We start from the raw sequence: 115,343 nt of genomic DNA, 5'->3' as shown, positions 1-115,343 counted from the left end.
CCGCGGAAGACGGCACCGGCGGCCACGAGCCCGGCGCGGGCGAATCCGGCAAGCTCGCCCCCGTGGACGTGGACCTCCCCTCCCAGGGCGACTCCATGGTCCTCAAGCCTGACCAGGACGTGCTCAAGGGCAAGGACACGCACTACCCGGTCTTCATCGACCCGCAGTGGTACTCGCCGCGCGCGTCGACCTGGACCATGGCCTCCAAGTACTGGGCCGGATCCCCGCAGTGGAAGTTCAACGGCAAGCACGACGCGGGCATGGGCTACTGCGGCTGGAGCTACTGCGCTCCGTACGACACGAAGCGGCTCTTCTACCAGATACCGACCTCGAAGTTCGCGGGCAAGTCGATCCTGTCCGCGGAGTTCGTGGTGCGCAATGTGCACTCACCGTCGTGCTCGAAGCGCGAGGTGCAGCTGTGGCGGACCAAGGGGATCAGCAACAAGACCACCTGGAACTCGCAGAACGCCTCCGGGTACTGGATCAAGAAGCTGGCGACGGAGTCGTTCGCCTACGGCTACTCCGGCTGCGGGGCCAGGGACGCGGAGTTCAACGTCAAGTCCGCGGTGCAGGAGGCCGCCGACAAGAAGTGGCCGAACATGACCTTCGGTATGAAGGCCACGTCCGAGAGCGACAAGTACGGCTGGAAGCGGTTCTCCGACAAGGCGTTCCTGCGCGTCAAGTACAACCGTCCGCCGTCGCAGATCAAGATGTCGCAGCTGACGATGGAGTACGGCGGCGTCTGCAAGAAGCCCGCGTCCGCGCCGCGGGTGCGCACGCTCGGCAAGATCTACGCCAACAACGTCACCGACCCCGACAAGGACAGCGTGTCGGTGCAGTTCCAGGCCAAGTGGGACGCGGGCGACGGCAAGGGCCTGATCCCGCGCTGGAATCCGGCCCGCACCGCGGCGAAGAAGTCCGGCTCGAACTTCTCCGTCGGCCTGCCGAAGTCGGTCCCGGCGAACAAGCAGGTCCACTGGCTGGTGCGGTCCTATGACGGCGCGCAGTACTCGCCGTGGTCGACCGCGGGCGATCCGACCGGCTGCTACTTCGTGTACGACACGAGTGTGCCGAAGGCGCCGACGGTCTCGTCGGGCGAGTATCCGGCATCCGATCCGGAGAACCCGGACGACCCGTGGTTCGACGGCGTGGGCCAGTACGGCAACTTCGGCCTGAAGTCGTCGTCCACGGACGTCACCCGCTACCGGTACGGCGTCAACGCCGACCCGAGCGCCAAGAACGAGCTGTCCACGTCCGGCGGGGAAGCCAGGACCGCGAAGGTGCTGCCCGGTAAGCCGGGCCTGAACTTCGTCACCGCGCAGGCACTCGACAAGGCGGGCAACGCCTCGGAGATCCGCACCTACCAGTACCGCGTGAAGGCAGGACAGCCCGAGCGCGCCACCTGGCAGCTGGACGAGGGCGCAGGCGCCACCGAGGCCAAGGGCTCGACTCCGGCGCGCACCGCCGCTCTGCACGGCGGGGCGCAGGCCGGCGCACCCGGCAAGAAGGGCACCGCGCTGCACTTCGACGGCACCAGCGGCTATGCCGACACCGACATCCCGGTGGTGGACACCGACCGCGGCTTCACCGTCTCGACGTGGGTGAAGCTCGACAGGAAGCCGGACGGCGCGGCCATCGCCGTGACACAGCCGGGCAACCACCGCCCGGGGTTCGAGATCTACTACTCGAAGGATCTCGACCGCTGGGTGTTCAACCAGTACACGTCCGACAGCCCGGACGCGAAGATCGTGCGGGCCATGGCGGACAAGCCGGGCGGCGTGCAGGTCGGTGAGTGGACGCATCTGGTCGGCTCCTTCGACGGCGTCGCCAAGCGCCTCGATCTGTACGTCGACGGCAAGCCTGCGGGCGGGGCCGACCTGCCCAAGCCCTGGAACGCCCGGCGCGGCCTCCAGTTCGGCGCGGGCTCGTACGACGGCAAGCCCGGCGCGTTCTTCCCCGGCGCCATCGACGACGTCCAGATCTTCGACAAGCGGATCTCCGCGAACGAGGTCGCCAAGCTGCACGATCTCCAGCGGATCGGTGACCCCGGGCGCCCGGCGATCGCGGTCTTCCCGCTCGACGAGCCGGAGTCGGCAACCGCGGTCGAAGGCCACGGCGACGTGCTGCCCGCGACGTTCCACGGGGGCGTCACCCCGGGCCGCAAGGGCGTGGCGGGCAACGCCGCCGCGTTCAACGGCACCGACGGCTACGCGCAGATCGGCCGGACCAGCGGCCCGCACGTGAACACCTCGCGCAGCTTCACGGTCTCCGCCTGGGCGAAGCTCGACAAGAAGCCGGGCGGCGCGGCGGTCATCGCCGCGCAGGCGGGCAGGGAGCGGCCGGGCTTCGAGCTGTACTACTCCAAGGACCTCGACCGCTGGGTGTTCAACCAGTACGCGCAGGACAAGGCGGGCGCGGGCATCATCCGTGCGATGGGCCCGAAGGGCGGCACGGCGACGATCGGCGAGTGGGTCCACCTGACCGGCGTGCACGACACCGTCGCCGAGACCCTGACCCTGTACGTCAACGGGCAGGCGGCCGGCTCGGCCAAGCTCGGCGGCGCGTTCTACGCCGACCAGTCGATGTACATCGGCGCGGGCAACTACAGCGGCAAGCCCGGGTCCTTCTTCCCCGGTGAGATCGACGAGGTCCGCCTCTACGACCGGCCCGTATCGGCCGAGGAGGCCAGGCAGCTGTTCCAGCAGCGACCGCTGGTCAAGGGCCGCTGGAAGTTCGACGCGGCGGACACCGGCGCCGCGGCCACCACACCCGACGACTCCGAGTGGGGTCACCGGATGACCCTGGGCGGCGGCGCCGACGTGGGTGCCGAAGGCGCGTACATGGGCGACAACGGCCTGGTGCTCAACGGCTCCAGCGGCTACGCCGCCACCTCCGGGGTGCCCGTCGACACCGGCACCAGCTTCACGGCGACCGCGTGGGCGCAGGCCGCCTCGATGCCGGAGAGCGGGGTGTCCGTGGTGAGCGCGGCGGGATCGAAGCAGAGCGCGTTCACGGTGCGCTTCGTGCCCGACCCCAAGGACCCGGAGGCGACCGGGCGTTGGGAGCTGGCGATGCCGGACAAGGACGGTTCGTCGGCGGCGTACGAGCGGGTGACGAACACCGAGTTCTACGACGTGCGCGAGTGGAACCACCTGGCCGTGGTCTACGACGGCTTCGCCAAGCAGGCGCGGCTGTACGTCAACGGGATTCTGCAGGAGGTCTCCTGCGCGGAGGGTGACGGTTCCTGCGAGGACCGTGCCTCCACGGGCGAGAACGTCATCAGCTTCAAGGCGAACGACGCCCTGCAGGTCGGACGGGTGCGGAAGGACGGCGCCTGGAGCGAGTACTTCGGCGGCTCCGTCGACGACGTCTGGGTCTTCCAGGGCGCCCTGAACGACAGCCAGATCGAGGAACTCGCCGGCTCGTGGTTCGACGTGCCGACCGAGGTACCGGCCGGGTCCGGCTCCTAGGCCGTCTCGTCGAAGTCCCGCCCGTTGCCCGCAGGGCGACCCCGGCGGGACTTCGGCGACACGGCCTGGACCTCCGGATCCCACGTCCTGCCGTGTTCCGGTGCGGTGCGCCTGACCTCTCGGGCGTACCGCACCGGCGTCCGTCGGCCTCGCCGACATCACCCCATCCACCCCTCGCACCACACCGTCATGGCGTGGTGCCTCTCAGCGATGGACGGAAAGTCCCATGCATCCCATATCCGCACCACCTCGCGGTGCAGGCTCAGCACACAAAACGGTACATAAACGTGTCGCGCTGGCCTTGTCGTTCCTCATGGTCGGCGGCCTGATCCAGGGCGTGTCCGCCCTCCCGGCCGCCGCTGCGGGCAACGACCGGCCGGGCCTGCCACACACGGACAAGCCCGTGCCGGGTCAGGACGGCGTCAAGGTCCGGCCCCGCAAGCTCACTTCGGGCCCGCTCACCCCCGCGAAGGCCCCGAAGGCCGACTGGCCCGAGCCGGAATCGGCGACGGTCGACCTGTCCGGAAAATCCGGGAAGTCCGCCGAGCGCTCCGAGCCCGCCGGTGGCCTGCCGGTCGGGCTCGCCCCCGCCGCCAAGGACAAGGACGCGCTCGACGGCGCGGTGGAGGCCAAGGTCCTGGACCGCGGCCACTCCCAACGAGCCGGTGTGGACGGCCTGTTGTTCACGCTCGCACCGAAGAGCGACGCGGGCGACAAGAGCCACAAGGGCGACGAGAGCGGTAAGGACGGTAGCGGCAAGCCGAAGACCACGGCCCGCAGCGCCGCCGTACGCAGCGCGCTCAAGACCGCCGACGAGCCCGAGGCCGAGTCCAAGGGTGACAAGGGCGAGTCCAGGACCGGGTCAGGTTCCGGGTCCGCTGCCGGCTCCGGTGCCAAATCCGCGGCCCCGGCCGGCGACGTCTCCGTCACCGTCGACTACGCGGACTTCGCGGGCGCGTTCGGCGGCGACTACGCCTCGCGCCTCCAGCTGATCGAGCTGCCGGACTGCGTCCTCACCAGTCCCGGCAAGACCGAGTGCCGCACCGGCACCCCGGTCGCCGCGACGAACGACACCGACCGGCAGACCCTGACCGCGAAGGCGGTCTCGCTGCGCGCGGGCCGGGCCACCGTCCTCGCCGCCGCGGCCGACGCCAAGGGTGAGAAGGGCGACTACAAGGCCACGCCGCTGTCGCCGTCGGCCGCCTGGCAGACCAACCTCAACACCGGTGACTTCACCTGGTCCTACGACATGCCCGTGCCCGAGGTCCCCGGCGGCCTCACCCCCGATGTCGGCCTGAGCTACAACTCCGGCGCCATCGACGGGCGCACCGGCGAGACCAACAACCAGGCGTCCTGGGTCGGCGACGGCTTCGACCTCTCCCCCGGTTTCATCGAGCGCCGCTACAAGTCGTGTGCCGAGGACGGGCAGAAGAACGCCGACGGCAGCAAGCCGGGCGACCTCTGCTGGAAGTACGACAACGCCTTCGTGTCGTTCAACGGCAAGGGCGGCGAGCTGGTTCCCACCGGCGACGACGAGTTCAAGCTCCAGCAGGACGACGGCACCAAGATCAAGCGGCTGAAGTCCGCCAACCGCGGCAACGGCGACAACGACGGCGAGTACTGGCGGGTGACCGACCCGGACGGCACCCGCTACTACTTCGGCTACCACCGCCTGCCGGGCTGGCAGGACGGCAAGGAGACCACGGACTCCACCTGGACCGTGCCGGTCTTCGGCAACAACTCCGGTGAGCCCTGCCACGCCGACAGCTACGCCAAGTCCTGGTGCCAGCAGGCATGGCGGTGGAACCTCGACTACGTCGTCGACACCCACGGCAACGCGATCTCCTACCACTACGGCAAGGAGACCAACCACTACGGCCGCAACCTCAAGGCCGATGACGACACCCCGTACACCCGCGGCGGCTACCTCAAGCGGATCGACTACGGCCTGAAGTCCTCGTCCATGTACGGCACCAAGCCGCAGGGGCGCGTCGTCTTCGGCAACGCCGAGCGGTGCCTGCCGAAGGACGGCGTCACCTGCGCGGCTGACACCATCGACAAGCAGTCCTTCCACTGGTACGACACGCCCTGGGACCTCAACTGCAAGGCGGGCTCCAAGTGCGACTCCGCCCGTCTGGCGCCGTCCTTCTGGACCCGTAAGCGCCTGACCGACGTCACCACCGAGGCGCTCAAGGCCGACGGCACCTACGGCAAGGTCGACTCCTGGAAGCTCGGCCACCGCTGGGGCATGGCCGACACGGACTACCAGCTGCTGCTCGACAGCGTCCAGCACACGGGGCACACCGAGAGCCCGGCGATCACGCTGCCGAAGACCACCTTCGCGTACACGCAGCTCGCCAACCGCATGGACAAGACCGGTGACGGCTTCGCGCCGTTCATCAAGTCCCGCCTGTCCACGGTGGCCGACGAGTCCGGCGGCCAGATCGACGCCACCTACTCGGCGCCCGCCTGCGACGCGGCGAAGCTGCCGTCGCCGCAGTCGAACACCACGCGCTGCTTCCCGCAGTACATCGGCGGCGACGCGAAGAACGACCCGGTGCGGCAGTGGTTCAACAAGTACGTCGTCACTTCCGTGGTGGCGACCGACCGCACCGGCGGCTCCCCCGACCAGGTCACCGACTACGACTACCTGGACGGCGCGGCCTGGCACTACAACGACGACGACGGCCTGACCAAGGAGAAGCACAAGACCTGGTCGCAGTGGCGCGGCTACGGCCACGTCCGGGTCAGGACCGGCGGCCAGGGCGGCGACTCGGCCCTGAAGTCGCAGGAGGACACCTACTTCCTGCGCGGCATGAACGGCGACCGCAAGGACACATCGGGCGGCACCAAGAGCGTGAGCGTGTCCCTCGGCGACGGTGAGGGCTCCGCGATCACCGACGACGCTGCGGCGGCGGGCTTCCCGTACAAGAGCGTCCAGTTCGACAAGGCGGGCGGCAAGGTCGTCGGCAAGACGGTCAACCGCCCCTGGCACCACGAGACCGCCAAGAAGGTACGCGACTGGGGCACCGTCACCGCGAACTTCACCGGCACATCGGCGACCCAGGCGTGGACGTCACTCGACGACGGCGCGGGCGCCAAGTGGCGCACGGCGTCCACCTTCACCACGTACGACAAGGTGGCCGGGCGCGTCACATCCGTCGACGACCGCGGTGACGCCACGGACGACGCGGACGACAGGTGCACCCGCACCACGTACGCCACCAACACCGACAAGAACATCCTCCAGCTGCCCTCGCGCGTGGAGACGGTCGCCACGTCCTGCGGCGGCACGGCGGACCGCAAGAAGGACGTCATCAGCGACGTCCGCACGGCCTACGACGGCGGCGGCTACGGTGCCGAGCCGACGAAGGGCGACGCCACCGCGTCCGCGACGCTCAAGAGCCACGACGGTGCCAAGGCCACCTACCTGGAGGCCGGTACGACCTTCGACGACTACGGCCGCGAGCTGACGACGACGGACCTCACGGCCGACGTCACCGCCACCGGCGACAGCGCCCCGGTGCGCACCAAGCGCACCGACGGACGCACCACCACCACCGTCTACACCCCGGCCACGGGTCTGCCCACGCAGTCCAGGACCACCTCACCGCCGGCCAAGCGCGCCGACGCCAAGACCGTGCAGACGACCACGTCGCAGCTGGACCCGCTGCGCGGAAACGTGCTCAAGGAGACGGACACCAACGGCAAGGAGACGCAGTTCGCCTACGACGCGCTCGGCCGCTCCACCAAGGTGTGGCTCGCCGACCGCAAGGCGTCCGGCACTCCGACGTACGAGTTCGCCTACACCGTCACCGAGGGCAAGCCGGTGGCCGTCGCCACCAAGCTGCTCGACAACAACGGCGGTCAGGTCACCTCGTACAAGCTCTACGACGGCTTCCTGAGGGAGCGGCAGTCCCAGGCACCCGGCCCGGACGGCGGCCGTCTCGTCTCCGACGTCTTCTACGACGAACGCGGCCTGGTGGCCAAGACGTTCGCGGACTACTACGTGGACGGCAAGCCCGTCACCGAGCTGTTCAAGCCGGCCGACGCGCTGTCCGTTGAGTCGCAGACCCGCACCACCCACGACGGCCGGGGCCGCCCGGTGCAGGTGCAGATGATCGCCGGGAACGGTGACGGCGGCAAGGTCCTGAACACCACCACGACCAGCTACCACGGCGACCGGACCACGGTCATCCCGCCGGCCGGCGACACCGCCACCACCACGCTCACGGACGTCCGCGGCAACACGGTGGAGCTGCGCAGGCACCACGAGCGGAAGGCCGACGCTCCGTACGACAGCACCAGGTACACCTACACGCCATCGGGCCTGCCGTCGAAGGTGACGGACCCGGCGGGCAACAGCTGGACCACCACCTACGACCAGATGGGCCGCACGGTCGAGTCGCGTGACCCGGACAAGGGCACCACGACCAGCACGTACGACGACCACAACCAGCTGGTCTCCAGCACCGACGCCCGCGGCGTCACCCTCGTCAACGTCTACGACGACAGTGGTCGCAAGACCGAGGTCCGCGAGGGCTCGGACACCGGCAAGGTGCGCCTGAGCTGGACGTACGACACCATCCCCGGTGCCAAGGGGCAGCTCGCCGAGTCCACCCGCTACGTGGGCGACGCGAAGTACACGACCAAGGTCGCGGGCTACGACCGTCTCTACCGTCCCGCGCGGACCGCGGTCGTGATCCCGAAGTCCGAGGGCGCGCTCGCCGGCACGTACCAGACCGGCACCGCGTACCGGCCGTCGGGCAAGGTCGCCTCGATCAGCTACTCGGCGGCGGGCTCGCTGCCCGGTGGCTCGGTCAACTACGGCTACGAGGCGGACACGCTGCGCCCGACGTCCGTTTACGGGCAGGGCATGACGGCGTCCACCAAGTTCAGCCACACCGGCAAGCCGCTCCAGCACGAACTGGGCCTGACGGACGGCGGCAAGAAGACCTGGGTCACCAACACCTACGAGTGGGGCACCCAGCGCCTGGCCACCTCCCGCGTGGACCGCGAGGAGCAGAAGGGCGTCGACCAGCAGGCCGACTACGCGTACGACGAGGCGGGCAACGTCCTGTCGGTCAAGGACGTCTCGCGCACCGGCACGGACAACCAGTGCTTCCGCTACGACCACCTGCGGCGGCTGACCGAGGCGTGGACGCAGGGCGACAAGACCTGCGGAGCGTCCCCGTCCGCCGGCGCCGTCGGCGGCCCGGCCCCGTACTGGCACTCGTACAGCTACGACAAGGTCGGCAACCGTCTCGCGGAGACCCGCCACGACACGGGCGGCGACAGCAAGAAGGACGTCAAGCGCGCCTACACCTACCCCGAGCCCGGCACCCCGCAGGCCCACACGCTGACCTCGGTCACCACGGACGGCCCTGACGGCACGCAGAAGACCGGCTACAGCTACGACAAGACCGGCAACACCACCGGGCGCGGCGACCAGAAGCTGGCCTGGGACGCGGAGGGCAACCTCAGCAAGGTGACCGAGCCGGTCGCGGGCAAGCCCGACAAGGTCACCGAGTACCTGTACGACGCCGACGGCCAGCGTCTGCTCTCCCGCACGGGTGAGCGGACCACGCTGCACCTCGGCCACACCGAGGTCACCCTGGACAAGGGCGCGGCCAAGGCGAAGGCCACCCGCTACTTCGACCTGGGCAGCGGCCACCAGGCCGTGCGCTCGGACGACGGCTCCTTCTCCTTCACCATCGGCGACCATCACGGCACCGGCCTGCTGGCCGTCGCGGCAAGCGACTTGACCCTCAGCCAGCGCCGCGTGCTGCCCTTCGGCGGCACCCGCGGGCAGGCGCCGAAGTCCTGGCCCGGCACCAAGGGCTTCGTCGGCGGCACCGACGAGACGAAGGGCACCGGACTCACCCACCTCGGCGCCCGCGAATACGACCCGAACACGGGCCGGTTCATCTCCGTCGACCCGATGATGGACACCTCGGACGCCCAGCAGATGCACGGCTACACCTACGGGAACAACAACCCGCTGGTGTACGCGGACCCGAGCGGGAAGTTCTTCGGGTGGTTCTTCAACCAGGTCATGAACAGCGTCATGGACACGATCGGGGCGATCAAGAAGGCGTACAAGACCCCGAACGCGAACCCGGGCGCCTCACGGTCGAGGGCGTCGATCCCGACGGTCAGCAACCGGAACCTGGCCAAGGGCCTGAAGAACATCTACGCCAAGCCCCAGGCGAAGACGGTCATGGGCGACGGAAAGGCCGCGACCGCCATCATCTACGAGTTCAACAACGGCAAGCGCCTCGACAACAAGGACGAGTGGCACATTCAGAAGGGCTGGGGCGCTCTGAAGAACATGTCGTCGATCCTGGAGAAGGACCGAAAGGCCCGGGAGACGGGCAAGGGAATGGACAACCTTCTCAATGATCACGACCTCGCGGTCGCCAAGTCCGAGGCGAAGGAACTCTGGAACGCGCTCAACTCCCGCGATATCACCGGAAAGGTTGCGAGGACGGTGAAGCAGGATGCGGGCATGAAGGACGCCATCAAGAAGAACGTCGACGACGTCATCAAGACGTCGGCGGTCAAGGACCTCACGGGCCAGAAGTTCGAGCCGACCCAGCACAAGGGCCCCCAGCCGGTCGGCGAGCCCACCCGCCTGCGCGGATTCGCCAAGTCGTTCGGCATCGCGGGCGGCGTGGCATCGGCCGCCCAGGCACCCGGCTACATCAGGGATTACGGGTGGAAACGAGGTAGCTGGGAACTGTTCAAGGACGCATTCGACCCGCTCGGTGTCTCCAAGGGACAGGACCCCTATTACCCTGAGGACAACGGCGGCGGAGGCGGCGGATCCATCTGCGACCCCTCGTCCGGAAACTGCGCCTGAGGGGAAACATGATGAGCGAACTCGACCCACTGGAGGTTCCCGCACTGCTGCTGCGCATGGTGCCGGAAACCGCGGAACACATCGCCGAGCTGTACGAGATGCCCGCGGACAAGGCCGTCACCAGCGAAGCCGCCCGGTACGACACCTTCGCGCTCCTTCAGGAGGCGTTCATGGAGCCGGTCGTGCTGCCGGAACTCACAAGGACGTCACCCGACGCGGAACTCATGGGCAGGTGCTTCGAGTTCGCAGACCTCTTGGTACGCAGCTCGACCCATGCCCTGACGGGGCCCGTGTACTTCCAGGTTCTGGAGGAGTTCTTCGACACGGACCTCCTGGAAAAGGCCATCCCGTTCATGCGGGAGGCAACCCGGAAACGCACCGCGAGAATGCTGACCGGCCACGAGCTTCCGGTACCCGAGGCGCTGCTCCGATGAGATAGCCGAACATGAATGTGGGCCCCTTTCCTCAAGGAAAGGGGCCCACGTCTCTGTTCAGCTCGTGCCGGACGGCGGGGCCGGCGTGGTGCCGCGCCATGCGTCGGTGGCGTCGATGTTGGCGGTGGCGCTGCGGGCGGCGTGGGTGGCGTCGCCCGTGCGCAGGGCGTCGAGGAGTTCTTCGTGGCCCCGGTGGTCCGCGCCGTCGAATCCGTGCTCGTCCCAGTGGGTGGTCATCGAGCGGCGCAGCGGCGGTCCGAGAGCGGTGTAGAGGTTGTCGAGCAGGGCGTTGCCGCTGCTGGTGGCGACGCCCTGGTGGAAGGCGTGGTCGGCCTCGATCCATGCGTCGCGGTCGCGGTGCTGCCAGGCGGTGGCGCGCTGGGTGAGCAGGTCGCCGAGGCGGGTGAGTTCCTCGGGGGTGATGCGGGTGGCGGCCAGGCGGGCGGCCTGGGCGTCGAGGGCCTCGCGGACTTCGAGTACGTCGCTCAGTTCGCTGTCGAGGCGCTGGATGGCGCCGGACAGTTCGCTGGTGGCGCGCACGTAGGTGCCGTCGCCCTGGCGCGCCTGGAGGAGACCGGCGTGGATCAGGGCGCGGGTCGCCTCGCGCAGGGTGCCGCGGGCGATGCCGAGCTGTTCGATGAGTGCCGTCTCGGTCGGGATGCGGCCTCCTACCGGCCACCGTCCCGAGGTGATCTCGGCACGCAACCGCTGGATGACGTCGTCGACCAGTACTGAGCGGCGTGCGGAGGCGAGAGTCACGGAGGTCCTTCCTGACCGGGTAAGAGGGCTCAGCGGCCATTCTAGCCATAAAGATTGGACGTTAAAGGTCAGACGTTTTATGTTTGCTCGCATGCCGTTGACTCACCGTCCTCCGACTCCTTCGCCCGCCGCTCTCACCCGGCCCGTCGCCTCCCGCTCCCGGGCCGCCTGGCTGACCGCCGCCGGAATCGTGCTGATCGCCTTCAACCTGCGGCCGGCCATCAGCAGTTGCTCCGCGCTGCTGGAACAGCTCAGGTCCCAGCTGGGCTTCGACCCGCTCGTCGCGTCCCTGATACCGACCCTGCCGACCCTGTGCTTCGCAGCCGTGGGCGCGACCGGCGCGATGCTGGCCCGCCGTGTGGGGACCGAGCCCGCCGTCCTCATCGCCCTGGCCGCGCTGGGCGGCGGGCTCGCGGTCCGCGCGGTGCCCCAGACGTGGGCGCTACTGGCCGGCACGCTGCTGGGCTCGGCCGGGCTGGCGCTGTGCAACGTCCTGCTGCCGGCCGTGGTCAAGGCGCACTTCCCGGACCGGGTCGCGCTGCTGACCGGGGTGTACACGACCACGATGGCTCTCGGCTCGGCCCTCGCCGCGGCGGTGGCGGTGCCCGTCGCGGACGTGGCGGGCCGGCCGTCCCTGGGGCTGGCCGCCTGGGCGCTGCCCGCCGTGCTGGCCCTGGCGGTGTGGGCACTGCGGCCGGGTTCCTGGAAGGCCGCGACGCACCGCGCCGGCAGCGGTGCGGTCTCGGCTCTGACCGCCGGACGTACCCGGTTCGGCCTGCTCGTGACGGCGTTCTTCGCCCTGCAGTCCCTCAGCAGCTACGCGGTCATCGGCTGGCTCCCGACCGTCCTGACGGACCACGGCATGAGCCCCGACCGGGCCGGGGTCATGCTGGGCCTGGCCCTGCTCGTCGGAGTTCCGTCCACGTTCGCCCTGATGCCGCTCACCCGGACCGCGGGGCGACTGCGGCTCGCCTTCTGCGTCGTCGGGGTCTCGTTGATGTCCGGATACCTGGGCCTGCTGTGCGCGCCGCTGGCCCTGCCCGCGCTCTGGGCCGTGCTGACCGGGCTCGGACTGGGGGCCTTCCCCCTGGTCCTGGCCATCATCGGCACCAGCGGTCGCAGCCCGCAGGAAACCGCGGCGCTGTCGACGTTCTCCCAGAGCACCGGCTATCTCCTGGCCTCGGCCGGCCCCTTCGGCATCGGGCTTGTGCACTCCGCGACCGGCGCCTGGACGATGCCGCTGGCCGTTCTGCTGGTGCTCGCCGCCGGGCAACTGCTCGTCGGGCTCTCACTGACCTCGGCGCGGGTGGTGCGGGACTGAGGCGGCCGGCGGTGGGGGGCCTTGCGCTGGGCGGCGGGCGGCGTCTGGGGCGGCCCGCCGCCTGCCGAGGTCAGTGCTCCTCGGTGAGCGCGCTCCGCAGCAGTGGGACGAGGTCGTCGGGGTCGGCGTGGGTCAGTTCGTCGAAGGCGCCCGAGTGGCGTCCGAGCATGACTCCGATGACGGCCGCCACCATGATCTCGGCCCGTAGCTGCGGCCGGTCGACACCTTCCCTGACGAAGCGGTCGCGCAGCGGATCCACCAGCCGGGCGTGCAGCGCCGCGCGCGCGGCGTCCTGTGCGGCGGGGTCGGTCAGCCGCTGCACGGCGACCTGGGCCAGCGGGACGGGGCCGCGGCGGTCGGCCCGCGCGAAGATCTCGCGCAACCGCTCGGGTTCGAGCAGGTCGGCCGGGGGCACGGCGCCCTGCTCGGCCTCCAGGGCGGCGACGTACAACAGGGTCTTGCTGCCGAAGTAGCGGGCGATCAACGCCGGGTCCACTCCGGCGCGTTCGCCGATGTCGCGGATCGTCGTACGGTCGAAGCCGCGCTCGGCGAAGAGTTCGCTGGCCGCCGTCAGCAGCAGTTCGCGGCTGCGTGCCGAGTCGTGGCGGCGGCGTTGCGTGCCCCCGCTCACCGCTGGGCCCCGGCGCTCTGCGGCGTGCTCTCGTCGCGTCCCGGCGCGAGGTCGCCGGCCGGGTCGCCGCCGCCCGCGGGCCACGGGCGGCGGGCACCTTGCCTGATCAGCGCCACGCTCACCAGCGCCGTGAGCAGCCACACGGCGCAGCCGAGCAGGCCGGCGGTGCGGTAGCCGTCGTTCGACGGCAGGGTCTGCCCGGGGGCGGTGTGGGCCTGGAGGATCACGGCGCTGAGCGCGCTTCCTGCCGAGTATCCGATGTACTTCACGACTTGATTGAAGCTCATCGCGCTGCCGGTCTCGTGCGCGGGCACCGCGCCCACGATGAGGGCGGGTGTCACGGCGAAGTTGAAGCCGACGCCGAGCCCGGCCACGGCCATGGCCGCGCACACCCCCCACATGCTCCCGCGGGCGAACACGAAGCACAGCATGGCCGCGAGGGAGAGCAGACAGCCCAGCGGCAGCAGCCGGGGCAGCGGATTCCTGCGGGCCAGGAGCCGCACCAGCCGTCCGGACACCAGGCTGGCCACCGAGAACGGCACCAGGACCAGTCCGGTGACGACGACGCTCGACCCGAAGCCGTAGCCGGCGCTCCGCGGCGTCTGCAGGTAGCGGGTCACCAGCGAGATCAGCAGGTACGTCCCGATGCCGCCGATCATGGTGGTGAAGTCGGCCATGAGGACCGTCCGGTCGCGGACCAGCCGCACATCGACCAGGGGGTGCGGCGCGCGCAGTTCGTGGATCACCCACCCGGTCAGCAGCAGAACCGCCACCGCGGCCAGGGCGAGCAGCCGGACCGACGTCCAGCCCCAGCGTTCGCCCTCGGTGAGGGCGAACAGCAGCGCCGTCATTCCGGCGGTGAGCAGCACCGCGCCCGGCACGTCCATCGGGTGCGCCGGACGCCGTGGAGGCTCGGGCAGTACGAGGGCGGCGGCGATCAGTGCCGCGGCGGCGGAGATCACCGCGAACCAGAATCCGGCGTACATCCCGAAGTACTGCGCGAGCAGCCCGGTGAGGGGGTAGCCGAGCCCGACTCCGGCCACGGTCGTGAGCGACAGCGTCGCCAGCGCCGACCGCGCCCGGTCGGGCGGCAGGGCATCGCGGGCGGTGGCGATCGCGAGGGGCACGAGCCCCATTCCGACGCCTTGCAGCGCCCGTCCCGTGAGCAGGAAGCCGAAGCCCAGCGGCAGCGCCGCCAGCAGGCTGCCCACCAGCACCGTGGCCAGCCCGCCGATGATCACCTTCCGTCGGTGCGGACCGTCGCCGAGGCGCCCCATCGCCGGGGTGGCGACGGCGCCCATCAGCATCGTGACGGTGAGCGACCACTGCGCGGTGGTCACCGATACGTGGTCGATGTCGGCGATCGTCGGGATCAGCGGGGCGCCGAGGCTGCTGACGATCGCGACCAGCATGCCCAGACAGACCAGCACCGGGACCAGTGCCCGGTGCTCGCCCGAGGACGAAGTGCGTATGTGCCGCATGGTCTGGTCACTCCATCTTGTCATCAATTGATGTCTTCGCATGATGACATAGTGGCGGTGGCCGTCCGGACGTCGGCCTCCCGCCCGCCCCGGTTGACGTCCTCGTGTCGGCGGTTGTGCCTACTTGCCCGCGCCGACGGGGTCGACGGTGATCGCGGCGGGTGAACTGCCGTCGGATATGGCTGAAGTCGAGCTGGGAGGTCTTGCAGGGGCCGGAAGCGGCAGCGGCGTTGTCGGACGAGCCGTTGCTCGCGGGCGGTTCCGTGGCGGTGCCGGCCTCTCCTACGTGCCTGTGACAAACGTATGCGGGGCGGCGTGCGGGGCACCGGCCCGTCCCGTACCGCGAGAGGTCAACTCGCCCCCGCTCCCCCGCAGTACGGGAGGGTTCTCGCCGCCGGAACCCATCACACCGGCGGTCCTTCGGTGCAAGGATGGCCGGAATCCGTGGAGTTGAGGGGGACCGGGTGGACAGGCAGGTCGTCGCGTACGCGCTGGACGATGGCACGCATGTGGGGTTCGAGATCGAGCCGCCTCCCGGGTTCCAGCCGGCCGGAAGGCTGGGCGAGCGGGCCGGCGAGGTGCGGGCGGCCGTCGCGCCTGCCGTACGGGCCGCGCAGGAAGTGCTGTCGCAGGTGCGGGCGGCCGGCCGCCCGGATGAGGTCCAGGTGAAGTTCGGCGTCAAGGTGAGCGGCGGAACCACCTGGCTCATCGCCGCGGCGAACAGCGAGGTCGCCTTCGAGATCACGCTGACCTGGAAGTCCGAGGAGCCGACTGCTCGCTCATGAGCGCCGCTTCGACCTCGCGCGCCGGATGGCGCCTTCCGCAGGACCGTTCGTGGGTGGTCGCGGTCCTCTCCGATGACGGTGCGACGCCGGTCGGGGCGGGATTCGTCATCGACGACGAACGGATCCTCACCTGCTCGCACATCTGCGGATCCGAGACCGTACGGGTGCGCTTTCCCATGGTCCCCGGGCAGCCGGCGCGCCGGGCCCTGGTGGTCGCCCGTGGCACCGCCGAGCAGGATCTGGCCGTGCTCCGTCTCGATACGGACGCAGGGATGCCGCCGGGTGTGCGCCCGCCTGCCTTGCGGTGTCCGCGGCCCGAAGACCTGGAAGGCGCGTCGTGGTGGGCGTTCGGCTTCCCCGGTGGCGACCCGCTCGGCGACAGCGCCAGAGGAGAGATCGGAACGGCCCTGGGGCACGGGTGGGTGCGGCTGGACACGGCGCCCTCCCACCGCATCGAGCGCGGCTTCAGCGGAGCGGGTCTGTGGTGTGCCCCGTACGGCGCTCTCGTGGGGGTCGTCGCCCAGGCGGGCGGCGGCAACGGCCGGGCGGTCACCCTGTTCGAGGCCGAGAGCCTCCACGGTCTTGCCGCCTGCCGCCCGCCGGACGCCGTTCCTGGCTGGACACTGGACGGCGATACGCAGGCGGCCAGGCATTGGCGGCCACGTGCGCGCGGGGTGGCCGTCGACAGTGAGGGCGGCTGGCGGTTCCGGGGGCGTACGGCGGCGCTGCACCGCATCGTCGAGTGGTTCCGGCAGCGGGCGGACCACCGGCAGGTCCTGGTGGTGACCGGCTCGCCCGGCGTCGGCAAATCGGCGGTGCTGGCGCGGATCGTCACCACCGCGGACCCGGCCGTCGGCGCTCTCCTGCCCGCCGACGACGACGCGGTACGCGCCGACGAGGGCTCGATCGGCTGCGCGGTGTTCGCCAGGGGCAGGACCGCGCTGGAGGTGGCGGCCGAGATCGCGCGGGCCGCTTCGGCCCAAGTGCCCGAACAGCTCCAGGACTTCCCCGCCTTCATGGCCCGCGCGCTCACCGCGGGCGCCCCCTTCAACGTGGTCATCGACGCGCTGGACGAGGCCGCGTCGCCGGAGCAGGCGCGTCTGATCATCCGGATGGTCGCCCGGCCGCTGGCCGAGACCGTCCCCTGCGCCCGGGTCGTGGTGGGTGCCAGGTACCGCGATGACCTGGGGGATCTGCTGGGCGCCTTCCGGACGGGGCGGGTCACCATCGATCTGGACAGCCCCGCGTACTTCGCGCCGGCCGATCTGGAGGCGTACGCGCTGGCCACCCTCCGGCTGTCGGGCAACGAGCGGGCGGGGAACCCGTATGCCGACGGTGCGGTCGCCCGGCCGGTCGCCCGCCGGATCGCCGAACGGTCCGCGCGCAACTTCCTCGTCGCCGGACTGGTCGCGCGCAGCCACGGCCTCTACGACACGGAGCCGGTCGACCCCGACGCGCTGACGTTCTCGCCGGATGTGGACGAGGTCCTGCACGCGTACCTGGAACGGCTGGTGCCGCCCGTGGCGGGCGGCGCGGTCTCCGCCGCCGGTGCCCTCACCGCCCTCGCCTTCGCCCACATGCCGGGCTTCACCGCCCCGTTGTGGTCGACGGCCATCGGTGCCCTGCACGACGTGTCCGTCGATCCGCAGGCGCTGGCCCGGTTCGCGCGGTCCGCCGCGGCGAACTTTCTCATCGAGTCCGGTTCCGATCCCGACGGTCGGACGTTCCGGCTGTTCCACCAGGCGCTGGTGGACTCCCTGCTCGCGCAGCGTGCGGACTGGAAGGAGCGTGCCGCTGATGAACGCGCCCTCACCCGAGCGTTCCTCACCAGTTGGTGGGGTCCGTGACTGGGCCGCGGCCCCCGAGTACGTGCTGCGGTCGCTGCCCGAGCATGCGGCGCGCGCGGGGATGATCGATGACGTGCTCGGGGAGGACGGCTTCCTTCTCCACGGCGACCTGGTGCAGTTGCTGGCCTTCGCCGACCGGGCGGTGACCGAGCGCGGCCGGAACCGGGCGCTTTTGCTGTCGCTCACCCCCGCCGCGGCCGACGCCGGTCCCGCCGAGCGGGCCGCGCTGTTCGCCGTGACCGCCGCCATGGAGGACATCGCCGACGCCCCGGCCCCCGTCGGCGGGGCGGCGGTCCCCTACCGGGTGGCATGGGCCCGTACGCGTCCCCGTACGGAGGTCACCACACTCGACGGGGAGGCCGACCGTGCGACGGCGGTGTGTGTCTTCGAGGGGTACGACGGCAGGCCGCGGCTGGCCGGTGCGGCGTACACCATCAGCTCGGGAATGGGGTGATGGACCGTGCCTACGGCGGGAATTGGCAGGCGGGAGTACTGGCACGGGCGGCTGCACGTCTGGGACGCCGCGACCGCCGGTCTGGAGCACTCCCTGTTGTCGGTGTCGAGCGGCTTGCAAGCCGTCGAAGCGTTCACCCGCGGCGACGGCCAGGTACGGCTCGTCACGATTTCGGCGGACGTCAGCAGGGCGCTGGGGCCACCGGTCATCTGGGATCCGGCGACCGGCGAGCAGGAGTGGGTGCTGACCGCCGCCGGCCGGACGCACGCCCTGTGCGCCTTCGCCGGTGCCGACGGCGCGGCCCTGCTGGCCACCGTTGACATGCCCAACCGCGAGGTGCGCCTGTGGGATCTGGCCTCCGGCAGCCGGGTGGGTTCGCTGAACGGATACGACGGCAACGTCGAGGTGTTGTGTGCGGTGACCGGGCCTGACGGGCGGGCACGGGTGGCCGCCGGCACCGGTGGCGGAACGGTGTACGTCTGGAATCCGGCCGACGGCACGCCGGAGCACCAACTGGCGGGCCACACCGGCAGCGTCACCGCGTTGTGCGCCGTCGAAGACCCCGACGGCGGTGTGCGTCTGGCGTCCGGCGATTCCGACGGCCGGATGTGCCTCTGGAACCTCCGCACCGGCGTCCGGGAATGGGACCTGACGGCCGATGTGGGCGGCATCAGCGCGCTGTGCGCGTTCCCCGGTTCCGACGCGCGGGCGCAGCTCGCCGCCGGTGGGTCCGACGGCTGGCTGCTCCTCTGCGCTCCCGGCTCGGGCGGCGGCCCGCCGGACCGGAGGATCCACGCGGCCGGGATCCGCTCACTCTGCGCGTACGACGGGCCCGACGGGCGCGCCCGGCTGGCCGCGGCGTGCTCCGACGGGACCGTCCGCGTCTGGGATCCCCTCCTCGCGCGCCGGAGCCGGCCCCAGCGGCAGCCGGCCGTCGTGCGGATGGCCACCGTCTGCGCCGGTGCCGACGGCCGCGCCTGGCTGGCCACCTGCGCGGACGACCGTGCGGTGCAGATCCTGGACCCGGAGAGCGGCGCGCCGGTTCATGAACTGACCGCGCACGAACAGCCGGTGGAGGTGCTGACCGGGTTCACCGACACGAGCGGCCGGCCGCGTCTTGCCACCGGTGGGCGGGACCGCGCGGTACGCATCTGGGATCCCGAAACCGGCACGCTGGAGCGGGAGTTGACCCGCCGCGCCCGATGGCTCAACGACGTGGTCGCGTTCACCGCCGCCGACGGCACCCAGCGGCTGGCCACCGTCCAGGGCCTGATCCTGGGGCGGGTGCGCGTCTGGGATCCCGCGACCGGCCGCTGCCTGCGGAAGTCCCGCACAGGTCCTGCCACCTGGGTCCTGTGCGTCTTCAACGGAGACGGTCACGCGCCGAAGGTGGTCCGCGGCGGCCCCAGCGACACGGTCTTCGTCACGGACGCGGAGAGCGGCCACTGTGAACGCAGGCTGGTCGACCCGCACGACCACCACGACGTACGGCACCTCTGCGCGCTCACCGGAGAGGACGGGCGCACCCTGCTCGCCGTCGGCCGCAGATCGGTCCGCATCTGGGATCCCGGCACCGGAGCCGCGGAGCGGGAACTCGATGTCCCCGCGGGCAGCGTCAAGGCGATGTGCGTGGTCACCGGGGGCGCCGGTGGGGACCTGCTGGCCACCGGCGGGACCGACCGGGCGGTGCGTGTCTGGGACTGCTCGTCGGGCGTCTGTCTGTCGGTCATTCCCGTCCATCACCCCGTGCACGCGCTGTGTTCCCTCGGCCGCCGTCTGTTCGTCGGCTCGGAAGCCGGGCTGCTGGCCCTCGACATCGGCACGGGCATCGGGCCCGCGGCCTGAGCGGTGCCGTGTGACGCGTCCCGGCCCACGGGGAGCGCGCCGTCACCGGCCCTGCGGGGCCGTCCGCTCCTCCCGCCGGGCAGGGGCACCGGCCAGCGCGGTCACCTCGGCTCGTGCCGCGGCCAGCGAGTCGGCGGCCGACGGGCGGAAGCGGGCCAGGTGCGGGACGAGTCCGGCCAGGGTCATCTCGGCGCAGACGACACGTATGTCCTCGTCCGCCACGCCCTGCCTGCCGAAGTACGCGCGCAGGTAGGGCGTTTGGAAGTCCCATGCCTCCCGTGGGGTGCCGGGACCGTAGGCGCCGCCCCGTGTGCTGATCACCACCACCTTCGTGCCGTGCAGCAGGCCGTCCCCGGTGTCGGGATCGGTGAGCGCCCCCGGGAAGCACACCCGGTCGATCCACGCCTTCAGCAGGGCGGACACCGAGTAGTTGTACATCGGGGCGCCGATCAGCACGGTGTCGGCCGTCAGCAGTTCGTCGATCAGCGGGCGGGTCAGCGCCCACGCCCGTTCCTCGGCCGGGCTCTTGGCCAGCGCGTCCACTTCGGCGGGCGGCAGGAGGCCGTCCCGCTCCAGTCGCCGGCCGAGCGCGCAGTAGGCGGTGTCCAGGGGTGGCACCGGGTCGGCGGCCAGGTCCCGGTAGCGGTATCCGGCCGGGCCGTGCGCGGTCCGCCAGGTGTCTGCGAACAGCGTGGTCAGCTGCCTGCTGACCGACCCGCCGGAGAGATCGGCGCTGGAATCCAGGTGCAGCAAGGTCGGCATCGTTTCTCCTGTCACTTCCGCTACGTTGCGTTCGTCATGAGGGGTGACGGATCGGGACGAGGAAAGGTGACCGGTGGACGAGCGCGATCAGCTGGCGGAACGTTTCGAGGCGCAGCGCGGCCGGCTCCGCGCCGTCGCCTACCGGATGCTCGGCTCGCCGGACGAGGCCGATGACGCGGTGCAGGAGACGTGGCTCCGCCTGAGCCGGGTCGATGCCGGTGAGGTGGACAACCTGGCCGGCTGGCTACGGACCGTGGTGACCCGGATCTGCCTGGACATGCTGCGTTCCCGCAGGTCACGGCGGGAGGACCTGACCGAGCAGGAGGTGCTCGACCAGTTCTCGAAGCCGGGCCCTGGCAGTCCGCCGGAGGACGAGGCGGTGCTGACCGACTCGGTGAGCCGGGCGCTGCTCGTGGTGCTGGACACGCTGGACCCCGTCGAGCGGGTCGCGTTCGTGCTGCACGACATGTTCGCCGTGCCGTTCAACCGGATCGCGCCCCTCGTGGAACGCACGCCGGTCGCCACGAAGAAGCTCGCCAGCCGCGCGCGCCACAAGGTTCAGGGCACTCCGGTGGTACCGGCTGCCGAGATCGCCCGGCACCGGCAGGTCGTGTCGGCTTTCCTCGCCGCCGCGCGGGCCGGTGACCTCGCCGCGATCCTCGCGGTGCTGGCCCCCGACGTGGTGCGCCGCGCCGACGCCGTCGCCCTGCCGCCGGGCGTCGCGGCCGAGGTCCGTGGTGCGCAGGCCGTGGCGAAGGGGACGGCCGCCCTTGCCCGCCGGTCGCAGTTCGCCGAACTGGCGCTGGTCAACGGCACGGTGGGAGTCGTCGTGGCCCCGCGCGGCCGACTGCTGCTGGCACTCACCTTCACCATCGATGACGACAGGATCACCGCATACGACGTGATCGCCGACCCTGCGCGCCTCCGGGAACTCGACCTCGCCGTCCTCGACTGACGGGCCGGTGCGGAGGGGCGGTTGCGTGGGCGAGCGCGACGGCGCAGGTCACCCCGTTCCGTCCCGGCGTGCCACGTACCCTTGCGGCATGACGATGCACAGGACCGTCGATGTGAGTGTTGACGCGATGCTCGATGACCTCAGGACACTCGTCGAGATCGAGTCTCCTTCGCGCGACATCGGCGCGTTGCGGGCATCGGCCGAAGCTGTCGCGGCGGTCATCGAGGACCGTCTGGGCGGCCGGGCCGTCCTCATCGAGAGCGAAGCCGGGCCGCATGTGCACTGGTCGGCCGGCGGCGATCCCGCGGTGCTGGTTCTCGGCCACCACGACACGGTGTTTCCGCTGGGCACCCTGGAGCGCCGCCCGTTCCTGGTGGCGGACGGAAAGGCGACAGGACCCGGGGTCTTCGACATGCTCGGCGGTCTGGTGCAGGCCGTTCACGGTCTGGCGGCGCTCGATGACCTGTCCGGTGTCGAGATCCTGGTGACCGCGGACGAGGAGGTCGGCTCCCGTTCCTCCCGTGCTCTCATCGAGGAACGGGCCCTGGCCTGCGGTGCGGTGCTGGTGTTCGAGGGTGCCGCTGACGGCGGGGCTTTGAAGACCGGCCGTAAGGGCTGCGGCACGTTCCAGGTCTCCGTCGCCGGCCGGGCTTCGCACGCCGGTCTTGAGCCGGCGGCCGGGGTCAATGCCCTGGTCGAAGCGTCACATCAGGTACTGGACATCGCCGCGCTCGGCCGTCCCGATATCGGCACGACCGTGACCCCGACCGTCGCGTCCGCGGGAACCCTGGACAACGTCGTTCCGGCGGAGGCGACCGTGATCGTTGACGTCCGGGTCGAGTCGGCCGAGGAGAAGGACCGCGTCGAAGCCGCCTTCGCGGCGCTGGCCCCGCACCTCGACGAGGCGGAGATCGCCGTTGAGGGGTCCGTCGGACGGCCGCCGATGCCCGAGTCGGCATCGACCGAGCTGTTCGCCCTGGCGCAGCGGTTGCTTCCCGGCCTCGAAGGCAAGGCGGTGGGCGGCGGGAGCGACGGCAACTTCACGGCCGCGCTGGGGGTGCCGACGCTCGACGGCCTCGGGGCGGTCGGCGGCGGCGCCCACGCCGACCACGAGTACCTGCTGGTCGGGGCCATGGCCGAGCGGGCGCGTCTCGTTGCCGGACTGGTGCGGGCCATCCGGGACCGTTGAGCGGCCGGGCCGGGGGCGCGCGAGGGTGACCAACGCGCCTCTCCCCCGGCCCGGTTGCCCGTGGCTCCCCCGCCTGAAGGTCACCAGGTCACCCGAAGCTCCCCGATGCCGAAGAAGAGGCCCTGGTTCATCGGTACCTCGTCCGCGGGGACGGCCAGTCGCAGCGTGGGGATGCGTGCGAACAGCGTGCGCAGGGCGGTTTCCATCTCCACGCGTGCGAGGTTCTGGCCTATGCATTGGTGGACGCCGTAGCCGAACGCGACGTGGTTGCGTGCCGAGCGGTGGACGTTCAGCTCCTGCGGGCTGTGGAACTGCGAGGGGTCGTGGTTGACGGCTCCGCCTGCGATGAGCACGCCGTCGCCCGCTCGGATGCGTCGGCCGCCGACCTCGATGTCCTTGGTGGCGACCCGGGCGAGGCTGCCGATGATGGACAGGTAGCGCAGCAACTCCTCGATCGCGCCGGGGAACAGTGCGGGGTCTTCGCGGAGCGCCGCGAGTTGTTCCGGGTGTTCCAGCAGGGCCAGGACGCTCAGCGCGATCATGTTCGCCGAGGTGTCGTGTCCCGCGAGGAGCAGCGACATGGCGTAGCGGACCAGTTCCGCCCTCGCCAGCCGTCCGGGCAGGACCTGTTCGACGACCAGCTCGTCGAGCAGGCCGTCGCCCGGGGACTTCTCCTTGCCCTGGATCAGCCGCTCCAGGTAGTCGGCGAGGGCGGTGAAGGCGTCGACGACCTGCCCGGGAGCGAATCTGCGCCTGGCCTGTTCCTCGAAGAAGTCGTGGTCTTCGTAGGGCACGCCGAGCAGTTCGCAGATCGTGCCGGAGGCCACCGGGAGGGCGAAGGCGGAGACGAGGTCGGCCGGGGGGCCCTGGGCCAGCATCGCCGCCAGGCGTGCGTCGACGATGCGCTGGATGTTCGGGCGCAGTGCGGCGCAGCGGCGGACGGTGAAGCTGGGGATGAGCATGCGCCGTTGGGTGGTGTGCTCGGGCGGGTCGGTCCTGACGAGGGCGCCCACCAGGAGGCCGATGTCCTTGTTCTTGAGGGCGGCCATGGCGGGTTCGGCCAGGGGGAAGTTCGGCCGGTGGTGGTCGGACGACATGGCGGGGTCGGCGAGCAGCTTCCTGGCCTCGGCGTGGCCGGTCACCGCCCAGGCGGTGCGTCCGCCGGCCAGCCGTACCTCGGTGACCGGCCCCCGGTCCCTCAACTCGGCGTATCCGGAGGGCTGTTGGAAGGGGCATTCCCTTGTCAGCGGGAACTCGGGGAGGTCGTTCGCCGTTCCGTCCTTGTTCTCGGCGATGCGGTCGATCGTCATCCGTCATACCCCCGCTGTGCTGATCGCCTGTGGGAAACGGAAGAACCGGCCGGGGTCGTAGCGCTTGCGCACCTCGGTCAGCCTCCGGTGGTTCTCGCCGTAGTACGCCTGCCGCCAGTCGGTCAGGGCGGGGTCCGGCATGTTCTGGTAGGTCTCGCCGTTCGAGTAGTTGTCGACGGCCTGGAACTGTGCCGTGACCCAGGTCTGGGCGGCGGTCCGCTCGTCCTCCGCCGGGGTGCCGTCGGCCATGGTGTCGGCGAAGATGAGCGCGAAGTTCGTGTCGCGGTGGACGTAGGCGGTGTCGGTCCGTGCGGGGTCGTTGGCCCGGCCGCCGAGGGCGACGCCGGTGATGGACCGGCCGTGGCCCGCCCTGCGGGCGGCGTCGAAGGCGGTCAGCAGCGCTTCGTTCCCCGAACTCGGCAGCGGCCGGCTGAACATGCGGTTCCGCAGCCGGAGGAAGTCGCCGCGGCGCAGCAGCGCCTCGGGGGTGTAGCCGATGCGGTGGCACTGTTCGACGCTTTTGTCGGCGCAGCCGTACCAGCGCATCATCGATTCCTGATACGGCAGGGTGTCCACCGTCCGGACGGCCGGGGGCGCGCCGACGCGGGCGGCGAGGCCGTCGATGGCCCGCTCCAGGGCCTGCGCCGAGCCCGTCCACGCGCCGGTGACGGTGACGACGGGGACCTTACCCGGGGCCGCGTCGGGCAGCGCGATGCCCAGGACGGTGCCCAGTTCGGCGGGCCCTTCGGTGACCCAGTCCTGCCAGCCCGCCAGGACCCCGGCGGCGCGCTCCCACGGCCAGGAGAGGGTGAAGTTGACCAGCCGTGAGATCTTCACGGGGACGCTCTCCAGGCGGGTGACGATGCCGAAGTTGCCGCCTCCGCCGCCGCGCAGCGCCCAGAACAGGTCGGGTTCGTGGTCGCGGGAGCAGGTCACGATGCGGCCGTCGGCGAGCACGATCTCGGCCGACACCAGGTGGTCGCAGGCCATGCCCTCGCTGCGGGTCAGCAGTCCGTAGCCGCCGCCGAGCAGATAGCCGGCGACGCCGACGGTGGGGCAGGTGCCGCCCACCAGGGCGAGGCCGTGCGGGGAGAGCGCGGCGAGCACATCGATCTGCTGGGCGCCCGCTCCCACGGCGACCGTGTCCGCCCGGACGTCGACGGCCCGCAGCCGGGACATGTCGATGACGAGACCCGGTGTCGTGGAGTAGCCGGCCTGGCTGTGCCCTCCCCCGCGGGGCACGGCCGGGACGTCGTGGTCCTGCGCGAACCGCAGGCAGGTGCGTACGTCCTGCACCGATGCGCAGTAGGCGATCCCCTGCGGGCCGGTGGCGTCGAACTGGCTGAAGTACGTCTGCCGCGCCTGCCCGTACGCCTGGTCGGCGGGGAGGACGAGGGTGCCCTTCAGGTGGCGGCGCAGCGTCTCCCAGGGTGGCCCGCTGCTTCCCGAGGCCGCTCCGGTCGTGGTGAGCAGGGTGGCGCCCAGCGCCGCTCCGGCTCCCAGGCGCAGGGTGGTTCTGCGGTCGATCGACATCGCTTCGGTGCACCGTCCTCTGTGTCTGCCGGTCGCCCTAGTCCCGCGCGGTCCCCGGGGCCGGGAGAGGTCTTCGGTCTCCCGGCCCCCGAGGTGCCCGCCGGTACCGCCGGGTCAGGCTGCCTGGAAGATCAGCTCCGCCTGGTCCCGCTTGGTGTACGCGTCCCAGTACAGCTCCGCGATGGTGTCGGCCTCGGTGCCGGGCTCGGTGTTGATGTAGGCGTTGACCGAGATGTGGGCCACGTGCACGCCCTTCTCCGCCAGGGCGCTGTTCAGCGTCCGCGCGTAGTAGCGCACGGTGGATCCGGCGAGCCCGAAGTTGGCCACGAAGGCGAGGGGTTCGACCGCCGCGTACGCCGTGGTGAACAGCATGGTGCCGCTGCCGCGCTCGACCATCTCCGGCAGCACCTCGCGGACCGTCCTGATCGCGCCGTGCAGCTGCACGTCCAGCTGCGCCTGGGTGTTCTCGACCGTCATGGCCTCGGGCCCGACGATGTCGACGCCGACGTTGGGCGTCTTGGTCACGGGGGCGAACGAGACGACGTCCACGGCCCCGAAGCGTTCGCGGACGCGGGTGAAGGCGGCGGCGAGGGACGCCGAGTCGGTGACGTCACCGGCGAAGCCGGCGGCCTCGACACCCAGTTCGGCGAGGTCGGCGGCGAGCTTGTCGACGTTCTCCTGGGTGCGGGAGACGAGAGCGACCTTGAAGCCCTTGCTGCCGAAGATCTTCGCGGCGGACAGACCGAGGATCGGGCCGGCGCCGACGATCGCGATGGTGGGCATAGCGGTTCCTTGTCTTTGACGTGGATACGGCGCCCGCGAGGGCGCCTGGTGCGGTGCCTCCGAGGTGGTGCGCGTGACGTGCGGCGGGTGCGTGAAGCACCCTCGCGAAAGTCGAGGCCCCCCTCATGTATGCCGACACTAACACAAGTCGAGGGGGTCCTCGACATAAGCGATAGTCGACTACAGTGGCGTCATGACCGCCGAACGGACCGCGACCACGGAGACCGGGCGCCCCTTGCGCCGCGACGCCCAGCGCAATCGGGACGCGATCCTCGCGGTGGCCCGCACCGCCTTCGCCGAGCAGGGCATCAACACGTCCCTGGAGGGCATCGCCCGCCAGGCCGGCGTCGCCATCGGCACGCTCTACCGGCACTTCCCGCGCCGCCTCGACCTGATGCAGGCGATCTTCGACGGCAAGCTCGAAAGCTGCGTCGAGGCGGGCGAGCGGGCGCTGACCGTGCCCGACGCCTGGGAGGCGTTCACCGGCTTCCTGGAGCGGCTCTGCGAACTCCAGGCCCAGGACCGGGGCCTCAACGACCTGCTGTCCATGACCTTCAGCTGCGACTGGACGATCGATGCCCACGAACGCATCCGTGAGCTGTTCGCCAAGGTCGTCGCGCGGGCGCACGAGGACGGCAGGCTGCGGACGGACGTCACGGCCGAGGACCTCGTCCTGGTGGTCTGGTCCCACACCCGCGTCATCGAGGCGACCCGCACCTCGGCGCCCCATGCCTGGCGCCGTCACCTCGCCCTGACCCTCGACGGCTTCCGTGCCGACCGGGCGCATCCGCTGCCGGAGCCGCCCATGGCCGCCGCCGCGGTGCGCGAGGCGATGGCGGCCCTGGGCGAGTCGGTGGTCTGGCGCTGAGGCCGTCTCACGCCTTGCGGAAGACATCCTTCACCGCGATTTTTCCGTCGCGCAGCGTGAAGATGTCCACGCCCCGATCGACCACGGTGCCGTTCGGGGCCTCCACCGCGTACTCCAGGATCACCTTGTCCGCGGCCTCCACCTGCTCGCCGTAGACGATCCGCACCCCCTGGCTCTCCATCTCCTTGCGCTTCTCGATCATTCCGGAGAGCAGTGCGGGAATCTCGTCCCGCCGGTAGGTGGTGCCGGGCTCGGGTCCGTCCCAGGAGATCCAGACGCCGTCGTCGGTGAAGCACGCGACGGCCCCCGGTACGTCGTCCCCTTCGCCCGCCGCGAAGAACCTGCTCACTGCGTTGTCGGCCATGTTCCGACTCCCTTCTTCCCGACTCTCGTCGATGCGTCGATTCCGTGCTCGCGCCGGCCCTCGTGGCGGCCGTCGCGGCTCAACTCAGCCGCAGCGGGAGCCTGTCGAGGCCCCGGAACTGCATGCTGTACCTCCAGCGCAGGCTCGCTTCGGGCACCGCGAGCTGCCAGGAGGCGAAGCGTGCGAGCAACTTGCGGAAGACCACCTCCCCTTCCAGCCGGGCGAGCGGCGCGCCGAGACAGTGATGGATGCCGTGTCCGAAGGCGACGTGGCCGGATGCCGGGCGCTCGATGTCGAAGCGCTCGGGACCGGGGAATCTGCCGGCGTCCCGGTTCGCGGAGAGCAGTGACACGAAGACGATCGCGTCCCGCGGGATCAGGACGTCGCCGACCTGGACCGGGTCCTTCGTGAACCGGATCGTCGCCAGATTCAGCGGCCCCTCGAAGCGCAGGAACTCCTCGATCGCCCCGGGGATCAACTCGGGTGCCTGCCGCAGGCGTTCTTGCACCTCGGGGTGGCGCAGCAGCGCCAGGACACCGCTGCTGATCATGTTCGCCGTGGTCTCGTAGCCCGCGTTCATGACCAGGAAGATCGTCGACAGCAGTTCGCCCTCGTCGAGCCCGCTCCCGTCGTCCTGGGCTTCGAGCAGGGCGGTCACCATGTCATCGCCCGGCTGGGAGCGCTTGCTCTCGATGAGTCCGCCCATGTACGCGTACATCTGCGCGAGAGCGGTCTGCTTCTCGTCGGCGCTGCCGTCGATGTTGGTGAGGACGGCGTTCCAGCGTCTGATGTCGGCGAACCGGTCGTCCGCCACCCCGAGAAGATTGCCGATGACGTAGATGGGCAGGGCCAGCGCCACCTCCTCCACCAGGTCGAATGCGCGGTCGGCGACGATGGTGTCGAGCAGTTCGTCGGTGGCGTTCTCGATCCACGGCCGCATCTTCTCGACCCGGCGCATGGTGAATGCCTTGCCGATCAGCCGGCGCAACCGGGTGTGGTCGGGCGGGTCGCTGAAGAGCATGTTGCGCGGATTCGGCGGCGCGGCGGGCGGCGCGGCTCCGGGCGGCGCCGTCTCGTCGGGCACGAAGTTCGCCGCGATGACCTGCGGCAGACTCCGCGCGTCCTTGGACAGCCGGGGGTCGGCGAGCAGTGCCCTGGCTTCTTCGTAGCCGGTGACCACCCAGGCGTCCATCTCCGCGGCGAACGTCTTGACCACGCGCCTGTGTACGGTGCCTTGTCCCCGCAGATCCTGGTAGACGGCGTGCGGGTCCTGGAAGAACTCGGGGGCCAGGAGTGACCGGTGGCCCGGCGGCGGCTGCTCTAGCACGGCATCGTTCCTTCGTCAGGTCCCTGCGGTCGGTCGTTCCGTTCCTGCGCCTGCGTCTGCGTCTGGGCCTGCGCGGTCAGCCAGTTCTCCACGGCTTCGGCCGTCCCGTCGGCACAGGTGTCGATCACGCTGAGGTGGTCGCCGGGGACGTCCACCGGGGTGTGCGGGGCGGGCCACACGGCGCACTGCGGACCCTCGGTCCCGGACAGCGAGTCCGTGGCCCTGACGTGCAGGACCGGGCAGCGGATCGCCCCGGGTGACCACGGCCGGAACAGCTTGAGGTACCACCCCATCGCCATGAGTTTCCTGTCGTCGACGAGATCGGCGACCAGCTCACGGGCCGCGAGCCGTCCGAACAAGTCACCCTGGAGGGCGTCCAGTTCAGGGCTGTCGGGAGGCGAGGAGTCGAGCAGGACGACGCCGGACGGCGCTGCGGCCTCGCCTCCGGCTGCCAGCCGCTCGGCCAGGGCGTGCGCGAGCCACCCGCCGGACGAGTAGCCGACCAGTACGTACGGAGCGCCTTCGGCGCACTGCCCGACCGCCGTGGCCTGGCGGGCGACGAGTTGGTCCAGGGTCGTGGGCAGGGCTTCGTCGTGCCGGTAGCCGGGCGGGGCGATCACCGCTACGTCGCGTACGTCCCGGAAGGCGGCGGCGAATCGCGCGTACTGGTACTCGCTGGCCGGGGCGGCGAAGCTGGGCAGGCAGATCAGGGCAGGCGCGGTCGGCCCCTTCGCGAACCGCACGGGCTTGTGCGCGGCCCGCTCCCGGGCGGTGGGGCGGTCGAGGCCGAGTGCCTGCGAAGCCGTGGCCAGCAGGTCGAGTCCATCGGCGGTCCTGCCGTGGGCGCACGCCTGTTGGAAGAGCGCGGCGAGCGAGGTGTCGTGCGGCGGATCGGCGGGGGCGGCTTCGTTCGTGGTGGCGAGGCCGGTGGCCAGGTGGGCGGCGAGGGCCGCTGGTGTCGGGTGGTCGAAGACCGCCGATGTCTCCAGCGGCATGCCGGTGGCGGAGGCGAGTTCGTTGCGGAGTTCCACCGCGGTCAGGGACGTGATGCCCAGCTCCGTGAAGGAGTGGGTGGGCGGTATCTCTTCCAAGGGGTACCCGAGGGTCCGGGCGGTGCGGGCGCGGACGAGTGCGAGCAGCGCGGACTCCCGGTCCCGGTCCGGCAGGGAGGCGAGGGGTTCGCTCCCGGCCGTGGTGTCTTCCGGTGGGCCGGCGGCCGGTTCGCCGGCGGGACGCGACCAGGCCGTGGCCGGCCAGTAGCGCTTCCGCTGGAAGGCGTAGGACGGCAGGTCGACGCGGCGGGCGCCGGTGCCGGCGTAGAACGACGACCAGTCGACCCGGGCGCCGCGGACCTGGGCCCTGGCCAGCGCCGTCACGGCGGACCGCGGCTCCGGCCGGTCGCGGCGCAGCACGGGTACGGCGGCCACGGCCGACGGATCGGCGGCGCAGTCGGGAATGAGCGCCGACAGGACGCCGTCCGGGCCGAGTTCGATGAACGTCCGCACACCGTCGTCCTCCATGGTGCGCACGACGTCGAGGAACCGCACCGGACTGGTCACGTGGTCGACCCAGTGGTCAGCGGAGGCGATCTCGTCGGTCACCGGCTTGCCGGTCGTCGCGGACACGAGGGGGATGGCGGGGGCGGAATAGGTGAGCGTGCGGATGGCGGCACGGAAGGCGTCGAGCACGGGGTGCATCAGCGGCGAGTGGAATGCGTGGCTCACCTTCAGCTTCTTGGTCTTGCGGCCCTGTCCCGCGAACTGCTCCCGCACGCGCTGCACCGTGGGCTCGTCACCGGCGATGACGACGGACCGGGGGCCGTTGATCGCGGCGATACTCACCCGGTCCTCGCAACCGGACAGCAGGGGAAGGACTTCTTCCTCGGTCGCCTGAACCGACACCATCGCTCCGCCGGACGGCAGCGCCTGCATCAACTTCCCACGCGCTGCGACCAGTTGGGCGGCATCCGCGAGCGAGAAGACCCCCGCCACATGCGCCGCCGCGATCTCCCCGACCGAATGCCCGGCCAGCGTATCCGGCCGGACACCCCACGACTCCAGCAACCGGAACAGCGCCACTTCCACCGCGAACAGGGCCGGCTGCGTCAACCCCGTCTCGTCGAGTCCGTCACCCGACCACATCGCCTCGCGCAACGACCTGCCCAGCAGCGGGTCGAGCCGCGCACACGCCTCGTCGAGCGCCGCCGCGAACGCCGGGAAGGTCCCGTACAGTGCGCGGCCCATGCCCGCCCGCTGTGCGCCTTGGCCGGTGAAGACGACGGCCAGCCGGCCGGGCGCCACCACCGACCCCGTCACCACGTCAGGCCCCGCGCCGTCGCCCGACGCCAACGCGCCCAGGCCGTCCAGGAGTTGTTGGCGGTCTTCCCCGATCACCACTGCCCGGTGCTCGAACGCCGAACGCGAGGTGGCCAGCGACCGGCCGATGTCGGCGGCCGACACGTCACCGTCCGTCCGGGCGTACGCGTGCAGCCGCTCGGCCTGTGCCCGCAGGGCCGGTTCCGAGCGGGCCGACACCGGCCACGGTGTGATGGTCGGAGGCGGAGTGTCGCCTTCGCGTGCGCCGGCTTCTTCGCGGGTGTCGTCGTCCGGTGCCTGTTCGAGCACCACGTGGGCATTGGTCCCGCTGATCCCGAAGGACGAGACGGCGCTCCGGCGGGGGCGTCCGGTCTCCGGCCATTCCCGGGCTTCGCGCAGCAGTTCCACCGAGCCGGATGTCCAGTCGATGATCGGTGACGGCTGCTCCGCGTGCAGGGTGCGCGGCAGCACGCCGTCCCGCATCGCCATCACCATCTTGATCACGCCGGCGACACCGGCGGCGGCCTGCGTGTGACCGATGTTGGACTTCACCGAGCCCAGCCACAGGGGATGGCCGGCCGCGCGCTCCTGCCCGTACGTGGCGAGCAGCGCGTCCGCCTCGATCGGGTCGCCCAGCTTGGTTCCCGTGCCGTGCCCTTCCACGGCGTCCACATCGGCGGCCGAGGTCCCGGCGTTCGCCAACGCCTGCCGGATCACCCGCTGTTGGGCGGGTCCGTTGGGCGCGGTCAGGCCGTTCGACGCGCCGTCCTGGTTCACGGCCGAGCCGCGCACCACCGCCAGCACCCGATGTCCATGGCGCCGGGCGTCCGACAGCCGCTCCACCAGCAGCATCCCCACACCCTCGCCCCAGCCGACCCCGTCGGCTCCCGCGGCGAAGGGCTTGCACCGGCCGTCGGGGGCGAGTCCGCGCTGGCGGCTGAATTCCACGAAGCTCGTCGGGGTGCACATCACCGAAATGCCGCCCGCGAGCGCCATCGAGCACTCGCCCGCCCGCAGCGCCTGCCCGGCGAGGTGCAGTGCCACCAAGGACGACGAGCAGGCCGTATCGAGGGACACCGCAGGTCCCGCCAGCCCCAGTTGGTAGGCGATGCGCCCCGAGGCGACGCTGGCGGCGTTGCCCGTCAGCAGGAAGCCCTCCGTTTCCTGTGGTGCCCGCATCAGCAGGAGCGGGTAGTCCTGGCCGTTGCCTCCGGTGAAGACGCCGACCTGGGTGCCGCGTACCGTCTCCGGATCGATGCCCGCGTGCTCGAAGGCTTCCCAGGACGTCTCCAGCAGCAGCCGCTGCTGCGGGTCCATCGCCAGCGCCTCACGCGGCGAGATCCCGAAGAAACCGGCGTCGAACTCCCCCGCGTCGTAAAGGAATCCGCCCTCACGCGCATACGACGTCCCCGAACTCGCCGGATCGGGGTCGTACAGCTCGTCGAGGTTCCAGCCACGGTCGGACGGAAGTTCCGAGACGGCGTCGACGCCGTCGGAAACCAGCCGCCACAAATCCTCCGGCGTCCGCACCCCGCCCGGGAACCGGCACGCCATACCGACGATCGCGAGGGGTTCCGACGCCGATGCGACGAGTTTCCGGTTGTGCTGACGTAGCCGCTCGTTGTCTTTCAGGGAGGACCGCAGGGCCTCGACCAGCTGTTCCGTGGAATGAGCCACAATATTCACCGCCGCCAGGTCGTCGGTCGGTCAGTCGGACAGGTTTCCGGTGGCCAGCCGCAGCAGGCTCTCGGCATCCATCGTGTCGATCTCGTCCACCGGTTCCGTCTTCTCCTCGTGGTCGGCAGCGGCAAGGTTCAGCAGCGTTTCCAGGACTCCGGCCTGCCGGAACCGGCTCAGCGGAATCGTGGTCAGAATGCGGCGGATTTCGGCTTCTTCGCCGTCGGTCCCGTCCGGCACCACCCCGCTTTCCTGGGGGAAGAGGGCCGAGTGCAGGTATCCGGCGACGGCTGCTGCGGTCGGGTGGTCGAAGACGAGGGCGGCGGGCAGGCGCAGGCCGGTGGCGGCGCCGAGCCGGTTGCGCAGTTCGACGGCGGTGAGCGAGTCAAAGCCCAGCTCCTTGAACGCCCGGTCCTGCCCGATGCCCCGCTGATCCGGGTGGCCGAGCACCGCAGCGGTCTCGCCTCGCACCAGGTCGGCCAGCGCCCGGTGGCGTTCCGTTCCGCTCAGCGCGTCCAGCCGCCGTACGAGGCCGGACGGACCGTCGTCCCCACTGCCGCCACCCGCTCCGGCCCCGTGCGCCATGGCACGCCGGACGGTCACCCTGACCAGGTCCCGCAGGAGGACCGGCAGGTTCTCGCCCTGCTCGCGGAGCGTCGCCGTGTCCCAGCGGACCGGGGCGAGAAGGGCCTGGTCGAGGCGGAGGGCGACGTCGAAGAGCGCCAGCGCATCCGCGTCGCTCAGGGGTGCCAGACCGCCGCGCGCCAGACGGCGGCGGTCGTCGGCGCCGAGGTGGTCCGTCATGCCGCCGGCCTCCCCCCATAGCCCCCAGGCGAGCGAGACGGCGGGGATTCCCTGGCGTCGGCAGTGGTGGGCGAGCGCGTCGATGAAGGTGTTCGCGGCGGCGTAGTTCGCCTGGCCGGCTCCGCCGAGCAGACCGGCGGCGGAGGAGTAGAGCACGAAGGCGGACAGGCCGAGGTGCTTGGTCTCCGCGTGGAGGTTCCATGCCGCGTCCACTTTGGGGCGCAGCGCCGTGGCCAATTGCTCCGATGTCATGGTGGAGACGATGCCGTCCGCCAGTGCCCCGGCCGCGTGCACGACGGCGGTGAGCGGGCTCTCCTTCGGTATACCGGCGATGAGCCGCGCCAGCTGCGCCCGGTCGGCGACATCGCACGCGGCGACGGTGACCCGCGCGCCCGAGGCCCGCAGCTCCGCCGCCAACTCCGCCGCCCCTTCGGCCTGTTGGCCACTGCGGCTCACCAGCAGCAGATTCCGGACGCCGTGCCCGGTCACCAGGTGGCGGGCGAGCCTGGCACCCAGCGCACCGGTGGCGCCCGTGAGCAGCACCGTGCCGTCGGAGCCCAGCGGGGAGGGGACCGCGGCGGCGGGGTTCACGGTCACTGCGGGGACCTTGGCGAGGCGCGGCGCGAAGGCCGCGGGGCCGCGCAGGAGCAGTTGCGGTTCCCCGGTGGCGAGCGCGGCGGCCAGCTGCCCGGAGTCCGCTTCAACCCCGTCGGTGTCGGCGAGCACGAAGCGGCCGGGGTTCTCCGTCTGGGCGCTGCGCAGCAGGCCCCAGACCCCGGAGTGCGCCAGGTCGTGTACCTCCTCGTCGGCGCGGCAGACGGCTCGGTGCGTGCGGACGAGAAGCCGGGAGGCGGCGAAACGCTCGTCGGACAGCCAGGACTTGACGAGTTCCAACGCCCGAGCGGTGGCGGCGTGCGCATACTCGACGACCTCGTCCTCCGCGTCCGGTGCGGAGACGAGGGACGCCACGACGACCGATGGCACCTCCGCGCCTTCGTCCAAGGCGCGGACGAGGGCACCGAGGTCGTCGTAGGTGCGCACTCCAGCGGCTCGGGCGGCGCCGAGAACCGCCCAGGAATCCGGGGCCGGTTCGTCGGCGCCCGAGGCGAGCGGCACGCTCTTCCACTCGACCCGGAACAGCGAGGCGTACGGTTCGCCCTGCTCAGACCCGCGCAGCTGATCGGCGGGTACCGCCACCGCCGTCACCGATTCCGCGGAGACCACTGCCTGCCCGGCTTCGTCGGTGGCCGTCAACGACACCGTGCCGGAGCCGAGCCCCGACAGCCGGACGCGCAGGGCGGTGGCTCCGGTGGCGTGGACGCGGACACCCGACCAGGAGGACGGCAGCACGACACCGGCGTCGTGGCCGTCGTGGCCGTCGTGGCCGTCGTGGCCGTCGTGGCCGTCGTGGCCGTCGTGGCCGTCGTGGCCGTCCGCGGCATCGGGCAGCATCGCCTGGGAGGCGGCGTCGAGCAGTGCCGGGTGGAGGGTGAAGGAGTCGGCGTCGGAACGGTGTTCCTCCGGCAGTTCGACCTCGGCGTAGATCTCGCCCGCACGCCGCCATACGCGCCGCAGGCCCTGGAACGCGGGGCCGTAGCCGAACCCTGCGGCGGACAGGGACTTGTAGACGCCGTCGACCTCGATCTCCCGGGCGTCGGCCGGGGGTGGCCATTCCCACGACGGGGCGGGGGTCTGGGCAAGGGCAGGGGCGGCAGCCCGCGCGAGCAGTCCGGTGGCGTGGCACGTCCAGGGAAGGTCACCATCGGCGTCGGAGTCGGCATCGGGGCGGGAGTAGATGGTCACCGCGCGGCGGCCCGACTCATCCTCATCTCCGACAACGACCTGCAACGGGACGCTCCCGTGCTCGGGCAGGACGAGCGGCGCGGTCGCCGTCAGCCGCTCCAGCACCGCGCAGCCCACCTGATCCCCGGCGCGTACCGCCAGCTCCACCCAGGTCGCGCTGGGAACCAGGGGCCTGTCCAGCACGGCGTGATCCGCCAGCCACGGATGCGCGTCCGCCGACAGCCGGCCCGTCAGCACCACCCCGGACCCGTCGGCCAGCTCCACCGCGGCGCCCAGCAGCGGATGGTCCGCGGCACGCAGCCCGGCCGCGGTCACGTCACCCCGCTCCGGCTGTACCTGGAGCCAGTACCGCTCGTGCTGGAACGCGTACGTCGGCAGCTCCACGCTCCGGGCCCCGCCGCCGAACACCCGCTTCCAGTCCACGTCGACGCCACGCACCCACGCCTCGGCCACCGACTCCAGGAACCGGCGCAGCCCGCCCTGCTCCCGGCGCAACGACCCCACGACCACCACATCAGCACCAACGGCTTCGGCGGCCTCCTCGATGCCGTACGTCAGCACCGGATGCGCGCTCACCTCGATGAACGCGTCGTGCCTGTCGCGCAGGAGCGCCCCGACGGTCTCCTCGAACCGCACGGTCCGCCGGAGGTTGCGGAACCAGTAGTCCGCGTCCATGACGGTGGTGTCGATGGCCGTGCCGTCGACGGTGGAGTACAGCGGGATGCGGGACGGGCGAGGGCGCACGGCGGCGAGAACGTCGCGCAACTCATCCTGGATGCCCTCTACTTGGAAGGAGTGGGAGGCGTAGTCGACGGGGATCAGACGGGCCCGGACACCGTCGGCGTCGTAGGCGGCGACGAGGGCGGCGACCGCCTCCGCAGCGCCCGAAACCACCGTGGAATTGGGGCCGTTGACGGCGGCGATGCCTACTTGGTCGTCCGCGTCGATCCTTTCGCGTACCTGGTCCTCCGGCAGCGCGATGGATGCCATACCGCCGTGGCCGGCCAGCTCACGTCCGATGACCTGCGAGCGCAACGCGACGACACGGGCGCCGTCCTCCAACGACAGCGCGCCCGCCACTACGGCCGCAGCGATTTCGCCCTGCGAATGGCCCACCACGCCGGACGGGACCACGTTCAGCGAACGCCACAACTCCGCGAGCGACACCATCACCGCCCATGAGACCGGCTGCACCACATCCACCCGGTCCAGCGCGCCCCCGTCCCGCAGGACCGACGTCAACGACCAGTCGACGTACGGCTCCAGAGCCGCCTCACACCGCGCCATCCACTCCGCGAACACCGGGGAATCAGCGAGCAGTTCGGCAGCCATTCCCACCCACTGCGTCCCCTGACCCGGGAAGACGAACACGACCTCTGAACGCACACCACCCACCGCGCTGGGCGCCGGATCCTCACCCGCCGCAAGCGACCCCAGACCCGACAGCAGTTCATCGCGGCCCGACCCCAGCACCACCGCACGATGCTCGAACACCGACCTCGACGACGCCAACGACCACCCCACATCGCACGCCGACGCATCACCGTCGGCGACGAACGCCCGCAACCGCGCCGCCTGCCCCCGCAACGCATCCGCCGAACGGCCCGACACCACCCACGGCGTCACCGCCGGAACACTGGCATCAGCGGCCTCATCCGCCTCCCCCACCGGCGCCTGCTCCAACACCACATGGGCATTGGTCCCGCTGATGCCGAACGACGAGACACCGGCCCGACGCGGACGGTCCCCCACCTCCGGCCAGGCACGCGCCTCACGCAACAGCTCCACCGCGCCCGACGACCAGTCCACGGCTTCCGATGGCTGATCGACGTGGAGTGTGCGCGGCAGCTCGCCTTCCTGCATGGCTTTGATCATCTTGATCACGCCTGCGACACCGGCGGCGGCCTGCGTGTGTCCGATGTTGGACTTCAACGAGCCCAGCCACAACGGCCGGTCCGCGTCCCGGCCTTGGCCGTACGTCGCCAGCAGCGCTTCGGCCTCGATCGGGTCGCCGAGACGCGTCCCCGTGCCGTGCGCCTCCACCACGTCCACATCGGTGGTGGAGAGCCCGGCAGCCGCCAGAGCCTGACGGATGACCCGTTGCTGCGAGGGACCGTTCGGCGCCGTCAGGCCGTTGCTCGCCCCGTCCTGGTTGACCGCCGAGCCACGCACCACCGCCAGCACCCGGTGCCCGTTCCGCCGGGCGTCCGACAGCCGCTCGACCAGCAGCATCCCCACGCCCTCGCCCCATCCGGCGCCGTCGGCGTCGGCGGAGAAGGACTTGCAGCGGCCGTCAGGGGACAGTCCGCGCTGGCGGCTGAACTCCACGAACAAGGTGGGGGTGTTCATGACGGTCACGCCGCCCGCCAGCGCGAGTGAGCACTCCCCGGAGCGGAGCGCCTGAGCCGCCAGGTGGAGGGCCACCAGCGACGAGGAGCAGGCGGTGTCCACCGTTACCGCCGGGCCCACCAGGCCCAGCGAGTAGGCGATGCGCCCCGAGGCGATGCTGCCCGAGTTTCCGCTGACGACGTAGCCTTCCAGGTCGCCGGGGGTCTGTGCGTGGTCCGGCACATAGCTCTGGTACATGAGCCCCGCGAAGACGCCGGTTCTGCTGCCGTGCAGTCCGGTGGGGTCGATGCCGGCGCGCTCGAATGTTTCCCATGCCGTTTCGAGCAGCAGCCGCTGCTGCGGGTCCATTGCCATGGCCTCGCGCGGGGAAATCCCGAAGAACGCGGCGTCGAAGTCGCCCGCCTCGTGCAGAAATCCGCCTTCTCGCGCATAGGTCTTTCCCGAACGGTCCGGGTCGGGGTCGTAGATGTTGTCTTCCCAGCCACGGTCGGACGGAAAGTCGCCTACCGCGTCGACCTCGTCCTTCACCAATTTCCAGAGGCTCTCGGGGGATGTCACCCCGCCAGGAAAGCGGCAGGCCATACCGATGACGGCGAGGGGTTCTTCAGCTTTGGATTCGAGTTCCTGGACTCGTCGGCGGGCCCGGCGCAGATCGACGGTCATCCGTCGCAGATAGTCGACGAGCTTTTCCTTCTCATCTTCCGGCACCGGTGCCACTTCCCCCGTCGGGTAGCCTGTCGCAATAAACGAATGGGTAATGTGCAGGGTTGATGCGTGAGTTGGCGCGTGAGTTGGCGCGTGAGTTGATATGCGGAGTGGGTGTGCGCGACTGATGCGCAATGCTACCCAGCGTCCGTAACCCGGCACCCCCTAAGTTCCCCCTAGGGAATGGGTTCGGTCGGTTCGTTCAGTGGACGAGGACGGGTTTGATCGTCCGTCCGGCCGCGGCGTCTTCGGCCGCCTTGTTGATCTCTTCGAATGGATAGGTGCGAACGATTCTGTCGATCGGGAATCGGCCGTTGACAAAGAAATCGGCCAGCCGCGGAATCAGCAGGGCGGGCACGCTGTCCCCTTCCAGTACGCCCTTCACGGTGCGTCCGAAGAGCTGGCCGAGACCGAGGGAGATCTCCTGTCCAGGGCCGCTGCCCGAGCCGAGCACCGCGGCGGTGCCGCCGACGGCGAGTGCGGCCACGGCGTTGCGTACGGTCTGCGGGTGGCCGACCGCGTCGACCGTGGCGTCCGCTCCGCCGTGGGTGAGGCCGACGATCCGACGGACCACTTCGTCTCCCCCGGCCGCGTCGTAGGCGTGTGTGGCGCCCAGTTCACGGGCGGTTCGGAGGCGGTGGGTGTGGAGGTCGACGGCGATGATCCGGTCGCATCCTGCGATGCGCGCCGCCATGATCGCGGCCAGTCCGACGGCTCCGGCGCCGAACACGGCGATGGAGCTGCCGGGTTCGGGCCTGAGCACGTTGAGGACCGCGCCCGCGCCGGTCTGGAATCCGCAGCCGAGGGGGCCGAGGAGTTCCAGGGGTGCGCGGTCGTCCACCACGACGGCGGATCGTGCGTCGGTCACGACGTGGCGGCTGAACGCGGACTGGCCGAAGAAGTGGGCGTTCAGTTCCGTGCCGTCGGCGCCGTGGTAAGCGGTGGAGCCGTCGGCCCGGCGGCCCCGGAAGTTCAGCGGCAGGAACACCGCGCAGTGCATGGGGTGGCCGGTGCGGCACGGGCGGCACTCACCGCAGCTCACCGGGGCGAGCACCACCCTGTCGCCGACGGAGACGGACGTGACGGCCGAGCCGGTGGCCTCCACCACTCCGCTGCCCTCGTGGCCGAGTACGGCGGGCGCGGCCGGCGGCAGTGTCCCGTCGCGTGCCAGGAGGTCGGTGTGGCAGATGCCGGTGGCGGTGAGCCGCACCCGTACTTCGTTCGGCCGGGGTTCGGCCACCGTCACTTCCTGGATGCGGAAGGGGCCGCCCTTGTCGTGGACGACTGCCGCTGAGGTGGTACGCACGTAGGTCTCCCGTCGGTCTTCGTCGCTCATGTCGAGGTACGGGTCACGGGCTCCCGGGCGCTGCCTCGAGGGGGCGCCCGGGGCCCGGGAGACGGGAAGCGCCGGTCGTCCGGCCCTCCGGACGGTCAGATGGACAGTCCGTGGCGGAAGACGTTGCGCGGATCCCATGCCTCCTTGATGCGCTTCAGCCGGGGGTAGTTGTCCCGGTAGAACAGGGTCTGCCACGGCGTCTTCGAGGTGTTCAGCGTCGGGTCGGCGAGGTCGACGTCGGGCCAGCCGATGTAGCAGCCGTCGTAGTGGTCGCCGGGGACGGGCGCTCCCCCGGTGTCCTGGTGGAGGTCGCGGTAGAAGTTCCTGGACCAGGTCAGGTGGTGGTTGTCGTCCTCCGCCTTGTCCCAGTAGTTGTAGATGGACGCCAGCAGGACGGCCTGGCGGTGGGATGTGGCGGTGGCGTCCATGGCCGGGGCGTTGATCTGCCCGCCGTACGAGGAGAGCGCGAAGGCCGCCGGCGCGTGGCGGTAGTCGGGGCCGGTCAGGTACTGGTGGACGGTCTCCAACTGGTCGTCGGTGTAGCGCTTCTTGAGGTAGGCGCCCTTGGTCTTGGACCGGAGGGGCGGCTTGGCTCCGAGGCCGACGCCGGTGTCGACGTAGGACAGCACGGTGGTCAGCCACGGCAGTCGCGCGGATGTGGTGATCGTCGGTTTGACGTTCACGTTCTCGCAGGCGGCGGTGATGAAGTCGTGGAGGATGCGCTCGTTGCCCTCGACGGTGGGGTCGACCTGTCCGGCGACGGTCACCGAGCCGAATTCGACGCGGGGCGCGATGAACCCTCCGAACAGGGCGTTCTCCCGCATGCCCGGTGCGCTGTACCGCTCGTGCCAGGCACCGAAGTTGCGGGCGATCCGGACGAAGGAACTGCGGTCCAGTTCGTCCCACTTCCACACGGCGCGTGACATCAGCGTCCCGCCGGGCGCCTTCGGCAGCATCCGTCCCGCGTCGTTCGTCCGCGCGTCGGGAGAGCGCAGCCAGAAGCGGGTGACCACGCCGAAGTTGCCGCCGCCGCCACCGCAATGGGCCCACCACAGATCGCGGTTGGGGTCCTTCGGCTCGCGGGTGGCCACCACGGCCCGCGCGCTGCCCCGGGAGGGCACCACGACGACCTCGACGGCGTACAGGTTGTCGGCGACCAGTCCGTACTGCCGCGACAGGGCGCCGTAGCCGCCTCCCGCGATGTGGCCGCCGACGCCGACGGGCGGGCAGGCGCCGCCGGGAAGCGTGACGCCCCAGCCGTAGTAGAGGGCGCGGTAGACCTCGCCCAGGGTCGCGCCGGCCTCGATGGCGAAGGCCCGCATCCTGGGGTCGTAGGACACCGAGCGCATGCCGGTCAGGTCGATGACGCTGCGCACCCGGGGATCGTCCACGAGTCCGTCGAGGTTGTGGCCGCCGCTGCGCACGCCCAGTTGCCTGCCCTCGCGCACCGCGTCGTTGACGGCGTCGATGACCTGCTCGGTGCTGGTGACGACGCGGATGTTGTCCGGGTTTCCGGTGAAGCGGCGGTTGTATCCCCGCAGGAGCAGGTCCTGGTACCGGGGATCGTTCGGTGTGATGGAGACGGACTCCCGGTGGGGCGTCTCCATGAAGCTGGGCGCGGCGGCGGCCGAGAGTGCCGCGTCCGAGGCCAGATCCGGAGCGATGAGCGCCAGATCAGCAAGCATCCAGCCATCGGCCATGATGTGTTCTCCCCCGTTGCTGTGTACCCTGCCCGGGGCCGTGGCGGTGGTCAGCGGCTCGCTGCCGCGCCTCCCGCCGGTACGGGCCCCGGTTCTCGGTTTTCAGCCAAATCATTGCGGGCTCACACCTGCCTGCCACCCCTATCAACCCCCTAATCTCCCGGGCTCGCAGGCACGGACGCCCCGCCGAATTCCGCCGGAATCAGCTCACGTCCAGCTCCCCTTCGATGATGCTCAGCAGTTCGTCCACCGGAGCCGAGTGGACGTCGTCGTCCAGTGAGCCGCCGTCCGCGTGCACCGCGCTCCCCGTCGTGCGGAGCTTCGACAAGAGGCTTTCCAGCCGGTCCGCGACCGCCGCGTGATCCGCGCCGTCCATGGCCCCGGAACGCACACCCGCTTCGAGCCGCTCCAGCGTCTCCAGCACGGAACCGTCCGCGGACGCGGCTGCGCCGAGCGGGAGTTCCGCGGCCAGGTGCCCGGCCAGCGCCGTGGGGGTGGGGTGGTCGAAGACGAGGGTGGCGGGCAGCCGGAGCCCGGTGGCGGCGCCCAGCCGGTTGCGCAGTTCGACGGCGGCCAGCGAGTCAAAGCCCAGTTCCTTGAACGCGCGGCCACGGTCGACGACTTCGGGCCCCGAGTGCCCCAGTACGGTGGCCACCTCGGCGCGCACCAGCTCCAGCAGGGCCCGGTCCCGTTCCGCCGCGTTCATCGTCGCCAGCCGCTGGACGAGACCGCCGCCGGCAGCGGCGGCGACGGCCGGACGCCGGTTGACGGCGGGTACGACGCCGCGCAGCACGGCGGGCATCCGGTCGCCCTGCGCGCGCAGCGCCGCAGTGTTCAGCCGCACCGGCGCCAGCAGGGCCTGGCCGAGCCCGACGCCGGTGTCGAACAGCCGCATGCCGTCCTGGGACGGCAGCGGGACGACGCCGCCGCGCGCCATCCGACGCCGGTCGGCCTCATCGAGGTGGGCGGTCATGCCTCCGGCCTCGCCCCACAGCCCCCAGGCCAGGGACACCGCGGGCAGTCCTGCCGCGCGCCTGTGATGGGCGAGCGCGTCGAGGAAGGTGTTGCCTGCGGCGTAGTTGCCCTGTCCTGGCGGGCCGATCAGCCCGGAGACGGAGGAGTAGAGCACGAAGGCCGACAGGCCGAGGTCCTTGGTCGCCTCGTGCAGGTTCCACGCGGCGTCGACCTTCGGGCGGAGCACCCGGTCGAGCTGTTCGTGTGTCATGGCGGCGAGCACACCGTCGTCCAGCACACCGGCCGTGTGCACCACCGCGGTGAGCGGGTGCGCAGGCGGTACGGAAGCGAGCAGTCCGGCGAGGGCGGTGCGGTCGGCGACATCGCAGGCCGCCATGGTGACCGTCGCCCCGAGTGCGTCGAGTTCGCGCGTCAGCTCGGCGGCCCCGGGTGCCCGATCGCCCCGCCGGCTGACGAGGAGCAGGTGCCGGACGCCGTGTTCAGTGACCAGGTGCCGGGCGGCGAGGACACCGAGGGCGCCGGTCGCGCCGCTGATCAGCACGGTGCCCTGCGGCGTCCAGGGTGTAGCGGCCAAACTGCCTGATGTGGCAACGGTGTTGACGTCCGCCTTCGCATCGGCCTTGGCCAGGCGCGGTACGCGTACCTCGCCGTCACGGATCGCGCACTGCGGTTCCTCCCCCGCCAGTACCGCGGGCAGGGCGCGGAGCGAGGCCGGCTGCCCGTCCGTGTCGACGAGCACGAACCGGCCGGGGTTCTCGGTCTGCGCCGTGCGCACCAGCCCCCACAGCCCCGCCTGCCCGAGGTCCGCCGCCTCGCCGGTCTCCGGCGCTGACGTGGCGACGGCCCCCCGCGTCAGCACGACCAACCGCGAGCCTTCCAGAGCCTCGTGGGCCGACCAGCTCTGCACGATGTCCAGCATCGCGCGGGTGGCCGCCCGTACCGCCGACGGCAGAGTCGCCGCGTCCGGAGCGCCCCCGCCTCCGGCAGGGCCAGGCACGTGCAGGACGGTCCCGGGCGGGGTGGCGCCCTCGTCCAGGGCCCGGGTCAGAGCGGCCAGATCCGCGTAGATCGCGGGCGGGCCGGACAGTACGGGCAGTCCGTGGCCGTCGGCGGCGTCCGCGAGGGCACCGGCGAAGGCGGCGGCGTCCTCGCCCAGCAGGGCCCAGGCGGACCGGGATGCGGAAGCGGGGACGGCGGCGGGAGCGGGCAGGGTGGGCCACGCGACTTCGTAGAGGTCGTCGATCGTGCCCTGCGCGGCGGCAGCGGCGGCACGCAGCGCTTCCAGCGACACCGTGCGCCACACGAGCGAGTCCACGGTGGCCACGGGCGCACCGGTCCCGTCGGCTATCAGGAGCGACGCGGAGTCGGATGCCAGGTCCGTCGACAGCCTGACCCGCAGGGCCGACGCCCCGGGTGCGTGGATCCGCACCCCTGACCAGGAGAAGGGCAGGCCGGGATCGGCGCCCTCGTCAAGTGCCTTCAGCACGGCGGAGTGCAGGGCGGCGTCCAGGAGTGCCGGGTGCAGGGCGAACGCCTCGGCGTCGGGGCGCAGTTCCTCCGGCAGCTCCACCTCGGCGAAGATCTCGTCCCCCCGGTGCCAGGCCCGCTTCAGGCCCTGGAAGACGGGACCGTAGCCGTACCCCTGTCCGGCGAGCATCTCGTACAGCGTGTCGGTGTCCAGCTCCGATGCGCCCGTCGGCGGCCAGGCGGTGAGCCCGCCGGGGGCGGGCGCCGGCTCGGTGGACAGGACCCCGGTGGCATGGCGCGTCCACACCGGTTCGCTGCCGCTGTCGGCGTCGGTTCCGTTCCCGGTGTCGGGGCGCGAGTGGACGCCGACCTGACGCCGCCCCGCTTCGTCCTCCCCACCGACGACGACCTGGAGTTGGACGGCCCCGTGCTCCGGCAGGACGAGCGGCGCCGCCAGCGTCAGGTCCTCCAGGTGGTGACAGCCGACCTGCTCGCCCGCCCGCACGGCCAGCTCCACGAATGCCGTGCCCGGCAGCAGCACCGTGTCCATCACCGCGTGGTCGACGAGCCACGGATACGCACGCAAGGACAGCCGGCCGGTCAGTACCGCACCGGCGCCGTCGGCCAGCTCCACCGCGGCGCCCAGCAGCGGATGCCCGGCGGCGCGCAGGCCGACCGCCGTCACATCGCCGCCGTCGTCGGGCGCCGCCAGCCAGTACCGCTCGTGCTGGAACGCGTAGGTCGGCAGCTCCACCCGGCGCGCACCGCACTCCGCGAACACCCGCTTCCAGTCCACACCGACGCCACGCACCCACGCCTCGGCCACCGAGCCCAGGAACCGGCGCAGACCGCCCTGCTCCCGGCGCAACGACCCCACGGCCACCACATCAGCACCAAGGGCCTCCACCGTCTCCTCGATGCCGTACGTCAGCACCGGATGCGCGCTCACCTCGATGAACGCGTCATGCCCCTGCCCGATGAGCGACTCGACCACCTCGCCGAACCGAACCTCCTGCCGCAGATTACGGAACCAGTACCCCGCATCCATCGAGGACGTATCGATCGCACGGCCCTCGACCGTCGAATGGAAGGGAATGTCGGACCCGCGAGGCTCCAGGGAGGCCAGCGATGCCAGCAGTTCGTCCTGGATGCCCTCTACTTGGAAGGAGTGCGAGGCGTAGTCGACGGGGATCAGACGGGCCCGGACGCCCTCGGCCTCGTAGGCGGCGACGAGGGCGGCGACCGCCTCCGCAGCACCCGAAACCACCGTGGAATTCGGCCCGTTGACAGCAGCGACGCCCACCTGACCGTCCGCGCCGATCCGCTCACGCACCTGGTCCTCCGGCAGCGCGATGGATGCCATACCACCGTGGCCGGCCAGCTCACGTCCGATGACCTGCGAACGCAACGCGACCACACGAGCGCCATCCTCCAACGACAACGCGCCCGCCACCACGGCCGCAGCGATCTCCCCCTGCGAATGCCCCACCACACCGGACGGCACCACACCCAGCGAACGCCACAACTCCGCAAGCGACACCATCACCGCCCACGACACCGGCTGCACCACATCCACCCGATCCAGCGCGGCACCCTCCCGCAGGACCGACGTCAACGACCAGTCCACGTACGGCTCCAGAGCCGCCTCACAACGAGCGATCCATTCCGCGAACACCGGGGAATCAGCGAGCAGTTCGGCAGCCATTCCCACCCACTGCGTCCCCTGACCCGGGAAGACGAACACGACCTCCGAACGCACACCACCCACCACGCCGGGCACCGGATCCTCACCCGCCGCGAGCGCTCCCAGACCCGACAGCAGTTCCTCGCGGCCCGACCCCAGCACCACCGCACGATGCTCAAACACCGACCGCGACGACGCCAACGACCACCCCACATCACACGCCGACGCATCACCGTCGGCGACGAACTCCCGCAACCGCGCCGCCTGCCCACGCAACGCATCAGCCGACCGACCCGACACCACCCACGGCACCACCACCGGAACCAGACCCGGAACCGAAGCCGGAGCCGGAGCAGCATCAATGGCCTCCGCCGGCGCCTGTTCCAACACCACATGCGCGTTCGTCCCGCTGATGCCGAACGACGACACCGCCGCACGCCGAGGCCGCCCCGCCTCCGGCCACGCACGCCCCTCCCGCAGCAGCTCCACCGCGCCCGACGACCAGTCGATGAACGGCGAAGGCTCATCGGCGTGCAGAGTCGGCGGGAGAACGCCCTCCCGCATCGCCATCACCATCTTGATCACACCGGCGGCTCCCGCGGCGTGCTGGGTGTGGCCGATGTTGGACTTCACCGAGCCGAGCCAGAGGGGCTGCTCGGGCGAGCGGTCGCGGGCGTAGGTGGCCAGCAATGCCTCGGCCTCGATGGGGTCGCCGAGTTTCGTGCCGGTGCCGTGGGCTTCGACGGCGTCGACCTCGGTCGGCGACAGGCGGGCCGACGCCAGCGCCTGCCGGATCACCCGCTGCTGGGACGGGCCGTTCGGCGCCGTCAGGCCGTTGCTCGCCCCGTCCTGGTTCACCGCGGAGCCCCGGAGGAGCGCGAGTACCGGATGCCCGTTCTTCCGGGCGTCCGACAGCCGCTCGACGAGGAGCATGGCGACGCCCTCGGACCAGCCTGCGCCGTCGGCCGATGCCGAGAACGCCTTGGAGCGTCCGTCCGGGGCTCCGGCGCGCTGTCTGCTGAATTCGACGAACAGGGTGGGTGTGGACAGCAGGATCGCGCCGCCGGCGAGTGCCATGGAGCACTCGCCCGACCGCACGGCCTGCGCGGCGAGGTGGAGTGTCACCAACGACGACGAGCAGGCCGTGTCCACCGTCATGGTCGGGCCGACGAGCCCCATGGTGTAGGCGATGCGGCCGGACGCGACGCTGCCCGCGCTGCCGGTCAGCAGGTAGCCGTCGAATCCGGGGGTGCGGGCGAGGATTCCGCCGTGGTCCTGCCCGCTGGCGCCGACGAAGACACCCGTCTGGCTCCCGCGCAGGGTGTGCGGGTCGATCCCGGCGCGCTCCACGGTCTCCCATACGGTTTCGAGCAGCATCCGCTGCTGCGGGTCCATGGCCAGCGCCTCACGCGGGGAGATCCCGAAGAACGCCGCGTCGAACCGGTCGATGCCGTCCACGAACCCTCCTTCCCGCGTGTAGGACTTTCCGGGGCTGTCGGGGTCGGGGTCGTACAGTCCGTCGAGGTCCCAGCCGCGGTCCGAGGGGAATGTGGTGATGGCGTCCGTGCCGTCGGCCACCAACTTCCACAGGTCTTCAGGGGAGTTGGCGCCTCCGGGGAGCCGGCAGGCCATGGCGACGATCGCGATGGGGTCGTCGTCGGCGCCGGTTGTCGGCGATGACGGGGGCAGGGCGAGGGCGGCGGCTTCCCGGGTTTCCCCGGCATCGAGGAGTTCGGCGCGGAGATAGGCGGTGACGTCCGCCGGGGTCGGGTGGTCGAAGATCAGCGCCGCGGGCAGCCGGAGGCCGGTGGCGGTGCCGAGCTGGTTGCGCAGCTCGACGGCGGTGAGCGAGTCGAAGCCCAGTTCCTGGAAGGCCCGGTCGGCGCCGATGGCGCTGCGGTCGCCGTATCCCAGGACGGCGGCGACCTGTGAGCGCACGAGCTGGTCCAGTTCGCGCAGTTGCTCCGCTTCGGGCATTCCCGCCAGGCGCCCGGCCAGTGAGGGGCCGTTGTCCGTTCCGGCCGCCACGCCGCGCCGAGGGGCCCGGCGCACGAGTCCACGCAGGAGGGCGGGGAGTGTGTCCGTGCGGGTCCGCAGGGTGGCGAGGTCAAGTCGCATGGGCAGCACGTAGGGCGCGTCCTGTGTGAGCGCCGCGTCGAACAGTGAAAGGCCCTCGTCCCGCCGCAACGGGAACATGCCGGCGCGGGCGATGCGGGTCCTGTCGTTCTCGCTCAGCCCTTCGGTGATGCCGCCCGCTTCCTCCGATTCGGCCCACAGGCCCCAGGCGAGCGACAGGGCGGGAAGGCCCGAGGCGCGGCGGTGAGCGGCCAGTGCGTCCAGGAAGGCGTTGGCGGCGGCGTAGTTGGCCTGGCCAGGGCCGCCGAAGGTTCCGGCGGACGAGGAGTAGAGCACGAAGGCGGAGAGGTCCAGGTCCTTGGTCAGTTCGTGCAGGTTCCAGGCGGCGTCGACCTTCGGCCTGAGCACCCGGTCCAGCTGCTCATGGGTGAGGGCCGCCGCGATCGCGTCGTCGAGGACGCCTGCCGTGTGGATCACGGCGGTCAGCGGGTGCTGCTCGGGAATCGAGGCCAGCAGCGCGGCGAGCGCGTCCCGGTCGGCCGCATCACACGCCACGATCCGGGCCCGCGCGCCGAGTTCGGCCAGTTCCGCCGTGAGTTCGTCGGCACCGGGGGCGGCCGGGCCGCGCCTGCTGGTCAGCAGCAGGTTCCGGGCACCGTACTCGGTCACGAGGTGCCGGGCGAGCATCGCACCGAGCGATCCGGTGGCGCCGGTGATGAGGACGGTGCCTTCGGTGGCGTGGAGATTCCGGTTCCGGTCCGATGACATGTTCCGGTCCGATGGCGTGTTCCGGTCCGATGGCGTGTTCCGGGCCGGGGTCCTGGTCAGTCTGGGGGCGGTGATCTCGCCGTCGCGGATGGTGAGTTGGGGTTCGCCGGTGGCCAGGGCCGCGGCCAGCAGCCGCAGGAAGGGATCGCCGACGACCGGATCGTCGGCCGCCGGATCGCCGGATTCGGCATTCAAGCCCGCGCCCGCCGCCACACCCACGCCCACATCCGTGCCGTGGCCCATGTCCACCAGTACGAAGCGGCCTGGGTTCTCGGTCTGGGCGCTGCGCAGGAGACCGAGGGCGGTCGCGGCGGCGAGGTCCGGCGGTCGCGGAGTGGCCGCGTCCCCGCCGGAATCCCCGTCCGTGGCCACGGCGCCGCGGGTGACCACGACGAGCTGAGCGGCGGCGAGGCGGTCGTCCGCGAGCCAGGAGCGCACCATGTCGAGGGTCGCGCCGGCCAGTTCGTGGGCTGCGGGCACGACTTCGTCGCCGGTCGCAGTGCCGTCGGCGGGTGACCAGATGACAGCCTCGGGAGCGGGGCTGCCCGCGTCGAGATCCCGGCGCAGTGCGGCGATGTCCTCGTAGGCGCGTGTGCCGGTGAGCCCGCCCGGCAGGCCGCCCGTGCCCAGCCTGGCCCATGTGGACGGGTCGGCGTTCGTCGCGCCGACGGCCGGGACGGGCTGGAAGGCGAGCCGGAAGAGGGATTCGTGGTACGTCGTGCCCGCGCTGCGCAGTGCCTCGGGGGATATCGCCCGCGACAGCAGGGAATCGACGCTCACCACGGGCGCGCCGGTGCTGTCGACGGCCGTCAGGGACACGGTGTCCTGGCCGCTGACGACCAGCCGCACCCGCAGCATCGTCGCGCCCGACGAGTAGGCGCTGACCCCGGCCCAGGAGAACGGCAGGCCGCCTTGGCGTGCGTCGTCCACGACTCCGCGCAGCAGCGGGTGCAGGGCAGCATCGAGCAGGGCGGGGTGGAGCACGTACTTACCGGCGTCCGAACGCTGTTCATCGGGCAGGGCGACCTCGGCGTAGATCTCGTCGCCGCGCCGCCAGGCCCGCCGCAGTGCCCGGAACGAGGGCCCGTAGCCGTGGCCCTGTTCGGCGAGCCGGTCGTAGACGCCGTCGAGTGCGACTTCCGCCGCGTCGGCGGGCGGCCAGCTCGCCGTCGGCGTATCCGAAGGCGCCGGTCGGCTGCCGGTGGCCAGGACGCCGGTGGCGTGCTCGGTCCAGGAGTGCTCCGCTCCGTCGTCGCCGTCGGGCCGTGTGTGGATGCCGAACTCGCGGCGTCCGGAGTCGTCGGCGGCACCGACGGAGAGTTGCAGGCGCACGGCGCCGTGGTCCGGCAGGATCAGCGGCGCGGCCAGCGTGAGTTCGTCGATGCGGTCGCAGCCGACGTGATCGCCGGCGCGGAGGGCGAGTTCGACGAAGGCGGTGCCGGGCAGCAGCACGGTGCCGAGGATGGCGTGATCGGCGAGCCACGGGTGGCTTTGCAGGGACAGGCGCCCGGTGAGGATCACGCCGTCGCCGTCCGCAAGCTCGATGGCCGCTCCCAGCAGCGGATGGCCGGCGGCGCTCAGCCCCGCCGACGCCACATCCGCCGCGCCGCCTTCCGGTGCCGACAGCCAGTACCGCTCATGCTGGAAGGCATACGTCGGCAGGTCGACGCGACGGGCGCCCGAACCCTCGTAGAACGTCTCCCAGCCGACGCCGACACCCCGCACCCAAGCCTGGGCCAGAGCCGCCACCGCCGACTGCGCCTCGGGACGATCCCGGCGCAGGAGGGGGAATGCCGCTGCCCTGGCGTCCTCGCTGACGCAGTCGGGAACGAAAGCCGAGAGCACTCCGCCCGGCCCGACTTCGAGGAACGTCCGTACGCCCGCACCCTCCATCTCGCGTACCGCATCGGCGAAACGGACCGGGCGGCGTACGTGCTCGACCCAGTAGTCGGCGGAGGCGATCTCGTCGGTGACGGACGCACCGGTGACTGCGGACACGATCGTCGCGCTCGGGTCGGTGAACTCCAGTCCGCTGATCGCCGCGCGGAAGTCGTCCAGCATCGGGTCCATCAGCGGCGAGTGGAATGCGTGGCTGACCGTGAGCCGCTTCGTCTTGTGTCCTTGGGCCTGGAGCAGAGCTTCGATCTCTCCGACGGCCGCTCCGTCACCCGAGATGACGACGGACCGGGGGCCGTTGATCGCGGCGATGCCCACCCGGTCCTCGCAACCGGACAGCAGGGGAAGGACTTCGTCCTCGGTCGCCTGAACGGACATCATCGCGCCGCCGTGCGGCAGCGCCTGCATCAACTTCCCGCGTGCTGCGACCAGTTGGACGGCGTCCGCGAGCGAGAAGACCCCCGCTACGTGCGCGGCAGCGATCTCACCGACCGAATGCCCGGCCAGGACGTCCGGCCGGACGCCCCACGACTCCAGCAGGCGGTAGAGCGCCACTTCCACCGCGAACAGGGCGGGCTGCGTCAGCGCCGTCTCGTCGAGCCCCTCCCCCGACCACACAGCCTCACGCAACGATCCGCCCAACAGCGGATCGAGCTGCGCACACACCTCGTCAAAAGCGGAGGCGAACACCGGGAACGACTCGTACAACTCCCGTCCCATGCCCATCCGTTGAGCACCCTGACCGGAGAAGACGACACCCAACCGGCCCGGTGCCACCGCCCCCGTCACCACACCGGCACCACCGGCACCATCCGGCGCCAGCGCATCGAGGCCAGTGAGCAGCCCCTCCCGGCCGTCCTCGCTCAGCACCACCGCCCGGTGCTCGAAGGCCGACCGCGACGACACCAACGACCAGCCCACATCGGCGGTCGGGAGTGAAGTGTTCTCTTCCACGTACGCCCGAAGCCGCGCCGCCTGCCCACGCAACGCCTCCGGTGACCGGCCCGACACCACCCATGGCGTCACCACCGGAACACTGTGGTCAGCGGCCTCATCCGCCTCCCCCACCGGCGCCTGCTCCAGCACCACATGGGCATTGGTCCCGCTGATGCCGAACGACGAGACACCGGCCCGACGCGGACGATCCGCCGCCTCCGGCCAACCACGCGCCTCGCGCAGCAACTCCACCGCACCCGACGACCAGTCCACATGCGGCGAGGGCTCATCCGCGTGCAGCGTCCGCGGAAGAACCCCCTCCCGCATCGCCATCACCATCTTGATCACACCCGCCACGCCTGCGGCGGCCTGCGTGTGACCGATGTTGGACTTCACCGAGCCCAGCCACAGCGGACTGTTGACGTCCCGCTCCTGCCCGTAGGTCGCCAGCAGCGCCTCGGCCTCGATCGGGTCACCGAGCCTGGTCCCCGTGCCGTGCGCCTCCACCACGTCCACATCGGCGGTGGAGAGCCCGGCGGCCACCAGTGCCTGACGGATCACCCGCCGCTGCGAGGGACCGTTCGGCGCCGTCAGACCGTTCGACGCCCCGTCCTGGTTCACGGCCGAGCCGCGCATCACCGCGAGCACCCGATGTCCGTTCCGCCGGGCGTCCGACAGCCGCTCCACCAGCAGCATCCCCACACCCTCGCCCCAGCCGACCCCGTCGGCCCCGGCGGAGAAGGACTTGCAGCGGCCGTCGGGTGACAGCCCGCGCTGCCGGCTGAACTCCACGAACGTCCCCGGCGTCGACATCACCGTCACTCCGCCGGCGAGCGCCATCGAGCACTCGCCCGAGCGCAGCGCCTGCGCCGCCAGATGCAGCGCGACCAGCGACGACGAACAGGCCGTGTCCACCGTCACCGCAGGGCCCACCAGGCCCAGGTTGTAGGCGACGCGCCCCGAGGCGACGCTGCCCGCGCTGCCCGTCAGCAGATAGCCCTCGAATCCGTCGGGAATGTTGTGCAGCCGGATTCCGTAGTCGCCGTACATGACGCCGGTGAAGACTCCGACCGGGGTTTCCTTCACCGCGGCGGGGTCGATTCCCGCGCGTTCGAACGTTTCCCAGGCGATTTCGAGGAGCAGTCGCTGCTGTGCGTCGGTACCCAGGGCCTCGCGCGGGCTCATGTCGAAGAACGCCGGATCAAATGCGTCGGCGTCGTGCAGGAATCCGCCTTCGCGGGTGTAGCTACGGCCCTGAGTTTCCGGGTCGGGGTCGTACAGGTCCTCGTCCCAGCCGCGCCGGGTCGGGAAAGGCGTGATCGCGTCGGTGCCGTCGGACACCAGGCGCCAGAGGTCCTCGGGGGACGTCACCCCGCCGGGGTAGCGGCACGCCATGCCGACGATCGCGATCGGCTCCTGGTCGCGGTCCTGCAACTCCTGGAGGCGATGGCGGGTCTCGTAGAGATCCGCCGTCACCCGCTGGAGGTATCCGAGCAGCTTTTCGTCGTTGGCCATCTCGCAGCTTCCCCTACTCTTCGTCATTCCGCAGGCCCGCGTTCCACCCGCCGCTCGGTCAGTCGAGGGCGATGCCGAATTCCTTGCCGAGAAAGTCGTAGATTTCCTCGGCCGATGCGGACTGAAGTCCTTCGGTGACGTCCACCACCTGTGTCGTCACCGCTTCCTGGCTCTTCTCGTCCCACCGCGACAGGAGGCCGTTCAGACGCACCTTTGTCTGCGCGCGGGCGATGTCGTCCAACTGGACCGCCGCCAGTGCGGATTCCAGCTGCTCGATGTGGTCGAGCACGTATTTCTCCGGCGATACGCCCGAATCGACGAGTTCTTCCTTCAGGTAATCGGCGAGTGCCTGCGGCGTCGGATAGTCGAATATCAGGCTGGCCGGGAGCCGCATTCCGGTGACCGTCGTGAGGCGGTTGCGGAAGTCGACGGCGGTGAGCGAGTCGAAGCCGAGTTCCTTGAAGGCCCGGTCGCGGTCGACGGCTCCCTGGTCGCTGTGTCCGAGCACCGTCGCCGCCTGGCCGCACACCAGCTCCGTGAGGACGCGTTCCTGTCCTTCCACCGTGAGCCCGGTCAGCTGTTGCGTCAGTGAGCCGGGATCCGCGGTCGGTCCTGAGGCGGCGCCGCGCCGGGCCGTGGTCCGCACCAGGCCGCGCAGTACCGGCGGGAGCGCATCGCCCTGTGTGCGCAGCGCCTTGAGGTCGAGGCGTACGGGCAGGGTCCAGGGCCGCCCCGCCGCGAGCGCGGTGTCGAACAGCGACAGTCCTTCCCCCGTGGTCAGCGGCACCAGACCGGCGCGTGCCATGCGCTGGAGGTCCGCCTGGGCGAGGTGCCCTGTGATGCCGCTGCTCTGCGCCCAGAGCCCCCACGAGAGGGTGGTCACCGGCAGCCCCTGGGCGTGGCGGTGGTGAGCCAGTTCGTCCAGGAAGGCGTTGGCGGCGGCGTAGTTCGCCTGGCCGGGGGCGCCGAACACGGCGGCGGCCGAGGAGAACAGCACGAACGCCGACAGGTCGTGGTCCCGGGTCAGTTCGTGCAGATGCCAGGCGCCGGCCGCTTTGGGCTCCAGTACGCCGTCGATCCGCTCCGGTGTCAGCGAGCCGACGACGCCGTCATCGGCCACCCCCGCGGCATGGACGACCGCGGTCAGCGGATGCTGCGGCAGGATGCCGGCCAGCAGTTCCGCGACGGCCGTACGGTCGCCGATGTCGCAGGCGGCGACCACGACCTCGGCGCCGAGCGCGGTCAGCTCCGCCCGCAGTTCCTCCGCTCCGGTCGCCTTCGGTCCCCGGCGGCTGACCAGCAGCAGGCGCCGCACGCCGTGCGCCGTCACCAGATGCCGGGCCAGCAGTCCGCCGAGTACGCCGGTGGCACCGGTGATCAGAACGGTTCCTGCGGCGTGAGCAGGCAGGGATGCGGCTTCGGAGGCGGGGACGGGCAGGAATGCGGCTGCCGGAGTCTCGTCGTCCACCGCCACACGGGCCAGCCGGGGAACAAGGAACTCCCCCGCGCGCAGCGCCACTTGTGGCTCGCCCGCGCTCATCGCGGCGGGCAGCGCCTGCCACGACGCGTCCTCCTCGTCCAGGTCCACCAGGACGATCCGGCCCGGGTGCTCGGTCTGGGCCGACCGCAAGAGCGCCAGGGCGGATGAGAGGGCGAGGTCGGCGGGGTCGGTGGCGCCGAGCCCGACGCCGCCACGGGTGAGGACGACCAGACGGGTCGCGTCGAGCCGCTCGTCGGCGAGCCATTCCTGCGCGAGCCGCAACGCGTGGTGGCTCAGGGCACGCACCTCGTCGATCAGCTGCCGCCCCGTCCCAGGCGTTCCGGAAGCCGCGGGCAGCGGTGCGAGAACAATGGCCGGCATCGGCGCACCGGCATCCACCGCCGCCAGCAGCGCGCCGACGTCCGCGTACGAGTACGGCGTGCCACCGAGCCGTTCGGCCGGTCCCGGTGCGTCGGAGCCCAGGAGAGCCCATGCCTGCGGGTCGTCCATGAGCGCGGCGGCGTCGGCGCTGTCCGGCAGTTGGGCCGGCGCCGTCCAGTCGACCTGGAACAGCGCGTCGTGATATGCGGTGCGTACGCTGCGCAGGGCGTCGGCCGACACCTCGCGCCACCGCAGCGAATCCGCCGTGAACACCGGCGCGCCCGCGCTGTCGATGGCCGTCACCGACACGGTGTCCGCCCCCGTGCGGTGGAACCGGACGCGGAGCGCGGTGGCGCCCGTCGCGTGGAGCCGTACGCCGCTCCAGGAGAACGGCAGGGCGGGAGCCGCGGCGTCCTCCAGTGCGGTCAGCATGGGGGCGTGCAGGGTCGCGTCCAGAAGGGCCGGGTGCAGGGCGTACCCCGCGTCCTCACCGGTCTGTCCGTTCCCGCGGCCGTTCCCCTCGTCGGGCAGGACCACCTCGGCGAAGACGTCGTCGCCGAGGCGCCAGACCCGGCGCAGGCCCTGGAACGCCGGGCCGTACGCGTATCCCTGCTCGCCGAGCGATGCGTAGACGCCGGTGGTTCCCTGATCCGTTTCGACGGCGCCGGGAGGCGGCCACTCGGACACCGGAACGCTCTGCGGACCGGCGGCAAGGGGACCGTTCGCGAGCGTGCCCGTGGCGTGCTGGGTCCACGGGGATCCGGCGTCGTCCCCGCCGTCGGACCGCGCATGGACACCGAACTCCCGCCGTCCTTCCTCGTCCGCATCCGAGACGGTGACTTGGAGCTGGACGGCGCCCTGGTCCGGCAGGATCAGCGGCGCGGTGAGGGTCAGTTCGTCGATGCGGTCATAGCCGACCTGATCACCGGCGCGGAGGGCGAGTTCGACGAAGGCGGTGCCGGGCAGCAGGACTGTGCCGAGGATGGCGTGATCGGCCAGCCACGGGTGGCTCTGCAACGACAGGCGCCCGGTGAGGATCACACCGTCGCCGTCCGCGAACTCAACAGCCGCGCCCAGCAGCGGGTGACCGGCCGCGCTCAGACCCGCCGACGCCACATCCGCCGACGCCCCGCCTTCCGACGCCGACAGCCAATACCGCTCGCGCTGGAACGCGTAGGTCGGCAGGTCGACGCGACGAGCACCCGAACCCGCGTAGAACTTCTCCCAAGCGACGCCGGCACCCCGCACCCAAGCCTGCGCCAGAGCCATCACCGCCGACTGCGCCTCGGGACGACCCCGGCGCAGGACGGGGAACGCCACCGAGCCCGAAGAATCACTGACGCAGTCGGGAACGAGCGCCGAAAGGACACCGTCCGGCCCGACTTCGAGGAACGTCCGTACGCCCTCGCTCTCCATCTCGCGTACGGCATCGGCGAACCGCACGGGCCGCCGCACGTGCTCCACCCAGTAGTCGAGGGACGCGATCTCGTCGGTGACGGAATCGCCGGTCACCGCGGACACCATCGCCACGCTCGGGGCGGCGAACGTGACGTCGCTGATCGCCGAGCGGAAGTCGTCCAGCATCGGGTCCATCAGCGGCGAGTGGAACGCATGGCTGACCGTGAGCCGCTTGGACTTGCGTCCCTTGGCCTCAAAGGTCTGCGCGAGTTCGATGACCGTGGCCTCCTGCCCGGAGAGGACGACGGACCGGGGCCCGTTGATCGCGGCCATGCTCACCCGGTCCTCGCAACCGGACAGCAGGGGAAGGACTTCTTCCTCGGTCGCCTCGACGGACACCATCGCCCCGCCGGGCGGCAGCGCCTGCATCAACTTGCCGCGCGCCACCACCAGTTGAGCCGCATCCGCGAGCGAGAACACCCCCGCCACATGCGCAGCAGCGATCTCCCCCACCGAATGCCCGGCCAGCACATCCGGCCGCACACCCCACGACTCCAGCAATCGGTAGAGCGACACCTCGACCGCGAACAGCGCCGGCTGCGTCAGGCCCGTCTCGTCGAGCCCCTCCCCCGACCAGACCGCCTCGCGCAACGACCCGCCCAGTAGCGGGTCGAGATGCGCACGCACCTCGTCGAAAGCTGACGCGAACACCGGGAAGGAGTCGTACAGCTCCCGGCCCATCCCCGCCCACTGCGCACCCTGACCGGTGAAGACGACACCCAGTCGGCCCTGCGCCACCGCCCCGGACACCACACCAGGGCCGCCGGAGCCATGGCCTGACGCCAACTCACCCAAGCTGTCCAGGAGTTGGCTGTCCGTCTCCGCTACCACCACCGCCCGGTGCTCGAACGCCGAACGTGACGATGCCAGCGACCACCCGACGTCCACCGCCGACGCGTCACCGTCGGCGGCGAAGTCCCGAAGCCGTGCCGCCTGCCCGCGCAATGCCTCCGCCGACCGGCCCGACACCACCCACGGCACCACCACCGGGACAACGGCGTCAGCACCGGCCTCGTCCGGCTCCACCGCCACCGGCGCCTGCTCCAACACCACATGCGCATTCGTGCCGCTCGCGCCGAAGGAGGACACCGCTGCGCGGCGCATCCGTTCCGTCTGCGGCCAGTCCCGTGCCTCGCGCAACAGCTCCACCGCGCCGGCGGACCAGTCGATGTACGGCGAGGGCTCATCGGCGTGCAGCGTCCGCGGCAGGACACCCTCCCGCATCGCCATCACCATCTTGATCACGCCTGCGACACCGGCGGCGGCCTGCGTGTGTCCGATGTTCGACTTCAACGAGCCCAGCCACAACGGGCGATCCGCGTCCCGGTCCTGGCCGTAGGTCGCCAGCAGCGCTTCGGCCTCGATCGGGTCGCCGAGCCTGGTGCCCGTGCCGTGTGCCTCGACCGCGTCCACATCGGCGGTGGAGAGTCCGGCAACCGCCAGAGCCTGGCGGATCACCCGCTGCTGCGACGGGCCGTTCGGCGCCGTCAGACCATTGCTCGCCCCGTCCTGATTCACGGCCGAGCCGCGCACCACCGCCAGCACCCGGTGCCCGTTCCGCCGGGCATCCGACAGCCGCTCCACCAGGAGCATCCCCGCTCCCTCGGACCACCCGGTCCCGTCGGCGTCGGCCGAAAACGCCTTGCACCGGCCGTCAGGGGACAGCCCGCGCTGGCGGCTGAACTCGATGAACGTGCCGGGAGTTGACATCACCGTCACTCCGCCGACCAGGGCCATGGAGCACTCGCCCGAGCGCAGCGACTGTCCCGCCAGATGCAGCGCGACCAGCGACGACGAGCACGCCGTGTCCACCGTCATCGCGGGTCCGACGAGGCCGAGGGTGTAGGCGATACGGCCTGCGACGACGCTCGCGGCGTTGCCGGTCATGAGGTAGCCGTCGATGTCCTTCGGCGCCCTGGTCATCATCGTGGCGTAGTCCTGGCCGTTGCCTCCGGCGAAGACGCCGACCTGGGTGCCGCGTACCGTCTCCGGGTCGATCCCGGCGTGTTCGAAGGTCTCCCAGGACGTCTCCAGCAGCAGCCGCTGCTGCGGGTCCATCGCCAGCGCCTCACGCGGCGAGATGCCGAAGAATCCGGCGTCGAACTCCCCCGCCTCGTAAAGGAATCCGCCCTCACGCGCATACGACGTCCCCGAACTCGCCGGATCGGGGTCGTACAGGCCGTCGACATCCCAGCCGCGGTCCGCCGGAAATCCCGACACCGCGTCGACCCCTTCGACGGCCAGCCGCCACAGCCCCTCCGGCGACCGCACCCCGCCCGGGAAGCGGCACGCCATACCGACGATCGCCAGCGGTTCCGATGGGTCGGTGATCGCGCCTGCGGTGACGGCCTCCGGCGAGTCCGTGCTCAGGAGTACGTCCCGCAGGTGGCGGGCGACGGCGTCGGGGGTCGGGTAGTCGAAGACGGCGGATGTCGGGAGGCGCAGCCCGGTGGCCGCGTGGAGTCGATTGCGTACCTCGACGGCGGTGAGCGAGGTGAGCCCCAGGTCGTTGAAGACCTGCCGGCCGTCGATCGCTTCCCGGTCGGCGTATCCGAGTACGGCGGCGACCTCGGTGCGTACGAGGTCCCGCAGGTGGCGTTCCTGATCGGCGGCGCTCAGGCCCTCGATGTGGGCGCGCAGCGCGGCGGAGCCGTCGTGGTCGGCCGGTTGCTCGTCGTCCGGGCGGTCGGCGTCGAGTGCCGCGCGGAATGCGGGAAGGTCTTCCACGGTCCGCCGGACGCGCGGGGGGAGGCCCGAGGCGAGTACCCGTTCCCAGTCGACTCGCGCGACGGTGACGCAGGCGCGGTGTTGCCGTACCAGGTCGCTCAGCAGGGAAAGGGCCGCGTCGGCGGGGATGGGCGCAAGGCTCTGCGGCCAGGAGTGCGGGCCGTCGCTTCTGCCGGCGGGGTCCTGGGCGTCGGTGGAGGCAGTGTGGTCGGTGGTCGTCCACGGGCCCCAGGTGACCGATGTGGCCGCCAGCCCTTGCGCTCGCCGGTGCCGGGCCAGCGCGTCGGCGCATGCCTGTCCGGCCGCGGCGCCGCTCCGCCCCGGGCTTCCGACCAGGGTTTCGGCCGGTGAGAAGAGGACGAAGGCGGAGAGGTCCGTGTTCCGGGTGAGTTCGTGGAGGTTCCACAGCGCCGCTGTGTGGGTGTCGAGCAGTGGCCCGCACTGCTGCGCCGCCAGGGGTGCGAGGTCACGGTGCCCGTCGTCGCCGTCGTCAAGACCTGCGGCGTGGACGACGGCGGTCAGCGGGTGCGCCGCGGGCACCGAGGCGAGGGCGGCGGCGAGTGCTTCCCTGTCGGCCTCGTCGCAGGGCGCCACCGTGACGCCGACCTCGATGCCACCGAGGTCGTTCACCAGCTCCGACACGCCTGGCGCCGAGGTGGCGTCCCGGCCGGTCAGCAGCAGGTGCTGGGCGCCCTGGGCGGCCAGCCACCGTGCCACCGCCTGCCCCGCCGTGCCGGTGCCGCCGGTGACGAGGACCGTTCCCCGGACGTCCCAGCCCTGCGCGGTGGTGTCCTCGCGGCCGTGCGGCAGCGCACGGTTCACCGGGGCCAGCCGGCGTACATAGGTGCCGGTCGGCCGCACCGCTACCTGGTCGTCCCCGCCGTCCGGGGCCGTGACCACGGCGGCCAGTCGCGCCCAGTCGTCCGGTCGCGGTACGGCGGGCATGTCCACGACGCCGCCCCAGCTCCGTGACCGTTCCCAGGCGAGCACGCGTGCCAGCCCCCAGAGGGCGGCCTGCGCGGGCCGGTCCGCGGGGTCCTCCGGCTGGGCCGGGACGGCTCCGGTGGTGACGCACCACACGGGCGCTGCCACTTCGGCCCGTTCGACCGCCTCGGCGAGCGCCAAAGCGGCGGTCGCGGCGGACGAGCCGATCGGGCCGGTCGGGCCGGTCGAGCCGGTCTCCTGTGAGAGCAGGGACAGCACGCCACCGAGTGGCGCGCCGTCCGCCGCCGCCCGGCTCCCGAGTTGCCGGACGCGCCGGGTGAGCGCATCCGCATCGAGACTGCCGCCGTCGACGCCCACAACGACACCACGCACCCCGTGCGCGTCCAGAGCCTCGACGGTCCCGGAGGCCGCGTCGCCCTCCTCGGCCCCTTCGGGAACGCACACCACCCACGTTGCCTTCGTCTTCGTCGCGGCGATTGCCCCACTGCCGCCCAGCGGTTTCCACACCACCTGGTACTGCCAAGGCTCTGCGGTCGGTTCGTCCGCTGTGGACGGCAGCAGCCAGTACCGCTCGCGCTGGAAGGCGTACGTCGGAAGATCCACGCGACGGGCCCGGGAGCCGGTGTAGAACGACGACCAGTCGGCGTCCGCACCGCGCACGAACACCTGGGCCAGCGCGGTTACGGCCGACTGCGGCTCGGGGCGGTCCCGGCGCAGTACGGGAACGGCTGCGGACAAGCCGGGTTCGCCGACGCACTCAGGAACGAGGGCCGAGAGGACACCGTCCGGCCCGACCTCCAGGAACGTCCGTACGCCCTTGCTCTCCATCGCCCGCACGGCATCGGCGAACCGCACCGGGCGGCGTACGTGCTCGACCCAATAATCCGGCGAAGCGATCTCGTCGGTCACGGACTCGCCGGTCACCGCGGACACCATCGCCATGCCCGGAGCGGCGAACTCCAGACCACTGATCGCCGAGCGGAAATCGTCCAGCATCGGATCCATCAGCGGCGAATGGAACGCATGGCTGACCGTGAGCCGCTTCGTCTTGTGCCCCTGCGCCCGGAGCAGGGACTCGATCTCCCCGACGGCCGCTCCGTCACCCGAGATGACGACGGATCGAGGGCCGTTCACCGCGGCCACACTCACCCGGTCCGCACGACCGGACAGCAGCGGCACCACCTCATCCTCGGCAGCCAGCACCGACAGCATCGCCCCGCCGGACGGCAGCTCTTGCATCAACCTGCCGCGTGCCACCACCAGTTGGGCGGCGTCCGCGAGCGAGAACACCCCCGCCACATGCGCAGCCGCGATCTCCCCCACCGAATGCCCGCCCACCACACTCGGCCGGACACCCCACGACTCCACCAACCGGAACAGCGCCACTTCCACCGCGAACAGGGCGGGCTGCGTCAGGCCGGTCTCGTCAAGCCCCTCCCCCGACCAGACCGCCTCACGCAACGACGCCCCACCCAACAACGGGTCGAGATGGCCACACACCTCGTCAAAGGCGGACGCGAACACCGGGAAGGACCCGTACAATTCCCGGCCCATCCCCGCCCGTTGCGCACCCTGGCCGGTGAAGAGGACACCCAGACGGCCAGGCGCCACCGCCCCCGACACCACACCAGGACGGGCGGCGCCGTCGGCACCGTCGCCTGATGTCAACGCGTCCAGGCCGTCGATGAGTTGCTCGCGCGCTTCCCCGATCACCACCGCCCGGTGCTCGAACACCGAACGTGACGACGCCAACGACCACCCGACGTCGCACGCCGACGCATCACCGCCGGCGACGGACTCCCGAAGCCGCGCCGCCTGCCCTCGCAACGCCGCCGCCGAACGTCCCGACACCACCCACGGCGTCACCACCGGGACAACGGCGTCACCACCGGCCTCATCCGGCTCCACCGCCACCGGCGCCTGCTCCAACACCACATGCGCATTCGTCCCGCTGACGCCGAAGGACGAGACACCGGCCCGGCGCGGACGATCCGCCGCCTCCGGCCACTCGCGCGCCTCCCGCAACAGCTCCACCGCGCCCGACGACCAGTCCACGTGCGGCGAGGGCTCATCAGCGTGCAATGTCCGCGGCAGCACACCCGCCCGCATCGCCATCACCATCTTGATCACACCGGCGACGCCGGCGGCGTGCTGCGTGTGGGCCAGGTTCGACTTGACCGAGCCCAGCCACAGCGGGCGGTCCGCGTCCCGGTTCCGGCCGTAGGTCGCCAACAGCGCCTCGGCCTCGATCGGGTCGCCGAGCCTGGTCCCCGTGCCGTGTCCCTCGACCGCGTCCACGTCGGCGGCCGTCAGCCCGGCGTTCGCCAGGGCCTGGCGGATGACCCGCTGCTGGGCGGGGCCGTTCGGCGCGGTCAGGCCGTTGCTGGCGCCGTCCTGGTTCACGGCGGAGCCCCGGACCACGGCCAGTACCCGGTGCCCGTTCCTGTGGGCGTCCGACAGCCGCTCGACGAGCAGCATGCCGATGCCTTCGCCCCACCCGGTGCCGTCCGCTTCCGCGCCGAAGGAGTTGCACCGGCCGTCGGCGGACAGGCCGCGCTGCCGGCTGAACTCCACGAACGTGCCGGGAGTTGACATCACCATCACTCCGCCGACGAGCGCCATGGTGCAGTCGCCTGACCGCAGGGACTGCGCGGCGAGGTGCAGGGCCACCAGCGACGACGAGCACGCCGTGTCGAGCGTGACGGCCGGGCCTGCCAGTCCGATGTGGTAGGCGATCCGCCCGGACATGACGCTGGCGGTGCCGCCGGTGAGCATCAGCCCTTCGACGTTCTTCGGTGCGTGGTGCATGCGGGGGCCGTAGTCCTGGCCGGTGGCTCCGACGAAGACGCCGGTGGGGGTGGTGCGCAGGGTCGTCGGATCGATGCCCGCGTGTTCGAAGGTCTCCCAGGAGGTCTCCAGCAGCAGCCGCTGCTGCGGGTCCATCGCCAGCGCCTCACGCGGCGAGATGCCGAAGAAACCGGCGTCGAACTCCCCCGCGTCGTAAAGGAATCCGCCCTCACGCGCATACGACGTGCCCGAGTGCTCCGGGTCGGGGTCGTACAGGCCGTCGACGTCCCAGCCGCGGTCCGCCGGAAATCCCGACACCGCGTCGACGCCGTCGGACACCAGCCGCCACAGTCCCTCCGGCGAGCGCACCCCGCCCGGAAAGCGGCAGGCCATTCCGACAATCGCGATCGGCTCGTATGCCTTGTTCTCCGCTTCGCGCAGCAATTTGCGTGCTTCGTGCGCGTCGGCGACGGCTCGTTTGAGATAGTCGCGGAGTTTCGCCTCGTCAGCCACGTGCTTCCCCCTGTGTTGCCAGTTGACGTTGCCTGTTGCGGTCAGCCGAGTTCGTCGATCAGCGCGAACAGCTCGTCGTCGCTGGCGGAATCGATGTCGGGTGCGTCGGTGCCGGAACGGGAAGTGGAGTGCGCGGAGCCGGAGTTGGCGCCGTTCCCCGTCGTTCCGGTGCTGCGGGCGCCGTGGGTGGTGCCGCAGATGGCCAGCAGTTCCCGCAGCCCGTTGATCATCCGTTCGCGGTCGCCGTCACTGTTGCCGTCGCTGTCGTCGGAGGCGACCGCCGCGCGCAGCGTGCTCTTCAGCCGTTCGATGTCGGCCAGCACGGGCTCCACCGCGGACACCTCGTCGAGTACGAACTGCGCGCGCAGGTACTGGGCCAGTTCGCCGGCCGTCGGATGGTCGAAGACGACCGCGGTCGGCAGCCGGAGTCCGGTGGCGGCGCCCAGCCGGTTGCGCAGTTCGACGGCGGTGAGCGAGTCGAAGCCGAGTTCCTTGAACGCGCGGTCCCCTGCCACGCTGTCGGCGCTGCTGTGCCCCAGGACCGTGGCCACCTGGGCGAGGACCAGGTCCGTGAGGAACGGTGTCCGTTCCCGTTCCGGCATTCCCTGTAGCCGCTGCTGGAGGGACGGCGCAGCGCCGGTCCCGTTCGTGTCTGCGGCTGCCGCCCTCCGGGTCCTGCGCTCCCCGCCGCCTCCCGTGCCGCGGACCAGGCCGCGGAGCAGGGCGGGGGCGGTGTCGCCCTGGGCCCGCAGTGCCGCGGTGTCGAGCCGGGTGGGGGCGACGACGGCTGCGCCGGTGCGCTGTGCGGCGTCGTACAGCGCCATGCCGTCCTGCGAGGACAGTGCCAGCAGTCCGCTCCTGGCCATCCGCTGGTGGTCGGCGTCGGTGAGGTGTCCCGTCATGCCGCTGGCCTCGGCCCACAGCCCCCAGGCGAGGGAGGTGGCGGCCAGGCCCTGTGCCCTGCGGTGGGCGGCGAGGGCGTCCAGGAAGGCGTTGGCCGCGGCGTAGTTGGCCTGGCCAGGCGTGCCGAGGAGTCCGGCGAAGGAGGAGTAGAGGACGAAGGCCGACAGGTCGAGGTCCCGGGTCAGTTCGTGGAGGTTCCAGGCGGCGTCCACCTTGGGCCGCAGGACCGTGTCCAGCTGCTTCGGGGTCAGGGCGGCCACCACACCGTCGTCGAGTACGCCGGCGGTGTGGACGACCGCGGTGAGCGGGTGCTCGGGCGGTACGGCGGCCAGCAGGGCGGCCAGGGCGTCGCGGTCGGCGACGTCGCAGGCGGCGACGGTGACCCGGGCGCCGAGGTCCCGCAGCTCGTCCTCAAGTGCCGCCGCGCCGGGGGCCCGGGGCCCGCTGCGGCTGACGAGCAGGAGGTTGCGCGCCTTGTGCTCCGTCACCAGATGCCGGGCGGTGAGTGCTCCCAGGGCGCCCGTCGCGCCGGTGATGAGCACCGTGCCCTCGGGGTCCAGGGGCGCGGGAACGGTCAGGACGAGCTTCCCGACGGCCTTGGCCTGGGACAGGTGACGGAACGCCTCGGGTGCCCGGCGCACATCCCAGGTGGTCACGGGCAGCGGTTGCAGCACGCCACGCTCGAACAGGCCGAGTACCTCGGTCAGGATTTCCTGGAGGCGTTCGGGGACCGCGCCCGCGCTGTCCGGTTCGGTGCGGGCGAGCGCCGTCAGGTCGTAGACCTGGTAGCTCACCCCCGGGTGTGCCGCCTCGACCTCCGCCGCATCGCGGATGTCGGTCTTGCCCATTTCCAGGAAGCGACCGCCCGGGGACAGCAGCCGCAGGGACGCGTCGATGTGCTCGTCCGCCAGGGAGTTGAGCACCACGTCCACTCCCTCGCCGCCGGTGGCGGCCAGGAACTCGTCGTGGAAGTCCAGGGTCCGGGAATGGGCGATGTGGTCGTCGTCGAGACCGAGCGAGCGCAGTGTGTCCCACTTGGCCGGGCTGGCCGTCCCGTACACCTCGGCCCCGAGATGGCGGGCCAGTTGGACCGCCGCGATGCCCACGCCACCGGCCGCCGCGTGGACGAGTACGGAGTCGCCGGGGCGTACGTGGCCCAGGTCGACCAGGCCGTAGTAGGCGGTGAGGAAGACCACCGGCACCGAGGCTGCCTGGGCGAACGACCATCCCTCGGGGATCTTGGCGAGCAGTCTGCGGTCGGCCACCGCCACCGGCCCGAAGGCGCCGTCGAAGTAGCCCATGACCTTGTCCCCCGGCGCCAGGCCGGTGACGCCGGGGCCGGTCGCCAGCACGACGCCGGCGCCCTCCGCGCCCATCAGGGCATGCTGCTCGGGCACCATGCCCAGAGCGATCAGTACGTCCCGGAAGTTCAGGCCCGCGGCGCGGACGGCGATGCGTACCTGCCCCGGTCCGAGCGGCTCCTTCACCTCCGGGCAGGGGACGGCTTCGAGGTTCTCCAGCGTCCCCTTCCCCTCCAGGACCAGCCGCCACTGCGGGGCCCCCGGAGGCGGCACGAGGACCTGTCCGGCCGTGCCCCGTGACAGCCGGGGTGCCAGGAGCTGTCCGTTCCGGATCGCGATCTGCTGCTCGTCCGTCGCCATCGCCGCGGACAGCGCTGCCGTCGAGACGGGCCGCCCGTCGGTGTCGATGAGCGCGAAACGCTCCGGGTTCTCGGTCTGCGCCGTACGCACCAGACCCCAGACCGCGGAAGCCGGCAGGTCGATCGGGCCGTCGGCGCCACCGCCCGCCGAAGTGGCGACGGCGTTCCGCGTCACCACGACCAGCCGCGAGGAGCCGAACCGCTCGTCCGCCAGCCAGGACTGGACGGTGTCGAGGGTCTGTTGGGCCACGTCGTGTGTGCCTTGCGCGATGCCGACGTCAGGAGCGGAATCGGCGCCTGCGCCTGCGCCTGCGTCGGCGTCGGCAGGTGGCGTGGCGACGGTCAGCAGGACCGTGCCGGGTACGGGGCTGCCGTCGGAGTCGATCGCCTGGGCCAAGGCGGCAAGGTCCGCGTGGACGGGGAGCAGTGCGGCCGGGGTCAGCGTTTCGGCGAGGTGCAGGGGGTCGGCTCCCAGTACGGACCAGGGTTCGTCCCCCGCGCCCCCCTCAGCGGCCTCTCGGGCGGCAAGCGGCGTCCAGTCGAGGTGGTACAGCGCGTCATGCATGACATCGGTACGCGCGGCGAGCCGCCCTCCCTGCGCCATCGGCCGCAGGGTCAGCTCATCCGCCGTCGCCACCAGCGCGCCCGCCTGGTCCATCGCCACGAGGGACACCGACGTGGTGGCGGCAGCGTCCGCATCTCCACCGCCGCTGTCCGGTGCGGACACGGACAGCCGCACCCGCAACGACGCCGCACCGGAGGCGTGCAGGCGCACACCCGCCCAGGCGAAGGGCAGAACCGTACGTGACGGCTCGGCCTCGTCGGAGAAGCCGGGCAGCAGCGTGTGCAGGGCGGCGTCCAGGAGGGCCGGATGCAGGGTGAACGCCTTGGCGTCAGAACGCAGTTCCTCCGGCAGTTCGACCTCGGCGAAGATCTCATCCGCGCTCCGCCACACACGACGCAGCCCCCGGAAGGCAGGCCCGTAGTCGTAGCCCTGCCGGGCGAGCCGGTCGTACGCACCGTCGAGCACGACCTCATCGGCACCGGGCGGCGGCCAGGCAGCCGAGGGGGCGGGCGGCTGAGGGGCGTCGTCCACCGCGAGCAGCCCGGTGGCGTGGCACGTCCAAGAAGGGGCGCCATCGGAGTCGCCGTCGGGGCGGGAGTGGATGTTCACCGCACGACGCCCGGACGCGTCCTCGTCACCGACGACGACCTGCAACCGGACGCTTTCCCGCTCGGGCAGAACCAGCGGCGCGGCCAGCGTCAGCTCCTCCAGCACCGCACAGCCCACCTGATCCCCGCCACGCACCGCCAACTCGACCAACGCCGTGCCCGGCACCACCACACTGCCCAGCACGGTGTGATCCGCCAGCCACGGATACGCGCCCACCGACAGCCGCCCCGTCAGCACCACCCCGGACCCGTCGGCCAACTCCACCGCGGCGCCCAGCAACGGGTGGTCAGCGGCGCGCAGTCCGGCCGCGCTGACATCGCCTGCGGCGGCGCCCCTGGCGAGCCAGAAGTTCTCGCGCTGGAAGGCGTAGGTCGGCAGGTCCACCGGCCGGGCCCCGGTCCCGGCGAACACCTGCCGCCAGTCCACCTCGACACCACGCACCCACGCCTCGGCCACCGACGACAGGAACTGATCCGCACCCCCTTGACCTCGGCGCAGGGACCGCACCGCGACCACATCGGCGCCAAGCGCCTCGGCCGCCTCCTCGATGCCGTACGTAAGCACCGGATGCGCGCTGACCTCGATGAACGCGTCATGCCCCTGCCCAATGAGCGACTCGACGACTTCGCCGAACCGAACCTCCTGCCGCAGATTACGGAACCAGTACCCCGCATCCATCGAGGACGTATCGATCGGCCGGCCCTCGACCGTCGAATGGAAGGGAACTTCGGACGCACGAGGCTCAAGCGACGCCAGTGAAGCCACCAACTCGCCCTCGATACGCTCCACTTGGAAGGAGTGGGAGGCGTAGTCGACGGGGATCAGACGGGCCCGGACGCCCTCGGCGTCGTAGGCGGCGACGAGGGAGGTGATGGCCTTCGCATCGCCCGACACCACCGTGGAATTCGGCCCGTTGACGGCGGCGATGCCTACTTGGTCGTCCGCGCCGATCCGCTCACGCACCTGAGCCTCGGGCAACGCGATGGACGCCATACCGCCCGGACCCGTCAGCTCGCGTCCGATGACCTGCGAACGCAACGCGACGACGCGGGCGCCGTCTTCCAGTGACAGCGCGCCCGCCACTACGGCGGCAGCAATCTCACCCTGCGAGTGGCCCACCACACCGGACGGCACCACACCCAGCGAACGCCACAACTCTGCAAGCGACACCATCACCGCCCACGACACCGGCTGCACCACATCCACCCGATCCAGCGCGGCACCCTCCCGCAGGACCGAAGCCAACGACCAGTCGACATACGGCGCCAGAGCCACCTCACACCGGCCCATCCACTCCGCGAACACCGGGGAATCAGCGAGCAGTTCGGCAGCCATTCCCGTCCACTGCGTCCCCTGCCCCGGGAAGACGAACACCACCCCGGAGCGCGCACCGCCCACCGCATCGGTCACCTGCTCCGCACCCGAGGCAAGCGCCTCCAGACCCGACAGCAGCTCGTCGCGGCCCGACCCCAGCACCACCGCACGTCGCTCGAACACCGACCGCGACGATGCCAGCGACCAGCCCACATTGGCGGCCGAAAGCGAACCGTTCTCCTCCACGTACGCCCGAAGCCGCGCCGCCTGCCCCCGCAGTGCCTCCGGCGACCGGCCCGACACCACCCACGGCGTCACGGCCGGAGCCGAGGCCGGAGTCGGGGTCGGAGCCACGTCGCCGGCCTCCGCCTCTTCCGGTGCGGCCTGCTCCAACACCACATGGGCATTCGTCCCGCTGATGCCGAAGGACGAGACACCGGCCCGACGCGGACGATCCGCCGCCTCCGGCCACCCACGCGCCTCACGCAACAACTCCACCGCACCCGAAGACCAGTCCACATGCGGCGACGGCTCATCCGCATGCAACGTCCGCGGAAGAACCCCCTCCCGCATCGCCATCACCATCTTGATGACGCCCCCCACACCGGCCGCCGCCTGCGTATGCCCGATGTTCGACTTCAACGACCCCAGCCACAAAGGCCGATCCGCATCCCGCTCCTGGCCGTACGTCGCCAACAGCGCCTCAGCCTCGATCGGATCGCCAAGACGCGTCCCCGTGCCGTGCGCCTCCACCACGTCCACACCGGCACCCGGCACACCCGCATTCGCCAACGCCTGACGAATCACCCGCTGCTGAGACGGACCGTTCGGCGCCGTCAGACCATTGCTCGCCCCGTCCTGATTCACCGCCGAGCCACGCACCACCGCCAGCACCCGATGACCGTTCCGCCGGGCATCCGACAGCCGCTCCAGGAGCAGCATGCCCACGCCCTCTCCCCAGCCGGTGCCGTCGGCGTCGGCGGAGAAGGACTTGCAGCGGCCGTCGGGTGACAGCCCACGCTGCCGACTGAACTCCACGAACGTGCCGGGCGTGGACATCACCGTCGCGCCGCCCGCGAGCGCCATCGAGCACTCGCCCGAGCGCAGCGCCTGCGCCGCCAGATGCAGGGCCACCAGCGACGACGAGCACGCCGTGTCCACCGTCACGGCAGGACCCACCAGGCCGAAGGTGTACGCCAGGCGGCCGGAGAGGACGCTTCCGGTATTGCCCGTGAGGAGAATGCCTTCCAGCTCCTCCGGCATCTGGTGCACGGGCGGGGCGTAGTCGTGGTACATCAGCCCGGCGAACACTCCGGTCCGGGTGCCCTGGGCCGTTGCCGGGTCGATGCCTGCCTGCTCGAAGGTCTCCCAGACGGTTTCCAGCAGCAGGCGCTGCTGGGGGTCCATCGCCAGCGCCTCGCGCGGCGAGATGCCGAAGAAGGCGGGGTCGAACGCGCCCGCTTCGTGGAGGAAGCCGCCCTCCCGTACGTAGCTCTTGCCCGGACGGTCGGGGTCCGGATCGTAGAGGTCATCGGCCCAGCCGCGGCCGGTCGGGAAGGTCGAGATCGCGTCGGTGCCGTCCGCCACCAGCCGCCACAGGTCTTCCGGGGAGGCCACTCCGCCCGGGTAGCGGCAGGCCATGCCGACGATCGCGATGGGCTCGTCGGCCGTGGCGGGGCTCGCGGATGCCGGTGCGGCGGTCGTGGCCGGGGTGTCCGGGGCGCGCGTGTCCACGTACTGGTCCATGAGCAGACCGACGATGGCCTCGGGGGTCGGGTAGTCGAAGAGGAGCGTCGCCGGGAGGGTCAGTCCCGTCGCGGTGTTCAGCCGGTTGCGCAGTTCGACCGACGTGAGGGAGTCGAATCCAGCGTCCTTGAAGGCGCGGTCGGCGGGGAGCGCGGCTGTTCCGCCGAGTCCCAGTACGGCGACCGCCTGGTTGCGGACCAGTTCGCGCAGCGTGCGCCGCTGCTCCGGTTCCGTCAGCGCTGCCAGACGCTCGATGAGGGACGAGCCGGCAGCCTCACGTTTCCGCTGTTCACGCCGGGTACGTCGAGGTCGGGTGCCGGGCACGAGGCTCCGGAGGAACGGCGGGACGTCGTCCGCATCCGCCCGTGTCCGCAGGGCCTCGGTGTCAAGGCGCATGGGCACCAGCAGGGCGGTGTCCCGCTCGCCGGTCGGTGCGTCGATGGCGGCGTCGAACAGTGCCAGGCCGTCCTGTTCGGAGAGCGGCGCCACACCCGTGCGGGCCATGCGCGCCATGTCCTGGCGCCCGAGACCTTCGGCCATTCCGCCGCTCTGTTCCCACAGCCCCCAGGCCAGGGACAGCGCCGGCAGGTCCTGGGCCCGGCGGTGGGCGGCCAGGGCGTCGAGGAAGGCGTTGGCAGCCGCGTAGTTGCCCTGGCCCGCGGCGCCTATGAGACCGGAGATCGACGAGTAGAGGACGAAGGCGGAGAGCTGCGTGCGCCGGGTCAGCTCGTGCAGGTTCCAGGCGGCTGTGATCTTGGGCCGCAGTACCTTTTCGAGGCGTTCCGGCGTCAGGGCGCTGATGATCCCGTCGTCCAGTACGCCTGCTGCGTGCACGACGGCGGTCAGCGGGTGCCCGGCTGGCAACTCGGCCAGGATTGCGGCCAGTTGGTCGCGGTCGGCGGCGTCGCACGCGGCCAGCGTGACCTGACATCCGATGGCGGTCAGCTCCTCGCGCAGGCCACGCGCTCCGGGCGCGTCCGCTCCGCGGCGGCTGAGCAGCAGCAGATGACGTACGCCGTGCGCGCGGACGAGGTGGTGGGCGAGCAGCCCTCCCAGCCGTCCCGACGCGCCCGTGATCAGCACCGTGCCGTCGGGGTCGAAAGCGGGCCCGGAGCCCGCTGCGGAAGCCGGCAGCCGGACCAGGCGGGGTACGTGTACGTCGCCGCCGCGCACCGCGACCTGCGGCTCGCCCGCGGCCAGGGCGGCGGGCAGCGCCTCGCTCGCGGGCGCGTCCGCGTCGACCAGCACGAACCGGTCGGGGTGCTCGGTCTGTGCCGTCCGCAGCAGCCCCCACACACCGGCCACAGCGGGGTCGACGGCGGTGCCGCTCGCCCCCGCGCCCTCGGCGTTCTCGACGCTATCGACATCAACGGCGCCTCGCGTGAGCAGCACCAGCCGCGAGGTGGCGAACTGCTCGTCGGACAGCCATGACTGGACCAGTTCGAGGGTCCGCCGCGTCAGGGCGAGCGCCGCCACGCCGGCATCGTGCCCGATGCCGTCGGCGGAGGGCGCGGCAAGCTCCACGGCGACGGTCTCCGGCCAGGTCTCTTCGTCACCGCCGCGCATGGCGCCGGTCAGGGAATCGACGTCAGGGAAGTACCGCGTGCCCTGCGGCAAGCTCGCCTGCGGCTCGGTCTTCTGCCACTCCACCCGGAACAGCGAGGTGTCGTCCTCCGCACGAGCCGCGTCACGCAACGCGTCGGCGGACACCTCGCGCCACAGCAACGACTCCACGGCCGCGACCTGCGTGCCGGCGCCGTCGGCAACGGTCAGCGCAACAGTCTCCTGGCCGACCGGGGCGATCCGGACGCGCAGGGCCGGGCCGAGGACCGCGGACACGCTCACCCCGGCCCAGGAGAACGGCAGGCTCAGCGACCGGGAGTCGGGCTGCGCACCGCCCTCGCCCGTCGTACGGTGCGCGTCGACGGCGCGCGGGCCGGGCAGCAACGGGTGCAGCGCGGCATCGAGGAGCGCGGGATGGAGCACGTACTCACCGGCGTCGGACCGCTGCTCATCAGCCAGAACGACCTCGGCGAACAGCTCCTCGCCGCGCCGCCACACCCGCTGCAACCCCCGGAACGCCGGACCGTAGTCGTAACCGTCCGCCGCGAGCCGGTCGTACACCCCGTCGGTGTCCACCTCCACCGCGTCCGCCGGAGGCCACACGGACAGATCCGCCGCACCGCTGTCGAACTGATCGTGATCGGTCCGTGACGCCACCAGCGTGCCGTGCGCATGCCGAACCCAGGACGGGTCCGAACCCCCGTCCGCCGCCGACGCCCTGCTCGCGGGCCGCGAGTGAATGCCCAGCTCGCGCCGTCCTTCTTCGTCCGCGTCCGAGACGGTGACTTGGAGCTGGACGGCGCCCTGGTCCGGCAGGATCAGCGGCGCGGTGAGGGTCAGTTCGTCGATGCGGTCACAGCCGACCTGATCACCGGCACGGAGGGCGAGTTCGACGAAGGCGGTGCCGGGCAGCAGGACCGTGCCGAGGATGGCGTGATCGGCCAGCCACGGGTGACTCTGCAACGACAGACGACCGGTGAGGATCACACCGTGGCCGTCCGCAAGCTCAACAGCCGCACCCAGCAAGGGATGCCCGGCGGCGTTCAGCCCTGCCGACGCCACATCGGCCGACGCCCCGCCTTCCGGTGCCGACAGCCAGTACCGCTCGCGCTGGAACGCGTAGGTCGGCAGGTCGATGCGACGGGCGCCCGAACCCTCGTACAGGGCACCCCAGTCGGCGTCTGCTCCCCGCACCCAAGCCTGTGCCAGAGCCATCACCGCCGACTGCGGCTCGGCGCGATCCCGGCGCAGGACGGGGAACGCCGCTGTCGTGACTGCCTCGCTGACGCAGTCGGGAACGAGCGCCGAAAGGACACCGTCCGGCCCGACCTCCAGGAACGTCCGTACGCCTTCCCTCTCCATCTCGCGTACAGCATCGGCGAACCGCACCGGGCGGCGTACGTGCTCGACCCAATAGTCCGGCGAAGCGATCTCGTCGGTCATGGACGCGCCGGTCACCGCGGACACCATCGCCATGCCCGGAGCGGCGAACTCCAGACCGCTGATCGCCGAGCGGAAGTCGTCCAGCATCGGATCCATCAACGGCGAATGGAACGCATGGCTGACGGACAGCTTCTTGACCTTACGGCCCTGCTCCCGGAGCAACGCGCCGATCTCCGCGACGGCCTCACCCGCACCCGAAATCACCACGGAGCGCGGCCCGTTCACCGCGGCCACGCTCACCCGGCCCTCATGACCGGACAGCAGCGGCAGGATTTCGTCCTCGGTGGCCAGGACCGACAGCATCGCCCCGCCGGACGGCAGCGCCTGCATCAACTTGCCGCGCGCCACCACCAGTTGAGCCGCATCCGCGAGCGAGAACACCCCCGCCACATGCGCGGCAGCAATCTCCCCCACCGAATGCCCGGCCAGCACATCCGGCCGCACACCCCACGACTCCAGCAGGCGGTAAAGCGACACCTCCACCGCAAACAGCGCCGGCTGCGTCAACCCCGTCTCGTGGAGCCCCTCACCCGACCACACCACCTCACGCAACGACCCACCCAGCAACGGGTCGAGATACGAACACACCTCATCAAAGGCAGCGGCGAACACCGGGAAGGACTCGTACAACTCCCTTCCCATCCCCGCCCGCTGCGCGCCCTGACCGGTGAAGAGCAGGCCCAGCCGACCGGGCACCTCCGCCCCCACCACGACACCTGGGCCGTCGCCGTCCTGGGCTATCAACGCACCCATACCATCGAGGAGTTGCCCGCTCCCCTCCCCGACCACCACCGCCCGATGCTCGAACACCGAACGCGACGACGCCAACGACCACCCCACATCAACAGCGCTCACGTCGTCAGCGCTCACGTCGTCAGCGTTCACATCACCGGCGGCGAACTCCCGAAGCCGCTCCGCCTGCCCCCGCAAGGCATCGGCCGACCGGCCCGACACCACCCACGGCATCACCACCGGGACAACGGCGTCACCACCGGCCGCATCCGGCTCCACCGGCGTCTGCTCCACCGGTGCCTGCTCCAACACCACATGCGCATTCGTCCCACTGATGCCGAAGGACGACACGGCCGCACGCCGAGGGCGAGGTTCGTTCGCGGGCCACTCGTGCTCTTCCCGAAGCAGCTTCATCGCGCCGGATGACCAGTCGATGTACGGCGAGGGCTCATCGGCGTGCAATGTCCGCGGCAGCACGCCCTCCCGCATCGCCATCACCATCTTGATCACACCAGCCACACCAGCCGCGGCCTGCGTATGCCCGATGTTCGACTTCAACGACCCCAGCCACAAAGGCCGATCCGCATCCCGCTCCTGGCCGTACGTCGCCAACAACGCCTCAGCCTCGATCGGATCGCCAAGACGCGTCCCCGTGCCATGCGCCTCCACCACGTCCACACCGGCACCCGGCACACCCGCATTCGCCAACGCCTGACGAATCACCCGCTGCTGAGACGGACCGTTCGGCGCCGTCAGACCATTGCTCGCCCCGTCCTGATTCACCGCCGAACCCCGCACCACCGCCAGCACCCGATGACCGTTCCGCCGGGCATCCGACAGCCGCTCCACCAGCAGCATCCCCACACCCTCTGACCACCCGGTCCCGTCGGCAGCCGCCGAAAACGCCTTGCACCGGCCGTCAGGGGACAGCCCGCGCTGCCGGCTGAACTCCACGAACATGCCGGGGTTGGACATCACCGTGGCGCCACCGGCGAGCGCCATCGAGCACTCGCCTGACCGCAGCGCCTGCGTGGCCATGTGCAGCGCGACCAGCGACGACGAGCACGCCGTGTCGATCGTCATCGCGGGTCCGGTCAGCCCCAGCTGATAGGCGATCCGCCCGGACATGATGCTGGCGGTTCCGCCCGTCAGTACGTGCCCTCCGACGCTGTCCGGGGCCTGGTGCATGCGCGGGCCGTAGTCCTGGGCGGTGGCGCCGATGAAGACACCGGTTTCCGTGCCCCTGTGGTCTACGGGATCGAGGCCGGCCCGCTCGTACGCCTCCCATGCCGTCTCCAGCAGCAGCCGCTGCTGCGGGTCCATCGCCAGCGCCTCGCGGGGTGAGATTCCGAAGAAGCCGGCATCGAATTCGCCCGCTGAGGAAAGGAATCCGCCCCGGGTGACATAGCTCTTTCCGGAGCCGTCGGGGTCCGGGTCGTACAGGGAATCGAGTTCCCATCCGCGGTCGGTCGGGAACTCCGACAGCACGTCATCGCCCTGTGTCACGACCTGCCAGAGGTCTTCCGGCGATGACACCCCGCCAGGGAATCGGCACGCCATTCCCACGATCGCCACCGGCTCGTCGAGGGCAGCCGCAACAGGCCGTACGGAAGCTTCCGCCGCTTCGCCGAGCACTTCATCGTGCAGGTATGCGACGAGTTCCCGTGGGGTCGGGTAGTCGAAGAGCAGGCCGCTCGGCAGCCGGAGTTCGGTGGCCGCGGCCAGCGCGTTCCGGAATTCGACAGCGGCCATGGAGTCGAATCCGAGGTCGGTGAAGGGCGTCCGCAGCTCGACTGTCTTTGTTCCGGGGTATCCGAGTACCGCGGAGATGTGTGAGGAGACCTCTTCGGCCACCACCCGTTTCTGCTCGTCGGCCGGAAGGCCCGCCAGTCGGCCCGCCAACCCCTTTCGTGCGCTGGGCTCTTCGGCCGCAGCCACTCCGCTCTGCGGATTGGCCGCAACAGGGCTGTGGTCAGGCCCCGTCAGCCAATAGCTCGCACGCTGAAAGGCATACGTCGGCAATTCGACACGGCGGGCGCCCGACCCCCGGTACAGGGCACCCCAATCGGCATCCGCACCCCGCACATATGCCTGAGCCAGCGCGGTGACCGCGGACAGCGGCTCGGCGCGGTCCCGGCGCAGCAGCGGTATCGCGGCGGCTTCGCCCGCGTCGTTCAAGCAGTCCGGAATGAGCGCCGAGAGCACGGCGTCCGGGCCGACTTCCAGGAAGGTGCGTACGCCATCCCGTTCCATCGCCCGCACGGCATCCGCGAATCGCACCGGCTGCCGTACATGTTCGACCCAGAATTCCGGCGAAGTGACCCGTTCGGAAACCATGGGGATCGTCGGCTTCGCAAAGGTGAGTCCGGACACCACGGCACGGAATTCGTCGAGCATCGGGTCCATCAGCGGTGAGTGGAACGCATGGCTGACGGACAGCTTCTTGACCTTACGGCCCTGCTCCCGGAGCAACGCGCCGATCTCCGCGACAGCCTCACCCGCACCCGAAATCACCACGGAACGCGGCCCGTTCACCGCGGCCACACTCACCCGGTCCGCACGACCGGACAGCAGCGGCACCACCTCATCCTCGGCAGCCAGCACCGACAGCATCGCGCCGCCCGACGGCAACGCCTGCATCAACCGCCCCCGAGCCACCACCAGTTGTGCCGCATCCGCGAGCGAGAACACCCCCGCCACATGCGCAGCAGCAATCTCCCCCACCGAATGCCCGCCCACCACACTCGGCCGGACACCCCACGACTCCAGCAGGCGGTAAAGCGCCACCTCCACCGCAAACAGCGCCGGCTGCGTCAACCCCGTCCCATCGAGCCCCTCCCCCGACCACACCACCTCACGCAACGACCCACCCAGCAACGGGTCGACATGCGCACACACCTCATCGAAAGCCGACGCGAACACCGGGAACGCCTCATACAACTCCCGGCCCATCCCCGCCCGCTGGGCACCCTGACCGGTGAAGACGACACCCAGTCGGCCGGGCACCACCGCCCCCGCCACCACACCCGGAGCACCAGAAGCGCCTGGCGCGCCAGGCCCCACGGTGACGCCACCCGAGGCCAGAACATCCAGCCCGTCGAGCAGTTGGCCGCGCCTCTCCGCAACCACCACCGCCCGGTGCTCGAACGCCGACCGCGACGACGCCAACGACCACCCCACGTCAATGGCGCTCGCCTCGCCGGCGTTCACGTCACCGTCGGCGACGAACTCCCGCAGCCGCGCCGCCTGCCCCCGCAAGGCATCGGCCGACCGGCCCGACACCACCCACGGCGTCACCACCGGAGCGACAACGTCACCGCTGGGCTCCCCGCCTCTTTCTCCTGCGACGGTGCGCCCCGCCACGGGTGCCTCCGCCAGGACGACATGGCAGTTGGTACCGCCCATGCCGAATGAGCTGACGCCGGCGATCAGGGGCTCGTCGCCCTGCGGCCAAGGCCCTGGCTCCCGTTGCACGGTCAGGTTCAGCTCGTCGAGGGGGATGCGCGGGTTCGGGGTCTCGTAGTTGAGGCTGGCGGGCAGTTCGCGGTGGGTCAGGCTGAGTACGGTCTTGAGCAGGCCGCTGATTCCCGCGGCGCCTTCCAGATGGCCCAGGTTGGTCTTCACCGAGCCGACCCGCAGCGGGTTGCGCCGCCCCGGCACGGCGCCCAGTGCCGCTCCCAGTGCCTCGGCCTCCACGGGGTCGCCCACCTTGGTGCCGGTGCCGTGCAGCTCCACGTACTGGACGGCCGACGGTGCCACCCCGGCCCGTTCGTAGGCGGCGCGCAGCACGGACTCCTGGGCCTGCGGGCTGGGGGTGGTCATGCTGCTGCCCGCGCCGTTGTTCACGGCGCTGCCGCGGATCACGCAGTAGATGCGGTCGCCGTCGGCCAGCGCGCGGGACAGCGGCTTGAGGAGCACGGCTCCGCCGCCTTCGCCCCTGACGTAGCCGTCGGCGCGGGCGTCGAAGGTGAAGCAGCGGCCGTGGGGCGAGAGGCCGCCCCATTTGGCGGAGATGACGGAACTCTCGGCGAGGAGGGTGAGGTTGATGCCGCCGGCGATGGCCTGGTCGGACTCTCCCTTGCGCAGGCTCTCGCAGGCGAGGTGGACGGCGACGAGGGAGGACGACTGGCCGGTGTCGACCGTCAGGCTGGGGCCTTGTGCTCTGAGGAAGTAGGACAGGCGGTTGGCGATGACGCCGCGGTGGATGCCGGTCATGGCGTGCTGGGCGCCGCCGCCCAGCGCACCGTCCCCGTGTCCGTCCGCGGTCGCCGCGCCCCTGACCAGCCGTGCGTAGTCGTCCCAGATCGCGCCCACGAAGACGCCGAGCCGGCTTCCCGCCACCGTGTCCGCTATGACGCCGGCGTCCTCCAGTGCCTCCCACCCGAGTTCCAGCATGATCCGCTGCTGGGGGTCCATGAAGGTGGCCTCGCGGGGTGAGAGGCGAAAGAAGTCGGCGTCGAACAGGTCGACGCCGTCCAGGAACGAGCCGAATGTGGAGTTCATACGGCCGGGGGCGGATGCGTCGGGGTCGTAGAACTCCTCGGCGTTCCAGCGTTCTTCGGGGACCTCGGTGACCGAATGGCGGCCACCGCGCAGCAGGTCCCAGAACTGCCGGGCCGACGAAGCGTGCGGGAATCGGCAGGATACGCCGACAATCGCTATCGCTTCCTCGGCCCGCGAGGAATCACCGTGCTCCACAACAGCCGTGTTATTCATAGCCCGACCCCGTCAGCAAGAAGCGGATTCCAGTGAATCCTCTGCATCATGCAAATTCGCGATTCAGGCTAACAAGGGGTGGTTCCGGCCAACCCCCTAAACAACCCCTAAGCTCCGTGCGGTTTCATGAAGTACCCATGTCACCGCGGTGAACGGCATCGTTGATCAATTTTTCGGCGCCGGGTACGGGAAGGTCGGGAAACGGGAATGGTGCCACCGGCCGGTCCGCCATGACAAGCCATGCCTGTCCGGTCCGCCCGTCGGCGAGCACCGTCTCGAATGCGTCGGCCACGTGCTCGACGCTCGCCACCGGGAGCCCCGCTTCGGCGATGGCCGGCCGGCGTCCGGCGATCAGCGGGGTGTCCACCAGGCCGGGGCAGAGCGCGTTGAGCGAGACTTTGTCGGGTTGCAGCACGGGGGCGAGGGAGCGGACGAGGGCGACCACCGCGCTCTTGGTCGCGGAGTACACGACTTCGATCGAGGGGCGCAGTGCCGCCGCGCTGGCCGTGACGACGATGTGCCCGCCGCTGCGGCGCACCTGCGGCAGGGCGGCCTGAATGCCGAAGACCACGGAATCGAGGTTGATGCCGACGATCTTCCGGTAGCCGTCGGGGTCGAAGCCGGGCCCGAGGGAAGTCCCGCCGGTGATGCCCGCGTTGAGGTGGACGACGTCGAGGCGGCCGTATGTGGCCACCGCCGCCGCGACCGCCGCCTCGTTGTCCTGGAGGGCGGCCACGTCGGTCCGTACGAACACGGCGCCCGTCCGCGCGGCGACCGCTTCGCCCCTCGGTGCGTCGATGTCCGCTATGACGACGCGGTATCCGCGGGCCACGAGACGCCCTGCGACCGCGGCGCCGATGCCGCTCGCCCCGCCGGTGACGAGGGCCACCGGGCCGCGGGCCTGGGATTCGCTGTTCTCCTGCGCTGCCATCCGACCGCCTCCCTCTTCCACCCTTTTTGCCCTTCCTTCCTTTTCCGTCGATCCGGTCATCCCAGCCTGGCCCGCAGTTCGCTGCGTCCTGCGAGCTGGAGTTTGCGGTAGATGCGGGTGAGGTGCTGCTCCACCGTGCTGACCGTGACGGAAAGGTCGTGGGCGATCTGCTGGTTGCTGCTTCCCTGTGCCGCGAGGACGGCGACCTTCTGCTCGGAAGGGCTCAGCTTTTCCAGATAGGCGGAGTGCCGGTCGTAGATTTTGTAGCGGCGGATTTCCGGCTGCTGTTCGGTCTCCAGGTGGCCTTTGCGGAATCCTTCCAGCGTGCGGAAGAGGTCCGGGGTGGCGGCCGTTTCCCGGAGTTTTTCGAAGACGGATTCCCGGAACTTGGCGCGGGTCCGGGGGGCACCGGGCCGATTTCCGTCCGCGCCCGCGCCGGTGCTCACCGCCGCGCCCACGGGGGTGTCCACGCCCGCCAGGTCGAAGGTTTCGTCGATGCGGTCGACGGCTTTCCCGTACTCGTTCATCGTGACGTACGCGGCGGCCACTCCCAGCCGCCACGGGATGAGGCGGTGCCGGTCGATTCCCCAGTCGGCCATCAGGCCGCCGCATCTGAGGAAGTCGGCAAGACCGGCCAGGGATTCGCCGACCGCGAGGCGGTAGAGGCCCCGGGCGTAGAGGTAGTCGAGTCCGTAGCGGGTGTCGAAGAGGCAGTCGGGCACCTTGTGCGGAAGCAGGGCGGCTGCGGATGCGGGGTTGCCTGCCGCTACGTGGGCCAGGACCGAGCAGGCGAGCAGTTCCGCCATGCGGATGCCCCACAGGCGGGCGGGAAACAGGTCAAGTGCCTTCTCCACCTCCGCTGCGGCTTCCTTGGGTTCGCCACCGCGCAGTGCGATCTCGGCGCGTACCACTCGCAGGCGTGCCTCGCGGCAGACGTGCCGTCCGCCCGTTCCGTCGGCGAAGCGTTCGCACCAGAACGCGGCCTGTGCGGGGTCGTCGTGCCGGACGATCGTCGCCAGTGCGGCCGTGATCGCGGGCAGGTTCTCCTCGTTCGGGTCGCAGCCGTACAGGGCGAGCTTGGCCGCCCGTACCGCTTCCCTGCCCTCGCAGCCGTCCTCGGTGAGGGCGCCCGACAGGGCCCAGGCCGCCGCGTAGTACGGGGCACGGGTGAGGCGTTCCTCCAGGATCCGGCGGGCCGGCCGCTCCCTGGCCCACACCTCTCGCAGCAGTACCGGAAAGTCACAGGCGAGCAGCAGCCGCCTGGCGATGAGCGCGAGCAGTTCGGCGCTCTCGGGGCGGCTGACGGCGGCGATGCGCCGGTCCAGCAGGGCGAGTTCGTCCTTGGCGAGCCACAGGGTGCGGTGGTCCTCAAGTTCGGGGGTCGGCTCGGCGGTGGGGGCGGGCGCGAGGCGCGGTCCGCCGTCGCCCGTGTCCGCCGGTGAACCCGCCGGGGGGCGGCGGCGTTGCCCGGGTACCCGCTCACTCTCGTCGGCCACGGGGCCGGCGATCAAGGTCCTGGCCGGCGCCGCGGTCCGCACCCGCCCTTCGACCGCCTCCCAGCGGGCCCGGGGCGGTGTGCGGGGCGCCCGTGCACCGGCGTGGTCGACGTCGTCCATCGCGCTCAGCCAGCGGGCGACGTCCTCCGTGGTCGCGCCCGCGGCCCTGAGGACCGTCGCCGCGCGTGCGCTCAGTCCGGCGCGGCGATTGCGCGGCATGTCGCCGAGGACGACCCCGCGTACGGCGGGGTGGCGGAACGCCCCGTCCGCCAGCAGTCCGCAGGTGGTGAGTTCGGCCGCCGACTCCTGGACCGCGCGCGGGTCCATGCGGGCGAGTTCGGCGATGACGTCCGGTGCGCCGAACCCGTCGGCCACGGCCAGGGCTTCCGCCATTTCCCTGGTGTCCGGGTCGAGGCGGTGCAGGCAGTCCAGGACGGCCTGCCGGTAGGCGGGGCCGATGAGGGGCGGCCTGGTGTCTTCCTGCTCGCCGCGGCAGCCGCAGCAGGCGGCGTGGTCGTGGAGGAGTGCCCTGGTGAGCGAGGCGTTCCCGCCGGAGAGCCGCCGCAGCCGCTCGGCGAAGCCGTCGGCGGCGGCGTGCAGGGCGAATTCGGTGCGGGCGATGTCGGTGACGTCGGCCTGCGACAGCGGGGTGAGGGCCAGTCCGCGTACGTGCGGCAGCCGGTCGAGGTGGCCGCGGAGCCGGATGGAGTTGTGCGTCGCGTCGGTCCTGTCGGTGACGACGACCAGGACGGGATGGCGGGTGATGCTCGCCGCGAGCGATTCGATGAAGCGTACGGAGGCGGGGTCCGCGTGGCGGATGTCGTCCACACAGACGACCAGCCTGCCCGCCGCGGCCAGTTCCAGGATGCCGCGGACGGCGGTCTCGGCGGCCCGTGCGGGTGAGCGGGGCTCGGGGTGCGGGTCCGCGGGTCCGTGCCGGTCGCGCAGCAGTTGTCCGGGCACTCCGAGGAGGTCGTGGCGGCTGAACTTGGAGCAGTTCGCGGTGAGTACGCGCAGACCTCGTTCCTGGGAGGCGTGCGCGAATTGTTCGACGAGTGTGGTTTTCCCCGACAGTACGGGTCCGGTCAGCAGGACGAAGCGACCGTTCTCCGCGTGGACTTCGGCCAGATATCCGTGCAGCGCTGTGCGCGCAGCGGTACCCGACATGTGACGTGTCATGCTCTTTCCCCCGTAGCGATGTCGCCAAGGCCGCACCGGTGGCCGTGCGAAGGCCCGACCGGTCCCCGTCCCCCAAGGCGCGCAGGTGAGGGCGCGACCTCGCTGTCGAAGCCTGATCACCTGCGTCGGCGGCTGCACAAGAATGACGTGCCGTCTGGAATCCGTTTTGTGACCGCGGTGGACACCGCGGCTCCCAACCCCCCTCACCCCTCCATCGGAGCGGTCGGCGACAGGAAATCCGGTGGTTGCGCAGCACCGTCGGCCGGCGTGGGTCTCCTTCGACCGCAGCCGCTCGGTGTCGTTGTCCGCCGTTCCCCCGGCACCCCTTCGTTGGCCCCTGCCGCGTGACCAGGAACCGAGACTAAAGGCGTCCGCCGGTCAGTTCACAGTGCTCCGGAGGCCAATCGGCGCGGCTCACTCGCCGGGGAGAAGCCGCAGTTCATGTCGGCGGTGCGGTGGCAGCACCGCCTCGCCGCAACGGTCTCCCTGTCTGAAAATCGCCCCTTGCATTTGCTCTCGAAGCGGCCTTGACCCCCCTTCGGCCCTCCGACGGCGCGCATCTCGTCAATCGCTGTGGCCCGTGTGGCGAACTACCGGTAGCGGCCAAGGAGTTGACGAGCCATTCTCCTGACCTGTCCCCGTCATCCCGGTCGGCCCGCCCCCGGGACGGACACCGGCCGGTTCAGGTCGGCTCCCGTGATGGCCCTGCCCGGGAGGACGGAGCCGGGCTGGACACGCAGGGCGTCCAGCAGGAGTTCCAGCAGCCGGGCAGGTACGGAGTCGGCCACGTCGGCAGGCGCGCCCGTCTCCTGGACGAGCCGGTCCATGAACATCACGATGTCCCCGCACCCGACGTCGCGGCGCAGCACTCCGTCGTCCTGGGCATCGCCGACCATGCGCTCGAACAGGCCGATCCAGACGTCGCGGGCGTCGCGCAGTTGCTGGTTGGCGCGGAGCGCGTCACGCATCGGGTGGCACAGCGGGGAGTTGGCGAGACCGAAGCGGAACTCCGCCCACTCCCGCAGGAAGCGGTTGAGCGAACTCCAGGCGCTGCCCCCTTCCGCCATGGCCTGCTGCGCCATGGCCGTGAGCCGCTCGTAGATGTCGAGGGCCACCGCCTCCAGCAGCACGGTCCGGTCGGGGAATCTGCGGTAGAGCGTCCCCTTGCCGACCCCTGCCCTGCGGGCGATCTCATCCATCGACGCGTCCACGCCCTGGGTCATGAAGACCTCGCGGGCCGTCGCCACGATCCGCTCCCGGTTGCGCCGGGCGTCGGCCCGCAGGGGCCCGGATTCCGTGCCGTCGGGAGTGCCCGTGGCAGCTTCCCCCGTCGCTCCCATCGCGGAGCACCGCCTTTCGCCCACGGCCGACTCGCCGCCGGCCCTGCCCAGCGCCCTTGGCCACCCCGGGATGGGCTGGAAACTGGGACACTTTCCGTCCACTCACTGTATCGTAAGACGCGAAGCGGACAGATTTCGTCCAGATAGGTTCGGGATACGGGGGTTCCATGACGGAGACAGCCGCGAACAGCGCGCCCGCGGAGACATCGGCTGATCCCGCGGGGAGTGCCCGGCGCTGGTGGGCGCTGGCCATGCTCAGCGGCGCCCAGCTGATGGTGGCGCTGGACATGACGATCGTCTCGATCGCGCTGCCGACCGCCCAGGCCGACGTGCACCTCAGCGACGCCTCCAAAGGATGGGTGATCACCGCCTACACCCTTGCCTTCGGCGGGCTGTTGATGCTCGGCGGCCGGCTCGGCGACGTACTGGGCCGCCGGCGCGCGGTGCTCATCGGGGTGGCGGGCTTCGCCGCAGCGTCCGTCCTGGGCGGCGCGGCGTCGAACGCCACCATGCTCATCGCCGCCCGCGCCCTCCAGGGCGTCTTCGCCGCGCTGCTCACACCCTCCACGCTGGCCCTGCTGACCAGCATCTTTTCCGAGGGCCGGGAGCGCGCCAAGGCCCTGGGCCTGTACGGTGCGGCGCTGATGTCGGGCGGTGCGGTGGGGCTGCTGCTCGGCGGCGCCATCGCCGAGTACCTCAACTGGCGCTGGACCCTCTACGTCAACGTCCCGATCGCCCTGGTCGTCATCGTCGGCGGTCTGCGGCTGTTCCCCGACCCGCCGCGGCCCGCGCGGGTGCCGCTGGACGTCGTCGGCGCGGCTCTGGGCTGCGCGGGCATCGTCGGCTGCATCTACGCCTTCGGGGAGGCGGGCGCCCGCGGCTGGGAATCGGGGGTGGTGCTCGGCTCGCTGGCGGCCGGCCTGGTCCTGCTCGTGGTCTTCGCCGTGGTGCAGTCCCGGGTGGCCCATCCCCTGCTACCGCCCCGGGTACTCGCCGACCGCAACCGGGCCGGCGCCTTCCTGACGATCGTGATCTCCACGTTCGCGATGCTGGGCATGTTCCTGTTCATGACGTTCCAGTTCCAGGACGTCATGCGCTACTCGTCCCTCAAGGCCGGACTGGCGTTCCTGCCGTACGTGGTGGTCGCCGCGGTGATCTCCACCCGGGTGACCGGGCGGATCATGCCGCATGTCCGCCCGCGGGTGCTGCTGGCGTCCGGTCTCGCGGTCGAGGCGTCCGGGCTGCTCGTCCTCACCCGCCTCACGCCGGACAGCGGGTACGCGACGTCGGTCCTGCCGGCCCTGCTGCTGTTCGGTATCGGCGTCGGCCTTCTCGTCGCCCCCATCATGAGCACGGCGACCACTGTGTCCGACCCCGCCGACACGGCCATCGCCTCGGCGTTCGTGAACACCTCACAGCAGATCGGCGGTTCGATCGGCACGGCGCTCCTCAACAGTGTCGCCGCCGGTGCATCGGCGGCCTATCTGGCCACGCACGCCCATGCCCCGCGCAGTTGGGCCACGGTGCACGGCATGACCGTCGCCTGCGGCTGGGCCGCCGGGGTGCTGGCGGTCGGCGCCGTCATCGTGGCGTTCCTCGTCACGGCCGACCCGCGGGTCGCCCCGGGCGGCGCCGCCCCGAAGGGGAAGACCTCCTGACGCCACCGGCGCACACGGCGTCACCGCCACGACGTCACCGTCGACGCGTGAACCCACGGCTCCGGGAGGTCTCCGTAAACCGGTGGGCGTCGGCGGTGAGGTCCTTCCATTCCAAGGCGGTGCGCGTCCGCCACCACAACTCCGCACGCTTCAGGCGCCGTTAGCACCCATGTCCCGGCTCCCGGTACCCATCGCGTTTCGGACAGTCCCCGGAGGCCGGACCGTCCGGCAAGCCGGGCGGCCCGGAGCGGTCAGCCGGCCTTGGGGGACGGGCAGCCGCAGTAGCAGATGCCTCCCCCATCGGATGACGGGGCGACGCAGAGCAGGGCGGCGATGCCCGCGTGCAGATGCTCGCGCAGCGTGGCCTCGGGAGCGTTGTCGAGGGCAGGGGTGCGGAACGCCTTGCACAGCAGGCTGGTGCCGAGCATCCACGCGGCCAGCAGCTCCGCACGCAACCGCGCGTCGGGCCCCTCAAGGCGGGCCGCGAAGCGCTCGGTGAACACCTCGGTGACCTCGTCGCGGAAGCGGTCCAGCGCCTCCCCGCGGCTCGACGAGCGCAGCACGGACAGCACCGGGTGCGGCACCTCGTCGTCCTTGGGGCCGCGGGTGACGAAGGCGCAGATCCAGGCGGGGACCTCCTCCAGCGGGATCTCCAACAGCGGGTCGAACAGCGTGATGTTGGTCGACACCAGCTGAAACAAGGCGTCCTTGGAGCCGAAATAGCGGTAGACGAGCGCGGCGTCCACACCGGCGTCCCTGGCGATGTCCCGGACGCTGGCGCCGTCGTAGCCGTACCTGCCGAACCGCCCGGCCGCTGCTTCGATGAGTGCGGTGCGGGTACTCGCCGCGCCGTGCTCGCGGGCTCGTGGGGGATGCATGACGGTCTCTTCCTGCTCTGTTGACGTGTTCACCTGTCGTACCTCTGCTCGGTCCGTGTTCCAACGGCTCATGGTCCTGCCTCCGGACGCTGTCCGGAAGTCATCGGTCGTTGTCACCGATCGTTGACTGATTCTCGGGCCGGGGGCTTATGTTCGGTGAAACGGGCGGCGATTCGAACGATCGCTCTCGTGTTCCCAGGGCCGGACAACGGAGTTCGGCCCTGCCCGTCGACGCCGCGACAACTGCCGCGACGCCGCACCACAGGGGACCGGCGACCGCCGGCCCCCACACTCCACGGCGCGGACCCGCCCAGGACCCCACGGCAGGAATGGTGATCTCCAGTGCCCGCACGACATGTCGCCGTCATAGGAACCGGCTACGTCGGACTGACCACCGGCGCCTGTCTGGCGTCACTCGGTCACCACGTGGTCTGCGCGGACGCCGACCCCCACAAGGTTGAACGGCTCCGGCAGGCCCAGGTCGACATCCTGGAGCCAGGACTGCCCGAACTCGTCGCGGACGGGCTCGCATCGGGACGGCTGAGCTTCGTCCAGGACACCGCGGGAGCGGCGGCGGGCGCGGACACCGTCTTCCTGTGCCTGCCCACGCCCATGGGTGCCGGAGGCGCGGCCGACCTGGCCGCGGTGGAGTCCGTCGCCGCCGAGATCCGCTCCGTCCTGCCGCAGGGCTGCGCGGTGGTGAACAAGTCGACCGTGCCGGTGGGGACCACCGAACGCGTCGCGGAACTGCTCGGCCGCCCGGACACGACGGTCGTCAGCAACCCGGAGTTCCTCCGTGAGGGCCGCGCCGTCCACGACTTCCTGCACCCCGACCGCATCGTGGTCGGTGCGGACGCCCCGCAGGCCGCTGAGCACGTCGCCGGGCTGTACGCGGCGCTCGACGCGCCGGTGGTGCTCACCGACGCCGCCAGCGCCGAACTCACCAAGTACGCGGCGAACTTCTTCCTCGCCATGAAGCTGTCCTTCGCCAACAACCTGGCCACCGTGTGCGAACGCTTCGGCGCCGACATCGAGGCCGTCACCGTCGGCATCGGCCACGACCCCCGCATCGGCAGCGCGTTCCTCCAGCCAGGACCCGGCTGGGGCGGCTCCTGCCTGCCCAAGGACACCCACGCGCTGCTGACCGTCTGCGAACAGGCCGGGGTGGAGTTCCCGCTGCTGCGTGCCACCATCGAGACCAACGTCGAGCACCAGCGGCAGCTCGTCGAGCGCGTCGCGGCGGGCTGCGCAGGCCCTGACGGGTCGCTGCACGGTGTCCGCCTCGCCCTGTTCGGTCTCGCCTTCAAGGCGGGCACCTCCGACCTGCGTGACTCCCCCGCCCTGGCCATCGCCCGTCAACTGCGGGAACGTGGCGCCGAGTTGTACGCTTATGACCCGGCACTCTCCGAGACCCGTCCCGACCTCAGCGACCTGCTCACGCTCGTCGACGACCCGGCCGACGCCGCCGCGGGGGCAGCCGGATGCGTCGTCCTCACCGAGTGGCCCGAGTTCCACGACCTGGACTGGCAGGCCATCGCCCGGCAGCTGCACGGACCCGTCGTCTACGACTTCCGCAACCTCCTCGACCCCGGCCGGCTCGCGGACGCGGGACTGGCCTGGCAGGGCATCGGCCGCACGCTCAGCATGACCGGCTGACCCACGGCACCGACGCCACTCCTCCCGCGGTACCGCGTCCCACCGCACGGGACAGGGACCGCCGTACCGGCCCACCCTCGATGACCGAAACAGGAAGGTCCCCTCATGCGGGTTCTGTGCACCACCCTCGGCAGCCCTTCGCACGGGCGCGCCCAACTGCCCGTACTCCGGGCGCTCGCCGCCGCAGGGCACGAGATCCTTGTCGCGACCACCCCCACGCTCGCCGCGGTGTTCCAGCACGACGACGTCCGCGTCGTCAGCTGCCTGCCCGAATTCACTCCCAGCACCTTCGCAGGACCCGCGCTGGCCGAGCTGACCGAGCGCACCGACCTCGACGAGGCGGAGCGCCAGGAGCTGTTCCGGCGTCTGATGACCGAGACCATCTCCGGAACGCTCGCCAGGAAGCTGCTCGACCTTCTCCGCCCCGTGGTCGATGACTTCGGCCCCGACCTCATCCTGCGCGACGGAATGGACCTCAGCAGCGTCCTCACCGCCGAGAGGCTCGGCATACCCCAGCTGCCGACCCCGTCCGGCACCAGCAACACCCTCGACCCCGCCCACACCGTGGAGGGCCTCAACACGCTGCGCGGGGAACTCTCCCTGCCGACCGTCGACGAGCCCCTCGCGCTCGCCGCGCACGGGCGCATCGACTACGTGCCGGCGGCCTTCTCCTACTCCCAGCACCTGCCCGGCTCGCTGGCGTACCGGCAGACGGTCAATGTGGAACGCACTTCCATACTGCCTCGGTGGGTGGCCGAGTTGCCCACCGACCGACCCTTGGTGTTCGCGGCGCTCGGCACCGCCCTTCCCGAGTTGCACCGGCGGTCGGCGGACGACACCCCCTCGGACAAGATGCCCGTGGACTTCCCCGATCCCATCGAGACGCTGAAGACGATCACCGAGGCGGCGGCGCGGCTCGACGAGTGCAGCGTCATCGTCGCGACCGCCGGTCTGGCGGTGGACGGCTCCGGGCTGCCGCCGCACGTCCACCTCACCGAACGGCTCCCGCAGCCCATCCTGCTGGAGGCCACTGACCTCTTCCTCACCCACGGCGGCTTCAACAGCGTGCGCGAGTCGCTGCGTACCGCCACACCCACGGCCGTGCTGCCGCAGTTCGGCGATCAGTACATGAACGCGCGCCGGACCGAGGAGCTGGGACTCGGCCGGGAGGTCACCGACCGCACCGCCGACGGCATCGTCGCCGTGTGCCGCGACGTGCTCGCCGACACCGGCATCCAGACGCAGGTGCGCCGGGCGCGGCTGGCGATGCTCGCACTTCCCGAGGTCGAGAGCGCCGTCACCGACCTGGAGAAGCTGGTGGGCTGACCCGGCACCCCTCCGGCCCCGCGCCGGAGAGTGCCGGATCACGGAGGGGCCGGGGGCTCGGACCCTCGGCCCCTCCGCTGTCCGCCCGGCTGCACACCTGACATGCTCAACTCCGCTATGTCAAAAGGGCGTTGAGTGCTCGCCCGTCCCGACTCCTGACGGCCGGGCGGCCGAGCGCTCGCGCCCAGCAACCCCAAGGAACCGACGTGACGTCACCGGACGCCCCCGCGCGCGAGCCCGCGGCCAGCCCACCCGCCGACACCGGCCGCCCGGCCAGGCTCACGCACCGGCAGATCACCGTGGTGCTGTCCGGTCTGATGCTCGGCATGTTCCTCGGCGCGCTCGACCAGACCGTGGTCTCCTCCGCGCTCCGCACCATCGCCGACGATCTGCACGGTCTGACCGCGCAGGCGTGGGTGACCACCGCGTACCTGGTCACCGGCACCATCGCGACACCGATGTACGGCAAGCTGTCCGACATCTACGGGCGCCGCGTCATCTACCTCGTCGCGATCCTCTTCTTCGCCGCCGGGTCGCTGCTGTGCGGCTTCGCCGGGTCCATCCACCAGCTGGCCGCCTTCCGGGCCGTGCAGGGCCTTGGCGGCGGCGGCCTGATGTCCCTGGCCATGACGATCATCGCCGACATCACCTCACCGCGCGAACGTGGCCGCTACCAGGGCTGGTTCATGGCCGTGTTCGGCGGATCCAGCATCGTGGGCCCGGTCATCGGCGGGGTGTTCGCGGGCCACGACACCCTGCTGGGGCTCGACGGCTGGCGGTGGATCTTCCTGCTCAACCTGCCGCTTGCGGCCGTTGCCATCACCGTCATCATGCGTGTGCTGCGCCGCGTGCCGCACCAGCCCGTCCGGCACCGCCTCGACTACGGCGGCGCCGCCGCGCTCACCGTCGGCGTCGTGCCCCTGCTGACCGTCGCCGAACAGGGCCGCAGCTGGGGCTGGTCATCGGCGCCCGCGCTGACCATGTACGCCGTCGGCGCGGTGGGGCTCGTCGCGTTCCTCCTCATCGAGCGGCGGATGGCGGATGCCGCGCTGCTGCCGCTCCGGCTGTTCCGGACCCGTTCGTTCCGGCTCGGCACCGTGCTCCACTTCATCGTCGGCATCGGCATGTTCGGTGCCATGACGACGCTGCCGCTCTACCTCCAGCTCGTGCAGGGCATGAGCCCCATGGCCGCCGGTCTCGCCATGCTGCCCACCATGGCGGCGAACGTGGTGGTCACCCTGGTCGTCGGCCGCCTCATCTCGCGCACCGGCAACTTCAAGGTGCATCTGGTGACCGGCGTCGTCTGCATCACCGCCGCGATGCTGGCGTACGCCACCCTGCGCGCCGACAGCCCCATGTGGCACGTCGCCATCGGCATGCTCTTCATGGGCGCGGGGCTCGGCGCGTCGATGCAGACCATGACCACGCTGGCCCAGTCGGAGGTGCCGGGCCGCGACATGGGCGCCGCGACCGCGTCGGTGAACTTCTTCCGTTCCAACGGCGGGACCGTCGGCGCCGCCGCCTTCCTCTCCATCCTCTTCTCCCTCGCCGGCTCCCGCATCAGCGAGCACCTGGCCACCGCGCTCCAGCAGCCGCACCTGCGCGAGCTGGCCGAACAGAAGCACAACGCCGACGCGTTGAAGGGCGTCATCGGCCCGGGTGGCAGCGTGAACCTGGAGGACTCCGCCTTCCTCCACACCCTCGACACCCGTCTCGCGCGGCCCTTCCTGGAGGGCTACGTCAGCGCCATGCAGGTCGTCTTCCTCACCGGCGCGGCCGTCACCCTGATCGCCGTCGTGATCGCCGCCTGGCGGGTACCGAACCTCAAACTGTCGGACGACTGAACGTCTACGGTCTCCCCTTCTGCGATGGGCGGCCGTCAGAAGCGCCCTGGTCGCCGCCGTCCCTGCCGACGTCGAACCGCAGCCGCAGCTGTGTGCTGACCAGTTCGTAGCCGGCCAGGTCCGGTGCGCTGAACGGGTTGGGCAGGACGGAGATCCGGCGGCGGGTGCGGTCGAGTACGTGGGAGACGTACACGAGGAAGTACGTCTCCTCCGGCTTCAGTTGAGCGGCGCGCCGTACCTCGGACTCGCCGAGGATGATCTCGCCGCTGTCGCCGACGGACGCCTTCACCTCGTAGTAGTAGGTCCGGTCGCCGTCGTGGATGACGAAGTCGTAGCCGAGCCGGTCGTCGCCCTGCTCGCCGCCGGCGAGACCGTGGACGCGCAGCCCGGAGCGCCACGAGTCCTGGGGTGCCACGCCGAACTGCTCGTGCAGCCATGCGGCCACCACTGCCTCACCGGCGAGTCCGATGGCGGCGGTGCGGTCCGGGTCGGCGGTGGGCGCCCGGTAGGTGCCGCTCCAGGATCCGCCTCCGGACGGGGTGCGCGGCCGTGGGATCCGGGGGGCGAGCCGCTCCGGCGACCGGGCGGGGGTGGCCCGCTGCTCCGCGGTGAGGTCGGCGGTCACCTCGCGGGCGAGCGCCGGCAGGTCGTCGCGGCGCGCCGACAGGGATCTGCCGTTGAGCTGCACCTCAGGTCCCGGCCCTGGTCCGCCGGACGGCGAGCCGCCCGCGCCGCCGCTGCCCGTGGGAGTCCCGGGCTGGTGCGTCCTGCCCAGCCCGAGGTCCGCGCGCCGGTCCGACAAGGGCATCCCCTCGGGCCAGTACCCGTGGGTCTTCAGCCAGTGGAGCAGCGACTTCACGGTCAGCGCCGCGAAGTCCAGCAGCCCTTCGCCGTCCAGTTCGCGCAGGATGTCCTGGGCGTCCGTCATGGCCGCGTACCGGCCTGCGTCGTGGAGCTGCGTCCACTCGGCGATCAGTTGCCGCAGTCGGGGCAGCAGCTTGTGGACCGTCGCGCTGGACGCCTCCCGTACGTCGGCGAGGGGCCGCAGCCGGGCCGGTACGGCCGGTGTGGCGGGCAGTTGGGTGTGCGCCCATGTGTCGGCGTGCGACCTGAGCAGGTCGTCGGAGAGGTTCCAGCGGGTCGTGTGCCACGCGGGGTCGGGGGCGAGCCCGGGAAGGGAGCGCAGTCGCACGTATCCGGTCAGGGAACGGCCGGAGCGGAACGCGTCCGCGTGGGCGTCCCTGACCCTCGTGGTGACCGCCGTACGGTTGCGCTGGAGCCAGGCCGCGAACTGCCTTTCGTGGCTTTCCCTGTTGTCGGTCCCGGGCAGGCCGAGTGTGCGCCAGGCCCGGTTGGCATCGGCCAACGAGACGGAGAGGGCGCTCAGTTGGCGTTCCTGGTCACTCTCCTCCAGCAGCCGCACGAGCAGCCCCGCGTTCTCCGTGCCGATCCCCTCGGCCAGCCACGTGACGAGGGCGGTGCGGTCGGAGAAGTCCTCCACGCGTTGCTGGAGTTCCTCCGCGAGGTCGAGGTCGAGGCAGGCGAGCAGCGGGACGATCCGTGCGCTGCCGGAACGCTGTGAGGCGCGGTCGGCGAGGACGGCCTCCAGTTGGTGCGGCCTGATGTCGAGGACGGCGGCGATGTCCTCGTCGGCGACGTGCCGTACGTCCAGGCCGCGTTCTTCCAGCTTCGTCAGCGCGGCCCACAGGCTCCCTTCGAGGTAGGGCACGCCGATGAGCGAGGCCACGGCGGGCGCGGCATTGCGCACCACCCGCCATCTGGTGCGGTGCCCGGTGTGGACGACGACGATGCGGGGGCGGTCGGGGTGCGGGTGGAGCAGTGCGCGGTCGGCTCCGTTCTCGGTGAGGCGGTGTCCGGCGATCCAGACGACGGCCTCGCCCGCCACGGTCACGTCACAGCTCCGCAGCAGCCCGTCGATGTCCGCCACCGGCACGGGCTCCGGGCGCAAGGCCCGTTCCTCGTCGAACTCCACGAGGGCCGCCACCAGCGTGCGCAGCCACGGTCCCGCGTACTCGGGCAGCGGGGTGCGGGGGGCTTCGCGGACGGGCAGCCGGTCGGTCTGAATGTCGTGCTCGGCGTCGGCGCAGCGTCGGGCGTCGAACGCCGACGTCTGCTTGAGGTAGGCGTGGATCCGGCCGCCGAGTGCCTTGTCGCCGACCGGGAGCACGGGGACGGCGACGCGGTCCAGGAGGGCCCGGTTCTGGGCGCCTTCCGGGTCGGGGACGAAGAGGGGTTCGCCCGGGGCGTCGGCTTCGAGCGTCTCCAGGACGCCTGCCCGGGTGACCACGAGCCGCTCCGGTGGGGTGGGGAGCGGGGCTTCGGCGCCCGGAGCGCTGTCGTCCGGTGGGCACAGCTGCGCCCACGCCTTTTCGTGCTCCCGCCTGATCTCGTGGGCGAGTCTGCCCTCGCGGAGGTGGGGGCCGCTGTGCACGAGGTCCGGCAGGTGGCGGAGCCGGGCCGCGGCGGTGCGGGGGTCGTCCCAGGAGCGGATGCCGAGCAGGCTGAGCCGTTCCGGGAGCCGGCCCGACTGCCTGCGGCGCAGCGTGGCCGGCGCCACCGTGAGGAACGCGGGCGGGGTGTGGGTGCCGAGCCACCACCAGGCGGTGTCCGCCGTGGCGAACGTCGGGCCTGCCGTGCCGCCCGGTGCCGGTGTCTGCGGTAGCCACGGCTGGTGGGCGAGGAAGACGGACAGCGGGGTGGGCCACAGGGTTCCGCCGGCGTCGCTGTGGCGGGTGAACCGCATCTGGAGTGCGGTGTCGGGCCAGGTGGCGAGGCCGTGCACGATCAGCTCCGCGTAGCGTCTGCGGTCCTCGTCGGAGAAGGCCGGGTAGTCGTTCTGCCCCGGCAGGACGGCCTGGGGTGTGCGCGGCCGGTATTCGACGCTGGTGTAGGTGACGCGGCGGCGGGTCGGCCAGCGTTCGGCGGTGGCCCGCCACTGGGACAGCCGGACGGCGCCGCTGTCAGGTATCCGGCACCAGAACCAGCCGGGCCGGTTGAGGGCTTCTCCCTTGATCTCCTCGGTGAAGGACTCGTAGCGGGGGCGCAGCCCGTGAAAGACGCCGTGCCGTTCGAGGAAGCGTCGCATGGCGTCCACGGGGATGCCGGTGTCCGCGCAGAGGTGCCCCGGGCCTTCGAGAAGGCGGCCCGCCGTGGTGGTGAGCACGGCCGACAGGCCCTGGACGCTGTCCAGGAACCGGGTCAGTGTGTCGTCGACGGAGGCGTGGTCGCCGGGCCAACCCGGCCCGAACATGGCCCGGTTCGCGTCGCACCAGCCCGACCGGGTGGGTACCCGGAGCTTCGGCAGGACGGGTGGCCTGCGCCCGCCGCGTTCCAGCGTGTGTGACACCACGCAGGCGTAGCGCAGCCATCGGAGCCGTACGTCGCCGTCCTCGTCGTCCCCGCTCAGGACGGAGGCGACGACGTCGAGGACCCGCTCGGCCCCGTAGTCGTGGACGAGGTTGACCGCCCTGAGCCAGTTCCGTGCCTGGATTCTGCGCTTGCGCCGCTTGCCGGTCCAGTCGATCGACTCGTGCACGAAGAACAGGCGGTCGGACAGGCCGTCGGGCAGCGGTGGCAGTGCGCCGCTCTCCGTGGTGCCGCGGTCGAGGAAGACGCCTTCGCCGCCGGCCGGTGCCAGCGTCATCGTCGTGCTGAGGACGATCCGTTTGCCTTTCAGGGCGGAACCGTCGGGGAAGAGCTGGGACAGGTCGTGGTAGAAGTCCGGCCACCAGCCCGGGTCGAAGGCGCCGCGGCCCGTGGCCAGGGCGAGCCGTTGTGCCCAGTCGGCGAGGAGGCGGGCCGGCGGTTCCAGGCGCCGGCCTCTGGCGCCGGCCAGGTCCGTCAGCCGCCGCAACCGGCCGGGGTGGAGGTCCGGGTCGGCCAGGTCGGTGACTCCGGTGGCGGCGACCGCGTGCGGGGTGAAGGCGAGAGCAGCGCTCCCGGGGTTCCACAGGGCTGCCCGTGCCAGCGAGGTGCGCGCGTCGGGCCGGGTGCCGAGCACCGGGATGAAGGGCACGTCGTCGAGGTCGCCGTCGAGTTCCTGGAACGCCGAGACCAGCCGTCGCAGGGCGTCCCGCCGCCAGCACATCAGGTCGACGAGGGCGCCAGGGGGGATCCGCACCCGGCCTTCCGCCGCGGCGAGTGCCGCCTTGGCGCACAGCTCGGCGAGGGTGTCGAGCAGCAGACCGTTCCACGGCACGGCCTCGTTGAACGAACGGCGGTTCATCTCGGCGAGGAACGGCGCGTGCACATAGCCGCGGACCGGCGCCGGTATCTGCTCGGCCATGGGCAGGAAGGTGTAGAGCCGCCCGGATTCCAGCGGGTCGCCGACCGGAACCGCGACCCGCACCTCGGCCTTCTTCTCCCACGCCGCCCAGTCGTGCCGCATCATGCGCTTCTCGATCGACGTGGCGATCGCGTCCCGTGCCCGGTCCGCTTCGACCTTCCCGCAGACGACGATCAGTTGCTTGCGCCGGCGGAGGGTGACCCGCTGGACCTTGAGGCCGCGGGAGCTGTGGAGCGTCTCCACCTCGCGCTCGCACGTCTTGCTGCGGACCTTGCCCGCGGTCTTCCGTGTCAGCGTCACGCGTTGCAGACGGTCGAGGAACAGCTCGAACGGGGCCGCGTCGTCCATGAGTTCCTGCAACTGTGCCCCGGCGGCCGAGCGGGCGTCGGCGGACTTCAGGGGCAGGCGTACGACGGTGACGAAGCCGCGGCGGGCGAATCGCCGGGCGGCGGGTGGCGCCTCCTCCAGGAAGACCGGCACCTTGAGCCGGAGGAGGTTCTCCCTCAAGTACGCGGCGAATCCGGGGCGTTCGGGTGCCACTTCGGCGGCCAGCGCGTCGAAGTCGTCGAGCAGGGCGAAGCGGAAGGTGAAGCCGTCGAAGGTGCGGGCCCCGGCCTGCGCCACGCTGTACACCTCGGGTGCGTCACACAGGTGCAGCACGCTTTTGAAGCCGACTCCTTTGTGGCCGATGCCCTCGTCGGCGCGCTTGCTGGAGAGGGCGATGCTGCACAGCGCCTTGAAGTCCCCGCTGCCGAACGGCTTCCCGCGGTTGGCCACATAGAGGGTGCCGTGCTCTCCCTCGTCGTCGTCGAGCACGATCTCGACGCGCCCGTCGGCGGCTCGCGCGGGGTGGGCGTCGTGCGCGTTCTGGAGCAGTTCGATGAGCACCCGCCCCTCGTATTCGGGCGAGATGATCGTCTCGGCGACGGCTTTGGCCTCGCGCGCCGCCTCCCGGCCGTCGTCCCAGTCCCGCAGGCACCCCCGGACCTCGGTCAGGGCCCGGTCCCTGACGCGCTTGCGCCGGGCGGCGGATCCTCGTGACGGTGCGGATCCTCGTGACGGTAAGGCCCCTGCCGTCGGACGGCGTCCCTCGCGTGTCATGCCGTGTGCTCCCCCCGGCCTTCGCCCCCGGCCCTTTGAAGGTGACTCAGCCGGTGATCCTACTGAGCGTCCCGGAGTTCCCGCACGCCGCGGTCGATCGCCCTCCCGCCGCACGCACCCGGTACGTCGCGGCTCGACGGGGGCGACGTTCCCGCGCGCACGGCGGGCGGCTCACGAGGTGTCACGCGTGTTCGCCCACGCCGCCCCCCAGCAGGGCAGCGCCCAGTGAGCGCAGGGTGTGGTGGACGACGCCGCCCGAGCGGTGGGAGGTGATGAGGCCGGCCTCGCGCAGGATGGCGGTGTGGTGGGTGGCGGTGGCCGGGGAGACGTTCAGGCAGCGGGCCAGTTCGGTGCTGGTGCAGCCGGCGGCGATGACCTCCAGGGCCGCCGCTCTGGTCCGGCCCAGCAGGGCGGCGCACGGCTGCCGGTCGGCCGGTGCCTTGGGCGGGCCGTCGGTGTCCGCCCAGCCCAGGGTGTGCTCGATCGGGTACACCAGCACCGGTGGCAGCGCCGGGTCGCGGAGCATGATGGGCGCGCGCCAGCAGAAGAACGACGGGATCAGGCGGAGCCCGCGGCCGTCCAGGTGGATGTCGCGTACGCCGCGTACCCCGCGCAGTTCGAGAACCGGAGGGTTCCAGCGCAGCGCCGGGTGCAGTGTGGTGAACAGTTGCTCCACCCCGCCGCCCAGCGCGTGCCGCAGCCGGACCTGGCGGTCGACCTCGGCGTCGCTGCGGATCTGCGACCAGTACGGGGCGAGTGCGGTGGCGTGGTAGGTGCGCATCGCGCCCGCCAGCCTGCGCAGGCCGTCCGCGCGCAGGTCACGGGCCCAGGGCGGGACGCGGCGGGTGCGGGCGAACTGTCCGATGTCGGTGCGCAGTCGGCTCGCTGTGGTGCCGCGCACCGCGTCGAGGCCGGGTTCCAGGCCGGCGGCGGAGCGGGCGGGGGTCAGGAAGTCCGGTGAGTAGCCGCGCGGTGGGGCGAGCGTGGCCAGGCTCCGTTCCTGCCTCCCTAATCGTGGGAGGGTGCGCTGCCGCCATCGGTCGAACACCAGCGGCCCGTCGTGGCTCTGCAGCAGGTGCAGGCTGAGCAGTACCTCCCAGAGCGGGTCGGGCCCCTCTGCGACTTGGGTGCGTGCCAGATCTTCCGTGCCGAAATGCATCCGCACAACCATGCGGTGATCCCCGTTCCCCCGTCGGCAGGGCACGTCTCCCCCGTCCCCCATCCGGAATCCAGCATGCACCCACCGGCTGGGCAGTCAAGGCATTTTCGGCTTCAACTCCCGCGTGTACTGCGGGTTTTGAACCTCGTCGAACACGGTTGGGGAAGCGTTGCCCCGCGCCTGACGCTGAAGGCATCAGCAGAACCACCGGGGGCCCGGGGCACGACAGGCTCCAGCTCCCGGCCACGCACCGTACGGGGGAGGATGACATGCCCAACCTGATCTGGTTGGCGGACGTGCTCAGGAAGGACGGCCTGGCGGTCCAGGAGGATCCGGGCTGGCAGTCGCGCGGTCATGGCGAGATGGCCGACATCCGCGGCGTACTGCTGCACCACACCGGTGGGCCCGCGCAGGGCAACTACCCCAGCCTCCACATCGTCCGGGACGGGGATGCCTCGCTGGCCGGTCCACGCGCCCACCTCGGGCTGGCGCGGGACGGCAGTTGGATCGTCATCGCCGCGGGGATGGCCTGGCACGCGGGCAAGGGCGGGCCCTGGGCGAACGTGCCCAAGGACGACGCCAATCCCTACATGATCGGCATCGAGGCCGAGTCGGTGGGCACCAGGCCCGACTGGACCCCGCAGCAGCTCGACTCGTATCCGCGGGGTGTGGCGGCCCTGCTGCGGCACGCCAATCTGCCCGCCGAGAAGGCGATCGGGCACAAGGAGTGGGCGCCGGGGCGCAAGCCCGATCCGGCTTTCTGGCCGGGTGACATGGACGGCTTCCGGGCGAGCGTCAGGGGCATTCTCGAGGGTGCCCCGGTGCCGCCGTCGGGGCCTGGTCCGGGTGGCGGCGGCGCGGACTTCTCCACCTGGGGCAAGCAGGTCAGAGTGCACAAGGAAGCACAGCTCGCCTCGGAAGTCGTCAACACCCTCAACGTGCCGACGCCCGTGCATGTGGACTTCCAGCGGCGGGGAGATCTGGTGAACGCGGACGGGTTCAGCAACCCCTGGTGGGCACACGTCCCCGCACTGGGCGGCTTCCTGTCCAACATCTACATCGACACCCCACAGGCATTCCTGCCCAACGTCCCCGAGGGCTGACCCGCACCCGGCAGCACCGATCCGGCGAACTCACGGCTACAGCAGGGGGGACCGATGCCCTTCGCCCGGTTCCTCGGGTGGGGAAGACGGCACCTGGCCCACTCGGGAGAGCAGCACACCGCAGAGCAGCACACCTCGCCCACCGAGAACGAGCGGGCGGGACACAACGGGAGGGACACCATGGCCTACGACATCGAAGTGGCCAAGACCATCTACCGCGTCGGCAGGCAGCTCCAGGTCACGGACAAGGTCATGCTGGCCGCGTTCGAGACCGGCATCGTCGAGTCGGGGATGCAGAACCTGGACCACGGCGACCAGGACTCGATCGGCGTCTTCCAGCAGCGGCCGTCCCAGGGCTGGGGCACCCGCGAGCAGATCATGAACCCGGATTACGCGGCCCACAAGTTCTTCGAGCAGGCCATACCCAACGACCGCAAGGATCCCGGCCAGAGCCCCGGGAAGCTCGCCCAGAGCGTGCAGCGGTCGGCGTATCCGGAGCGGTACGACGCGAACGAAGGCCCCGCGAAGCAGCTGCTGGCCGAGGTGGCGGCGGCCGAGGGCGGCCAACCGCCGTCGGGGCCTGGTCCGGGTGGCGGCGGCGCGGACTTCTCCACCTGGGGCAAGCAGGTCAGGGTCCACAAGGAAGCACAGCTCGCCTCGGAAGTCGTCAACACACTCAACGTGCCGACACCCGTGCATGTGGACTTCCAGCGGCGCGGTGACCTGGTGAACGCGGACGGGTTCAGCAACCCCTGGTGGGCACACGTACCCGCACTGGGCGGCTTCCTGTCCAACATCTACATCGACACCCCACAGGCATTCCTGCCCAACGTCCCCGAGGGCTGACCCGTACGCGCGGACGATCCGCAGCCCCCGCACCGGGAGGCCCGCACCTCTGAGGAGGGCGGGCCTCCTGGCCTGTGCGCGGGCGGGGAGGGGTTCCCGTCGGTGCGCGGGCAAGGAGCGGTGCACGGGTGGGGGCGGTGCACGGGTGGGGGCGGTGCACGGGTGGGGGCGGTGCGCGGATGGGAGGCGGTGCGCGGGTGGGGAGCGGTGGCCGTCGCCGCGTGCGCGCCGGATCGGTCAACTCGGGTCGCCTGACTGCTCGTTCGTGGCTCGTGCCGCTCCCCCAGGGTGGCGGCGACTTCGAGACCGGTCGGCCGTATACGGGCGGTGGTGTGCCGGGGGCCGCCTCGTGTCGTCGGCCGTCGGCCGGTGCGGTGTTCGCTCGGTGTGGCCGGCGTCCCCGGCGGCTCCGACCTGCTGCGATGCCGCTTGCGGGGGCAGTCGGGCATGTGCCCCTGGCCCTGGCAGCCGGATTTCGCCACTGTGAAGGTTTTGCGACAAGCTGCGGACGGGTGTTGACGTCGTTCCGGCGCAGGTCGACCGCCACTGAACAGCAGGAATGAGACATTCCGCGTCAGAAATCCGGGGGCTCAACTGCCACTTCACTCTTGACCCACCTCATGCGCCAATCGAAGCTATGTCGGCCACAGCAGTCGAGGTCGGAGAGAGAGCTCACCGGTCTCGACTTCTTAGCGCCGCAGCGAGGTACTGACACGTATCTACGGGGGGTTCGATGCCTGAGCGCGACGTTGCTTCTGAACGCTTGAGCGGACGCATTTCCGCAAGCCCCAGTGCGTTACTCCACGAGGAGATCCTGGAACCCCAGTTCCGGTACGAGGCAAAAAATCTTCTTCCCTGGTACGTGGCCATCGAGAAGGTCCTGGCGTCCGAATACGGGCGCATGGAGCTGATCGGGGAGGAAGACGTCCGGCGCATCGGGCGACTGCTGAACGAGGTCACGGCCGACCGGATCCAGGCGGATCCGCAGGCGAATCACTCGGATATCGCCTTCGCCATGGAGAGGTATATCGAGCGACGGCTCACCACTCCCGTGCCCCGGTGGCATGTCGACCGGAGCCGCAACGACCTTCAATCCTGTGCGCAGTTGCTCTTCGGCAGGAGCCAGGTACTGCGGGCCGCCGCGTCACTCGCCGCTTTCGGGCGGTCCGCCCACCGGCTCGCCGCCCGTCATCTGCACACTCCGATGCCGGGGTACACGCACCTTCAGTCGGCCCAGATCATCACGCCCGGCTTCTACCTGGCGGCCGTGTCCGGCCAGGCACTTCACTCGCTGGAACGTTTCTTCAACACCTATCGGGGAATCGACCTCTGCCCGCTGGGCGCCGGTGCCATGGCCGGTCAGGAAATCCCCTGGGACCGCGAGAGGATGGCGCACCTGCTCGGTTTCCGGGCGGCCCATCCGCACGCCCTGGCATCGGTGGCATCGCGTGACTGGGTCGTGGAAATCACCGCGGAACTCTCCATACTCGCCACTTCGCTGGGCCGCTTCTGCACCGACCTGATGAACTGGGGAAGCGCCGAGTACGGGATGATCGAGCTTCCGGACGAACTCTCCGGCATATCGTCCGCCATGCCGCAGAAGAAGAACTATCCGATCCTGGAGCGCATCCGTGGAAAGACCGCGCACCTCACCTCGCTGCACCTGGACGTACTGCTCGGCCAGCGGAACACGCCGTACTCGAACTCGGTCGAGGTGTCCAAGGAGGCCGGCTCCCACCTGCTGGAGTCGTTCGACACGCTGTGCTCGACGCTGAATCTGTTCACCACGGTTCTCGACAATCTCCGATTCCGGGAACCGCGCATGCTGGCGGTGTGCGAACGCGAGTATCTGGGCGGGTTCTCGCTCGCCAATCTGCTCACCCTTGAAGAGGGGGTGCCGTGGCGCAAGGCGCAGGTCATCGCGGGTCAGTACATCACCGCAGCGGTGGGACGCGAACTGCTGCCCCGGCAGGCCGATCCGGGCCTGCTGTCGGACGTCGCCCTGAAAAGCGGCTTCACCCTCTCCAGGCCCGAACATCTCCTGACGGAAGCCTTCGACGTCCGCCGCGGACTGCTCCGGAAGAATTCTCCGGGATCCGCACACCCGGACGCGGTCCGCGCACTCCTGGACACCCAGTCCGTCCGTTTCGAGGCGCTGGAAGAGGAATGGTCCGCGTGCGGGGAAAGGACTGACGCCGCTCTCGCGGAGACCGACCGGCTACTCGGTATCGACGGTGGCGTGCCGGAATCCGCTCCTGCGGACGCACCAGGCGTGACCCGGTGAGCGCGGGAGATGCGGGACGGGCGGGAGACGCGGGAACGCGTCGTACCGGTCCCCTTTCCGTGGGAGCGGATCGTCACGTTTCCCTTTCCGGGGAAGCGGTCGGGACGGGTGCCGCTCACGGTACGTTCGGGGAGTTGTTGCAGGGGGTGCTCGAAGGGAACGGGCGCGACTTTCTGGTCACGTTGCCGATATCCCTGTCCTCCACCGCCGAATTCCGGCTGACCGAGGGCGCAGGCGAGGTGAAGGTCAGCCCCGTGCACAAGCGGAAGTCGCAGGCTCTGGCGCAGCGCATCCTGCGGGGCCGGCGGATCGACAGCGGCGGCGTCCTCACGCTGGCCAGCACGCTCCCGGAGGGAAAGGGGCTGGCCAGTTCGTCCGCCGATCTGGTGGCCACCGCCCACGCGGTGGGCGACTGTCTCGGGCTGCGCTTCACGGAGAGCGAGATCGAAGCGCTGCTCAGGGAAGTGGAGCCGTCGGACGGCGTCATGTACCGGGGCATCGTGGCCTTCTACCACCGGGAGGTCCAGTTGAAGGAACGGCTGGGCTTTCTGCCCCCGTTGACGATCGTCGCGCATGACATCGGGGGGATGGTGGACACGGTGCTTTTCAACCGGTCCCCCAAGCCCTTCGATGCGGCGGACCGGAAGAAGTACAGCAAGCTGCTCGACCGACTGCGTGAGGCGGTCTCGTGCGGCGATCTCGAAACGGTGGGCGAGATTTCCACCCATAGCGCACACATGAATTCGAAGATCATGGCGCGTGCGTACTTCGACGACATCCTGCGCATCTGTCACGAGGTCGAAGGGCTCGGTCTCGTGCTGGCACACAGCGGCACGAACCTCGGAATTCTGCTGCGTGACGACATCAGTGACCATGCGGACCGCCTGTCTCATGCCCGGAAGTCCTGTGAGGCGCTTCCCGGGGTCGTCTCGCTCTACCGCTCCATGGGTCCGCACAGCTATGACGCCGATGAAGAAGTGACCGTATCCAACAATTCGCGGGGGATATGACATGCTGTTCGGCAGCCTGGTCGATGCCATTGGCCATACTCCGCTGGTGCGTTTGCGTACCGCGGCGCCCGGCGTCGAGATCTACGCCAAGCTGGAGTTACAGAATCCGTTCGCGATGAAGGACCGGGTCGCCAGGAACATGCTCCTGGAGGCCAGGCGCACGGGGGCGCTGCGCGAGGGCGCACCCATCGTGGAGAGTTCGTCCGGCACCATGGCGCTCGGTGTGGCGCTGGTCGGGACGGCGCTCGGCCACCCGGTGCACATCGTCACCGACCCCCGGATCGATGCCCTGACCCTGGCGAAGCTGCGTGCGCTGGGGTGTGAGGTGCACGTCGTGCGGGCGATGACCAGCCACGGCTGGCAGAGTGCCAGGCTGGAGGAGTTGGAGCGGCTGATGGCCGGTCTGCCTGGCGCGTTCTGGCCCCAGCAATACAGCAATCCCGACAACCCCGGCGCATACCGGCTGTTGGCCGAAGAGATCCTGGCGGATCTCGGTCCGGTGGACGTGCTGGTCGGCTCGGTCGGCAGCGGCGGATCGCTGTGCGGAACGGCCATCGCGCTGCGGCGGACGCTGCCCGAACTGCGGGTGGTGGGTGTCGACTCGGTCGGCAGTGTGCTGTTCGGGCAGCCGGACGTCCCCGGGCGGCTGCAGAGCGGGCTGGGCAACAGCCTGTTGCCGAAGAACCTGAACCGGCGGGTCATCGACGAGGTGCACTGGCTCAACGACCGTGAGGCGTTCGAGTCCGCCCATGCCCTCGCGAGGGACCAGCAGGTGTTCGCGGGCAACACCTCGGGGTCGGTGTACCGGGTGCTGACGCATCTGGCGGCGCACGCGGAACCGGGCACCCGTGTCGTCGGCATCCTGCCGGACCGGGGCGACCGCTACGTCGGGACCGTGCACAGCGAGGACTTCTGGGCCGAGAAGGAACTGTCCGGGCTGGAGTCGCGCAGTGCCCCGGTGACCGTCCCGTTGGGGCAGGTCGTCCACGGCTGGTCCACCGCGTCCCTGCGGGAACTGCCGGACGCGCCACGCCACTTGCTGTTCGTGGAGTCCAACACCACCGGCACCGGCATGCTCGCGCTGTCCGTCGCGCGGCGTCTCGGCTTCGAGCCCGTGCTGCTGACCGGCGCCCCGGAGCGCTACGCGGGGCTGGACGAGGCCGGCTGCGAGGTGATCGTCTGCGACACCAACTCCCCGGTGGAATCGCGCCGGACGATCCAGGAGCGGTTCCGGCGCGAGGATCTGGCGGGTGTCACGACCACCAGTGACTTCTATGTGCCCGCCGTCGCGGAGCTGGCCGCCTGGCTGGGGTTGCCGGGCAATCCCGCCGACGCGGTGGCCGTGTGCCGTAACAAGGCGTTGCTGCGCGAGCGGCTGCGGGAGCACGGTGTGGCGCAGCCCGGGTTCGCCACGCTCACCGATGTCGCGGCGGTGCCCGCGGCGGTGGCCGCGGTGGGGCTGCCCTGTGTGGTGAAGCCCGCCGATGACTCCGGGTCGAACAACGTGCTGCTGTGCAGGACCGAGGAGGAGGCCGTCGCGCAGGCGCGGAAGATCCTCGGCATCCGTTTCAACGTCCGCGGGCTGCCCACCGCGGGCACCGTCCTGATCGAGGAGTACGTCGACGCCCCCGAGTTCAGCGTCGAGATGTTCAGTGGGGAGGGCGAGGCGCGCTGCGTGGGGATCACGGAGAAGAGCGTGACGGGGCTGCCGCACTTCGTGGAGTACCGGCATGTCTTCCCCGCCGCGCTGACGCCGGGAGAGGCGTCCGCCCTGGAGGACACTGTGCGTCGCGCCGTGCTCGCCACGGGCATCACGCTCGGCGCCACCCACACCGAGGTGCGTCTCACCCCGGAAGGGCCGGTGATCATCGAGATCAATCCGCGGCTGGCCGGCGGGATGATCCCGGAACTGGTCCAACTGGCCACCGGCACACAGTTGCTCGACCAGCAGGTGCGGGTTGCCGCGGGGCTGCCGTCCGAGCCGGTGCGGGCGCCCGCCCGGCAGGCAGGCATCCAGTTCCTGCTGGCGGACCGTGAGGGGCGCCTCGCCGAACTGGCCGGGGCCGACCGGGCGCAGGACACCCCCGGGGTGGACCGGGTGGTCGTCACCGCCGGGCAGGGGGCACAGGTGCGTGCGCCCCGTAACGCCTATGACCGTCTGGGCTATGTCATCGCTCACGCCGACACCTACGAGCAGGTCACCAAGATCCTGGCCGACGCCGTCGGCCGGACCGCCGTCGTCCTGGAGGGCGACGACGCACGAGAGGGGCACGCACAGTGATCGAACTGCGCAGCGACACGTTCACCCTGCCGACCCGGGAGATGCGCCGGGCCATGGGCGAAGCGCCCCTCGGGGACGACGTCTACGGTGAGGACCCGACGACGAACCGGCTGGAGGAGCTGGCCGCCGCCACGCTCGGCAAGGAGGCCGGGTGCTTCATGCCGAGCGGCACCATGGCGAATCTGGCGTCGATCATGGCGCATGTGCCGCGTGGCGCGAAGGCGTTGGTGGGCGACGAGAGCGACATCTACATCTACGAGGCCGGTGGCGCATCGGTGTGCGGCGGCGTCGTCTGCGAGCCGGTTCCCACGCAGCCGGACGGGCGGCTGCTCCTGGACGATCTCGCCAAGGGGTACCCGGACGAGCCGGAGGACCCGCAGTTCGCGCTGCCCGGACTGATCTGCCTGGAGAACACCCATAACCGGTGCGGCGGCGCCGTCCTGCCGCTGGATTACCTGCGCGAGGTCCAGCAGTTCGCCCGGGAGCGGGACACTCCGGTCCACATGGACGGTGCGCGGGTCTTCAACGCCGCGGTGGCCGCCGGTGTTCCGGTCGCGGACATCGCCCGGTACGCGGACTCCGTCCAGTTCTGCCTCTCCAAGGGGCTGTCGGCGCCCATCGGTTCCATGGTGGTGGGCACCAGGCCCTTCATCACCAAGGTGCACCGGATCAGGAAGATGCTCGGCGGCGGCATGCGGCAGACCGGGGTGGTCGCCGCGGCCGGCATCCTGGCCATCGAGAACGCCGGGCGGCTTGCCGATGACCACCGCAACGCCGGACGCCTGGCCGACGGTCTGGCGAAGATCCCGGGCATCGAGGTCGTCCCGGCGGCCACCCGGACCAACATCGTCATGTTCCGGGTCATCGACGACCGGTTCACCGTGCAGACCTTCGCGCAGGCGGCCGGCCGGCACGGTCTTGCCGTCGCCGAGCTGGGGCACGGGCGGCTGCGGGCCGTCACCCACCGCGGGCTGAGCGAACAGGACGTGGCCGACGCGGTCGACGTCGTCGCACGCGTACTGGCCGAGCCGGCCGGTCCCCTCTCGACCGAGGCAGGAGCCGGGAACCGTGTCTGAGCAGCCGAACACAGCGTTCCCCTCCCTTCCCGCCGCGCTCTCCCACTGGGCGGCGCAGCGGCCCGACGACGTCGCGTACGTCTTCGCGTCCCAGGACGGTGAACACCGCGTCAGTTACCGTGAGTTGGAGCAGTCCGCGCTCGGCGTCGCGGCGTTCCTCCAGTCGACCGCACAGCGGGGCGACCGGGTGCTGCTCCTGCTGCCGCCGGGCCTCGACTACCTGACCGCGTTCCTCGGCTGCCTGTACGCGGGGGTGGCGGCGGTGCCGCTGTACCCGCCGCGCCCCGGGGCGAAGCTCGACCGGATCGAGGCGGTGGTCCGTGACTGCCGGCCGTCGCACGCGCTCACCAGCGCCGGGCTGCTGGAACACCTCCAGGACATCCCGCGGTTCGCCGGGACGCACCAACTGGAGCTGCACAGCGTCGAGTCGGTCAGGGAAGCCGGTCCCGGCCCGTACCGTCCCGTCGCGCTCGACGGCGGGGAGCTGGCCTTCCTCCAGTACACATCGGGTTCGACCGGGCAGCCCAAGGGTGTGATGGTCGGGCACGGCAATCTCGTCGAGAACGAGCGGGCCATCGCCGAGGGGTTCGGGATCCGTCCCGACGACGTCATCCTCAGCTGGCTGCCGCTCTACCACGACATGGGGCTGATCGGCGCCGCGCTGCTGCCGCTGTACTTCGGCATCAAGGCCGTGCTGCTGGACACCTTCGCGTTCATCCACGATCCGCTGATCTGGCCGGAGGCCATCTCCCGGTACGGGGCGACCTGTTCCGGCGGGCCCAACTTCGCCTACCAGCTGCTGGCCGACCGGTACGACGCGGACCGGCTGGCCGGTGTCGATCTGGCCTCCTGGCGGATCGCGTTCAACGGGGCGGAGCCGATCATCCCGGCGACGCTGGAGAGCTTCGCCGCGCTGTACGGCCGGCACGGCTTCGACGAGCGGGCGGTGTACCCGTGCTACGGGCTGGCCGAGGCCACGCTGTTCGTCTCCGGCGCCGAGCCGATGACCGGCTACCGCAGCCTTCAGGTGAGCCGCCGCACGGTGGAGCGCGGGCGCCTCGATCACGCGGTGGCGGGGCGGGACGAGGATGTCGTCACCGTCGTGTCCTGCGGCAAGGCCGCCGCGCGCACCGGCATCGTGATCCGCTCGGACGACGGACGCGCTCTGGCGGACGGGGAGGTCGGCGAGATCTGCGTGCGCGCCGCGAGCGTGGCGGGCGGCTACTGGGGGCGTCCCGAGGTCTCCGAAGACACCTTCCGCGCGCGGGTGGCCGGGCAGGACGGTACTTTCCTGCGCACCGGCGACCTCGGTGCGCTCCGCGAAGGCCAGCTGTATCCGGTGGGCCGGCGCAAGGACTTGATCATCGTCGCCGGGCGCAATTTCTATCCGCACGACATCGAGAACGTCGCCACCGCCGTCTCCGGCGATCTGCGGCGCGGCTGCGCGGCGGCGTTCCAGCCCGATCTGGCGGAGCCCCGGGTGGTGCTGGTGCTGGAGGCGGCGCGGGCCGCGCTGTCCCGGCTGCGGGCCGATGCCGGGGCGGTGCGGGAGCTGGCGGCTGCGGTGCGCCGCCGGGTGGGTACCGAATGCGGTCTCGATCTGGCCGAGGTCGTGTTCGTCTTCCCCGGTTCGGTTCCCAAGACGTCCAGCGGGAAGATCCGCAGATCCGAGACGCGGCAGCGGTTCATCGAAGGGCGGCTGCGCCGGGTCGGCGAGGCGGCGGCGGAGCAGCCGGGCCCGGAGGCCGGTGCGGTGGACGTACGGGCTCTGGCCGCGTCGGATCCGCAGGTGGTGCGGGCGGCCCTGGCCCAACTGGTCGCGCCGCACGTGGGTGCCGCGCCGACGCCGGACGACTTCGCGCAGCCGCTGGCGGCGCTGGGGCTCGACTCGCTCAAGCTGGTGGCGCTGCGTACCGGCATCGAGCGGCATGCGGGGCGGCGGGTGGGCGCCGAGCTGTTCTTCGGTGACCGGTCGCTCGACGACGTCGCGCAGGCGCTGGCCACCGGGGCGCCCGCCGGGCCCGGGGCGGCGGACGGCGAGGGCGAGGTGCCTCCGGCCGACCCGGACCGTCCGTATCCGGCGACCGAGGGGCAGGTCCAGTTCCAGTTCCGTCATGAGCTGCTGCCCGACGACACGGCCCAGAACCTGCCGGTCGCCCTGCACGTCGGCCGCCGGCTCGACCCGGAGCGGATCCGTGCCGCGGTCGGCGCCGTCATGGCCCGTCATCCGGCGCTGCGGACCACCCTGGGGGAACCGGGGACTGGCACGCAGGTGCTGCACGAACCGGGCGCCCTGCGCCTGGACTTCAGCCACTGGGAGACCGGCGCCGACGACGACGGCGAGGCGCGGCGGCTGCTGGCGGACGTGGCGCACCGGCGGTTCGACCTCACCGGCGGCCCGCTGGTGCGTGCCGCGGCGGTGTGTGCGCCCGGCAGCACCGTGCTGCTGCTGACGGCCCATCATGCGGTGGTCGACTACTGGTCGCTGCGGATCGTCCTGGCCGAACTGCTGTCCTCGCTGCTCGACACCCCGCTGCCAGGACCGGGGCAGGACGCCGCGGGCGCGGCCCTCGGCGCGGTGGACTGGGCCAGGCACCAGGCCCGTGCGCTGGACACCCCGGACGCCAAGGGCCGGGTCGCCGAAGCGGCGGAGAAGTGGCGGCCGTTCCGCGGCCATCTGCTGTTCCCTTCGGACCGGCCGGCACCGCGCCGCCGTACTCCGGCGGGGGTGGTGGACTTCGCGGCGGACGCGGGCCTCACCCGCCGGGTGTACGAGGACGCCAGGGCTCAGGGGCAGACCCCGTTCGCCGTGCTCGCCGCCGCCTATCTGCGTGCGCTGCACCGGGTCACCGGCCAGGAGCGGATCGTCATCGCAACGCCGTACCACAACCGTTCCGACTGGCGGTTCTCCGGCACGGTCGGCTATCTGGTCAACATGGTGCCGCTGCTGGGCGACTTCCGTTCCGGTGACGCGGCCGGTGAGCTGCGCGCCCGCACCTGGCAGGAGCTGCGGCGTTCCATGGAGCTCGCGGACGTCCCCTTCTCCCGGCTCGTCAAGGCGCTGGAGCCGCCGCGGCACGGCCAGAACCCGCTGTTCCAGGCGACGTTGACCTTCCAGCAGTCCGCGGACGGCCTGCTGGACGACGGGTTCGCGATTCCGTGGAGCGGGTGCCGGCAGACGCTGGGCGACGTCCAGGTGGGCGCCGTCGACATTCCGCCGCGCGACACGGCCTTCGCGGTGAGCCTGTACGGCACCCGGGACGGCGACCGCCTGGTGTTCCGCCTGGAGCACCAGGAGCACCTGGTCCCCGCGGAGACCGCGCACCGGGTGCGTGACGCGTTCCAGGCCGCCCTGGCCGAGTTCACCGGCCCCGCCGACCCACCCCGCGGCACCAAAATCGCTGGAGGCTGACATGAAGGAGAACACCGTGCCGACCTCGCCTCTGGCGGACGTGGACAGCCTGACCGAGGCGTTCGACGCCGTCGTGCGGGCACACGGCCGGCGCACCGCGGTGCGCTGCGGCGACCTGTCGCTGACGTACCGGGAACTCGACGAGCGGGCCAGGTCCCTGGCCGCCGCCGTGAAGGACCGGGCCGGGGAGCCCGAGCGCCCGGTCGGCATCCTGCTGGAGCGGTCGGCCGACATGGTGGCCGCCGCCCTGGCCGCGCTGCGCACCGGTTCCTCGTATGTGCCGCTCGACCCGTCGAGCCCCGCGGCGCGCCTGGAGCTGATCCTTCAGGACGCGGCGCCCTCGGTGGTCATCACCTCCCGTGACCTGGCGGGGCTGCTGCCGGACGGGGTGCCCGCGGTGTGCGTGGACGATCCGCTGCCCCCGCCCGCGACGGGCGCGCCGGTGGCCGTGGACCGCGACACCCGCGCGTACGTCATCTTCACCTCGGGAACCACCGGGCGCCCCAAGGGAGTTCAGGTCTCGCACGGCAATGTGCTGCGCCTGTTCACCAGCACCGAGTCCCTTTACGGCTTCGGGCCCGACGACGTGTGGACGCTGTTCCATTCGTTCGCGTTCGACTTCTCCGTGTGGGAGATGTGGGGCGCGCTGCTGTACGGGGGCTGCGTGGTGGTGGTGCCCCGGCGGACCGCCCAGGATCCGCAGGCGTTCCGCGGCCTGCTGGACGAGGCGCGGGTGACGGTGCTCAACCAGACCCCGACGGCCTTCAAACAGCTCATCGCCGAAGACACCAGGCACCAGGACCGGCTGCCGCTGCGCTGGGTGGTGTTCGGCGGGGAGGCGCTGCACTTCTCCGACCTGAGCCGCTGGGTGGCCAAGTACGGCGACGAGGGACCGGCGCTGGTCAACATGTACGGCATCACCGAGACCACCGTGCACGCCTCCCACCGCAGGGTGCGCGGCGCCGACCTGAAGGACGGCCGCTCGCTGATCGGCCGTCCGCTGCCCGACCTGGACTTCGTCCTGGTCGACGACGCGCTCGCGCCGGTGCCCGACGGCGAGACCGGCGAGATCCTGGTGACCGGGCCCGGTGTGGCGGCCGGCTATCTGGGCCGTCCCGACCTCACCCGCGAGCGGTTCGTCGATCTGCCGGGCGGCGGCCGTGGCTACCGCTCCGGCGACCTGGCCCGGCGCACGCCGGAAGGGGAGTTCGCCTACGAGGGGCGCAAGGACGACCAGGTCAAGATCCGCGGGTTCCGCATCGAACTCGGCGAGATCCAGGCGGCGCTCAACGACGTCCCTGCCGTCCGCCAGGCCGCCGTGGTGGTGACCAGGCCGCAGACGCCGCCGGCCGGTCCCGTGGTCAAGGAACCTGAGCTGTCGCCGCGGATCACGGACGTGCGGGACCTCGTACGGGGCAAGGCCCGCGCCCGCAGGCCGGGGAGCGACGTCCCCCGGATCGTGGCGTACGTGGTGGGCGACGGCGGGCTCGACGCCGACGACCTGTTCGCGCGGCTGCGCAGGCGCCTGCCGCCGTACATGATCCCCGCGTTCGTGGTGCCCGTCGACGCGCTCGCCGTCAACCACAACGGCAAGGTCGACCAGGACCGGCTGCCCGCGCCCACCGCCGCCAACTCCCTGCGGGAGTCGGCCCCGAAGGCCGCCCCTGCGGGTGCGTCCGACGCCGGGACGGGCGCCATCCGCGAGGTGTTCGCCGATGTCCTGGGCGTGGCCGGGATGACGGATGACGACTCCTTCTTCAGTGTGGGCGGCGACTCGATCCTGGCGCTGAAGCTGCGCTCCCAGGCGCTCAAGCGCGGGATCTCCCTGGAACTCGGCGACATCTACGCCCTCCAGACGCCGCGGGCGCTGGCCGCCGTCGCCGAGTGGGTGTCGGAGTCCGAACAGCAGCCGCCCGCCGAGCCGTTCGCTCTGCTCGACGCGGCGGACCGCAGGGCGCTGCCCGCGGACGGCATCGAGGACGCCTACCCGGTGGGGACGCTCCAGGCCGGCCTGCTCTTCCACAGCGCCTACGAGAGCGAGGTGAACATGTACTGCGACATCTTCATGTTCCGGCTCCGTGGGGCGGCGTACGACGACGAGGCGATGCGGCGGGCCGTGGCGCGGGCCGTGGAACGCCATGACGTGCTGCGGACCTCGTTCCACTTCTCCGGCTACTCCCGGCCGCTCCAGCTGGTGCACCGCTCGGCCACCCTGCGCGTCGCGGTGGAAGACCTGCGCGGGCAGGCGCCGCACGAGCAGGAGGCGCAGCTGGCGCAGTGGCAGCAGCGCGAGCGGCTCATCCCGTACGACTGGGCCGAGCCCCCGCTGATCCGCTTCGCCGTGCACCTGCTGGGCGACGACGAGTTCCTGTTCTCGATGAGCTTCCACGACGCGCTGCTCGACGGCTGGAGCGAGTCGTCGCTGATCACCGAGATCCTCGCCGACTACTGGGCGCTCCGCGACGACCCGCAGCTGCCCGCCGCCCCGCGCGCGGTGCGCCGCTACGCCGACTACATCGCCCTGGAGCAACAGGCGCTCGACGACGGCACGGTGACGGACTTCTGGGCCAAGGAGCTGGCCGACGCCGAGCCGACGCTGCTGCCGCGCGGGGCCGACGGCCCGTCCGACGTGCACCAGGGGACCATGGGCTTCCTGGCCGTGGACATCGACCCCGACCTGTCGGACGCGCTGGACGACCTGGCGCGCGAGCACAGCGTCTCGCTCAAGCACGTCCTGCTGGCCGTGCACGCCCGGGTGCTGGCCGCGCTCACCGCGCGCGACCGGGTACTGCTCGGCGTGGAGTCCAACGGCCGGTTCGAGGGCGAGGGCGGCACCGATGTGCTGGGAGTGCACCTGAACGTGGTGCCCTACCTGCTGCCCACCCGAGGCGTCGTCTGGCACGACCTGATCAGGGCCGCCTTCGACAAGGAGAACGCCCTGCTGCCGGTGCGCCGGTACCCCTACGCCGAGCTGATCAGGCTCGCCGGGGCCCGTGAGCTGACCGACGTCAGCTTCAACTACACGCACTTCCACAGCTACGAGCGGCTGGCGGACGCGACCGGGTTCCAGGTGCTGGACGCCAAGGCGTACATCCAGACGCACTTCACGCTGCGCACCGAGTTCAACAAGGACCCCTTCAGCAAGCTGCTGACGCTGGACCTGGAGGCCAACGTCCAGCGGGTCACCGAGGACCAGCTGCGCACCATCGGCCTGATGTACCGCAATGCGCTGGCCCACGTGGCGGCGCACCCGCACGCCCTGCCCACACAGCGCGAACTGCTGGGCGATGACCGGTGGCAGGAGCTGCTGGACGGGGCCGGGCAGCCGCCGGTGCCGCTGTCGGCGCCGGGCTTCTTCACCCGCTTCGACGAGGCGGTACACCGGTACGCGGACGAGACCGCCGCCCGGTGCGGGGACGACGCGCTCACCTACCGCGAACTCGCCGACCGCGCGGGCGCGTTGGCGGCGTGGCTGCACGAGCAGGGGGTGCGGCCCGGCGAGGTGGTGGCGCTGGGCGCCGCCCGCGGGCTCGATCACCTGACCGCCGTGCTCGCCGTGCTGCGCACCGGCGCCGTGTACCTGCCGCTGCCCGGCGGCCCGGTCCGCCGGGTGGCCGGCATGCTGCGGACCAGCGGCGCCCGTACGGTGCTGTGCGATGCCGCGTTCCGGGCCGCCGTCACCGAAGCCGCGGGCGACGGGATTCCGGTACTCGACCTGGCGCGGGCGCTGGGCGAGTCCGCGGGGCGCGCGCCGTACACCGGCCCCGCGCCCACCGGACGGGACGCCGCCTACGTGATCTTCACGTCGGGGTCGACGGGCGAGCCCAAGGGTGCGCTGCTGCGGCACGACGGGATGCTCAACCACCTGGAGGCCAAGCTCGGCGACCTGGAGATGGGCCCGGGTGACCTGCTGTCCCAGGACGCGGCGAGCACCTTCGACATCTCGGTGTGGCAGCTGCTGGGCCCGCTGGTGGTCGGGGCCACCACCGTGATCTACCCCGATGACCTCAGCCAGGACCCGCCCCGCCTGCTGCGGGCGGTGGCCGACGACGGCATCACGGTCCTGGAGGTCTCGCCGTCCGTCCTCAGCGTGTTCAGCTCCGAGCTGGCCTACCACGGGGCGCAGGCGTTCGGTCCTTTCGCGCTGCGCTGGGTGGTCTCCAGCGGCGAGACGCTGACGCCGCGCTGCGCCAACGCCTTCCGGCGGCAGCTGCCGCAGGTGCGGCTGCTGAACATGTGGGGCGCCACCGAGGTGTCCGACGACTGCACCCACCACGAACTGGTCGGCGAGGCGGACGAGCGGGCGGCGTCGGTGCCGGTGGGCCGTCCGATCCGCAACGCCAAGGTGTACGTGCTCGACGCGGACCGGCAGCCGGTGCCCCTGGGCACCCCGGGCGAGCTGTACGTCGGCGGGCTGTGCGTGGGCGCCGGCTACGTCAACGACGAGGAGCGTACGGCGGCGGCGTTCGTCCCCGACCCGTTCGCCGGTGACCCGTCGGCCCTCGTGTACCGCACGGGCGACTGGGGGCGTCAACTCGCGGACGGCACCTTCGAGTTCATCGGCCGTATCGACAGCCAGCTGAAGATCCGCGGGCACCGCATCGAACTGGGCGAGGTCGAGCGTGCCCTCGCCGGTGTCGGTGACCTCCAGGAGAGCGCCGTGGTCGTCCGCGACGGCGGCGAAGGCGCGCAGCTCGTCGGCTTCTTCGTGCCGAAGGCGGCCGAGAGGCGGGCGCCGGACGAGACCGCACCGCCTGCGGCGGAGGTCCGCCGGATCGCCGTCACGGCCGCCGCGCTGCGCGACCGGCTCGCCGAGACGCTGCCCCGGTACGCCGTCCCCGACTACCTGATCCCGCTCGACGGGCTGCCGCGCACCCCGCACGGCAAGGTGGACACCGCGGCGCTCGCCCGCTGGGACCTGACGGCCGTCGCCGCAGGTGACGAGCAGGACGGCGGGCCCGCAACCCCCACCGAGAACACCGTCATCGACGTGTGGACCGCGGTGCTCGGCCTCGACCGCAGGCCGTCCCCCGGCACCCACTTCCTGGACGTGGGCGGCCACTCGCTGCACGCGACCCAGGTCATGGCGCGGCTCAGGGACCGTCTGGGGCAGGACCTGCCGCTGCGCCTGCTGTTCGAGAACCCGACGCCGCGCGCCCTGGCGGCCCGGCTCGACGAGGTGGCGTCGGACCACTCGTCCGCGGACGCCGGTGGTCTGCGGATCCCGCCGCGCGCCGCGGGGGCGGACACCTTCCCGCTCACCGCCGGCCAGTCGAGCCTGTGGTTCCTGAACCAGGTCGATCCCGACGACCGTGCCTACGACAACACGTCGCTGCTGCGCCTGTCGGGCCCGCTGGACGCCGAAGCGCTGCGCGGCGCCGTGGAGTTGCTGGCCGACCGCCACGAGATCCTGTCCATCCGGTTCGGCGCCAGGGACGGCGTCCCGTACCAGGCGGCGGATCCGGAGGCGCGGGTGCGTCTGGAGACCGAGGACGCCGTCGGGCTCGGGCTCGACGCACCCGATGCGATGGTGGCGCACGTGCGGGAACAGGCGCTGGCGCACCGCTTCGACCTGGCCCGCGGGCCGCTGGTCGTCGCGCGCCTGTACCGCTTCTCCCCCACCGAGCACATCCTGCGGTGGAGCAGTCATCACACCGTCTCCGACGGCTGGTCCACGGACGTGGCGGTCCGGGAGATCACCGAGGCGTATCTGGCCGCCGTCGAGGGGCGGCAGCCTCAACTGCCCGGACTTCCGGCGCAGTACGGGGACTTCGCGGTGTGGCAGCGGGACTTCCTGGCCGCGCAGGCCGGCCAGGAGCGGGCGTTCTGGCGCGGGTACCTGGACGGCTGCCCCGACACCCTCGCACTGGCCACCGACAGCGAACGCACCGAGGACCGCTCCCGTGCGGCCGGGCAGCTGACCACGGTC

44 protein-coding genes and 1 pseudogene (2 of these 45 only partly in view) are annotated in these 115,343 nt (G+C 71.2%); 23 read left to right on the top strand and 22 right to left on the bottom strand.

The window, feature by feature from the left end; translation table 11 throughout:
• From ACIBK8_RS09925 to ACIBK8_RS09915, 3 genes are all read left to right on the top strand, one after another.
• Positions 1–3,470 carry the 3' portion of a LamG-like jellyroll fold domain-containing protein gene (locus tag ACIBK8_RS09925; RefSeq protein ID WP_399041200.1) on the top strand. 742 nt of this gene lie to the left of the window's left edge, so the window shows 3,470 of its 4,212 coding nt (coding positions 743–4,212); its start codon lies beyond the left edge, outside the window; the stop codon is at positions 3,468–3,470.
• 226 nt (positions 3,471–3,696) lie between these two features.
• Positions 3,697–10,332, top strand: a complete 6,636-nt coding sequence (locus tag ACIBK8_RS09920; RefSeq protein ID WP_399041199.1) for an RHS repeat-associated core domain-containing protein — start codon at positions 3,697–3,699, stop codon at positions 10,330–10,332.
• 11 nt (positions 10,333–10,343) lie between these two features.
• The gene (locus ACIBK8_RS09915) at positions 10,344–10,766 is read left to right on the top strand and encodes a hypothetical protein (protein WP_399041198.1); all 423 of its coding nucleotides are present in this window, start codon (positions 10,344–10,346) and stop codon (positions 10,764–10,766) included.
• Positions 10,767–10,823: 57 nt separating this feature from the next.
• Here ACIBK8_RS09915 and ACIBK8_RS09910 read toward each other — a convergent pair whose 3' ends face one another.
• Positions 10,824–11,525, bottom strand: a complete 702-nt coding sequence (locus tag ACIBK8_RS09910; RefSeq protein ID WP_399041197.1) for a FadR/GntR family transcriptional regulator — start codon at positions 11,523–11,525, stop codon at positions 10,824–10,826.
• A gap of 91 nt (positions 11,526–11,616) precedes the next feature.
• On the opposite strand from ACIBK8_RS09910, the gene ACIBK8_RS09905 reads away from it, so the two are divergent.
• Complete coding sequence (locus ACIBK8_RS09905; protein WP_399041196.1) at positions 11,617–12,846, top strand: MFS transporter; 1,230 nt, start codon at positions 11,617–11,619, stop codon at positions 12,844–12,846.
• A 70-nt stretch (positions 12,847–12,916) separates the two neighbouring features.
• Here ACIBK8_RS09905 and ACIBK8_RS09900 read toward each other — a convergent pair whose 3' ends face one another.
• Positions 12,917–13,477 (bottom strand): TetR family transcriptional regulator, encoded by a 561-nt coding sequence (locus tag ACIBK8_RS09900; RefSeq protein ID WP_399041195.1) that lies wholly within the window; start codon positions 13,475–13,477, stop codon positions 12,917–12,919.
• The gene (locus ACIBK8_RS09895) at positions 13,474–14,958 is read right to left on the bottom strand and encodes an MFS transporter (RefSeq protein WP_399041194.1); all 1,485 of its coding nucleotides are present in this window, start codon (positions 14,956–14,958) and stop codon (positions 13,474–13,476) included. Before ACIBK8_RS09895 ends, ACIBK8_RS09900 begins: the two co-directional genes overlap by 4 nt.
• Before the next feature lie 464 nt (positions 14,959–15,422).
• Here ACIBK8_RS09895 and ACIBK8_RS09890 point away from each other — a divergent pair, with 464 nt between their 5' ends.
• Genes ACIBK8_RS09890 through ACIBK8_RS09875 form a run of 4 tightly spaced genes read left to right on the top strand, consistent with a single transcriptional unit; the run spans position 15,423 to position 19,889 of the window.
• A complete protein-coding gene (locus ACIBK8_RS09890; protein WP_399041193.1) occupies positions 15,423–15,743 on the top strand; it encodes a CU044_2847 family protein in 321 nt (106 codons plus the stop codon).
• A complete protein-coding gene (locus ACIBK8_RS09885; RefSeq protein ID WP_399041191.1) occupies positions 15,740–17,590 on the top strand; it encodes a serine protease in 1,851 nt (616 codons plus the stop codon). Before ACIBK8_RS09890 ends, ACIBK8_RS09885 begins: the two co-directional genes overlap by 4 nt.
• A complete protein-coding gene (locus tag ACIBK8_RS09880; RefSeq protein WP_399041188.1) occupies positions 17,541–18,044 on the top strand; it encodes a hypothetical protein in 504 nt (167 codons plus the stop codon). The genes ACIBK8_RS09885 and ACIBK8_RS09880 overlap by 50 nt, the downstream gene beginning before the upstream one ends.
• A 6-nt stretch (positions 18,045–18,050) precedes the next feature.
• The gene (locus ACIBK8_RS09875; protein WP_399041187.1) at positions 18,051–19,889 is read left to right on the top strand and encodes a WD40 repeat domain-containing protein; all 1,839 of its coding nucleotides are present in this window, start codon (positions 18,051–18,053) and stop codon (positions 19,887–19,889) included.
• Positions 19,890–19,931: 42 nt separating this feature from the next.
• Here the strand turns inward: ACIBK8_RS09875 and ACIBK8_RS09870 are convergent, their stop codons facing one another.
• Entirely contained in the window at positions 19,932–20,651 is a 720-nt protein-coding gene (locus ACIBK8_RS09870) for an FMN-dependent NADH-azoreductase (protein ID WP_399041186.1), read from the bottom strand.
• A 73-nt stretch (positions 20,652–20,724) separates the two neighbouring features.
• On the opposite strand from ACIBK8_RS09870, the gene ACIBK8_RS09865 reads away from it, so the two are divergent.
• Both ACIBK8_RS09865 and ACIBK8_RS09860 read left to right on the top strand, forming a co-directional pair.
• The gene (locus ACIBK8_RS09865; RefSeq protein ID WP_399041185.1) at positions 20,725–21,606 is read left to right on the top strand and encodes a sigma-70 family RNA polymerase sigma factor; all 882 of its coding nucleotides are present in this window, start codon (positions 20,725–20,727) and stop codon (positions 21,604–21,606) included.
• Positions 21,607–21,694: 88 nt separating this feature from the next.
• Positions 21,695–22,795, top strand: coding sequence for a M20 family metallopeptidase (locus tag ACIBK8_RS09860; RefSeq protein ID WP_399041183.1), 1,101 nt, complete (start codon positions 21,695–21,697; stop codon positions 22,793–22,795).
• Between the two features lie 80 nt (positions 22,796–22,875).
• Here the strand turns inward: ACIBK8_RS09860 and ACIBK8_RS09855 are convergent, their stop codons facing one another.
• The 3 genes from ACIBK8_RS09855 to ACIBK8_RS09845 all read right to left on the bottom strand — a co-directional run bounded on the left by ACIBK8_RS09855 (position 22,876) and on the right by ACIBK8_RS09845 (position 26,421).
• Positions 22,876–24,105 carry a cytochrome P450 gene (locus tag ACIBK8_RS09855; protein ID WP_399041182.1) on the bottom strand — a complete coding sequence of 410 codons (1,230 nt, stop codon included), beginning with the start codon at positions 24,103–24,105 and terminating at the stop codon, positions 22,876–22,878.
• Between the two features lie 3 nt (positions 24,106–24,108).
• Positions 24,109–25,638 (bottom strand): FAD-dependent oxidoreductase, encoded by a 1,530-nt coding sequence (locus tag ACIBK8_RS09850; protein WP_399041181.1) that lies wholly within the window; start codon positions 25,636–25,638, stop codon positions 24,109–24,111.
• 114 nt (positions 25,639–25,752) lie between these two features.
• Positions 25,753–26,421, bottom strand: a complete 669-nt coding sequence (locus ACIBK8_RS09845; RefSeq protein WP_399041180.1) for an SDR family oxidoreductase — start codon at positions 26,419–26,421, stop codon at positions 25,753–25,755.
• A gap of 193 nt (positions 26,422–26,614) precedes the next feature.
• Between ACIBK8_RS09845 and ACIBK8_RS09840 the strand changes: the two genes are divergently transcribed.
• Positions 26,615–27,289: a TetR/AcrR family transcriptional regulator gene (locus ACIBK8_RS09840; protein ID WP_399041179.1), complete on the top strand. Its 675-nt coding sequence runs from the start codon at positions 26,615–26,617 to the stop codon at positions 27,287–27,289.
• A gap of 7 nt (positions 27,290–27,296) precedes the next feature.
• Here ACIBK8_RS09840 and ACIBK8_RS09835 read toward each other — a convergent pair whose 3' ends face one another.
• From ACIBK8_RS09835 to ACIBK8_RS09780, 12 genes and pseudogenes are all read right to left on the bottom strand, one after another.
• Entirely contained in the window at positions 27,297–27,653 is a 357-nt protein-coding gene (locus ACIBK8_RS09835) for a nuclear transport factor 2 family protein (protein ID WP_393684823.1), read from the bottom strand.
• 79 nt (positions 27,654–27,732) lie between these two features.
• The gene (locus ACIBK8_RS09830; protein WP_399041176.1) at positions 27,733–28,980 is read right to left on the bottom strand and encodes a cytochrome P450; all 1,248 of its coding nucleotides are present in this window, start codon (positions 28,978–28,980) and stop codon (positions 27,733–27,735) included.
• A pseudogene (locus ACIBK8_RS09825) lies at positions 28,974–32,948 on the bottom strand (type I polyketide synthase); the annotation flags it as partial. The gene ACIBK8_RS09830 and the pseudogene ACIBK8_RS09825, both read right to left, overlap by 7 nt.
• A 54-nt stretch (positions 32,949–33,002) precedes the next feature.
• The gene (locus tag ACIBK8_RS09820) at positions 33,003–38,636 is read right to left on the bottom strand and encodes a type I polyketide synthase (RefSeq protein ID WP_399041175.1); all 5,634 of its coding nucleotides are present in this window, start codon (positions 38,634–38,636) and stop codon (positions 33,003–33,005) included.
• Positions 38,637–38,835: 199 nt separating this feature from the next.
• Positions 38,836–39,939: an NAD(P)-dependent alcohol dehydrogenase gene (locus ACIBK8_RS09815; protein ID WP_399041174.1), complete on the bottom strand. Its 1,104-nt coding sequence runs from the start codon at positions 39,937–39,939 to the stop codon at positions 38,836–38,838.
• Between the two features lie 125 nt (positions 39,940–40,064).
• Positions 40,065–41,669 (bottom strand): FAD-binding oxidoreductase, encoded by a 1,605-nt coding sequence (locus ACIBK8_RS09810; protein WP_399041173.1) that lies wholly within the window; start codon positions 41,667–41,669, stop codon positions 40,065–40,067.
• Positions 41,670–41,871: 202 nt separating this feature from the next.
• Positions 41,872–52,947: an SDR family NAD(P)-dependent oxidoreductase gene (locus ACIBK8_RS09805; RefSeq protein ID WP_399041230.1), complete on the bottom strand. Its 11,076-nt coding sequence runs from the start codon at positions 52,945–52,947 to the stop codon at positions 41,872–41,874.
• 97 nt (positions 52,948–53,044) lie between these two features.
• Positions 53,045–63,322, bottom strand: a complete 10,278-nt coding sequence (locus ACIBK8_RS09800) for an SDR family NAD(P)-dependent oxidoreductase (RefSeq protein WP_399041228.1) — start codon at positions 63,320–63,322, stop codon at positions 53,045–53,047.
• Positions 63,319–78,528 (bottom strand): SDR family NAD(P)-dependent oxidoreductase, encoded by a 15,210-nt coding sequence (locus ACIBK8_RS09795; protein ID WP_399041171.1) that lies wholly within the window; start codon positions 78,526–78,528, stop codon positions 63,319–63,321. Before ACIBK8_RS09795 ends, ACIBK8_RS09800 begins: the two co-directional genes overlap by 4 nt.
• Before the next feature lie 124 nt (positions 78,529–78,652).
• A complete protein-coding gene (locus tag ACIBK8_RS09790; RefSeq protein WP_399041169.1) occupies positions 78,653–79,459 on the bottom strand; it encodes an SDR family NAD(P)-dependent oxidoreductase in 807 nt (268 codons plus the stop codon).
• Positions 79,460–79,515: 56 nt separating this feature from the next.
• Positions 79,516–82,134, bottom strand: a complete 2,619-nt coding sequence (locus ACIBK8_RS09785; RefSeq protein ID WP_399041168.1) for an AAA family ATPase — start codon at positions 82,132–82,134, stop codon at positions 79,516–79,518.
• Between the two features lie 641 nt (positions 82,135–82,775).
• Positions 82,776–83,474, bottom strand: a complete 699-nt coding sequence (locus ACIBK8_RS09780) for a TetR/AcrR family transcriptional regulator (protein WP_399041166.1) — start codon at positions 83,472–83,474, stop codon at positions 82,776–82,778.
• Positions 83,475–83,641: 167 nt separating this feature from the next.
• On the opposite strand from ACIBK8_RS09780, the gene ACIBK8_RS09775 reads away from it, so the two are divergent.
• Positions 83,642–85,132: an MFS transporter gene (locus ACIBK8_RS09775; protein ID WP_399041165.1), complete on the top strand. Its 1,491-nt coding sequence runs from the start codon at positions 83,642–83,644 to the stop codon at positions 85,130–85,132.
• A 251-nt stretch (positions 85,133–85,383) separates the two neighbouring features.
• On the opposite strand, the gene ACIBK8_RS09770 is transcribed toward ACIBK8_RS09775, so the two are convergent.
• Complete coding sequence (locus ACIBK8_RS09770) at positions 85,384–86,043, bottom strand: TetR/AcrR family transcriptional regulator (RefSeq protein WP_399041164.1); 660 nt, start codon at positions 86,041–86,043, stop codon at positions 85,384–85,386.
• A 309-nt stretch (positions 86,044–86,352) separates the two neighbouring features.
• Here ACIBK8_RS09770 and ACIBK8_RS09765 point away from each other — a divergent pair, with 309 nt between their 5' ends.
• The 3 genes from ACIBK8_RS09765 (at position 86,353) to ACIBK8_RS09755 (ending at position 90,836) form a co-directional block, all read left to right on the top strand.
• Positions 86,353–87,666, top strand: coding sequence for a UDP-glucose dehydrogenase family protein (locus ACIBK8_RS09765; protein ID WP_399041162.1), 1,314 nt, complete (start codon positions 86,353–86,355; stop codon positions 87,664–87,666).
• Positions 87,667–87,771: 105 nt separating this feature from the next.
• Positions 87,772–88,992: a glycosyltransferase gene (locus tag ACIBK8_RS09760; protein WP_399041161.1), complete on the top strand. Its 1,221-nt coding sequence runs from the start codon at positions 87,772–87,774 to the stop codon at positions 88,990–88,992.
• A gap of 206 nt (positions 88,993–89,198) precedes the next feature.
• Positions 89,199–90,836: an MDR family MFS transporter gene (locus tag ACIBK8_RS09755; RefSeq protein WP_399041160.1), complete on the top strand. Its 1,638-nt coding sequence runs from the start codon at positions 89,199–89,201 to the stop codon at positions 90,834–90,836.
• A gap of 4 nt (positions 90,837–90,840) precedes the next feature.
• Here the strand turns inward: ACIBK8_RS09755 and ACIBK8_RS09750 are convergent, their stop codons facing one another.
• Together ACIBK8_RS09750 and ACIBK8_RS09745 are read right to left on the bottom strand one after the other, a co-directional pair.
• Entirely contained in the window at positions 90,841–96,243 is a 5,403-nt protein-coding gene (locus ACIBK8_RS09750) for a sacsin N-terminal ATP-binding-like domain-containing protein (RefSeq protein ID WP_399041159.1), read from the bottom strand.
• A 181-nt stretch (positions 96,244–96,424) separates the two neighbouring features.
• Positions 96,425–97,402, bottom strand: a complete 978-nt coding sequence (locus ACIBK8_RS09745; RefSeq protein WP_399041158.1) for an ArsR/SmtB family transcription factor — start codon at positions 97,400–97,402, stop codon at positions 96,425–96,427.
• 269 nt (positions 97,403–97,671) lie between these two features.
• Between ACIBK8_RS09745 and ACIBK8_RS09740 the strand changes: the two genes are divergently transcribed.
• The 8 genes from ACIBK8_RS09740 to ACIBK8_RS09705 all read left to right on the top strand — a co-directional run.
• Complete coding sequence (locus ACIBK8_RS09740) at positions 97,672–98,505, top strand: N-acetylmuramoyl-L-alanine amidase (protein ID WP_399041157.1); 834 nt, start codon at positions 97,672–97,674, stop codon at positions 98,503–98,505.
• Between the two features lie 54 nt (positions 98,506–98,559).
• Positions 98,560–99,351, top strand: a complete 792-nt coding sequence (locus tag ACIBK8_RS09735; protein WP_399041156.1) for a hypothetical protein — start codon at positions 98,560–98,562, stop codon at positions 99,349–99,351.
• Positions 99,352–100,213: 862 nt separating this feature from the next.
• A complete protein-coding gene (locus ACIBK8_RS09730) occupies positions 100,214–101,635 on the top strand; it encodes an argininosuccinate lyase (protein WP_399041155.1) in 1,422 nt (473 codons plus the stop codon).
• 134 nt (positions 101,636–101,769) lie between these two features.
• Positions 101,770–102,645, top strand: coding sequence for a kinase (locus tag ACIBK8_RS09725; RefSeq protein ID WP_399041153.1), 876 nt, complete (start codon positions 101,770–101,772; stop codon positions 102,643–102,645).
• Between the two features lies 1 nt (position 102,646).
• Positions 102,647–104,926: a pyridoxal-phosphate dependent enzyme gene (locus tag ACIBK8_RS09720; protein WP_399041152.1), complete on the top strand. Its 2,280-nt coding sequence runs from the start codon at positions 102,647–102,649 to the stop codon at positions 104,924–104,926.
• A complete protein-coding gene (locus tag ACIBK8_RS09715; protein WP_399041150.1) occupies positions 104,923–106,002 on the top strand; it encodes a GntG family PLP-dependent aldolase in 1,080 nt (359 codons plus the stop codon). The genes ACIBK8_RS09720 and ACIBK8_RS09715 overlap by 4 nt, the downstream gene beginning before the upstream one ends.
• The gene (locus ACIBK8_RS09710) at positions 105,995–109,414 is read left to right on the top strand and encodes an AMP-binding protein (protein ID WP_399041149.1); all 3,420 of its coding nucleotides are present in this window, start codon (positions 105,995–105,997) and stop codon (positions 109,412–109,414) included. Before ACIBK8_RS09715 ends, ACIBK8_RS09710 begins: the two co-directional genes overlap by 8 nt.
• Before the next feature lies 1 nt (position 109,415).
• A protein-coding gene (locus ACIBK8_RS09705; protein ID WP_399041147.1) for an amino acid adenylation domain-containing protein crosses the window boundary here: on the top strand, positions 109,416–115,343 show its 5' portion. 798 nt of this gene lie beyond the right edge of the window; only the first 5,928 of its 6,726 coding nucleotides appear in the window; the start codon lies at positions 109,416–109,418; its stop codon lies beyond the right edge, outside the window.

Source organism: Streptomyces sp. NPDC050161 (assembly GCF_044460025.1).
Lineage (GTDB): Bacteria > Actinomycetota > Actinomycetes > Streptomycetales > Streptomycetaceae > Streptomyces.
This window is presented reverse-complemented; position numbering and strand designations above follow the sequence as displayed.

Excerpts from the sequence above, each read along its gene's own strand:
- ACIBK8_RS09780 (WP_399041166.1), bottom strand. The coding sequence starts at position 83,474 with ATGGGAGCGACGGGGGAAGCTGCCACGGGCACTCCCGACGGCACGGAA.
- ACIBK8_RS09720 (WP_399041152.1), top strand. The coding sequence starts at position 102,647 with ATGCTGTTCGGCAGCCTGGTCGATGCCATTGGCCATACTCCGCTGGTG.
- ACIBK8_RS09750 (WP_399041159.1), bottom strand. The coding sequence starts at position 96,243 with ATGACACGCGAGGGACGCCGTCCGACGGCAGGGGCCTTACCGTCACGA.
- ACIBK8_RS09905 (WP_399041196.1), top strand. The coding sequence starts at position 11,617 with ATGCCGTTGACTCACCGTCCTCCGACTCCTTCGCCCGCCGCTCTCACC.
- ACIBK8_RS09745 (WP_399041158.1), bottom strand. The coding sequence starts at position 97,402 with ATGCATTTCGGCACGGAAGATCTGGCACGCACCCAAGTCGCAGAGGGG.
- ACIBK8_RS09855 (WP_399041182.1), bottom strand. The coding sequence starts at position 24,105 with ATGACGATCGACCGCATCGCCGAGAACAAGGACGGAACGGCGAACGAC.
- ACIBK8_RS09895 (WP_399041194.1), bottom strand. The coding sequence starts at position 14,958 with ATGCGGCACATACGCACTTCGTCCTCGGGCGAGCACCGGGCACTGGTC.
- ACIBK8_RS09860 (WP_399041183.1), top strand. The coding sequence starts at position 21,695 with ATGACGATGCACAGGACCGTCGATGTGAGTGTTGACGCGATGCTCGAT.
- ACIBK8_RS09835 (WP_393684823.1), bottom strand. The coding sequence starts at position 27,653 with ATGGCCGACAACGCAGTGAGCAGGTTCTTCGCGGCGGGCGAAGGGGAC.
- ACIBK8_RS09760 (WP_399041161.1), top strand. The coding sequence starts at position 87,772 with ATGCGGGTTCTGTGCACCACCCTCGGCAGCCCTTCGCACGGGCGCGCC.
- ACIBK8_RS09775 (WP_399041165.1), top strand. The coding sequence starts at position 83,642 with ATGACGGAGACAGCCGCGAACAGCGCGCCCGCGGAGACATCGGCTGAT.
- ACIBK8_RS09880 (WP_399041188.1), top strand. The coding sequence starts at position 17,541 with ATGAACGCGCCCTCACCCGAGCGTTCCTCACCAGTTGGTGGGGTCCGT.
- ACIBK8_RS09845 (WP_399041180.1), bottom strand. The coding sequence starts at position 26,421 with ATGCCCACCATCGCGATCGTCGGCGCCGGCCCGATCCTCGGTCTGTCC.
- ACIBK8_RS09850 (WP_399041181.1), bottom strand. The coding sequence starts at position 25,638 with ATGTCGATCGACCGCAGAACCACCCTGCGCCTGGGAGCCGGAGCGGCG.
- ACIBK8_RS09740 (WP_399041157.1), top strand. The coding sequence starts at position 97,672 with ATGCCCAACCTGATCTGGTTGGCGGACGTGCTCAGGAAGGACGGCCTG.
- ACIBK8_RS09920 (WP_399041199.1), top strand. The coding sequence starts at position 3,697 with ATGCATCCCATATCCGCACCACCTCGCGGTGCAGGCTCAGCACACAAA.
- ACIBK8_RS09870 (WP_399041186.1), bottom strand. The coding sequence starts at position 20,651 with ATGCCGACCTTGCTGCACCTGGATTCCAGCGCCGATCTCTCCGGCGGG.
- ACIBK8_RS09785 (WP_399041168.1), bottom strand. The coding sequence starts at position 82,134 with ATGACACGTCACATGTCGGGTACCGCTGCGCGCACAGCGCTGCACGGA.
- ACIBK8_RS09795 (WP_399041171.1), bottom strand. The coding sequence starts at position 78,528 with ATGAATAACACGGCTGTTGTGGAGCACGGTGATTCCTCGCGGGCCGAG.
- ACIBK8_RS09915 (WP_399041198.1), top strand. The coding sequence starts at position 10,344 with ATGAGCGAACTCGACCCACTGGAGGTTCCCGCACTGCTGCTGCGCATG.
- ACIBK8_RS09790 (WP_399041169.1), bottom strand. The coding sequence starts at position 79,459 with ATGGCAGCGCAGGAGAACAGCGAATCCCAGGCCCGCGGCCCGGTGGCC.
- ACIBK8_RS09810 (WP_399041173.1), bottom strand. The coding sequence starts at position 41,669 with ATGGCCGATGGCTGGATGCTTGCTGATCTGGCGCTCATCGCTCCGGAT.
- ACIBK8_RS09840 (WP_399041179.1), top strand. The coding sequence starts at position 26,615 with ATGACCGCCGAACGGACCGCGACCACGGAGACCGGGCGCCCCTTGCGC.
- ACIBK8_RS09735 (WP_399041156.1), top strand. The coding sequence starts at position 98,560 with ATGCCCTTCGCCCGGTTCCTCGGGTGGGGAAGACGGCACCTGGCCCAC.
- ACIBK8_RS09885 (WP_399041191.1), top strand. The coding sequence starts at position 15,740 with ATGAGCGCCGCTTCGACCTCGCGCGCCGGATGGCGCCTTCCGCAGGAC.